The organism is Pseudarthrobacter sp. rb (genome assembly GCF_056389225.1).
The window spans coordinates 56,616-171,958 of the sequence record NZ_JBWJAR010000003.1 but is presented as its reverse complement, the minus strand read 5'-3'; the positions used below and the strand labels follow the sequence as shown (position 1 = coordinate 171,958).

The following is a 115,343-nucleotide window of genomic DNA, read 5'->3' as shown; positions in this document are numbered from 1 at the left end:
AGATCTTCAAGGACACCAACCCGGAAACGGACACCATCGGCGTGGTCAACTTCTCAGTCGAGGGCTACGACGCAGGGCTGGTGGCCGCCTACCTTTCCGCAGAGCACGGGGTGGGCCTGCGCGACGGACGCTTCTGCGCCCACCCCCTGTTGAAGCGCCTGGGCCTGCCGTCCGGTTCCCTCCGGGCAAGTTTCGGCGTGGGTTCGCGGCTGGAGGACGCCGAACGCCTCCTCACCGGCATCCGGACACTGCGCAGCAACGGACTGGGATGGGACTACGTGGTGGACGCGGGCCGCTGGGTGCCCGCCAACGATGTCCGCACCTACCCGCACTGGGCGCCCAACACTCCCGGGACGGCCGGCGCAGCCCCCTGCCTCGACGACTGAGCGGCGGGGCGGCGACTGCCTGCTGATGCCGGGCATGCGGTAAATTCGAAGGACATCCGCAGGCAGCACCAGAAGGAGGCCACGCGTGGTTCGGGGTGGCCCCAGGCTTGATCACGGCCGGCGCACGGAGCTCGGGCAGAGCTTCCAGGACGGCGGCCGCCACTACCAGCGCGTCCGGCCCGGCTACCCTGCGGAATCTGCACGGTGGCTGGTACCGGCCGGAGCCCATGACGCCCTGGACGTGGGCGCGGGTACGGGAAAGTTCACCGCGTTGCTGCTGGCCATGGGGCTGAACGTCACCGCCGTCGACCCCTCTGCGGACATGCTCGCCCAGCTGAAGGCCCACTGCCCCGCCGCCACGGCTGCGCCGGGGACTGCCGAGGCGACAGGCCTTCCCGACGCTGCCTTCGACGTCGTCACCGTTGCCCAGGCGTGGCACTGGTGCGACCCCCTCGCGGCAAGCACCGAGCTGGCGCGCGTCCTGCGCCCGCACGGAACGCTCGGCCTGGTCTGGAACCAGCTGGACACCTCCATCCCCTGGGTGCACCGGCTCTCCCGGATCATGCACGCCGGCGATGTGTACCGACCCGGCCACAAGCCCGTCGTCGGGCCCGAATTCCACGGGCTCGAAGGGCACGTCACCCACTGGCAGGACAGGGTGACCACCGGTGACTTGATGGAACTCACCAAGTCGCGCAGCTACTATCTGCGTGCCGGCGAGGCGACGCGGGCAAAAGTTCTGGCCAACCTGGACTGGTACCTGCACGAGCACCTGGCCCATGCCCCCGGCCAGGAACTTGACCTTCCCTACCTCACCCTGGCCTGGCGCGCCACCAAGTCATGACGCACGCGGTTTGCGGGGGGTGGCTGAAGCAGCGCACGCTGCCGCACCGGCCAAACCGGTAGGCTTGGGCATGTGAAGACCAGCGCGCCCTCCTCCTCAATCGAGGACTACGTCAAGGTCATCTACTCATTCACCGAATGGCAGGACAAGCCCATCACGTCCTCCCAGCTGGCACAGCGGCTGGGAGTGGCAAATTCCTCGGTCTCGGAAATGGTCCGGAAGCTGAAGGACCAGGGCCTGGTGGACCACAAGCCCTACAGCGCCGTCACGCTGACCGAGGCCGGCCTGCGGCTGGCACTGTCAATGGTCCGGCGCCACCGGCTCATCGAGACCTACCTCGTCCAGCGGCTCGGCTACAGCTGGGACGAGGTCCACGATGAAGCTGAACAGCTGGAGCATGCCGTGTCGGATACGTTCATCGAACGCGTCGCCGCGAAGCTCGGAGACCCTAAGCGGGACCCGCACGGCGACCCCATCCCCACCGCGGACGGCCAGGTCCTGATGCCGCGCGCCCACCTGCTCGCCGCGCTGGACCAGGGACACAGCGGCAAGATCACCAGGATCAGCGATGACAACCCTGAACTCCTGCGGTACCTCGCCGCCCAGGACATCGACCTCGACGCGGAAGTCGAGGTGATGGGACGGAGGCCGTTTGGCGGCGCCCTGATGGTGCGGATCGCCGGTTCCGGCGGCACCCGCGACTACGACCTTGCTGACGAAATCGCCTCAGCGTTGTGGGTCTCCAGCGACACCCCGCACCCAGGCTGCGTCCTGGGAAGCTAGCCCCGTTCACCTCCGCCGATTTGGCCGGCTCCCGTATGGTGGAAGGTGATGATCAGCAGACGCGACGCAGCAATAACCCTTGATGTTCCCCTTGAGATGGCACAGCGCCACGGCCTGCCGAAATGGATGTCGGAGGACGAGCTCCGCGGCATCATGGACAATCCCCCGCCCTGGCTGGTGCAGTCACGGGCCAACCGGACCGGCAAGCGGCCCGTCTGGGTACACCTGGAATGCGCCGTCTGCGGGTACGAGGAAGCCGCCCGGCCCAAGAAGTGGTGGCCGGACTTCACCTACGTGGTGTGCGGGCATCATGCCCCTTCCGACGTTCCCGCCGTGCGCCCCGGCTGCGTCCGCAGCGAGTACGACGGCGTGGGGACGCGTTTCGTGGGCATCGCTGACGTGGAAGCGCCACCGGTCAGCCAGTAGTCTTTCGTACTTTGCCTTCCGTACTTCGCCTTCCGGACGTGCCCGCCCACGGTGCCGGGCCGCCGTCGACCCCTTATCCAGCGCCGTTGGCCGTCATTTCCTCCGGAACAGCTGTCAGGTGGAGCTCGGCGCCGTCGCGCAGGACGGCCAGGTCGAGGGGCCGGCCGATGGCATCGGCGAACAGCAGGCGCTGCAGGCTCTCGGCGTTGCTGACGGGACGGCCGCCGGCTGTGACGATCACGTCCCCTGCGGACAGGCCTGCCGTGCCTGCGGGCGAACCGGGCAGCACCTCAACGACCCGGAGCCCTTCCCGCAGCCCGGTACGGATCACGGCGCTGGAGCCGAGCTGCATGGGGGTGCTTACCAGGCCCAGGTACGCGCGGCGCACCCTCCCGTCTGACAGGAGCGCGGAGATGATCCTGCGGGTGGTGGCGTTGATCGGGATCGCCAGCCCCAATCCGGCTCCGGCCACGGCCGTGTTGATGCCCACGATCCTGGCATGGGTGTCCGCCAGCGCACCGCCGGAGTTTCCGGGGTTCAGGGCCGCGTCTGTCTGGATGACGTCCTCGATGACCCGCCGGTTTCCGCCCGACCAGACCGGAATAGCCCTGCCCAGGCCGCTGACCACCCCCGCAGTCACCGAACCGGCCAGTCCCAGCGGGTTTCCCACTGCGACCACGAGTTGGCCCACCCGAAGGGATTCCGCCGCACCGAACTCTGCAGGCCGGATCCCGGGCCGCGAACCTTTCACCACGGCAAGGTCTGACAACGGGTCCGCGCCCACCAGTTCCAGCTCCATCCTGCTGCCGTCGCCAAAGACCGCGAAGCCTTGCCGGGTGCCGGCCACCACGTGGGAGTTTGTGAGCAGGTAGCCGTCCTCGGTGAAGAGGACCGCGGAACCTGCGCCCACCCTGACCCGTCCATTGCGGCGCTGCGCCGTCATTTCAATCGCTGCAACGTGGGGTGTGACTGCTGCCGCCACCCGCATCACCGTCTGCGAGTAGGAGTCCAGGACGTCGCCTGTGTCCGCTGGCATTGGTTCCTGCGCCTGTTCCATGGCGCACCTCCGGATTCAGTTCCGCTCTCGGCGGTCGGGTGCCCTCAGGGGCCTTACGGAAGTCAACGATGCAGGGCCCGAATCCAGTCCCGCGCCTGCTACGCCTTCGGTGAACGGTGCAGGGGCAGCGCTGCACTTTGTGAGGGGTACCCCCAACGCTCAATATTCCATCAAGTAGAGAAATACCTGCTGCCCCGCTGTTAGCTTGGGGGCAATGTCATGGGGGAATCACGGACCAGCCGTTGTGGAGCAGCCGGCAAAGGTCCGCGTCGAATGGATTGATGCGGCGCGGGGCCTGTGCGTCGTCGCGGTGGTGCTCTTCCACGTTGGGTTGTGGCACTTCCTCCGGTTCGAGCACGATGCCAGCGCTGCGTTCGCCTTCTGGGACATGGTGGCAACCGGACTCGGCTCAGTTCGCATGCCGCTGCTCCTTGCCGTCTCCGGAATCCTTGCGGCATCCAAGGTCCGCAACGGGTTCAGGAACGGCAGGGCATGGAATTCCAGCCTGAGCAACTATTACCTGTACGCCGTATGGCTGCTTCTCTATGCACTGCTCGGCATCGTCCTGGCGGGCTCGCCGCGGCCCCAGCGGGTTGTCTCTGTCGGTGATTTCTTCCTGCAGCTCATCGCCCCGGACACTCCCCTCTGGTTCATTTACGCCCTGGCCGTCTACGTCCCGCTGCTGACCCTCTGCAGGAAGCTCCCGTCGTGGTTGGTACTGGCCGCTCTTGCAGCCCTGAGCATCATCACCGCAACGCTGGTAGACAGCACTGCCGGCCAGTGGGGCAATGTCCCGGAGCTTGCGGTCTTCTTCGCCGCCGGTGTCTACGGAAAGAACATCTTCCTGCACATCGCGGGCGCCCGCAGGCTGCGCTGTCTCGCTGTGTCACTCCCGGCCCTCGCTGCCCTGATGGCACTGCCGGAGAACCACCCCGGACTCGATCAGGCCGTCTTCATCCTTCAAGGATTGGCCGCTGTGATTGCACTGGTAGCGGTGATCAGTGCAGTCACCAGGTACCGGCCCATTGCGGTGGCAGGGTCGTGGATTGGGCGGCGCACCCTTGGCATCTATCTCCTGCACGCGCCCATTATGGATTTCCTTGTCCTGGCTTTCCACGGCCCCTTGTCGCCGGTTGGGCCCGCCATCTCGAAGTCATTGCCCATCGCGCTTATTTATCCGCTTGCCTTGACCACGGCCGTCATCGCCGCCTGCGTGGGGGTCGAATCCCTCTTCAGGAGATGTGGGTTGACGTTCCTGTTCCAACGTCCGGGCGCCACACCGGGTCCTGTACCCACCCGTGCGCGGCTGCTGTCAAGGCTCTAGGATCGGTAGCATGACTGATTCGCCTGCCGGGTCCCGGACCGAACTGTTGAAACATGACGAATGCTGGCGGTATCTTCGGTCCTCCTACATCGGCCGGCTGGCAGTCATCAACGGTGATGTGCCCGAGATTTTTCCCGTGAACTTTTCCGTTACCGGAGAAACGCTGGTGTTCCGCACGGCACCGGGCACCAAGCTGCGCGCCCTGCTCAGTGGGGCAGTTGCTGCGCTCGAAGTGGACGGGCTCAATCCGTACGCCACGGAAGTCTGGAGCGTAGTGGCCAAAGGCCGGCCGGAACCCTTCGATGAGGAACGGATGGCTTTGCCGGACGGCGATGCCGACCGGGAACCGTGGGAGCCGGGTATCAAGGACCATCTGGTGGCCATTACCCCCACGGACATCACTGGGCGGCGTTTTGCCGTGCGGTCGCGCACTCGGTGGTGGCCGCCGGTCGACTTCTCCGCGGACTGGCTCTAGGCCCCCGGCAACCCTCCGCAGTTCCCGTCAGGACGTGCAGTTCCAGCCAGGACGTTACGACGTGAGAATCACCTTGAGCGCCTTGGTCTCGGCAGCCCGGGAGAACGTGTCGTAGGCGTCGAGGAACTGGTCGAAGCCGAAGTGGTGCGTGGCGAATTTCTCCGCCTTGATCTTCCCCTGGGCCACGAGCCTGAGCAGCATCGGCGTTGTGTTGGTATTCACCAGGCCCATGCTGATGTTGATGTTCTGGATCCATAGATTTTCCAGATGCAGTTCCACTGGTTTTCCATGCACCCCCACGTTGGCCACAGATCCGCCGGGCCGTACTATCCCGGTGCACATGGAAAAGGTCGCGGGGACGCCCACGGCCTCGATGGCGACGTCGACGCCGCGCCCTCCGGTCAGGGCCATGACCTGTTCCTTCCAATTGCCGCTGCCCGAGAGGACAGTGTCCGTGGCGCCGAACGCCATCGCCTTTTGGAGGCGGTTGGCGTCCAGGTCGATGGCCACCACGGTGGCAGCCCCATAGAGCCCGGCTGTGGTGATCGCCGCCAGTCCCACGGGCCCGGCACCGACCACGGCTACGCTGTCGCCCGGCTTGACCCGGCCGTACTGGACGCCGATTTCGAACCCGGTGGGAAGAATATCGGACAGCATCACCGCCTGCTCGTCGCTGACGCCCTCAGGCAGCAGGTGCAGCGAGTTTTCGGCATAGGGAACCCGGACATACTCCGCCTGGGTCCCGTCGATCAGGTGGCCGAAGATCCACCCGGTGCCTTCCGCGCCTTCGGCCCCGAGGCAGTGTGAATAGAGGCCCGTCCTGCAGTTGGCGCAGTGGCCGCAGGATTTGATGCAGGAGATGATGACGCGGTCGTTTATCTTCAGGCCGGTGACGGACGGACCGGTTTCCACGACGGTTCCTACGCCCTCATGGCCCAGGATGCGCCCCTTTTCGACGGCGGGAACGTCACCTTTGAGGATGTGCAAATCCGTGCCGCAGATGGTGGTGGTGTCGACTTTGACGATGGCGTCACCGGGTTGCTGGATCCTGGGGTCCGGGACGTCGGTCCAGGACTTCTCCCCGGGTCCGCCATAGACGAGGGCTTTCATGGGATTCTCCTTTGGCTGAAGGCCGGCCCTGTGGCGTGCCGGGCGGCTTGCGCCGACTGTGCAGCCCCAGCAGGCATCCCACAGCATCCCACCGTGCCGGGCGGGTCCCAAGTGCCATAGGTCCTTCCTTTTTCGCCGGGCCTTTATGCCCTTTCCGGACGCCGGAGAGTTGCCTACGCTGTGGCCTATGACTGACAACACAAACGTACCTGTCCCGGAAATCCTCGATGCGGAAGAGTGCTGGACGCTCCTCGGCCAAACCGGGGTGGGGCGGCTTGCCGTCATCACCGATGGCCATCCCGATGTCTTTCCCGTCAACTACAAGGTGGACGGCCAAACGCTGGTTTTCCGGACCGGCGCCGGCACCAAGCAGCAGGCCATCCAGTCGGACGCCACCGTGGCGCTGGAAGCGGATGCTGTCAGCGCACAGTTCGGCCTGGCCTGGAGCGTCGTGGTCAAAGGCAAGGCTGTTGACACAGCGCCGACAGGACCTGACCTTGATAACATCCGACGGGCCCTGTTTCCCTGGCAGGGCGTTAGGCAGGAGCATTTCATCCGCATCACGCCGGAGTCGGTAACGGGACGGCGCTTCACCGTGAGCGCCCCGCTTTTGTGGCAGACCCCCTTGGACGACGCAACCCGGGCCGGCTTCGAGTAGGCGGGCCGCCACGAGGCACGGGCCAGCAGGCTCCAGGCAGGAGAAACAGTGCGCGCATGGTGGGTGAATGAGCCCGGTGCCGTGTCCACCCATCCGCTGGTACAGGGGATCCGCGCCGCGCCCCGGCCGGCAGCCGGTGAAATCCTGGTGGAAGTAAGCGTCTGCGGCGTTTGCCGCACCGACCTCCACCTCGCTGAGGGAGATCTGCCTCCGCGGCACCCGCAGGTGGTGCCCGGGCACGAAGCAGTCGGCGTCGTCATTGAAACGGGGCCGGACTGCTCCCGCTTCAGGGCCGGTGACAGGGTCGGGGTGGCATGGCTGGGCGGTGTCTGCGGCCGCTGTGACTACTGCCGCCGCGGCGACGAGAACCTGTGCCTCTCGCCGGTGTTCACCGGATGGGACAGGGATGGCGGCTTTGCCGAGCAGATGACTGTCGCAGAGGATTTTGCCTACCCGGTACCCCCGGTCTTCACCGACGAACAAGCCGCCCCGCTGCTCTGTTCCGGGATCATCGGATACCGGGCCCTGAAGCGCGCCGCCCTGCCCGTTGGCGGGCGCCTGGGCATCTACGGCTTCGGCAGCTCTGCGCACATTACGGCCCAGCTTGCCCTCAAGCAGGGCGCCTCCGTGTTCGTGATGACGCGTTCTGAAAATGCCCGGGCGCTCGCACTGGAGTTGGGAGCCGAGTATGCGGGAGACGCGTACGACAGCCCGCCGGTACCGCTCGATGCTGCCATTCTGTTCGCCCCGGTGGGAGGCCTGGTCCCGGTGGCGCTGCGTGCCCTGGACCGTGGCGGGACCTTGGCCATCGCCGGGATCCACCTGAGCGGCATCCCCTCCCTGGATTACGGCAGGGAACTCTTCTTCGAACGCCAGGTGCGCAGCGTGACGGCCAATACCCGGGCCGACGGGCGTGAGTTCCTGGCCCTCGCGGCCCGGCTTTCCCTAGCCATCACCACCACCGCCTATCCGTTCGAGGCTGCGGACAGGGCTTTGGAAGACCTGGCAGCCGACAGGATTACGGGATCCGCCGTCCTCCGGCTCCGGCCGGAGGAAAGTCAGCCGAACAGGACAGCGGCCTCCTGGTAGCGCGCCTCCGGCACCACCTTCAGTGCCCCCAGCGCTTCCTCGAGGCCAACGTTCACGATGTCGGTGCCACGGAGCGACACCATGGTGCCCCATCTTCCTGCCGCCGCTGACTCGACAGCAGCCAGGCCCAGCCTGGTGGCAAGAACACGGTCGAAGGCGGTGGGCTCGCCACCGCGCTGGATGTGGCCCAGGACTGTGGCACGGGTTTCTATGCCGGTCCTTATCTGAAGTTCCCCTTCAAGCAGCAACCCGATGCCTCCCAGGCGCGGTCGTCCGAAAGTATCCAGGCCGCGGGGGGCGTAAGGGGCTGGGTGGCCCTCGGGGGCGAAGGCCTCGGCCACGACGACAAGGGGCGCCCTGCCACGGTCACGGGCGGAAAGTACCCACGAGCAAATTTGGTCCAGGGACACGGGATGCTCAGGCATCAGGATGGCGTGTGCGCCGGAAGCCATTCCCGAATGCAGCGCTATCCAGCCGGCGTTGCGGCCCATGACTTCGGCAACCATGCACCGGTGGTGGGATTCGCCTGTAGTCCGCAAGCGGTCGATGGCCTCGGTGGCAGTCTGGACCGCTGTATCAAAGCCGAACGTGTAGTCCGTGGCGCCGAGGTCATTGTCGATGGTCTTGGGCACCCCCACCACATTGATGCCCTGTCCGCACAGTTCGCGGGCCGCCGCCAAGGTGCCCTCTCCCCCGATGGCAATCAGTCCGTCGAGGCCGTTGCGCTGGACGCAGGCGCGTACGCCGTCGATCCCCTTCCCTACCAGCGGATTGGTCCTGGACGTGCCCAGGATGGTTCCGCCCAGGCGCGAAATCCCCCGGACGCTCGTCCGGGGTAAAGGAACAACGTCCTGTTCCAGGACACCACGCCACCCATCCCGGAATCCCAGGAATTCGTACCCATGCGCAACGTCACCGCCCAGCACGGCTCCCCGGATAACCGCGTTGACTCCCGGGCAGTCACCCCCGCTGGTAAGGATCCCCAGCCGCTTCATGACGCCGCCACCCCGGAAGCCATGGAAGGCAGCGGAAAATGCCGGGTCTCGCCGGGAGGGAGGCCCACGTCCTGGCCACCCACGTGCACTTTGATGGGCCCGGCGTCACCGGGTGCCGAGGCGATGCTCATGTCCCCGTCCTTAAGATGAATGCGAAGGCGGTGTCCCCGGTACAGGACATCAAAGGCAACCGCGCGCAGCCCTGTGGGCAGGTTGGGAGCAAACAGGATGGTGTCGCCGCTAAACCTTAGCCCCGCAAAGCTGCGCTGCACCACGTCGATGGTTCCAGCCATCGCACCCAAATGGATGCCCGCGCGCGTGGTGCCGTGCTGCGTGTCGTCGAGGTCGGCGTCGAGCGCTTCACGGAAGCTGTCCCAGGCCCGGTCGGCGTCAACTCCGGCCAGCACGGAGGCGTGGGCAACGCGGCTCAATGTCGAACCATGGGCGGTCCTGGCAAGGTAGTACTCGATGGTCCGGTTGAGCTGCTCGTGCGTAAACCCGTAGCCCAGGCGTTGCAGGACGGTGAGCAGCCCCTCGTGTCCCAGGAGGTATGGAAGCATCAGGACGTCTGCCTGCTTTGCCAGCTTGTAGCCGTTGGTTTCGTCGTCTTCGGCTTCCAGGATCAGGTCCAGCCGCTCAATGTCACCATAGGTGTCGCGGTAATGTTCCCAGTCGAGCTCCTTCAGCTGCTCGTAGCCCTCAAACTGGCTGATGACCCCGTCTCTGTGAAAGGGCACATACATCGTGGTCCCCAAACGTTCCCACCCGGCCGCTTCCTCATCCGTGACGCCAAGACGGTCCATCAGCCCGGCGCGCTCACTGCCGTGCAGGAATGCCATGATCCCCGCGGCCTGGGAGCAAACCCACGCCGCCATGACGTTCGTGTAGGCATTGTCATTCAACCCTGGTTCGTCGCGGCCGGGATATGCCGTGTGGTATTCATCCGGGCCCACAACGCCACGAACGTGATACCGCGCACCATCCTGGTCGTATGCCGCCAACGAGAAGAAGAAGCGGGCAACCTCAATGACCAGTTCAGCCCCCTTCTGAAGCAGCCAGAGCTTGTCCCCGGTTGCCTGGAAGTACTGCCAGGCGTTGAAGGCGACCGCCAGGCCGGAGTGCACCTGCAGATGCGAGTAGTCCCGGACCCATCTGCCGGACCTGTCGTTGTACAGCCATTTCGGGGTTTCCTCGCTCCCGTCGCTGCCGCTTTGCCAAGGGAACTTTGCTCCCGCCAGCCCGGCCAACGATGCTGCATGCCGTGCGGCGGGAAGCCGCCGCCACCTGTACTCAATGACGGAACGGGCAATATCGGGCGTCCTTGACGTGAGGACAGGCAGGACAAACAGTTCGTCCCAAAAGACGTGGCCGCGGTAGCCCTCGCCGTGGAGTCCGCGCGCAGTGACACCGGCATCCAGTTCGGCGGTGTGGCGCGTCAGCGTCTGCAGGAGATGGAAGATGTGCAGGTTTAGGACCAGGCGTACCTGGACGGGAGCGTCGATCTCCACCAGGAATGGACGGAGTTCCCGCCGCCATGCTTCCTCATGGGCCGCAAGGAGGGCATTGAAATCCCCGCCTGCCCGGTCCAACACTGCGCGGGCGCCCGTTTCCGGGGAAGAGATGGCACGGTCACGGGATGTCACCACGGCTACCGTCTTGGTGATCCGAACTGCGGTACCGGCGTCCAGGGAAAGCAGCAGGGTGCGGAAATGGAAGGCCCCTTTCCTGCCGTCCTCAATGGCCGTTGCTTGGGGAGATACATGGGTCCGGTAGGCTGCGGCGATGCGGATCAGGCTTTGGGTGGTTTCAACTTCGACGACGGAGGCCGCGTCCGGGGGCAGGTCCTGGTCCGCGCACTGCGGGGCCGTCCTGTCAGCCAGATGGACATCGGACCCCTGGGCGCGTTCCGGCAGGTTGGCATTGCGGACACCGGCGTTGATCCCGCTGCGAACCTCCACTGCTCCGCTCCAGCCCAGTGCGGTGACAGTCGTCTCGAGCACCAACAGATGTGGTTCGGCCATGGATACGAAGCGGGTTTGAACCACCTCTATGCGGCGGCCGTCCCCGCCCTTCAACAGCAGGCGGCGCTCCAGCACAGCCCTTTTGAGATCAAGGACCCGGCGTTCGCGGACCGGGGTCATGCCGCCCTCTGACCACCACTCCTGGCCGTCCAGGCGGATATCCAAAGGAAGGCAGTCCGGCGCATTGACCATGTGTTCCTCGAGCAGCATTTCGCCGGCCGCATTCACCATGACGCGGTTGTAGACACCGGCGAGGTACATACCGGCGTAACTGAACGGACCCCCCTCGGGCACGGCTCCGCGGATCCCCATGTACCCGTTGCCCAAGGTGGTCAGTGCTTCCCGGTGTCCCTCGTGCAGGGCATCGAATCCTTCGTAGGCGAGGTGCCAGGCGTTGCCGATGATCAGCCCCAGGTCCAGTTCACCCACGTCATTAAGCACAGTGCCCGCTCCCGCCGCCTCCAGCTGGCGGCGGCTGCCACTGCGATCGATTCCCACCACGAGGCCAAAACCGCCCCGCCGCCCGGCCTCAACGCCTGCAGCGGAGTCCTCAATCACCACGGCATGTGAGGGAGCGACTCCCAGCCTCGCTGCCGCCGCCAGAAAGACATCAGGGGCGGGCTTTCCCTGCATCCCAAGACTTGCCGCAGTGGCTCCGTCCATGACGACGGTGAAGAAGCCCTGGATACCCGCTGCGTCCAGGACAGAGGCCGCATTCCGGCTTGAGGTGACCACGGCCGTTGGAACTCCCGCGCCTGTAAGCCTTTGCAGCAGCTGCAGCGTCCCGGGGTAGCTTTGGACGCCGTCCCGCTCGAGGTGTTCCAGGAACAGTGCGTTCTTCCACCGGCCCAGGCCGAATCCGGTCCAGGCTCCGGCCTCATCCGCCTCCTGGCCTTTCTCGAGATGTACTCCCCTGCTTGCCAGGAACCGCACCACCCCTTCCTCCCGCGGCATGCCGTCGATAAAGGTGAGGTAGTCCGCCCTGCTGAGCGGGGCACGGTTGGTACCAGGGGGAATCCTCGGGTCCTGCAGGATCCGGTCGAACGCGTCCTTCCAGGCGGCCTGGTGGACCAGCGCCGTGTTGGTTACCACCCCGTCCAGGTCGAAAATGACGGCGTCAAAAGGAGGCTTGGCAGCAGCGGCGGTAGGGGACGCGATCATAGGTCAGTGGTACCAGCAAGGAGTCGTCCAGCAAAGGGCCGATGGGCCCGCCGGCGGCTACGCGGTGTCCCTGCCTGCGGATTGCCCCACATGGTTCCACCATGTCAGCGGTGACGTGATGGTGAAGCGCCTGCCGCTGACGGACGTGGGGACGATGCGGACAAAGTGGTCCTTTTCTCCGGCCTGCCAGGGAAACAACGTGAGGCCGGCCCCGGTCAGGAGCTCTTTTGAGGGCTCCAGGATGACTGCCCTGCCTTTCACCAGCACGCTCCATGCCTGGGAATCGTCGTGGCCGTCGGCTTCAAGGGCGACGGCGAGTGGTCCCCCGGCGGCCCGCAGCTTCGTTCCTTCCCCGGTGCGGAAAACAACTGACTGTTGATCCACCTTGTAGTTGACGGGGAAGACTTCCGGATACCCGTCCACCAGGACAGCCAGATGGCCGACGGAGACGCCGCGCAGGAGGTCCCAGCACGTTCCGGCATCCAGGACTTCCGTAGGCGGTTGTGGCGGATCGTTGTGCATATGTGGACGGTACCTGCATGCCGGTCCGCCCCGGTAGAGCATTTGGGCCCGGGCGTGGATCATGGCAAAGAAAAACACCCCGGTCCGAAGACCGGGGTGTTTCACAAGGGTGGGCCGGACATCCTGTGGATGTCCGGCCCGCCGGGGTGGAGATGGGGGGAATTGAACCCCCGTCCGATGTCGTGTTGTCAGGGCTTCTCCGGGCGCAGTTTGCGTCGGATTTTCTCGGCCCCAGCCATGCCGCAAACAGCTGGCTGATCCGGGCCCAGTCATCTAAAAGTCCCGTTTACTCCGATGACGGGAGCAAACAGCAGTGGCTATCTAAATGACGCCAGGATCCGGGGCGATAGCAACCCCGGGCTGACGGACTGTCTTACTGCTTAGGCAGCAAGAGCGAAGTCAGTGCGCTTAGATTCGGCACTTATTGGTTTGCAGAAAGCGTTTACGAGATAATTCTGCATCCTCGGCCCGCTTCACCTGTCGCGACTAACACCGTCGAAACCGATCATCCCCGTATTTTGTTACCAAACCGGCTGGCAAGCCTGCCGGACTATCCATACTAACGCACGCCCTGCCGAAATAATTCCTAGCGCCGGCGGTTGCGCTCGCGCATCTCGCGCTGGGCCTCACGGTTGTCCTGCTGTTCCCGCAGTGTCTGCCGCTTGTCGTACTCACGCTTACCGCGGGCAACGGCGATTTCCACCTTGGCCCGGCCGTCCACAAAGTACAGCTGGAGCGGCACGATGGTGTAGCCGGCTTCCTGGACCTTGCGGGAAATCTTGATGAGCTCCTCGCGGTGCAGCAGCAGCTTACGGCGGCGGCGCGCAGCGTGGTTGGTCCAGCTGCCCTGGTTGTACTCGGGAATGTGGATTGCTTCCATCCACAGTTCGTCGTTGTAGAACGTGCAGAATCCGTCCACCATCGAGGCGTGGCCCTCGCGCAGCGACTTCACCTCGGTGCCCATCAGTGCGATGCCGGCCTCGTAAGTGTCCAGCACGTGATAGTCGTGCCGGGCCTTGCGGTTGGTGGCCACCACCTTACGGCCACTTTCTTTGGGCACGGGAAAACTCCTCGGGTTCAGGTCGGATGCCTCCGGGCCTTCGGCCCGGAGCTATACAAGTCTACGGCAGCGGCGCTTGTGCCCTACAGTAGGCCCATGGGGTCCACAGCCCTGCCGTTGAGCCAGGTTTCGAAGTGGGCGTGGCAGCCGGTGGAGTTGCCGGTGCTGCCCGAGTAGGCGATCAGCTGGCCCTGCGAGACCCTTTGCCCGTTTGAGACCACGATGCTCGAGTTGTGGTAGTAGATGGTGGTCAGGGTGTTGCCCTGCATCACGCCATGATCGATCTTGACGCGCCACCCGCCACCGTCGGCGGAGTTCCACCCGGAGCTGAAGACCTCCCCGGCGGCTGCCGCATACACGGGGGTGCCGCAGGCGGCACCGAAGTCGATGCCGGTGTGCATGTAGCCGCCGGTGCCGTAGAAGTCGATCGTTCCCGGCGGAGTGGTGCGGTACCCAAAGCCGGAAGTGATGGGGATGCTGCCGTCGAAAGGATGGCGGAGGCCAAAGGCCGACGGCGAGCCGGCCGCGGGCGGTACGTACGGCTGGACGGGCGGGGCGGGGCGGTTCGCTGCCGCAGCGGCAGCGGCAGCGGCTGCAGCTGCGGCCTCAGCCTGCCGGCGCTGTTCTGCTTCCCACGCCTCGCGGGCCTTGCGGTCACGTTCAGCAATTTCGTTGGCCACCTGGTTCTGGTTGGCCTGGACGCCGGCGAGCTGCGCCTGGATCCCGGGCTTGGCCGCCTGGAGCTCGGCATCGAGCCGGGTGGTGTCGGCAATCAGCTGGTCAACCTGGGCCTTCTTGGCCGCAGCCTCATCGCGGGCTGCCTTCTCCCGCTCCAGGGCGGCATCTGCCTTGGCCTTAAGGTCCTTGATTTCCGCTTCAACGGCCTGAAGCCGGGCTTCGGAGTTGACGTTGGTGGCATTCTGCTGGCTGAGCTTGTCCATGGCAGCGTTTTGGCTGCGCATGGCCTGGTCCGCGAGGTCCATGGTTTCGGTCAGGCTGCTGCCGCTGTTGGAACCGAAGAAGAGAGACAGGTTGGAGGGAACGCCGCCGGACTTGTAGGCCTGGGTGGCGATCTGCCCGATCAGTTTTTTGGTGTCCGCGATCTTCTGCTTGTCTGTTTCCAGCTGCTGGGTGATCTTGGCTTTGTTCTGCTGGGCCATGTCCACGCGGGCCGACAGGGCTTCGACTTCTTTGACCGCGCCGGCTACCCGACCCTGGGCCTCAAGCAGCGCCTGCTGGGCACCCGGCAACTGGCCCTGGTAGATCACCAGGTCACCGGCAGCTTTGGCAATCCGGGAATCGACAAACTCCAGGGACGCCTGGACACGGGCAGCTTCAGCCTCGAGCGCAGCCTTGCGGTCTTCGAGGTCGTCTGCGAACGCCACAGGAGTCGCAACGGCCATGCCGGCGGAAAGGATGAGGGTGAGCACGCCGCTGACGATCCCCAGACGGCGGGCAGCGGACCGCCCGCGGCTGTGCCGGGGGCGGTGCAAGGTCTGATCAGTTACGTTCATGGGCATTCCTCGGTCGGTGTGCACAGCCTAAACGCGCAAATATCTGCGTAAGGTCAAGAGAGACGAAATTCCTGCCAAGGATCCGCCAAGGACCAGCAGCGCCGGTGCGAGGATCAGGGTCTGGCCGGAGGAGATGAAGGCCGTGTCAGGGTACTGGCGGGACATGTAGTCGCCCAGGAAGAACTGCGCTACTGCCCACAGGGTGCCCGAGGCCAGGGCTGCACCGATGACCGCCGCTATGACGCCCTCGAGGATGAACGGCAACTGGATGACGGTCTTGGATGCACCGACAAGCCGCATGATTCCGGTCTCCCTGCGCCTGCTGAATGCAGAGAGCCTGATGGTGGTGGCGATCAGCAGGATCGCGCAGACGATCATCACACCTGCGATGCCCACTGCCACCAGGGAAGCCCCGTTCATCACCGAGAAGAGGCGTTCGAGCAGCTGGCGCTGGTCAATCACCGTTTCCACGCCCGGTTGGGAGGAGAAGGTCTCGCTGATGATCTGGTACTTCTCCGGGTCCTTCATATTGATCCGGAACGATGCCGGCAACTGGTCCGGCGTCACGGAATCAACGATGGGCGAGTTGGAGAACTGGTCCTTGAAGTGCTTGTAGGCCTCATCCTTGGACTCAAACTGGAAGTCATTGATGTACTGCGCCACGGCCGGTGACTCCAGGAGCGCGTTCAGGCCCTGTTGCTGCTCAGGGGTGACGGGCCCCGAGGCGCAACCCGGCGCCGTCGAACCTTCGCTGCAAAGGAAGATGGCCACCTGGACCTTGTCGTACCAATAGCCCTTCATCTGGTTGATCTGCATCTGCAGCATGCCGGCCGCGCCCACGAACGTGAGGGACACGAACGTGACCAGGATGACTGAGACCACCATGGAAAGGTTGCGGCGCAGGCCGCTGCCGATCTCGGAAAGAATGAATGCGAGCCTCACCGCTGGGCCTCGCCTTCGGCGCCGCTGCCCGGAAGACCGGCGTCGGGCGTTTCCCTGCCGCTGGCGTCCTTCAGGCGCCGTGACTGGCCGACGACGGGGATCATCGAGGTGTACAAGGCCCTGGCTTCGTCGCGGATCACCACGCCATTCTTGAGTTCCACCACCCGCTTGCGCATCTCGTTGACGATATCGTCGTCGTGGGTGGCCATCACCACTGTGGTTCCGTTCTGGTTGATCTTGTCCAGCACGCCCATGATTCCCATGGACGTGGTGGGGTCAAGGTTTCCCGTCGGCTCGTCTGCGAGGAGGATTCCGGGCCGGTTGACAACGGCGCGCGCGATGGCCACGCGCTGCTGCTCGCCGCCGGACAGCTCGTGCGGCATGCGGTGTTCCTTGCCTTCGAGTCCGACTGTTTTGAGGACCTCGGGGACGGTGTCGCGGATCACGCTGCGGCTCTTGCCGATGACCTGCATGGCGAATGCGACATTGGCGAACACGTTCTTCTGCGGCAGGAGCCGGAAGTCCTGGAAGACGACGCCGATGCCGCGCCGGAGGCGGGGAACGCGCCAACTGGAAATCTTGGCGACATTCTGGCCGGCGACGTACACGGCACCGGAGGTGGCGCGGTCTTCCTTCAACACCAGCCGGAGGAAGGTGGACTTCCCGGAACCGGAAGCACCTACGAGGAAGGCGAATTCGCCGCGGTCGATCTCAAGATTGACGGAATCCAGTGCCGGTCGGGCTTTCTGGTCGTAAACCTTGGTGACATTTTCGAATCGGATCATGGCCCTAAGTACCCTGCAGGGCATGGCTGATCCGTCTGATGCAGCCCAGTTCTGCAGCCGGTGCACGGGTTTTCGTTTGGGGAAAGTAGGGCCCCGGCCCCTCGACTATACGCAGGATGGCCGGCGGTTGGGCGGGCTTTCGGGCGCGTGTCGCCGGATCAGCCGGCGGCCAGCCGGGAGGACCCGGGAGGACGGCCTACTTTTCAGCGTTGCGGTTGTCAGTGCGCCAGCGGATGCCCGCGTCGATGAAATCGTCAATCTCGCCATCGAACACCGCGGACGTGTTGCCCACCTCGTGTTCGGTGCGCAGGTCCTTCACCATCTGGTACGGGTTCAGGACGTAGGAGCGCATCTGGTCGCCCCAGGAGGCCTTGACGTCGCCGGCCAGCGCCTTCTTTTCCGCGTCCTCCTGTTCCTTCTTCAGCAGCAGGAGCCGGGACTGCAGCACGCGCATGGCAGCTGCGCGGTTCTGCAGCTGCGATTTCTCGTTCTGCATGGAGACCACGGTGCCGGTGGGGATGTGGGTGAGGCGGACGGCAGAGTCCGTGGTGTTGACCGACTGGCCGCCCGGGCCGGAGGAACGGAATACGTCCACCCTGATTTCGTTGTCCGGGATCTCGATCGAGTCTGTCTGCTCGATCAGCGGAATGACTTCAACGGCCGCGAACGACGTCTGGCGGCGTCCCTGGTTGTCAAACGGGCTGATTCTGACAAGGCGGTGGGTGCCGGCTTCCACACTGAGCGTGCCGTACGCATACGGCGCCTTCACCTCAAAAGTGGCTGATTTCAGTCCGGCTTCCTCCGCGTACGAGGTGTCCATGACCGTGGTGGGGTAGCCGTGCCGCTCAGCCCAGCGGAGGTACATGCGCATGAGCATTTCGGCGAAGTCCGCCGCGTCCACGCCGCCCGCACCGGCCCTGATGGAGACCACAGCTTCGCGTTCGTCGTATTCGCCGGACAGCAGGGTGACCACTTCCAGGTCCTTGAGGGCCTTCTTGATGGACTCGAGTTCGGCAGCGGCCTCCCCCATCGAGTCGGCGTCGTCCTCGTCCTGCCCGAGTTCCACCAGGACCTCGAGGTCGTCGATCCGGGACTCCAGGTTGGTGAGGCGCTCCAGTTCAGACTGGCGGTGGGACAGCCGGGAAGTGACTTTCTGCGCGGCCGCGGGATCGTCCCAAAGGTTTGGCTCCCCCGCCCGCTCGCTGAGTTCGGCGATGTCTTCCTTGAGCGCCTCCACGTCGGTGACGCGTTCGATGGACTCGTAGGTGGCGCGGAGCGCGCGGATTTCAGCGGAAAAATCAATATTGGCCATGGTGGTTTAAGCCTACGCTATCGGGGGATACCGGCGGCCTCGGCGGCCTGCGTCCTACCGGGCCAACCGCGAGCGCGCGGTTGACGTCGCCTCAATGGGGATGCCGTCGGGTATCAGGAAATTCACCACAGGCGGGTGGACGTCCGCTGTGAGGACCACGACGGCGGTGGAACCGTCCGGCGTACCCGTTGCCCCCGCAACGGCAAGGCTGGAGAAACGTTGCGACGCAGGGCTCCTGGCAACGAAGTCGGCGGCCACGTTCCGGACGCGGGCCGGGTTGAGGACTGCCGAGGGGCTGCCGCCCTGTGATGAGACTTCCCCCAGCGTGTAGCTGTCGGCAGCAGCAAGCGATGCCCCGTCCGCCAGGGACAGCAGGCGCTTGTGCTCCAGATAGACGGCGGATATTCCGATGACCACCGTCGCCACCAGGAGCGCCAGGACCACGTAGCCGAGGATCATAACCATCAACTGGCCGTTCTCGTCCGGTTCCCTGCGCTTCACCGGTACCGCCCTACCAGCTGGGAGGATGACGCTTGAACCTCTGTGGCGGACAGCCCCTCGGCAAAGGGGATGAACGGCAGCGGCACACTCAGGCTCACCGTCACTGTTACCGTACTGCCCGCCGCCTGGCAGCCTGCGGGGCTGCAGGCGGTGGTCATGCTGGCCCGGTCCGCCTGGTGACCGAAATCCGAGAGGGCGAGTGCCACCGCCTGCTCGGCTGCAGCCTGGGCGGTTGAGGCATCAGGCTGGGCCACGTAGACCTTCGCTGCCTGGTCCGCGGCGCCCACCACGGCGAAGGAGCCTCCCTGGATCTGCCCGACGGTGATCACGAAGTACACCAGCGGAACCATCAGCAGGAGTGCAAGGAACGTAAATTCGACCACTGCGCTTCCCTGTTCATGGGCCGGGCCCGGCTGGTTCCCGCCTTCCCTGCGGGCGGGCGCGGACTCCTGGGATGGGTTCCCCGGGCCGGTGTCCCCGGGCCGCTCCCGGCAGAGTGCTTCTGCCAGCCGGGTCCGGAAGTGCAGGTGCGCCTTGGCGCCCAGTACGGGGTGGTAGCCGGGCGTTGTTTTCCGGGTGAATGGGTCAGGGCTGGACAGCTGCATGCCCTTTCACCTCCAGCAGGTCCCGCGGTCCAATGAGACCAATGACAGGCATGGGAGAGCGGACCGTGACTTCCAGGGTGCGCATGCCGCTGACGTTCACTTCCTTGGAACTGATTTGTTCCGCGAAGCCCGGGTTGAGGGCCAGGCTTATGAGGCTGCGGGTCCGTTCTTCGGCGTCGGAGGCATTGCGGTCAGCGAGGGTTCCGTATCGCGCCCCGGACGCGGCAGCATCGATGAGGGTGTTCCTGACGTGGAGGACCAGGGTCAGCTGGACTATCGCCAGGAAGAACATCGTCAGCAGCCCGCCGACCAGGACGAAGTCCACCACGGCCGATCCCCGCTCGCCTGCCCGGGACAGCGCCGGCTGCTCAGCCGTGCGGGGAGCAGCCCTCCTCATGGTTCAGTTCCCCACCTTGTCCATTGCCTGGTTGAACATGGCCTCAAGTGCAGGGCCTGCGAGCGCCAGCAGGGCTGCCACCAGAACCGCTGACATTAACGTAATCATCACCCAGCCCGGTACGTCGCCGCGCTCCGGATGATCGCATGCGGGTGCCGGCGCCTCCCGGCCGTGATCGGAACCGACGTTGCACTGTGCGGCCTGACGCGGGTGCGGGCGAACAGCCCGGATCATCTGGAGCTGCAGCAAGGCGGCCAGGGACAGAAACAGCGTCGCCCAGCGGATTCCCATGGTTTTCATCTTTGCGTCCTATTCCTGTTTCGGTGAGGGGACTTGCAGGTGTTGCTGAAATGCGGGCTTCGGGTTGTACTCATCGTCAGAAGCCCAGGTTGATCGCCGCGAGACCGGGAAACACCGCGAATACCACCGTCAGGGGAAGCACTCCGAATACCAGCGGCACCATCATGGCGATTTCCTTTTTCCCTGCGGCTTCCATGAGGTCGCGCTTCGCTGAATCGCGTACGTCCTGCGCCTGGGCGCGGAGCACGTCTGCGAGGGGTGTCCCCCGTTCCACCGCTACGATGATGCCGTCGACGAACCTGACCAGCGGTGCAAGATCGGTGCGCGCGGAGAACTCCTGCAGGGCCAGGACCAAGGGCTTGCCTGCCCTTGTCTCCGCGAGGATCTTCGAGAATTCCTTGGACAGTTCGCCCTTCGCACTTCTGCAGACCCGGTCCAGGGCGCCCGTCGCACTCTCCCCTGCGCCGACCGCCAGGGCCATCAGTTCGGCAAGGCTGGGGAATTCTGCCATAATCCGGGTTTCCCGTCGTCGGACCTGGACGCCGAGCCAGTAGTCGCGCAGCACAAAGCCCGCTGCAGCACTGCCAATGATCACCGCGGCCGCGAGGAAAGGGCTGAACCTGCCCGCTGCGGCACCAATGAGGACGACGGTGAGGGCGAATACGAAACCGGCCGCGGCCCACAGCAACTGCTCGGCGCGGAAGTCGATGGGTGACTTGTTGTTTCCAGCCTGGGCAAGGCGCCGCGTGGTGGCGCCGGGCGAGGGGTTGAGTTTTCCCAGGGCGGACAGCCAGTCACGGAAGACGGGACGGAGGATCCGTTCAAGAGGGCCGAATGGCGTCACGTTCTGCTCACCGGCGCGCAGAAGTCGCGACTCCAGGTTCTGCGACTTCAGTTGGGGCTCAATCCGATCCGACAGCCTCAAGGGGCGCATTGGAGGGGACCGGAAAATCACAAGCCACAAACCGAGGCCAAGGCCGATTCCACAAGCCAAGGCTGCAGGAGAAGGGACAATCATCGGAGCACCCTTTCGTCCTGCGGCAGCGCCCCGATCTTCAACATGATCGTGTAGCAAACCAAAGAGACCACCAAGCCCCCGAGCAGTACTGCGGCACCCATGGGAGTGTTGTACGCCTGGATTGCCTCGGGCCTTGTCGCGAGGAGGATCATCACGATCCACGGCGCAGCAACGGCGAGCCGGGCGGCATTGATGGTCCAGGACTGCCTCGCCTCGAGCTCGCTGCGGGTCCGTGCGTTTTCCCGCAGGAATTCAGCCAGTGTGCCCAGGAGCTTCCCCAGGTCGGAGCCCCCTACTTCGCGCGTCAACCGGAGTGCTTCGATGATGCGGTCAGCAACCGGATCGGCCAGCCGCTGTTTCAGCGTGTTCAGAGAACCATCGAACTGGCCGCCGGCGCGGTAGTCGGCACCGAACTCGCGAAACAGGGGCCGCAGTTCCTCGGGCCCCTTGTCCCCAAGTTGGATGAGGGCCTCCGGCAGGGGCAGGCCTGCCCGGATTGCAGACCGCAAGTGATCGACGACGTCGGGCCAGAGTTGGCGCAGCATTGCCGTCCGTTTCCTGGCCCGCCAGCGGAGTATGGTGATCGGCAGCCACGCTCCGAAGAGCCCGAAACAGCCGGCGATAGGCCAGGAGCGGCTAAGCGCGTAAAAGAGCAGTGCCACAAAGATCCCCAGCCCAAGGCACGTCCCCAGAAGACCGCGCGCAGAGACTTTGTCGACCCCGGCGGCCGCGAGCAGGTCAGCCAGTCGACCGGGCCTACGCTCGCGGTGACCACGGTTTGGCGTTTCCCAGCAGGACCACCAGATGAGGAAGAGGCCAACCCCGGCGAGCGTTCCCACCAGCGTGGCCGTCATCGCGGATCCAGCAGAGCGGCGACGTCGTACCCGGCCCTCGAGAATTTCTCTGCCGAAGGCATGGCATTGGCGCGGGGGTGCAGGGCGCCGTCCTCCAGGCCAAAGACCAGGGATGATTCGATAACGCCGTTCTCCACGCGACGGCCCAGCGACAGGATCTGCGTGACTTGCCGCCGTCCTTCAGGGTGCCTGCTGCAGTGCACGACGAGATCGATGCAGGACGCGACAGTGGGAACAACGAAAGCACTGGAAATGTTCTCGCCCGCCAAGAGCGGGAGCGTGCATATCTTGGTGACTGCATCATGTGCCGAGTTCGCGTGGACGGTACACATTCCCGGAAGGCCCGAGTTCAGGGCAATGAGCATGTCCAGGCTTTCGGCTTCGCGCACCTCCCCCACCACCAGCCTGTCCGGACGCATCCGCAGCGCTTCCTTTACCAGGCGCCGGAGGGGAATTTCGCCCTCGCCTTCGAGATTCGGTTGACGGCACTGGAGGCCCACAACATCCCGGAGGGGAAACTGGAGCTCGAAGATCTCCTCGACGGTGATGACCCGTTCCCGGCTTCCGATGCTCGCGGCCAGGCAATTCAGCATGGTGGTCTTACCTGCCTGGGTTGCTCCGGACACGAGGATGTTGAGGCCGCTGGACACCGCAGCGCCGAGAAAGCGTGCTGCTTGCGGCGTCAGCGTGCCCAACTCCACCAAATGTTCCAAGCGGCTGGCCTTCACTACGAACTTGCGAATGTTCACTGCCCAGTGACGGCGGGTGACATCTGGAATCACCACGTGCAGCCTTGAGCCGTCCGGCAGCGCGGCATCGACGAACGGGGATGACATATCCAGTCTTCGGCCGGAGCTTTTGAGCATGCGCTCCACGAGATCGCGCACCTGCTGTTCCGTGAGGCTCAGCGACGTCAGCTCAGACTCGCCGTTGCGCGCCACGTAGATTTCGTTGGGTGCGTTAAGCCAGATTTCCTCGATCGACGGGTCATCGAGGAGCGGTTGGAGTACGCCGAACCCGGCGACGGCGTCGAAGAGGAACCGGCGGGCCGCATCAAGCGGGCCGAGGGGCGGCAGGGGCCCCATCAAAGTCCGTTCGTCGTAATCCGTGACGGCTGCTTCGACCAACCGCCGGACCTCGCCTGCCTGCCTGAGCGGGTCCAGTCCACGGCGGCGGATGAGCTCGCGGACTTCGTCCTCGACAATTCCCAGCGCGTCCATATGTTCCCCCATACAACTGCCGCCCCCGGTGGAGGCAGTGCGACTGGGCTACAGCCTAGGGAGCTTGCCCGGCGGCAACAAGTCATCCTCCGGCTGTGTGGATAACTGACAAACCTCAAGATTGTCTCCAGTAGGCCTCAGGATTGAATCGGCATGACCACAGGATTCACATAAGTAACATCAGAATCACTGGTTCCGCTGGTAACACGGGTGCTATGGTGAGCGCGTTATTTATCGAAATAGCACTATCAGGTGCCTTCCTGGGGGAATTCACCTGAGCAGTATCCAAAGAGGCGCTCGGGGGAGCGCCCCATTGTCTCCGGAGCACATATGAAGCGGAACCTGTCTCAGTCCCGTCGCCCAGTCCTGAAGTCTTTTGGGCTCGTAATACTTGCCTGCTCCTTGGTAGCAGGACCAGGTCTGAGCGGAGCCGCCTCTGCCTCGGAAGTGACGCCGGCCCCGGTCCCCTCGACTGCCCCCGCTCCAAGTTCGAGCGTGACCGCCGCCCCGAATCCGGCGCCGACGTCGATGGCCTCTTCACCGGCATCTGTGCCCTTGCCTACGACGTCACCGAGCCCCACTCCTTCCCCGCAGACCATGGCCCAAGCCATTGGCCCGGGCGGAGCTGAGATGGGGCAGCGCTCGGCAAGAGTCGCTGCAACCACCTCCGGCGCGGCCGGGAGGCTTAGCACCGAAATGCTGACCGCACAAGGCACCTGGATGCCCTCGTTTGGTGTGCAGGGGCTTGACGTCAGCGGGCACCAGACAGGCGTCGACTGGCAGCAGCAATGGAACATGGGTGCCAGATTCGCGTATGTAAAGGCTTCAGAAGGCAACTACTTCACCAATGATCTGTTCAACTCCCAGTACCAGGGAGCGCGGAACGTCGGCATGATCCGTGGCGCCTACCACTTCGCCATTCCCAACTGGTCCTCAGGCGCGGACCAGGCACGCTACTTCGTGAATAACGGCGGCGGATGGTCAGCCGACGGCTACACAATGCCGCCCGTGTTGGACTTCGAGTTCAATCCATATGCAGGCAGAACGATCAACGGCTTCTACTTCGGCAATACCTGCTACGACATGTCCGGAAGCCAACTCGCTTCCTGGGTTCGGGACTTTGGCAACACCATGCTCTCGCTGACAGGCCGCCTGCCGGTGATCTACACCAACACGAGCTGGTGGAACCAATGTCTAGGGAGCCAGACCGGCTTTGGGGACTATCCACTGTGGGTCGCCGCGTATCCTAGCTCACCCAGCGACAATGCGGGCGCCGTCCCTGCAAGCTGGAGCACGTACAGCATGTGGCAATACAGCAGCACCGGGCCACTCGCAGGCGATTCAAATGTATGGAACGGCGACTACGCGTCCCTCCAGCGCTTTGCGGGCGCTGCCCTTCCAACTGGCAACTACGATGAGCTGTCCGTAAGCCGGAATGGCACCCAGGTTTCCCTCCGGGCCCGGGGGTGGTCTGTGGACTTGGCGAATAAAGCTGTTTCCAACCAGACGCACGTCTATGTAACAGCGCCGGACGGGACCACAACAGGTTACCCGTGGACTGCCAACACCTCCCGTCCAGACGTTGACCAAGTCTTCGGATACGGCCCTTCACATGGTTTTGACGGTCTCATACCGATCAGCAAATCCGGAACCTACACGGCCTGCGCCTATTCCATCGGCACTTTCGCCAATACGCCACTTGGCTGTAAAAGCGTTACTGCCACCGGAGTCGAGACGTCTATCGGCAACTTCGACAGCCTGGGACAGGTCCGCGGTACAGACAAGGTCTCGCTCCAGCTGAAGGGCTGGGCAGTGGACCTTGCAGATCCGAGTGCTTCCACCTATGCCGACACTTATGTTACTGCTCCTAACGGAACTACCACCGGTTACCGGATGACTGCCAATGTCCCGCGGCCCGATGTGCAGTCGGTTACCGGTCTGGCGGGAAACCACGGTTTCGACTACCAGGTTCCCGTCACCGCACCGGGTGCCTATCAGGCGTGCACGTATGCGATAGGCCGGAACGCAAACCGACCTCTTGGCTGCCAAACCGTGACCGTCGGGGCAAGCCCATCTCCCATGGGAAGCTACGACTCTGCGTCTATAAGTCTGACTGCAAACGCGGCAAACCTGCAAGCTACTGGTTGGGCATTGGATCCCAACCAACCTGAAACCAGCATCCCCGTCAGCGTCTACATCTCGGCAAAAGATGGAGCGGCGGTGACCACCCCCGTTACGAGCACTGCCACAGCGAATCTGAAGAGGCCGGACGTTAACAGTGCCCTTGCTACTATAGGTGATCATGGATTCCAGGTGAATCTTCCAATCACGTCCACTGGCAGCTATTCCGTGTGCGTTCAAGCGGTCGCAGTAGCACCCTTGTCGAGCGGCCCCACGCTACTCGGCTGCCGCACAATTTCGGTATCGTCCACTCCGCCCACGATGGGATCGTTGGACAGTGCCAGCATCCAGGTTTCAAACGGTCAAGCAACAATAACCACTCAAGGCTGGACTCTGGACCCGGCTCTGCCCGGCATATCCAATCCCGTCCACGTCTATATCAAGTATCCGGACGGGAGCACGAGAGGTTACCCCTTTACTGCAAATCTCAAGCGGCCTGATGTAAACAATGTTCTTAAGACTGTAGGCGACCACGGCTACCTTTCGTCAGTTCCCATTTCGGCACGGGGACAGTACAGCGTCTGCACGTATGGAGTTGCATTGTCTGTTTTCTCTGCTTACAACTCTCAGCTGGGGTGCCGGTCCCTTACGTACTGAACCGACAAGTGGATAGAGCCCGGGATTAGGGAGGAACACGACGTGACGCGGTCCCATCCGGGTGGTGGAGCCGGGTGAAGAGCGGCCCTCCACTCGTTCCCTGATCCTAGGTCTGGGCATAGGGCGCGTCAGGTCAGTCATCCTGCGGTTAGACGGTTCGATTTGGCCTTGGTGGGTGGCCGGCAGGGCGGGTGCGGGGTGCCGGCCGGGCTCAACGTTCACCGCAGCTTCAGGAGCCCAGAATCTTCATCCTGTTGCTGGATTGTTTTGCCTGAGCCTGGAAGAAGGGCGGAGCGCCGCATCACACTTCTTCCAGGTCTCTGCTCTCCAAAATCCTACTTCTCAGCCAGGAGTTCCAGCAGGTAGGCCCCATAGCCGCTCTTAACCAAGGGTTCCGCCCTTTCCCGGAGCTCGTCATCCGTCAGGAATCCAAGCCTCCAGGCAATCTCCTCCGGGGCGCCAATCTTCAGACCCTGCCGGTTCTCAACGGTCCGAATGAAGTTCGATGCATCGTTGAGGTCATTGAAAGTCCCGGTATCCAGCCAAGCGGTGCCGCGCGGCAGGATTTCTACCTGCAGCTTCCCGGCTTCCAAATAGATGCGGTTCACATCGGTGATTTCCAACTCCCCGCGGGCTGACGGCTCCAAATTTTTTGCAATGTCAACCACATTGTTGTCATAGAAATAAAGGCCCGGAACCGCATAGTGGCTCTTCGGTGCCAGGGGTTTCTCCTCCAGCGACAGGGCCTTGCCATTGTCGTCAAACTCCACCACACCGTACGCGGAGGGGTCCTTGACCCAGTATCCGAAGACGGCTCCCCCGTCGATCGTTTTGAATCGGCGCAACTGAGTCCCCATCCCCTGCCCATAGAAAATGTTGTCACCCAGCACCAAGGCAACACTGTCGTCGCCGATGTGGTCAGCCCCAAGCACAAACGCCTGTGCCAGCCCGTCCGGAGAAGGCTGCTGCTTGTAGGTGATGGAGACACCGAATCGCGACCCGTCCCCCAGCAGACGTTCAAACTGCTCCGCGTCGTGAGGAGTGGTGATGATAAGGATGTCCCGGATCCCTGCCAGTATCAACGTCGACAGGGGGTAGTAGATCATCGGCTTGTCGTAGACCGGTACCAGCTGCTTGCTGACACCCAGCGTGATGGGATGAAGCCTGGAGCCGGTTCCGCCGGCAAGTATTATTCCGCGCATGCCACCATCTTTCCCTTCGCTGGGAGCGGCAGCAAATCCGGTAGTCTAGGGAATTATGCAGCGACTTCTCGTGACCGGCGGAGCCGGCTTTATTGGCTCAAATTTTGTCCACTATGTCCTGGAAAACACCGATGACCACGTAACTGTTCTGGACAAGTTGACGTACGCAGGCAACCTTGAGTCGTTGCGGGGGCTTCCAAGCGAACGCTTCACCTTCGTCCAGGGTGACATTGCGGACCCGGTGCTTGCAGATGGCCTCGTGGCTGACTCCGACGTCGTAGTCCACTACGCTGCTGAATCGCACAATGACAACTCCTTGCACGATCCCCGCCCGTTCCTGGACACCAATATCATCGGCACGTACACGCTGATTGAGGCGGCGCGCAAGCACAACAAGCGCTTCCACCACATCTCGACCGATGAGGTCTACGGGGACCTGGAACTCGATGATCCGGAGCGCTTCACCGAACGAACGCCGTACAACCCCTCCAGCCCCTACTCATCCACAAAAGCCGGGTCCGACCTCCTGGTCAGGGCTTGGGTACGGTCCTTCGGTCTGCAGGCCACCATCAGTAACTGCTCCAATAACTACGGCCCGTACCAGCACGTGGAAAAGTTCATTCCCCGGCAGATCACCAACGTCATCGACGGGATCCGTCCCAAGCTCTATGGCAAAGGCGAGAACGTCAGGGACTGGATCCACGCCAATGACCATTCATCCGCTGTACTTGCAATCATCGCGAAAGGAACCATCGGCGAGACCTACCTGATCGGCGCCGACGGTGAAAAGAACAACAAGGACGTCGTTGAACTGATCCTCAAGCACATGGGCCAGTCGCCGGACGCCTACGACCATGTGGTGGACCGCCCCGGCCATGACCTTCGCTACGCCATCGATTCCACCAAGCTGCGCGATGAACTGGGATGGGAACCCCAGTTCTCCAACTTCGACGAAGGCATTGAAGACACCATTGCCTGGTACCGGGATAACGAGGACTGGTGGCGACCGCAGAAAGCCACCACCGAAGCAAAGTACAAGGAACAGGGCCAGTAATCCATGTCGCTGGAGTTCTCTAAGAAGCTTGCTGGCCACGAAACCCCCATTCCCGGCGTCGTTCTTTATGACCTTCCGGTGCACGGAGATAACCGCGGCTGGTTCAAGGAAAACTGGCAGCGCGAGAAGATGGTTGCCCTTGGGCTTCCGGATTTTCGGCCGGTCCAGAACAACATTTCGTACAACGAAAAGGCCGGGACCACCCGTGGGATCCATGCAGAGCCTTGGGATAAGTTCATCTCGGTTGCCACCGGCCGCATCTTTGGGGCATGGGTCGATCTTCGGGAGGGCCCCTCATTTGGTGCCGTCTTCACCGCCGAGCTTGATCCGAGCCAGGCCATTTTCATTCCACGAGGTGTCGGCAATGCCTTTCAGACACTCGAGGACAACACGGCCTACACCTATCTGGTGAATGACCACTGGTCCGCAGCTGCGCAGGGTCAGTACACCTTCCTCAACCTGGCAGATGAGACAGCGGCGATTGAGTGGCCGATTCCACTTGCCCAGGCCGAGCTCTCGGACAAGGACAAGGCGCACCCCAGGATGCCTGACGTTGCACCAATGCCGGCGAGGAAGATCCTTGTGGTGGGTGCGGACGGGCAACTGGGTAAAGCACTGCGCAAGACGTACGACGGCGACGCAACAGTTGAGTTCGCAAGCCGGGCAGAGTTTGACCTCACCAGTGCGGAAAGTTTCACGAGCAGGAACTGGAAGAACTACTCCACCATTGTCAACGCTGCAGCCTTCACGGCAGTGGATGCTGCGGAAACGGCAGAGGGCCGCAGCGCTGCCTGGTCCATCAACGTTACCGCCGTGGCGCACCTGGCGCGTACCGCCGTCGAGCATAACCTCACGTTGGTTCATGTCTCCTCGGATTATGTCTTCGACGGCACCTCGCACAGCCACGACGAGGAGGAGCCGCTCAGCCCCCTTGGTGTCTATGGGCAGACCAAGGCGGCCGGGGACGCGGTGGTCAGTGTGGTCCCCCGCCACTACATCATCAGGACGAGTTGGGTTATCGGGGAAGGCAACAACTTTGTCCGGACTATGGCTAATCTCGCGCGAAAGGGGGTAAAACCTTCGGTCGTGAATGACCAGCACGGGCGCCTTAGTTTTACTGTTGACATCGCTGCTGGAATTGCTCACCTTTTGACTTCCGGAGCCCCCTATGGCACCTATAACCTCACGAATGATGGCCCAGCGCAGTCCTGGGCGGATATCGCGGCCTCTGTATTCGAACTATGTGGAGAATCGCCAAACTCAGTGAGCGGTGTGAGCACGGCAGAATACTTCGCGGACAAACAGGGCGCGCAGCGCCCCCTGGATAGCACACTCGATTTGGGCAAAATCAAGAACACGGGCTACCTACCAGAGGAATCGGCAGTTAGGTTGACATCCTACGTTCGCCGACTCGGTTCCGAGTCGGGCCAAATGCAGAGAAACGGATAAACACAACAGATGAGCATTTTGGTAACCGGTGGTGCCGGCTATATCGGCGCCCACGTAGTGAGCCTGCTGAGACAGCGTAACTACGAAGTCGTTGTGGTGGACAACCTGGCAACGGGGCGCGCCGAGCGGGTCGGTGCAGTGCCTCTAATTGTAATGGACCTCACCGAACCTGACGCCCAGGAACAGTTGGTCCGGGTCTTCCGCGACCGGGAAGTTGAAGCGGTCATACACATAGCCGCTCTCAAGCAAGTTGGCGAATCAGTGGCCAACCCGCTGCTCTACTACCGGGAAAACGTCGGCGGAATGGTAACCCTGTTATCCGCAATGGAGGAATGCGGCGTCAAACGCTTCGTGTTCTCATCTTCCGCCGCCACTTATGGCATGCCTGACATCGAAACAGTCACGGAGTCAACGCCCGCCCACCCAATCAGCCCCTACGGAGAAAGCAAGCTCGTCGGCGAGTGGATGACCGCTGCCTCGGCAGTTGCCTGGGGACTCCGACCGGTCAACCTGAGATATTTCAATGTAGCTGGAGCTGAATCCCCCGAACTGGCCGACCCGGCCGCTCTCAACTTGATCCCTATTGTGATCAACAAAGTTCTTAGCGGGGAAGATCCGGTCATCTACGGTAGTGACTACCCAACCCCTGACGGTACGTGCATCCGCGATTATGTTCACATCGCCGATTTGGCTGACGCGCACCTCGCTGCTTTAGACTCAACTGCCGGTAGCTCACCTCTGGAGACGGTACTGAACGTGGGAACGGGGCAAGGAGCCTCCGTCAAGGAAGTTATCGAGGTTCTTGCCACTGTTTCCGGGCAGAAGATCAATCCGATAGTCGCCCCACGCAGAGCTGGTGATCCTCCGAAGCTCATCGCCGATGTCTCAAGAATCCAGTCAGCATTGGGATGGAGTGCTCGTCGGTCGCTCGAAGACATTGTGGAATCGGCATGGCTGGCCGAAGTCGCCAAGCGGGGTGCTCTCACATAGTGATTACGGTCGCAACATATGGCCGGAACGGCAGCAGTGCCAGGGTGCGCATATACGACTGGCTTGATTATCTCGGTATCGAAGCGACACGGAACTATAGCTACCTTGGAAAGGCCGACAACAGCTTCACCACCTTATCGCGACATCTCCCGCAGGTGATGGCTGCTGAGATTTCCCTGCGCCGTTTGGCGGATGAAGGGACAACAGAAACACTGTTGATGAGCCGGGAAGCCTCACCGCTGAGCAACGGTGGATTGGAGGGTCGCCTTCTGCGCTCTGCGCAGTACTCTGTATACGATTTTGATGACGCGATCTTCCACAATGGCGCGCCCTTCCCATACAGCTTGTACCCGAAAGGTAAGGTGTGGCGCCGGTCTGTCGATGCTGCGTCAAAGGTGATTGCGGGTAACGACTATCTGGCCGAAGTGGCATCGAAATTCAGCCGGCAAGTAGTAATGATCCCGAGCTGCGTCAATCCATCCGACTACACAGTAAAATCCAGCTACGAGCTTTCGGAAGTCCCAACCCTGGTTTGGCTGGGATCTCCTGCCACCGAACCATTTCTTGAGATGCTGGCTGAACCACTCTTGCGAATTCACAGTGAAGTACCCATACGTCTACGAGTAATATCGAGCGGCAACCGGAGTCTCGGAGCGTTGGAAAGAATCATTGAACGAGTGGCGTGGAATGCGGAAACCTTCGCTGGATCGCTTGCGGACGCAGACATCGGCTTGATGCCGCTGCCAGATACGCCATTTACCCGTGGTAAATGCGCGTACAAACTCCTCCAGTACGCCGCAGCGGGCCTACCTGTCGTTGGGAGCCCAGTCGGTACCAACAAAAAGGTCCTTGGCGAGCTAAGTGGCGGTGCGGCCCGGACTTCATCCGACTGGGAAGTCGCGATTCGAGACCTGCTGGCAGCATCTGCCCGGGAGCGTTCGGCGATCGGGACGGCGGGCAAAAACGCCGTGGATGCAGGCTACAGCTTCGAAGCATGGGAACCGGTCTGGCGGGCTACTGTAAACCCCTAGTGCGCGCGCGCCCCCTAATTGGCTTTCCACAATAGACTGCGGCGTCGCCAATCACATATTCCAGCGCTGCCCGCAGTGTTATTTCGCCCGCTCGCCATCCCTTGCCTACTGTCCAATAAGTGCGCCACCGCTTCCTGCCCGAGCCAAAAATTTGGACAGCAACAGCAATGTCGCCTTCCAGATGGGGAGCTCGTTCCGACAGCTGATCAGCCATGACTTCGCGCCATCCGGCCCCGACGTCATAGATGGTCTGAAAGACGTTGCCGACCGACTTCGATCCACGGCGCTTTTCGGATATGGTCAGCAGATTGGTGTAACTTCGCCAAGGAGAGAACCCCTGCTTGGCTTCGCCCAAAACATTCTCTCCATGTTGAACATAATCCTGGAGAACGTCGTCAATGACCATGCACCGGCCCTTGGCGGACGCGCAGACCGCTATCCAGTGATCATGGACTTCAGAAGGCGAATCAAAGCGCGGGAAAGGCAGGGCGAAGTCAAGAACGTCCCGACGGAACACCATGGTTCCACCCGTATATTGATTTTCCACGAAGAAGCTCTGCGGCCTCACGAGTTTGCGGTTCGTCCGGGGGGCGACAACGGCGCCACTTGGATGCTCGACGACTCTCGATTGACTTGCAACCAACGGATGGCGCCCAAGTTCAGAGACCAGACGTTCAAGCTTGTTCGGATACCAATAATCGTCCTGGTCGCTTAACGCGACCCACTCTGCCTCCGCCGGGACATTTTTCAGTACCCGTTCAAAGTTTCCGTAGAAACCTAGCCTTTCTTCAAAGCCCAGTAACTTGAACCGGGGGTCGCTGCCGACGATACGTGAAAGCTTCGACTGAAGTTCCTCCGGATCTCCATCAGCCGATATGAGGCAGAGAAAGTTCTCGTGCGTCTGCAGTCTTATGGACTCAATCTGCCGGCCAAAGAGGTCGTCATTGGGGCGGTATGCAGCCATGGCAACCACGCCGAAGGGTTCCTTGCCCACAGTGGAAGGCTCGACATGGGCGTCTGAGCGCCGCTCTTTTGACATAGTCAGTCCTAACATTTGGTCATCCGTGCGGATTCTGGCCCTGCTGATGCCGACATGGTCGCGAGGATTTCAGTACGCTACTTAGGGCCCGGCTTTTACTAGTTCATCAAAACCGGATGGCGGTCCTCAAATCCACCCGTCCGCCTTGCTAAACCGTCCTTGAGGCCAAGACGAATCATCTTGGCAACGACCTTTTTATTGTCAGCAAAAACGAAGCGAACGGACTGATTCAAGACGTCATGCAACGTTTTTCGAACAAACCATTTAGGAAACTTTACGCCGAAATCCCTGGCCAGAAGAATGCTATTCCGTGTAATATAGTAGATGCGCTTCGGCGAATGATACGTGTACTCAAAACTACGGCCGAAGAACATCCCAACCTTTTTCTCCCCTAAATTGTGGATAAGGTTGCAGCCGTTACCAGTAATCGGCACGTAACCAAGAGCTTTGACGTGCAGGGAGAACTCCGAATCAACATTGTCGATGAAATATCCCTCGTTAAACCACGCACCTGCATCGAATACCTCCGAGGGGATCAGCATCCCTGACTGCCACGGATCAAATGGAACCCGAAAGCCCTCGACGGTGGATCTGGTCGTCAGTGCCGGGACACCGTTAAAAGATTCAGCGGAAACCAACCCGACATTCACGTTGCTCAAGTGAGCAGCCTCATATGTCGCCGCCGCCCGTTGGACGTAGTCGACGTCAAGAGAAGAATCCTGATCCATCGTCAAAGCGAAAAACTGGCTATTCAGCTCCCGAGCGCGGCGCACCCCGGTGTTTAGTGCGGCAGCAATACCTGAATTCTTCGAGTTGTGCAAAACCAAGGACCCCGCCTCCGAAGCTGCACTGAATGTTGCGGCATGTATCTCGTCCGAACCGTCGTTAACCACAATTACTTTGTCAACGTGGGATTGAAGAAGCTCCACCCGGCTTAGAAATGCCTCATCCGGATTGAAAGCGGCCACAATAGCAAAAACAGGCCTCGGGACTGAGGTCTCATCTTTGTATTCCAAGTTACTCAATCCCTTTTTCAAATATAGCTGACACTTGTCGCCGCCTGCCTTTACATTTACACGGGGTGCTCAGATGCCAAGCAGCTCACTGCATGTATCTCCGCAGGTGGGTAATACCCAAGACGACACGGGGACAAAACAGCGATTTACTGCGACCTTTTGCTTCCGGCAACTACGCTGGCCAAGCTTCCAGGCATGTTAACCGTTGGGTTGGAAACCAATCCCTGATAAAGACCTGCCACCGAACATCTCAGCCATTGTCTTCTATTCGCGGTCACCTTTAACTGTCTAAGCGAGAGCACCATCATCGCCACTACAACGGCCATGGGGGTATCAAGAATGGTCGCCCGGTTCGCATTGAGCTTGCTTAGCCAGATGGAGTTGCGGAGCAGATAAAAGAGACGCCCACCAAGGTCGACTCGATTATTCTTCTCGGGATGCTTGATCTTACTAAGTGGGACACAAAGACCCCAAGACTTGCTGGCAAGGCGTCGCGTGTACTCCACATCGTCCAGCCAGATGAAGAAGTCGCTATATGGCAATGGCTCACGGGCAGCCAGGTGAAGGTCGATGAGGACTCCCACAAAACTGGCACTCGACACTGCAATAGCATCGAGGTTCGTCGCCTGGAGTTGGGCCCGCGTGTCGTTGGAGATATCCAGGGTATGGTCGCGGCTCGCTACACCTTCTTCGTTCACTACCAAAGAAGTAACGAAAGCTGGCCTGTCCTCGGCAGTTTCCATCGTGCGGCAGAGGTGCTCCACGGCGTCGTCGTGAGGTTCGGCATCATCGTCCATAAGCCAAGCTGCGTCATGGCCGTTAGCAATGGCGATATCTACACCCAGCGCAAAACCGCCGGCGCCACCCAAATTTTTCCCGGTCTCGCGCAGTGTTACCTGAGGGTAATTCGCCCTTATGAATTCGGCACTTCCGTCCGTCGATCCATTTTCTACGACAATAATCTCATCCAGTTTGCGTGTCTGGCGGGTGAGAGCGAGTAGACACTTTTTCAGATATTCGAGACGATTGAATGAAACGACGACTGCGGCTACCGGCAATATTCTTCCTGACCTACAAGGGTGTTGTGCCCCCATCATAGCCGAGTGTCCGGTTCGAACCGGATTTTGGCCCTACAGCGCATGGAAGCCAGCAGGCCGTCAAGTGTCGTCGGGCCCCGGGTTTACCCTGCGGCGCATCGCGATAACCAAAAAGCCATCCTTGTCCAGGGCTATCCAGCGCCCTAAGGGCAAGCCGTCCAGGGCTATCCAGCGCCCTAAGGGCAAGCCGTCCAGGGCTATCCAGCGCCCTAAGGGCAAGCCGGCTCTGCCACTCGCTCCCAGTCACTTTCCAAGTCTCACCCTTCACTGTCGCACCACGCTCGTTTCCATGGGACCCAGCTGTACCGTCCAGGCAGGTGGGTCGAACCGCTGATGGGTGGTTGGCCCTCCGAGAACAGGGCGGGGCCCCTACCCATCGGTGTAGTGCAGCCATGCCGGAGGGGCGTTTCTGAAGGCTGATTGGGAGGCGTAGAAGCGTTTGAATGTCCATCCGGCGGCGAGGATTCGGTGGAATCGTTCGCTCTTGCCATTTGTTCACGGGCGGTAAGATCGGGTTTTCTTGACCTTCAGCTGCGGCAGGTGTCCCCGCCAGAGGTTCGATTTGTGGGCCGAGCCGTTGTCGGAGAGGACGCGCCCGACGGTGACGCCGCGGAGGGCGAACTTGCCCCGCTGCCGGCCCACATAGCACCAGCCACTACCGTCCGGGACGTTGCCGAACTGCTCGGCAGCCCGGGAAACCGGCCACCCCTCGTCAATGGCCAAACGCGCGACCCGGGAACGCTGGCGCGAAGTCAAAGGTCGCTAGCGGGGCATGAGGACCTTCTGGTCGCCTCAGCGGTTGTCCAAGCAACTCCCCTGTGCAACCGGATGCCCTCTCCCATGGCTCAACGGCTCCAGCGAGTCACCACATTCACCCAACCAACGTCCCTGGGCAGTACAACAGGAGCTACTGCACACCGGCCAGGAGTGACTCGGCGTAAGTCCGACTTGGACCCTTGTTGGTACCATGGGGGGTGATGTCAGCACAAGAAGCCCACACCCTTGTTATCATTCCCGCGTGGAATGAAGAGGCGATCATTGGTTCAACGATTCACGAAGTCCAGGAGCATGCACCGCAATGCGACGTACTTGTCGTGAGCGATGGGTCAACAGACCGAACAGCCCAGGTAGCTAGTGACTGTGGGGCGCAAGTGTTGATTCTGCCCTTCAATCTGGGCGTCGGGGGGCCATGCGGGCAGGTTTCAGATACGCCGAGCGTCACCACTACACGCAAGTTGTACAGGTCGACGCAGACGGCCAACACGATCCCCGAGACATCCAGCATGTTCTGGACGGCCTGGCGCACGCCGACATTTGCATTGGTGCAAGGTTTGCAGAACGCGGCAGCTATCAAGTGTCTGGACCACGGAAATGGTCTATGCAGTTCCTGGCAGCAGTCGTCTCGCGCGTTGCCAGAACGAAGCTAACCGACGTGACCAGCGGCTTCCGCGCTGCCAACGCAAAGGCCATCGCCCAATATCTCGACCACTACCCGGCTGAGTATTTGGGCGACACCATCGATTCCCTTGTTGTAGCCGCACGTTCCGGCTGCAAAGTGATTCAAGTACCAGTTGAGATGCGAGTCCGTCAGGGCGGCACCCCGAGCCACAACCCCTTCAAGTCCAGCATCTATCTTGCCCGGTCCATTCTTGCGCTGTTCTTGGCCCTCACTCGAAAACGCTCTGGCCTGACCGTGGAAGGAGCTGGTGCTCGATGATTGGCAGCGTTATAACATTCTGCGTCGCGGTCCTCACCGTTGGATTAGTGATAGGGCTGGTCCGCCAACGAAAACTGCGTGAGAAATACGCTGTATTGTGGCTTTTCCTGGGAATACTGACCATTGTCTTGACCGGTTTCCCTCAAATACTGGTTTGGACAAGCCAACAATTTGGCGTCGTCGTGCCGGCCAATCTGATCTTCTCAATGGCTCTGGTTCTGCTCGTCGGAGTCACCTTGCACTTGTCTTGGGAATTGTCCACCGTTGAGGACGAAACACGGACATTGGCTGAAGAAGCGGCGATCCTTAGAGCGACAACGGAAAAAATGCAGGCTGATATTAACGAACTGGGCCGCCTTCTTGTCGAAGGCAGGAACAACTCGCAGGTCTAACACGACCAACGGAAGAATAGGTTTATAGCGTCCGTGACTTACCGCCAGCAGCACATTGCTTTCGTTGTCAACAATTATCCGCCAAAAATCGGCGGTTTAGAGCAGCATGTCTATCAATTAGCTCATCACTTAGCCGAATTAGGTCACAGAGTGACTGTAATCGCTCTGGATAACTCCCATATCGGTGTTGAGCACGGCCCTGTGACGGTGCACAGACTCCGCGGGAGCCGGACCGTTGCCGGTGTGTTTTCAGCACCTTTTCCTGGAACAAAACGGCGTCTTTACAGACTGCTTAGGGACCAGGGGGTGACCTTAATATCCGTGCACACTAGATTTTTTCCTATGTCTTTCGTCGGACTTGGGTTAGGCAAGGCACTCGGTGTCCCGGTGGTACACACGGAGCATGGCTCGGATCACGTCAAGGGTGTATCGCCGTTTGTAGGTGTTGTCAGCCGACTGGTCGACAGGACGATGGGACGCTACATCCTCCAACATGCGACTGGGGTACTCGCCATATCGAGAGGTGCACAGGAATTTGTTCAACGCCTCGCCGGAGTCCCAAGTGTCGTGTTCCACAACGCTATAGACACGAAGTTCTTTAGGGCCCGGCCAGTAAACATGCTCAGGCAGCGACTGCTCTTCCTGGGGAGAATCGTCCCCGGTAAGGGATGGGAACTGACACTCAAGGTTGGGGAGTATCTTCAAAAGTACTTCCCGGACATTGAAGTCCACTTCATCGGAGACGGCATTGAGCGTCAGAAGCTGCTCACGTCTTTGGCGAGCTCGCCCCTCGCTGAGAATGCCGTCTATCATGGCTACTTGTCAGCGCCTGACATCAACGACGTCCTTGCGAACGGTATCCTGCTCAACCCGACGCTGTTGTCTGAGGGATTCCAGACAACGCTGTTGGAAGCGATTGCTTCCGGAGCCGCGGTGGTCAGTACGCCCGTGGCGGCCGCGAGATATCTGGCGGAGGAAGGCGCTGAGGTAAGGATCGTGCGGAGCCGCGAAACTGAGGCCTGGTCTGCGGAGGTTCAGGACCTGCTTATGAAGGGCTGGGATGAACCCCTCGAGGGTCTTATCGAGACCTTCGACTGGAAGAGCAGGGCACAGGAATTCGTTAACATCGCCGAAGAGGTGCAAGCCAGCGCAGGACCGCATCCCATACGGAGAAATGCTGCTCCTCCAAGGGTTTGAGTAACGGGACGGATACCAGTAGCGCTCGTGTCAGAGTGCGTCTATTACGCCCCGTAGACTCCTACTCGCGCAGGAGCATGCTTCACGAAGTGCTTGAGTAGGATCCGAGGGGGTTGGCCAACGGAATATAGGGTCCGGAGAAGCGCCGGGCACCCCATGTTCAACTTTTGGAAGGTTTATTGTGTCCTGGTGGTCCACACTCCCCCTGATGATTGCTGCAGTCGGGATCCTCTTCATCCCCGGGGTCCTCATCGCCTGGGCGAGCGGACTCAGGGGTTTCAGCCTCGTGGCCGTCGCTCCGGCCCTTACAGTAAGTGTGCTGGCCGTGGCCGGGATAGCGGCTCCGCTTCTGGGGCTCACGTGGTCCCTGCTGCCGGTGCTCTTAGTTTCCGTCTTCGTGTCCGTGGTGGGATTTCTCGTGTCGAGGGGGTTTCGCGCGCAAGGGTCCCCAAAGAACAGATTGCGTTCCAATTGGAGTTTGCTAGTTGCTGAACTGCTCGCTGTCATGATAGGAACGGTCTTAATCGGCCGTCGGCTTCTAGGCGTCTTTGGGCAGCCTGAGGCTTTCTCACAAACGTTCGATAATGTTTTCCACTTGAACGCGATCCGGTACATCCTCGACACGGGTTCCGCTTCGTCTTTGAGCATTGCCGGTATGACAGGTGGATCGGGCTTCTACCCAGCTGCCTGGCACGACGTGGTTTCTCTTCTGGTTGGGCTGACCTCGGCGCCCATCACGGCGGGTGTAAACGTTGTAAATCTAGTTGTTGGAGCCATAATCTGGCCGGTGGGATGCATTTTTCTCGTTCAACAAATTTTTGGACGGCAGGTACTAGCCAGTCTGATTGCAGGCGTCCTGTCGGCTGCATTCGGCGTATTTCCTATCATGATGATGGACTTCGGAGTCCTCTATCCTCTGGCACTGGGCATTAGTTTGCTTCCGATTGTCCTAGGCATTTGCCTGCAACTGTTCGGAAGGTCCGAGACGCGCGACTTCTCCAAGCTTGTCGGTGCCCTGCTCTTGCTCGCTGTTCTGCCCGGCTTAGCGTTAGCACACACGAGCTGCGTCATGGCCCTGATGGTAATTTTAGTCCCAATTGTTTTAGGGCTTTGGTGGGAAAGGGTCAGGACATACCTGGGTTCATGGCAGAGCAGCTGGCAACATCTCGGTCTATATGTCCTTGGGCTGGTTCTCGCCGTCGGACTGCTTTACATCGCATGGGATCTCGTGCGTCCTGCCGAGGCCGCAGCCTTTTGGCCGCCGATCCAAACGACCGGGCGCGCTATCGGTGAGGTCATCACGAGCTCTGCCATGGGACGTCCTGTCTCCTGGGCCATAACTTTTTTGGCTGTGGTGGGGATTTACGTTCTTATAAAGGAACGCAACAAGCTTTGGGTCATCGGAATGTACCTGGTTGTAGGATTCCTATACGTTGTTGTGAGTTCTATGCCATTCGGCGACCTCCGTACCTTCATCACGGGCGTTTGGTACAACGATCCGCCCAGGCTGGCCGCGCTTCTTCCGGTGGGTATCTTACCTGTGGCGGTCCTGGGCAGTATGCAGCTCTTGGATCTCGCAAGGCGGCATATCTTCCCGAAACTTCGTTCTGTAACGGTTGGCCGGCAGGGTCTTGTTGACGGTTTATCGGGTAGGACCCCCCATGTGAGTGCCGCATACGTTGCTGTGCTCCTGGTCGGGCTGGTCTGGAGCACTCAGCAAGCCAACGTTCGGCAGTCTCAGTCCGAAGCAGCCCCGGGGTACCGGACGACCAACGGGTCCCCGTTGCTTTCCTCTGATGAATTAGCTCTCATTGGCAGGTTGGATGACGATGTGCCACCTGATGCCATCCTCGTTGCAAACCCGTGGAACGGCAGCCCGCTCGCCTACGCTTTGGCTGGGCGAAAGACCCTTCAACTGCACATTCTCAGTGCCGTACCTCAGGGCGGAGAAATCATCTACGAGCATTTGAATAACGCGAAGTCGGATCCCAGGATCTGCTCTGTCTTGCACGAACTCCGTGCTGATTACGCATTGGATTTTGGTCATAAGGAAGTCCACGGCGGTGACCATGGTTTCCGTGGACTTGACAACCTCGCTGGCACAGGAGTCGGCACCCTTATAGACCAGCAGGGGGATGCAAAGCTGTACAAGCTGACCGGCTGTGACTGACGCCTCCGATTGTTAGTACTTCGACGTCCACACTCTTGGTGGATAGGGATCCCTTCGCGACGGCCTCCAACTGCGGAAGATGACTGCTTAGGGCATCTGGAATTCAACGCTCTTTGTGCAGACGAATGCCATCACGCAAAATAAATCGGCGTCCACGCGTTTGACCTAAGGAACTCTGTAATGACCTCCGCTTATTCAGTACTACAGCGACTAACGTCCTTCGCGGCAACAGTCGGGGCGAGTACTCTTGTTGGAATTCTTGCGATTCCCATCGTTATCCGTGTTGCTGGCACGGAGGCTTGGGCGGTGCAGGTCTTATGCCAGTCGGTGGCCTCGCTCTTTGCCGTTTTGATTGGGTTCGGCTGGGGAACGACAGGACCATCTATGGTGGCTGCCACACCACCATCGGGTCGCTTCCAACTCTTCGCTGATTCGTTGGTCAGCAGAATATATTTGTTTGTCCTCGGTGCGCCTACCATGGCGGTCCTAATGGCTCTACTGCAACCAGGTTACGTAGCCCTCGTCGTGCTTGGCACAGTCGCCTACTTATTGCCATCCGTCGGCGCCGCCTGGTATTTCATAGGAGAGTCAAAGCCCAAACGGCTGTTTTTTTTGGATGCAGCACCTCAACTGCTTGGAACAATTGCCGGTATTGCCGCGCTTTCTTGGACAAGGCAAATAGAAGCACTGGTATTCTTCCAAATGTTTTTCACCTTGATCGGGGTGATCGTCAGCGCCGCTGTTGTCCTAAGTAAAGGCAAAGGCCAATTCCAATTCAATATGGGTCTCAAAGAGTCGTTTAAGCGGCTTTCACATCAACGGCATGGCGTCATTACTGCTGCTACGGGAAGCCTTTACGTAAACCTCCCACTCATGGTTGTCAGCGCCTGGCTACCTCTCCAGCTTGATCTCTACGCGATGATTGATCGAATATTTAGGTATAGCGTGACAGCCTTCTCGCCGGTGCTTCAGTTTGTCCAAGGCTGGGTCCCTGAAGGCGGGGAAGAAGGCCTCCGTCACAGGATCAAGAGAGCCATTCAAGCGGGAGCTTTACTGGGAACCTTGGGCAGCGCTGCAATATTTGGGCTCTCTCCTGTCGTTTCTGCAATGCTTTCTGGCCATAAGCTAGAAATCTCGACATCTCTCAGCCTGCCAGTCGCGTTGTCGTTTTTCTCCGTTGCCCTGTCACAAATTCTGGGTCTGGCCTGTCTCGTTATCATTGGACGTGGGGCGGCGCTTGCAAAATCTACGGTTCTTGGTGCGCTTGCCGGGGCTCCCCTAATCGTCGTCACGGCCCTGACAACGAATGTCACCGGCGTGGCTTGGGCAGTGGCTGCCTCTGAACTGGTGGTGACCATCTACCAATTCAGCGTGATCAGGTCGTTCTTGAAGGTACCTGAGACACAGTGACGTACTTGGGCGGGGCCGTTCGTGCGTCGTGCTCTACCGGCGCGATAGTCAGATTCTGGAGAACATCCTCGGTCGACTCACTACTTGTCCTCCAATCTCATGGAGGACAGCCTCCACCCGACCAACCGGCATATAAACTGGCTGTGTAGCGTTGCAGGTTGATGCTGCCGGGCTCAGTATTCACCTTGCGAGCCTTGCCCCAGTAGCCAAGGTGGGGAGCCGGTTATAGCGCCAGCCGCGACTGTTCTCCTCTGGGCACGTGGATCCCTCCCCTCGCACCGCTCCGCCCAGATAGCCAGCAAAGGCCTTCCGTGCCTCTTAGGCGGTGCTGCTGGTTGCGATCCCTATGGGACCGGGCCGACGTCGGTTCCGCAGGAAGTTTGTCCTGTTGAACTGCCGCCTCCTCCACGTGAGCTTTTCAATCGTCCTTTTAATCGCAAAGCAAGCCATTTGTGGGCTTGGTGTCGCTGCAATAGCGAGCTTTCAGGAGCTGCAATTGACGGACCTGAATCGACCAAGAAAGCCGCGAGGAGCCCCACCAAAGAAGGCTGCGCGACTTCACTACGATTAGCTGATGAGTCAGGGGATGGACCCTGCTGAGGCAACGGTCAGGGAATATTGCGGTTGCCCGCAGCAGCAAGAGTGGCTGGTATGAGAACGCCTGAAGCAGCGTTGGAGTACCCCCGAGATCAGCAACCAGCCCTGCGGACTGGTGTCCCGGAACAACGGAGATGCAGCTTGTACCTCAGACTGTCGTTGCAGTCGCCAGGAGTCTCAGGAGCGAAGGATCCCCACTGCGTCATCAATGGACCCGTCGAATTTCACGTTACCGTGTTCAAGCAAGATGCCCCGCTTGCAGATCCTCGAGACAAGGTCCAGGTCGTGACTGACCACCACCAGGGTTTTGCCGTCCCGCGCCAAGTCCTGGATCTTATCGATGCATTTACGCTGGAAAGGCTCGTCGCCAACTGCGAGGATCTCATCGATCAGGAAGACTTCCGGGTCTGTATGCACTGCGACGGAAAAAGCCAACCGCAGGTACATCCCCGAGGAGTAGAACTTGACCTCGGTGTCTATGAACTGACCAATCTCTGAAAACTCGACAATGTCGTCGAATCTCTCCTTGATCTGCTGCTCGGTCATTCCCAAAATGGCGCCGTTGAGGAAGACGTTGTCCCGCCCAGAGAGATCGGGGTGGAAGCCGGCGCCTACTTCGATGAGTCCGGCAACCCGGCCCCTCGTCTTTACCGATCCGGTGTCCGGGAGCATGACTCCGGAAATATGTTTGAGCAGAGTGGATTTGCCTGAACCGTTTAGGCCCAGGAGCGCCACGGTTTCCCCCGCCTCAATGTCAACAGAAACGTTCTTCAAGGCGTGGAACTTCTCGGACAGATCTCCCTTGCGCCCCTTCACGAGCCAGACGACAGCCTCTTTGATGGACCGCGTGTGGCGCAGCACGAACTGCTTGCTGATATCAGAAACCTCAATTGCCTTAACCATTTTAAAGCTCCTGCGCGAAACGGCCCTCAAGGCGCCGGAAGGTGAATTGGCCCAGGATGAGGATGGCTGCGGCCACGCCCAAGCCAACAAACAGCCAAAGGCTGAAGAGATTCGGTGGCATGGCGGCCGATCCGTCCGTTGTAGGGAACCAGAAGGCGTAATGAAAAAGCTCCACGCCGATCGTGATGGGGTTGGCCTGGTAGACGGCGAACCACCCTCCGCCAAGCTTTTCCTGCACCATGGACCACGCATACATCACCGGAGAAGCCCAAGTGGCGACCATGAGGAGCATATCCACCAGGTTCTCGGAATCGCGGAAGTAGACGTTGGCCGCCCCGAACAGCAAACCGAGTCCGGTTGCTAGCAGGGCCACGATGACGAAACCCCCGCCCGCGGCCAGCAGTTGAATGAGGTTGGGGTGCCATCCGGCCAGGACACACCCAATAACCAGCACTACCAGTTGCGGGAAGAAGTGCACCGCAGAAACCCACACGGAGGCCACGGGGAAGAGCTCGCGCGGAAGATAGATCTTTTTGATGAGGTTGCCGTTATTCACTATCGACCTCGCAGCGTTGCCCAGCGCCTCAGTGAAAAAGTTGATCAGGACAATGCCGGAGAACAGGTAGACAGCATAATTCGAAAGACCGTCCGGATTCCGTGCACTTCGCTCAAGGCCGAGGAAGACCCCCAGGGCCACATAAAAGACGATGAACTGCACTCCCGGCTTCACGTAAGACCAGAGAAGGCCAAGGACAGAGCCCCGGTAACGCACCTTGAGTTCTTTCCGGACCAACAGCTTGAGCAGAAAGCCGGACTGCCTGATGTCCCGCAGCCCACCTCCCAACCCTGGAGTGGTTAGCTCATCGGATGCGGTTGCACTCACTTGATCTCGTTCTGCGTGTGTTGCTCGAACGTCTTCCTCCAGGCCTCCATGGAAGTCAGGTCCGAGACTGCGGCTTTGTACTTCTTGCTGAGAGTTGGCCAGTCCTTCAGCAGAGCCGAGTGGAGCCTGGCGCTTTCGGCCAGCATTTTCCTCAGCTGCTTGGGATCACGCCGGTACCAGGAAGCGCCTGTGCCCTCGGCATTGGACACCACAGCACTGTCGTATTGGGCCATCCGCCACCAGCGGTTGTCCTGGTGCGCAACCGTCGTCTGGGGTCGTTCCGCGCTGGTGCCCTTGACTGGGCTCGCCAGTTGTCGAACGACAGTCTTGGCCGCCCAAGGCAGAAGGGTCAATTTCCGCGGCTGTGACGGTCCGTGCCCCCGGCGCGGAGGCTTGTCCATCTTGGGCGCCGGGAAGTCATCAGGATCGGGCCGGAAGACTGCGTCGGAATGAGCAGACATCATCTCGCGAATCTGCGGCAGCTTGGCTGACAGCAGCCCCGGCAGGGCGTCCGGGCCCTCCAGCACATCCTCCAAAGCCCACTGCCGGCCCTTCGCAGTGGCGTACTGCATCGAAACCAGGTGCTTCACGTCGGCGTATTGCGACTCCTTGATGACCCTGCCGCCGAACTCGTAGGGGCTGTGGAGGAGCGCGGCGACCACCCTGTTCCGGGCGTGGAAGTAGGCCTGCCAGCCCACAAGGTCGTCTTTGTCGATCCAGGAAACATGCCACACAGCTGAGCCGGGCAACGACACGGTCGGGTAGCCGGCCGCCTTGGCCCGCAGCCCGTACTCGGAATCGTCCCACTTAATGAACAGCGGGAGCGAGAGCCCGATCTCACGGATCACCTGGGTGGGGATGAGGCACATCCACCACCCGTTGTAGTCAACATCGCAACGCCGGTGCAGCCACGGGGTTTGACGCAGGTTGGACGACAGGAAGTCGTGGCCCAGGATCATGTCCTCACTGGGCAGAGACGGTTGGAACCGGTACGGGTTAACGACTTCACCGAAGGTGTGCAGGACTGTGCGGTTGTAAAGGTCGAACATGTGGCCGCCGACGAGAGTCGGGGTCTTGCACCGATCCGCGAACGTCAGCAGGCGGATGATGCTCTCCGGTTCAACCACGACGTCGTCGTCCATCAGCAGGGCGTAGTCGCTGCCGTTTTCAACAGCCTCGAACATGCCGCGGGCGAAACCACCCGAGCCCCCCAGATTGGACTGGTTGATGATGCGCAGCTTGCCGTTCAGGGATCGCTTAACTTCGTCGAAGCCCTCCGCATCAGCAAGTTTCTGCGTACCTTGGTCAACAATCAGGATCTCCTGAACGTGCGCCAGGGCCTCTTCACTTTCCGCGAGGAGCCGGAGATTGTTCAGGCAGAAGTCAGTCTTGTTCAGGGTGGTGATCTGGAGCGTGACGGACCCAGGCGCGGTTTCGACCGCGGGCCCCTGCCATTCGGCGTCCAGCATAATCAACGGTTCCGTGCCGGCCAGCAGGTCAAACCAGTACCATCCGCCATCGCCAAAGGGCGCGAGCGAAAGTTCGAATGTGCTTTCCGCCGTACCTTCAACCCGGCGGGTGTCCACCCGTTGCAGTGAGCCACGCGCATTCGATTTGTACACGATGACCGAACCTGCCCCTTGGGTCCGAACCTGCAGCTGGACTTTGTCCACGGTGGTCCACCGCCGCCAGTAGCTGGCCGGGAAGGCATTGAAGTAGGTGCCGAAGGACACCCTTTCACCCGAGCGCACAGACGTTGAATGTCGTGAAAGGAAGTCTTCCACGTGCGCTTCCTTGGTGGGGCTGCTGATGGTCCGGGCTTTGGTTGCTTTCCCGTCCCGGTCCCCTGCCGTGGGCAACTGAACGCCGGTGGCCGTCCCCATGTCCATGTACAGGGGTACGGTATCCATCTGGCTGGCGCTGGGCAGAATCACGCGCTGGAGTGTCTGCCATCCTTGCGGGCTTTGCACTGAATCCGTCTTCAGGGAATATTTGGTCTTGTTGTCGGTAGGGACGCTCATGCGTCAACTCCCCCGCTTTCCAGCTTTACGCCGCTTTCGAAGTGCGGCCTGATCTTGTTGTCGAACATGCTCAGCGCGGACCCGATGGCCATGTGCATGTCCAGGTACTTGTAGGTGCCGAGGCGGCCGCCAAACAGGACGTCCTTCTCCGCGTTGGCGAGGTCGCGGTACTTGAGCAAACGCTCCCTGTCAGCGGATGTGTTGACCGGGTAGTAGGGCTCGTCGCCCTTTTCCGCAAAGCGCGAGAACTCGCGCATGATGACAGTCTTCTCGCTCTGGTAGTCGCGCTCGGGGTGGAAGTGGCGGGGTTCGATGATGCGGGTGTAGGGGACGTCGTCGTCGTTGTAGTTCACTACCGAGGTGCCCTGGAAGTCGCCCACCTCAAGGACTTCTTCCTCGAAGTCAATGGTGCGCCAGGACAAGTCACCCTCGGCGTAATCGAAGTAGCGGTCAACCGGGCCAGTGTAAACAACGGGCACGTTGCCCACCACTTTATTCTTGCTGTACTCGTGGGACTCGTCGAAGAAGTCGGTGTTGAGCCGCACCTCGATGTTGGGGTGCTCTGCCATCTTTTCGATCCACGCGGTGTAGCCGTTGGTAGGCAGGCCCTCATACTTGTCGTTGAAGTAACGGTTGTCGTAGTTGTAGCGCACAGGCAGCCGGGAGATGATGCCCGCTGGCAGGTCCTTGGGATCCGTCTGCCACTGCTTTCCCGTGTAGTGCTTGATGAACGCCTCGTACAGCGGGCGGCCAATCAGCTGGATGCCCTTGTCGTTCAGGTTCTGGGGGTCCGTTCCCGCCAGCTCGCCGGCCTGCTCCTGGATGAGGTCCCTTGCCTGCCCGGGTGTGAGGTTGGCCCGGAAGAACTGGTTGATGGTGGCCAGGTTGATGGGCAGCGAATAGACCTCGCCCTTGTGGACACCGTAGACCTTGTGCACGTAGTCGGTGAAGGTGGTGAACCTGTTGACGTACTCCCACACGCGTTCGTTGGAGGTGTGGAAAAGGTGGGCTCCATACCGGTGGATCTCGATCCCGGTCTGTTCTTCCTTTTCGCTGTACGCGTTGCCGCCAATGTGGTGGCGGCGGTCGATGACGACGACCTTCAGGCCGAGCTCATTGGCGGCCTGTTCTGCGATTGTCAAGCCGAAAAAGCCGGACCCTACGATAACGAGGTCAGCAGTCACAAAATCTCCTGGTTCGAATGCGGGCAGCGCAAGGGTGCGCATTGTCTGCTGCTCTACCCTACCCGAGGGACTGGAGGGCCCGTCGAATCAGCGTGCCCGCTGTGAGCCGGCGCACAAGCCCCCATCAGGCGGGGCGCAGCACTCTCGCGCCTCAGATACGCGTCCCCGGTTGCCGGACTCGGGGACGAGCAAGGCCCAGGGTGTAGTGATCCTAACCGGGCTGCCACCTTCCGGGGAGCCCGGAAACCACACGTTTATCCACATAGGCCGTGAAACGCCTGCCGGGCGCCGCGTGCCGTGGCTAGCGTGTGGGTACATGCACCAAGGATCCCAGGCGATGACACTCAACTTCACACTGGTTGGCAGCCCGGGATCATCACCGGAGCAGCTGCCCGTGGAACTATCCATCAGCGCCCCGACCGGCACGCCAGGCGACATGATCCACGAGCAGCTGGTCCGGAAGTTCCGTACGGGCGCCGTCACGGTAGATGGGGAGGACCTGGCTTGCGTGGCCTTCGGAGTACCGCCGCTTGTAGAGGCCGCGATCCTTGTCGACGGCGGCCCCATCCCGTCAAGCCGGCGCCCGCGGCGCCGCCCGTCCCCTGAAGCCGCGGCTCCCCTGTCTCTTGCCATCGACAGCGGCGCCGCCGCGGGGACGGTTGTTCCGTTGCGGCGCGGCAGTTACAGCATTGGCCGAAGCGGAACGCGGATAGTCATCCCGGACCCGGAGTTGTCGCGTGAACATGCGCGGGTTGTGGTCACGGACACCGACATCCTGTTGATTGACCTGGACAGTGCCAACGGCACCTATGTTGACGGTGAAAGGATCCGGACCAAGGTCATCTCCACGGATTCCAGCATCAGATGTGGGCAATCGAACCTGTCCCTGGTCTTTGCAGACCCACCTGGCCGAGCGCTTGCCGACGCCGGCCAGTCCGTGACGGAGCCCATTGTCGTACCCGCGCGCGTTGACGCTGGAAACCGGGCAGCACTCGTTCTCACCGCGGTTCTCCCACTGGCAGCGGGGGTGCTGCTGGCCGTATTCACAGGGATGTGGATGTTCCTTGCCTTCTCCGCAGCTTCCGCGTTCGCCGTCCTTGTTCCTGCTGTCAGCGGACGGCGGCAGAGACGGGACCTGTCAGCCGCCCTGCAGGCCGCGGTTGAGGAAGACAGGGAACGACGACGGCGGAGCGCACCGTCCCTGTCCCTCGTCGCGTTGGCAGCACCACGGGGCAAGGAGACGTCCGGTCCCGGCTCCGGCGGAGGCGTCTGGTTGCGGCTGGGCCAGGCAGCGCAGGCGGCCAACGTCCGGATTGAACCGGCAGGCGCCGGTCCAGCGGTTCCACCGGCAGGGGCGGTGCCCCTGGTCCTGGACCCGGGCCGCGGACTCACCACCATTGGCGGTCCCCGGTCCGCCACTGACGGCGCCATCCGGTCCATACTTATGCAACTGGGAGGGTATCCGCGCGCAGGCAGAACCCACGTCCTGGTTTATGGAAAGCCAGGAAGCCTGCCACTCGCCGCCCGGTATCTGCCCAGGGTGACTCTCACTGCAACACCACACGCCGCCCTCGGTGTCGTGACCAGCGGTCACCCGCACGGCTGCGAGCGCGCCGTACTGCTGATTCGGGGGGAAAGCTCTGAAGGGGCAGCTGATGACTCAATACGGGACGCAGCGATTCGACACGGATGGCAGGTGCTTCACTTCCGGCCTGAAGAGGGGGAATGGCCCACACCTGACGTCTTTCTTTCCGAGCGCAGGTCTGTCCTGTTCGAGGAGCTTTGCGAGACCATTTTTGTTCCCGATCTGGTGCCGGAGGATGTCTTCACTGGTTTCTGCCGGCGCATGGCAGGCGCCACGCGGCAAGGCACGGTACAAGGGGGAACCGTTCCCGCCACCTGCAGCCTCGGCGATGTCCTGCCGTTGACGTCTGCAGCCACCGCCGCCCGCTGGGGATCCAGCGGGCAAAAGGACGGACTGGCCGTACCCCTGGGCCTCACTGCGGCAGGAACCAAAACCCTGGATCTGCAGCACGACGGGCCCCACCTGCTGGTGGCGGGCACTACAGGCTCCGGGAAATCGGAACTGCTCCGCAGCCTCACGCTCGCTCTCGCCCTCAGCTATCCGCCCGAGCGGGTCAACTTCTTCCTGATCGATTTCAAGGGCGGCTCGGGGCTTGGTCCACTGAGTGACCTCGTCCACTGTGTGGGACTGCAGACCGACCTTTCCAGCTCCGAAATGGAACGGACACTGACCTCGCTCCGCGCCGAACTGCAGCTCCGGGAGCAATGCCTTGCTGCGGCCCGGGTACCGGACCTTTCCGCGTACCGCTCCACCAAGGCGGCGGAGGACTTTGTCCTCCCCCACCTTGTTATTGTCATCGACGAGTTCAGGATGCTGGTTGAGGATGCGCCGGAGGTGCTCCGTGAGTTGCTGCGGATAGCGTCCATCGGGCGTTCCTTGGGCATTCACCTGATCATGGCAACGCAGAGGCCGCAGGGAGCGCTGACAGCGGACATCCGCGCGAACGTCACGTCCAGCATCGCCCTTCGTGTGCAATCCGACATGGAGTCGGTGGATGTGGTCAATTGCAGGAGCGCTGCGGCCATCAGTGTGGACGCACCTGGCCGGGCGTTCCTGGCCCGCGGGACGGAGGCCGCCGAGGAGTTCCAGGGTGCGTCACTGGCCGTGGCGGCGACGGGCGGTGAATCATGTCCCGTCACTGTCCACCGGACGATTGATTTTCTCGCGGGCCAGGTTACCCGGCCCGGCAAGGCGCCAGCCTCTGTGCCAACTCCTGCGGAGGCGGTGGAACCCTTGGCAGCCATGGTGCGGAACCTCTGCACCCAGCAGGAGAAGCAGGTCCCGAGGAGGCCCGTCGCCCCTCCACTGCCGGAGGATCTGGAAGAACCCGTCCCCGGAGGCCAGTCCCCCTGCTCTGCCGCCCCCGCTTCCCGGCCGCTGGAACCCGTCGACCCGATGGGTGAGGTCCGCCTCGGCCTCATGGACGTGCCCGAACAGCAACGGGTGGAAGCCCTGGCGTGGAGTCCTCTCCGCCACCGCCACGCAGCATTTATCGGCAGCCCTGCGTCCGGTGCCGGGGCGGCCTTGGAACTGGCCGTCCACACATTGATGACCTGCGGCAGTGAAGCCCACTTTTACGTGCTGGACGCCACGGGAGGTTTCCTCCCGCTGGCCAGTGCAGGCCGGGTGGGTGCACTGGCCGGACTGGATGACCTGCGGCGTGGAGTTCGGATTCTGGAGCGGCTTGTCCGGGAGCTGGGTCAGCGGCGGAGCCACCCAACCTCCGGGGAGGTGCCTCTTGTCGTCGTCGTCTCCGGCTGGGGATCCTGGGTGTCGGCTTTCCGTGCGGGACCGCTGGCATGGGCTGAGGACCTGGTCCATGACCTGGTCCGTGACGGCGCCCTGGCAGGGATAACGCTGCTGCTCTCCGGGGAACGGGAGCTTGTCACTGCCAGGTTCTTCGGTGCCCTTCCCAACCGTTTCTATTTTCCGGCCGGTTCCACCGAGGAGAGCCGCGCCATGTGGCCACGAATGCCCTCGGTACCTGCAGTTGAAGGGAGGGCTGTTGCCTTCGGCCCGGTTTCAAACGGCAGTCCGGCTGTCTGCCAGTTCTACCGGAGCCCGGCCCCGAATTCACTGGGCAAAGGCGGCGCAGGATATCCGGTTGCCTCGCTGCGGCCATTCCGGCTGGAACCCCTCCCCGAGCAGATCACGGTGACGGAGGTGGCAGCAATGGCGGCACCGGCACTCCGACAGGGTCCCTCAGCCGAAGCCCAGCCAGGCCGGGAACCAGCCGCCGGCGGCCGGCCGCCGGAGCGCCCCATGATCCCCACGGGGCAACGGGATGTCTTCCTCGGAGTCGCCGGGGATGAGCTGGCCGCAGCGTCCTTCCGCATTCCGGCCAGCGGGGTAGTTGCGGTGCTTGGCAACCCCGGAAGCGGCAAGAGCAATACCCTGCGCGCATTGGAGGCACTCAACCCCGGCCAACTGTGGTGCGCACATCAAGGGCCATCCCAGGCCGCGGACGACTTTTGGGCGGACATGCTCCTGCAGGCGGGGAGTGGTTGTTTGCCGCGGGAGGCACTGCTGCTGGTTGACGACGTCGACCAGCTCGCACCTTCGGCACTGAGGGATGTGGGCGAACTACATGCCCTGGGCCATTCCCTGGTGGTAACCGCTGGTTACAGTCCTGCACTTCTCCATCGTGTCCCGCTCCTCATCAATGCCCGGTCATCCGGCGCCGGGCTACTGCTCGGCCCGCGTTCGATCGCTGACGGCGACCTTTTCGGGATACGGTTCGACGTCGAGTCCAATCCCCCGCCGGGACGTGCTGCCCTCATCACCGGCGGCCGGGCCGTCCCCCTCCAGGTGGCGTGGGCTGGAGCAGATGGGTGACCGGCCCGCGGGCCAGGACGTGCACACCGTCAGCCACATATTCGGGACGATCCAGCTCAGAGGGCAGGGGGTGCACTCCCTGTGCGGGAGGCATGGCTGACAACCGGGTTGGTAAAGAGGAGAACGATGGCGGTGACGGCGGGGACGAGCATCGCCAAGCCGGCCAGGACGAGGCCGCTCGTCATCGTGGGCACCCCGATGGTGAGGACGAATAGCTGGGCGACCAGCGCTGCCGCCCTGGTCCACCGGTAGCCCCGGTAGAGGAAGACTGCCACCGCGTACAGCCACGCCGAAAAAGCCAACAGGAGTCCCAAAGTGAAGACGGCACCCCAGAAGGACAGGACCGGGCTGCCACTGAGCAGCTCGTAGGCATACCAGCCGGCCGCCGCCAGGAGGGCAGTGGCCTCGGCAGCCGCAACGATGGCGACGACTTTCGCGGCCGCGGGCACCGGGTCCCGCCGCCCGTTCGTCCCGCCGTCGGGGACGCCGACGGGTTCGTCGGAAGAGGATGGGGTACCTGCTGGGTCTACCGGGGGTCTTGACACACTGGCACCCTACCGGACATAGTCGGACACTGGTGAGGGCCGGAGCAGCCACTGTGATGCATCGCTCAGGTTTCGTGGGATATCAGGCGTTATTACCCCTTGTTTACACAGCGTTAACATGACAGGCTTGATGCAGATGACCAAGGGGGCCCAGAGGGCCCTTTTCCTTTGTAGCCACTAGTGAATAATTTCACAAAGGCTTATCCCAGAAATGGAGCAACTGATCAGCATGGATTGGCGTAACCGCGCAGCGTGCCTCGACAAGGACCCGGAACTGTTCTTCCCCGTCGGGAATACAGGACCGGCCCTCCTGCAGATCGAGGAAGCAAAGAGCGTCTGCCGCCGGTGCCCCGTTGTCGACACCTGCTTGCAGTGGGCCCTTGAGTCCGGCCAGGACGCCGGAGTCTGGGGCGGAATGAGCGAAGACGAGCGCCGCGCCCTGAAGCGGCGCGCTGCCCGCGCACGCCGCGCTTCCTAGGATCCCGGCGCCGGCGAAACGGCACAGGACGATGCTACCGGCACACAGAGGCCCCGCGACAAATCCATTTCGGATTGTCACGGGGCCTCTGTCAGTTCAAGCCCGCGGCCAGGTAAACCACTGGCCGGAGCGCACCTCCTACTTCCCGGCCAGGCTGAGCCGGATCTTGACCTCGGTCCCGCCGCCCTCGCGGCGCTCCCACGTGATGGTCCCGCCGAGCTCACTCGTGACGAGGGTCCGCACAATCTGCAGGCCAAGGCCCTCCACATGCGGGGTCTGCGGAAGGCCCACGCCGTCATCGGCGATGGTTACAGTCAGCTCTTCGCCGTCCTCCGCTTCGGACCGGTCGGCCACCAGCCAAACCGTGCCCGCCCTCCCCTCAAGGCCGTGCTCCACAGCATTGGTCACCAGTTCGTTGATCACCAGGGCAAGCGGCGTGGCGAGATCGCTGGGGAGCTCCCCGAAGCTGCCGGAGCGTTCCGTCCTGACCTGCTGGGAAGGGGAAGCCACTTCCGCGGACAGCCGGAACTGGCGGCCGATCAGTTCATCGAAATCAACGCTCTGCGTCAGTCCCTGCGACAACGTCTCATGGACCAGTGCGATGGTGGCCACGCGGCGCATGGCCTGCTCCAGGCCCTGTTTTGCTTCATCGCTCACCATCCGCCGGGACTGCATCCGCAGCAGCGCAGCCACCGTCTGCAGATTGTTCTTGACCCGGTGGTGGATTTCGCGGATGGTGGCGTCCTTGGTTACCAGCTCCATTTCACGGCGGCGCAGCTCTGAGACATCGCGGCAGAGGACCAGCGCGCCGAACCGCTGCTGCTCGTCCCGGAGCGGGATGGCACGCAGGGACAGGCTTACTCCCCTGGACTCAATCTCGCTGCGCCAGGGCATGCGGCCGGTAACTACAAGCGGCAGGGTCTCATCGACCAGCCGGCGGTCCTTGAGCAGGCCCGCGGTTACCTCAGCGAGCGAACGTCCCTCCAGGGACTCCCCGTCGCCCAGCCTGCGGAAGGCTGAAACTCCGTTTGGGCTCGCGTACTGCACCACCCCGTCGGCATCCAGCCTGATCAGCCCGTCGCCCACGCGGGGAGCGCCCCGCCGGGAGCCCGTGGGAGAGGCAAAGTCCGGCCACAATCCCAGCGTGCCCATCCTTAGCAGATCGTAGGCGCACTGCCGGTAGGTCAACTCAAGCCGGGACGGCATCCGTGAACTGGAGAGGTCCATATGGGTGGTAACAACTGCAAGTGTCCGGCCGTTGCGCACCATGGGGACAGCCTCTACCCGCAGGGCCATCTCACTGTTCCAGTTCGTCTCGCTGGAGCGCTCAATGGACCTGCTGTTCCATGCCTTGTCCACGAGCGGCTGCAGGTCGGAGCGGATGCCCTCACCCACGAAGTCACTGTGGAATGCCGTGTGCGTGGTGGAAGGACGCACGTGGGCCAGGGCAATGTAGCCAAGCTCCGGGTGGGGGAACCACAGCGCCAGGTCGGCAAACGCAAGGTCCGCGACCATCTGCCAGTCCCCCACCAGGAGGTGCAGCCACTCGGCATCGCCCGGCCCGAAATCAGCGTGCTCCCTGATGGGGTCCGTAAAGATTGCCACTGCACCTCCAGTTACGGCGCCTGCTTCCTAGCGCCGGACGATTGACCTCAAGAGCCTCAATGCTACCGACAGTGAGGCCATGTCGTCGGCCTCCAGTGCGTTCACCTCGTCGAACATGCTCTTTGCCCGGCCCAGCTGCTCGGCATTTTGCGCCTCCCAGTCCTTGAGCCGTGCATCCGGCGACCCTGTGGCGGACGTGGCGTCCAGCACCGCCGTCGTCATATCCGACACCGTTGAGTACAGGTCATCGCGCAACGCTGCCCGTGCCAGCGCCTGCCACCGGTCCTGCCGGGGAAGGCTGCTGATCCGTTCAAGCAACGAGTCCGCGTGGAACCGGTTGAACACGGTGTAGTAAACGGCCGCGATCTCCTCTACGCGGTCCTTCCGGGAGCGGGCGATCTTGGCGATGTCCAACAGCACGAAGCTCTCGAACAACTCGGCCCAGCGCAGCGCAAGGCCTTCCGGGAGTTCCCACTCGCGCCCCTTCGCCAGCCACGCCGCCACCCGCTCGCGGTCGTCGCCGCGGAGGTAGTCCAGCAGCCGGGCGCGCATGGGATCCATCAGCGGCTTGAACTCTGCCACCACCTCGGCAATGGGGCGGGAAACACTTTCCTGGCTGAGCAGCCACCGGACCGCCCGGTCCAGAAGCCGGCGGATGTCCAGATGGACGGTGCTCCAGTGCTCCGTGGGGAACGAGGCAGGCAGGCTGTTCAGTTCCCCCACCATCGCGTCCAGCTCATATACCTCGCGCAGCGCCACAAACGCCTTGGCCACGGCAACTTCGCTGGCCGAGGTTTCCTCCATCACCCGGAAGGCAAACGTGATACCGCCAAGGTTGATCATGTCGTTCGCCACCACCGTGGCGATGATTTCGCGGCGCAGCGGATGCGTGTCCAGTTCGGCGTCAAAACGTTCACGAAGTTGGTGCGGGAAGTAGGCACGCAGGGTGTCACGGAACCAGGGGTCATCGGCGAGATCGCTGTCCCGCAGGGCCGACGCCAGCTCGATCTTCGCGTAGGCGGCCAGTACTGACAGCTCCGGAGACGTCAGTCCCTGGCCCTGTTGCAGCCGTTCCCGCAACGTTTCCGTGGTGGGCAGCGCCTCAAGGTCGCGCTTAAGGTCGGCGCTCTTCTCCAGCCAGTCCATGAGCCGCTCGTAACTCGGGCTCCACTCAGCCACCCGCGTCCGGTCGTTCAGGAGCAGGATGTTCTGGTCGATGTTGTCTTCGAGAACCAGGCGCCCCACTTCATCGGTCATGGAGGCAAGGAAGTCAGCGCGCTCCCCCGCCGGCAACTTGCCGGCAGCAACCATCCGGTCAACGAAGATCTTGATGTTGACCTCATGGTCGGAGCAATCCACACCGGCGGAGTTGTCGATGGCGTCCGTGTTGAGGATGACCCCCTGCAGCGCTGCTTCAATGCGGCCGCGCTGGGTCATTCCCAGGTTGCCGCCTTCACCCACTACCTTCACCCGCAGGTCCCGGCCGTTGACCCGGATGGCATCGTTGGCTTTATCGCCTACGGAGGCGTTCGACTCGGAAGACGCCTTGACGTAGGTTCCGATTCCGCCGTTGTAGAGCAGGTCAGCCGGCGCCAACAGGATGGCACGCAGGAGTTCAGGCGGGCTGAGCTCAGCGGTTTCCGCCGGAAGCCCCAGCGCGGCCCGGACCTGCGGGGACACGGGAATGGACTTGGCCTGACGGGCGAAGACACCGCCGCCTTCGCTGATCAGCGACTTGTCGTAGTCGTCCCAGGAAGACCTGGGCAGGTCGAACAGCCGCTGGCGCTCCGCGAACGAGGCTGCCTCATCCGGGTTGGGGTCCACGAAGATGTGCCGGTGGTCAAATGCCGCCAGCAGGCGGATGTGCCGGGACAGCAGCATCCCGTTGCCGAACACGTCGCCGGACATGTCCCCCACGCCAACCACGGTGAAAGGTTCGGTCTGGGTATCCAGGTCCAGTTCGCTGAAGTGGCGCTTCACCGACTCCCAGGCGCCCCGCGCCGTGATGCCCATGGCCTTGTGGTCGTAGCCCACGGAACCGCCGGAGGCGAATGCGTCCCCCAGCCAGAAGCCATACTCCGCGGACAGCCCGTTGGCGATGTCCGAGAAAGTAGCCGTTCCCTTGTCCGCCGCGACCACAAGATAGGAGTCGTCGTCGTCATGCCGGACAACGTTCGACGGCGGCACGAGCCGTTCGCCGCCGCCCTCGGTAAGGAGGTTGTCAGTAAGGTCCAGCAACCCGCGGATGAACGTCTTGTAGCTTTCGACGCCTTCGGCCATCCAGGCCGCGCGGTCGGTTGCGGGGTCCGGAAGCTGCTTCGCGAAGAAGCCGCCCTTGGCTCCCGTGGGCACGATAACGGCATTCTTGACCGTCTGCGCCTTGACCAGGCCCAGGACTTCCGTGCGGAAGTCCTCCCGCCTGTCGGACCAGCGGAGCCCGCCGCGGGCAACCTTGCCGAACCGGAGGTGCACACCCTCGACGCGCGGGGAGTAAACCCAGATTTCGAACATGGGCCGCGGGAACGGCAGCCCTTCAATATGGGCGGGATCCAGCTTGAAGCTCAGGTGCGGCTTGTTCTGGTAAAAGTTGGTGCGGAGGGTGGCCTCGATCAGGTTGACGAAGGTGCGCAGCACGCGGTCGGCGTCGAGAGTGGCAACTTTTTCGATGGACGCTGCCAGTTCCTGCCGCACTGAAGCCTGGGCCTCAGCGCGTTCACCATCGCTGATGGAGGGATCGAAGCGGGCCGCGAAGAGGGCGCTCAGCCCCCTGGTCACATCCGCGTTGGCCAGGAGAGTGTCCGCCATGAAGCCGAAGGAACTGCTGTTGCCCATCTGGCGCATGTACCGGGCGTAGGCGCGGAGCATAGTGATTTGCCGCCATTGCAGACCTTCCCGCAACACCAGTCGGTCAAAGTTGTCCGATTCCGCAGCACCGGTGACGGCCGCGCCAAAGGAGTCGGCAAGAAGCCCGCCCGTGGACAGGGGGTCCACTCCCGCCGGGTACTTCAACCCCAGGTCGTACAGGAAGAAGTCCCGGTGGTCTGCTGTTTCGATTTCAAAGGGCCGCTCGTCCAGGACCTCGAGCCCGAGGTTGTGGAAGTAGGGCAGGATCTGGCTCAGGCTTTTGGGCTCCAGCATGTAGAGCTTTACCCGGGCGTCTTCCTCCAGTGTTGCACCGGCGCCTTCGGGAAGATACACGTGGACTCCGGGACGGTCCTGCCGTGCCCCGGCGTTCCGCTCGGCGGCGGCCCCGTACTTTTCGAACCGCGCGATGTCTTCGAGGGCATCCTCCACTTCGTAGTCCACGCGGTAGCTGGCCGGGAACGCCTCGGCCCAGGTGGCAGCCAGTTCCTTGGCCTCGGCTGGGTCCCGGCCCTCACGCAGGACCTCCGCGATGCCTTCGCTCCAGGACCTCGCCGCCCGGACCAGCCGCTTTTCCAGCTCGTCGCTGTTGACATGGCTGACGTCGGCGTCCTTGGGCAGCCGGATGCGGAAGAACAGGCGCGCGAGTGCCGATTCGGTCATCCGGGCTTCGTAGTCGATCGAGACTGCCTGGAAGGTTTCCCGAAGTTCCTGTTCGATGCGAAGCCGCACGTTCGTGGTGTACCGGTCCCGGGGCAGGTACACGACAGCGGACATGAAACGCCCATAGATGTCAGGCCTCAGGAACAGCCGGGTACGCCGCCGTTCCTGCAGTTTCTGGATTCCAAACGCGGTTGCGGCCAAATCAGGGATTTCGATCTGGAACAGCTCATCGCGTGGGTAGGTTTCCAGGATTCCCAGCAGGTCCTTGCCCGAGTGCGAATCCGGCGGGAAGCCGGCGTTCTGGAGGACCGCATCCACCTTTTCCCGGACGATAGGAATGTCGCGGACGGAACCGGCGTAGGCGCTGGTGGCAAAAAGGCCAATGAAGCGGCGTTCGCCGTTGACGTTACCCGCAGCGTCAAAGCTCTTGATGCCGATGTAGTCCAGGTACGCCGAGCGGTGCACGGTGGACCGTGAGTTGGCCTTGGTGATGACGAGGGCGCGCTTTTCCCGCGCCTTTTTACGGCCGGTATCAGTGAGGTGCTGGATGTGCGGGGAGTCCGCGGCTGCCCGGAGCAGTCCGAGGCCGCTGTCCTCGCGCAGTTCCAGGACGTCTTCGCCGTCGACGTTGAGCAGATCGTATTCGCGGTAGCCCAGGAACGTGAAGTTTCCATCGTCCAGCCAGCGCAGCAGATCCTTGGCCTGCCGCAATTCGGCAATCTGCGCAGAGTTGGCCACCTTGTCCAGGCTTTCGGCGATCTCCAGCGCCTTTTGGCGCATCCTTGGCCAGTCCTCGACGGCGGCCCTGACGTCGTTCAGGACGCGGGTCAGGCCCGCGAGCAGGGAAGTCTTCACTTCGTCGGAAACCCGGTGGATTTCGACGGCGATCCAGGACTCCATGTGCGAGGCATTTTCACCTTGCGCAATGAGGTGGGAAAGGTTGGGCATTGCCGCTGTGTCCCCGCTGGAAATGCCCAGGTGTGCCGGAACCCTGTTGACCTTGACCAGTTCGCCCGTTTCCCGGTTCCTGGTTGCTACGAAAAGCGGGTGGACCACGAGCCTGATGGCCGCGTGCTGCCGGACAAGTTCGGCGTTGACGGAGTCGACCAGGAACGGCATGTCGTCAGTAACGACAAAGATGACGCTGCTGTCCTCTTCATCGATGATCGCTATCTTCGCCTGACCGGGCTGCCGCACGGACGCTGCCCGGCGGTGTTCCTCGGCACGGGCTTCCAGAACATCCCGGGGGTAGCTTCGGGCATCCTCCTCAGCCAGGTGCTGGTAGTAGTCCCCCATGAAGCCTTCAAGGCCTTCAATGGAGAGGGGCTGGTCCTCCACACTGGATCCAGACGACATCGACAACGCCTCCATCAGAGATATTCGCCGCACCTTTGCAGCTCTTATGGCGAGCCTAGTCCTTTGCCCTTCGCCGTGGTGTGGAAGAAAATACAGAGGATTTGGCTTTTCGCTGGTCTGGTGCACAAACAAGTTCGCGGATGGCACGCCGAAGCGCGGAGTCGGGGCACGCTTCAAGCAGCAGCGACCCTGCAAGGAGTGCTGCATCGGCGGCGCCGGGGTCGTAGGGCAGGAACGCTTTGAGTTCCGACGCGGGGCCGTACCGTTCCCAGGCATCCCGCAACTGGCGCTCCGGGGCTCTGCCCACGGAGGAGGAACGCACCTTGTTCATGACGACAGTGGGTGAGGCTTGCGGTACAGCACCTTCCAGTTCGGCAAGCGCACGGACCATCCGCGGGACGCCCACGGGATCAGCCGCGCCAACGGCATAGACCGCGTCCGCCAGCTCCAGGGGACGCAGCGTCGCGGCATTCCGTCGCGGCGCCATGGTGTCGAAGCTCAGCTCTTCATCGGCTTCGAGGCAAAAGCCGGTATCCACCACCACAACGTCCGCGATCTGCCGGGCCCGTTCAAGAACAAGCGACAGGGCAGTGGCGCGCAGCTCAGTCCAGCGGTCCGCGCGGGTAATCCCCGTAAGCACCCGGAACGTCCCGGACGCAGTGGCGACGGTGGCGGCCACCTTCCTAAGGGCGTCCGGGTCCAGCAGCCCCTGGTCGGCAAGCCTGCACGCCTGGGCAAGCCCGGCTGACTCATCCAGGAGACCCAGCACCGCCGCGACGCTGGCGCCGTAGGTGTCCGCGTCGACCAGCAGGACATCCCGGCCATCGGCAGCCATCTCGCCGGCGATGTTCACCGCAACAGTGGTCCGTCCCGGCGCCCCGGCCGGTCCCCAGACAACAATGAGCCTGCCGGCTGGTTCGCCCTCGGGGCCAGGTGCAGGCTGCACGGGGTCTAAGGCCAGCGCAGCCCCGGTGTCAGCTCCCGCGCTCAGGATGGCGGGACGGGCAGCACCTGTCAGCTGGGCAACGGCATCGGCGATCCTGTCCGAAAGCTCTGCTGACTCGACTCCCGTCAGCGCCGACGCGACACCGATTTTGCGGAGCCTGGCCGCCTCCTCGGCATTGTCCGTCAGCGCGATGACTGCCACCCCAACAGCTCCAAGCCGGTCGACAAGGGAAGCAGTCAATCCGTCGGACCCTTCTGCCACTACGGCGGCCCTTGCCAGACCGCTTTGACAGGCAGCGAGGAGCTCGGGAAGTTCGGTGCATCGTCGAACCACCGTCACCGGACCGTGCAGCCTTTCGAGGCCGCCCACCAAGTCCTCCCGGCTTTGGCCAACGGTGACAACCGGGATACTCATCGGGCCCCGCCGGGATTCCACACAACGGATATCTTCGCGTCGTTGGCCTGGGCACCCAGCAACGCAGGCATCTGCTTGTCCTCCACCAGGACCATCAGCACGGTGGTCTTTGACGATCCGAGGGCAGTGGACCCGGTGGTGACCTCAGCGATTTCAGCTCCGGGAAGGATGAGTTTCGGCTCGCTGTATCCGTTCTTTGCATCCGGCTGCGCCACCCAGACGTCCACCTTCGCACCGGCAACCGCCTGGGACGGCAAAGTCTGGGCGATGTTGAGCGCCACCGGCTTACGGTCCAGCCGGTCCACCTCGCCCAGGCTTGCCCTGGGAACCAGCTGGTCCTTGGCGATCCGCTGCACGGCGACAACGTCCTGGGGCAGGCCGTCCTCCACGGTGATGTAGTGCTGCTCCGTGTCGCCCAGGCGGACCTTCGCGCGGACCACGTTCTCCGCTGTCAGGCGCTCACCCACGGCAATGCCGTCCCGGGCCGCGAAGACCTCGGTGGTGCGGTCTGCGCTGCCGACCAGGAAAGTAACCCCTGCGACAGACACCAGGACCAGGAGAACGCCCACCAGCAACCGCGGGTCCTTCCACGACGGGCGCTTCAGCCGTGGCGCCGTGGCGCTCGAATCAGGAACCATACCGTTCTCCCCCTAGGTACACCGGACCTGCCCACTCTGGCCGGACTCCTCATTGTTACCGCCAGGGACCGGGAACAAAAGTCATTTGTCTAAATACCGGCTATCTGTGGAAAACGGGCGCAAACAACGTCATGTGATGGCAAAATGGGCGTATGCCAAGGTTCCTCACGCTCGCAGACGTCGCCGAGCAACTCCAGATCAACTCCCCCGCCGCGTACGCCTTGGTCCGCAGCGGGGAGCTGAAGGCCATTCAGGTTGGCGGCCGCGGGCAGTGGCGCGTCGAGGAGAAGATGCTGGAAAAGTACATCGAGGAACGCTATGCCGAGGCCAGCCGCATGATCCAGGAGTCCCGTTCGAAGTCAGTGTGACGCCCTTAGGCTCCGCCGGCCTTATGGGACCTGATCATCGCCAGCGCCGTAAAAGGTATCGCTGACACCTGGCCAACGCTTTGGGCCCTCCGTGCCTCGCCCGGAATCACCGCGGCAAGGTCGATGTAGTCCCGGCCGACCCGGTCAATGACGCCCTCCACCCGCACGGCTCCGGTTCCCCCGGCAATCATCACGGTCACTTCCGCCCGATCCCGGGCAAGGGCCCGCAGGGAATGGGCAAGTCCGATCGAGCGGCGGACCGGTGAGTCCTCCGTCCGCACATGCCTGCCCAGGCCCACGTACCGGGCTGCGGCCGCATAGGGAATGAGCACCTGATGCCGTTCTTCATCCAGGACCAGCGCATCAGCTCCAACATGGGTCAGCTCCCCCTGCGCCGATTCGCCGCACAGGAGGTGGACCATGATCCTGTAACCAACGGCTGCCCGGAGCCTGTCATCGAGCCGCAGGCCAACCATCTCGGCCCGCATCCGCTCGCTGACCTCGCTCTCGAGCGCCAGCCGGTCAGCCTCCGCGAGCTGGCTTTCCATGTCGTTGAAGAGTGCATCCCAGCGCATCCCGCCAGCGTAGGGTCCCCTGCCGCGCCCGTCAACGCGCGCCTTATTTCACTCCAACGTCTGGACAAAACGCGTTTAGGCGGTTCAGACTGAGTCAAACAACATCAAACATGATCAAACAACGTCAAGGCGGTTGTAAATGGGACACTCAGGTAGGACGGGATGGTCGGATGCCGCCATAGCGTTGGCCTTTCTGGTGCTTGGAATCCTGCTCTGCATCCTGGGAGCGGGCCAGCTGGTGCAGTGGCGGGACGCCGCCACGCATCAGCAGGGGTGGACCGTAGAGGTCCTCCTGGCAGCCGCCGCAACAGCAGTCGGCCTCGGACTTTTGCTGTGGTGGGCATTTTCGATGCTGGCTGCTGGAGCCTCCGTCCTGCTGGAGCGGCTGGGCCGGTACCGGGCTGCTGCGGCCGCCCGCCGGCTCTCACCTGCATTCATGCAGCGGGCGGTGATTGCCGCCTTTTCGATGCAGCTGATAGCCGGCGCCGCGGCACATGCGGCCACCAACGCGCCGGGGCCGGAGTGGACACCCACGCACGAACAGTCCTCGGCGGCTTCCGCCAACCCTGCAACTGCGCACGTTGCTCCGACACCCCGCCAGGGCGCTGGCCCGGGCATGCATCTCTCTGTCCAACCGGGCCCCGCGGAGGTGCCACCACCGGACCGGGAAGCCGCGTCGCCGGCATGGCATCCCGCCGCGGCCCTGCCCACCGCCGCCACGCCCAACCCGGGATGGCAACCGGCCTCCCCGGTGGTGGAGCCAGGCCTGCTCGCCGCACCGGAAACCAGGACCGCCGCCAGCGCGGAGCCGGACCCACGGAAAGCGATTGGCGGGGCGGCCCCGGTGACCGTGCTTGCCGGCGACACACTATGGGACATCGTGGCGGCCCAGCTGGGGCCGGAGGCATCGGATGTGGACATAGCCCTCGAATGGCCCCGGTGGTACGCAGCGAACCGCGGACTGATCGGCGGGAGCCCGGATGTCCTGCTACCGGGACAGATCCTCCAGGCGCCGCAGGCGCCATAGCCACTGGCGTTTTCCGTGCTGCGCCGGCGCCGGGGCCGGGGCAGGTAATACCGAAGATCCAACCGACGTGCCGGCATGCCGGACCGGCCTGCCCGCATTGCCCGGCGCCATGCCAGCCAATAGATCATCAGCTATTCCGCTATTCGAACCAAGGGGAACACCATGACCGCAGTGACACCTGCCCGGACCGCCCAGCGGCTGGCTGCCAACACCGTAAACGGCGGGAGGGCCGCCCTCGCGAAAACCGCGTCAGCGTCAACAACGGCGGTGACCGCAGGCCGGTCCCGCGCCGCGGACCCATCGTCCCTGAGGCCCGTTAGTGAAGCTGCGGAAGTAAGGGCCATTACCCGCGGAACGGTTCAGGCTGCCATGGAGGTCCTGGCAGGGATCCGTCCCATACACCAGCTGGCGCGCCGGCTGGATCCTCGGTGCCTGGCATCGCTGCAGCACCGGGCCGCGCTGATCAGGCGCGAACTTACCCGGACGGGCAATCCCGCCCTTGCCCGTCTACACCGGAACTCCACAGTCCGCTCCGTGCGGGTGTGCGAGGTAGCGGAGGGAATTTACGAGGCAAGCGCTGTCGTGGTGGATGACGTACGGGCACGTGCCGTTGCCGTCCGGCTTGAGCGCAGCAAGCAGGTCTGGCGCATCGTTGAACTCGTCATCGGCTAAACCGTTGGGTGATTTGGTGCGCACCCGAAAGCACACGGTGCACCATACAAACAGGGCAGGGGCCCATCGGCCCCTGCCCTGTTCATTAACGCCTGTGCGCGTTTACGGCTGTGTCTACTAGCGCTTTTTCTTCTTCGCCGGGCGCTTGGCGGCGTCCTGGGCAGCTGCCTTCGCAGGATTGCCGGAGCGTCCACTACCTGTCCGGGTTTCCACCCGGGTTTGTGTTCCGCCGGTCTCGCTGGGAGCCGTGTACTGCAGCTGCGCGGGCTTTTCGGGGGCCTCAAGCCCGGAGGCATGGACCTGCGGGTCCACGTGCTCAGTATGTCCGCCGGCCGCGTCCTGGACGACGACATCCTGGGCCGGCGTCACCTCGACCTCAAGGTTGTAGAGGAAGCCAACGCTTTCCTCCCGGATGGCCTCCATCATGCTTTGGAACATGGCGAAACCTTCGCGCTGGTACTCCACCAGCGGATCACGCTGCGCCATGGCGCGCAGGCCGATGCCCTCTTTGAGGTAATCCATCTCGTAGAGGTGTTCCTGCCACTTGCGGCCAATGACGGAGAGGACCACGCGGCGCTCGAGTTCCCGCATGCTTTCGGAGCCGATGACCTCCTCGCGGGCCTGGTACACCAGGCGGGCGTCGGAAAGGATCTCCTCCTTCAACAGCTCCACGGTGACCCTGGACTTGCCACCGGCCTCTTCGATGATGTCTTCGGGAGTAACGCTGACAGGATAGAGCGTCTTAAGGTTGGTCCACAGCTGGTGGAAGTCCCAGTCGTCGCCGTTCCCTTCCGCGGTGGCGGCATCGATCAAGGCAGCGATGGTGTCCTCAATGAAGTACTGCACCTTCTCGTGCAGGTCATCACCTTCCAGGATCCGACGGCGGTCGCTGTAGATGGCTTCGCGCTGGCGGTTGAGGACGTCGTCGTACTTCAGCACGTTCTTGCGCTGCTCGGCGTTGCGGCCTTCCACCTGCCCCTGGGCAGAGGCGATGGCCCTGGATACCAGCTTTGATTCCAGCGCAACGTCGTCCGGCACGGAACTGTTCATCAGCCGTTCCGCCGCCCCGGAGTTGAAGAGCCGCATGAGGTCGTCGGTCAGCGACAGGTAGAACCGGGATTCACCCGGGTCGCCCTGGCGGCCGGAACGGCCGCGGAGCTGGTTGTCGATGCGTCGCGACTCGTGGCGTTCGGTGCCCAGGACGTACAGGCCGCCGAGGTCCAGGACTTCCTCGTGTTCGTCCTTGACGGACTGCTTGGCGGCTTCAAGCGCTGCGGGCCACGCGGCTTCGTACTGTTCGGAGTTCTCCTCCGGGTCCAGCCCGCGCTTGGCGAGTTCGGCGACAGCCGTGAATTCGGCGTTTCCGCCCAGCATGATGTCAGTGCCGCGGCCGGCCATGTTCGTGGCCACGGTGACCGCACCCTTCCGGCCTGCCTGGGCGACGATGGCAGCTTCCCGGGCGTGGTTCTTGGCGTTCAGGACCTCGTGGCGGATACCTTCCTTGGCAAGCAGCTTGGACAGGTACTCGCTCTTCTCCACGCTGGTGGTGCCCACGAGGACGGGCTGGCCTTTTTCGTGGCGCTCGGCGATATCGCGCACCACGGCGTCGAACTTTACAACCTCATTCTTGAACACGAGGTCCGGCTGGTCGATCCGCTGCATGTCCCTGTTGGTGGGGATGGCCACGACGCCCAGCTTATAAGTGCTCATGAACTCAGCCGCCTCAGTCTCGGCGGTACCGGTCATTCCGGAAAGCTTGCCGTACATACGGAAGTAGTTCTGGAGCGTCACGGTGGCCAGGGTCTGGTTTTCCGCTTTGATCTCGACGCCTTCCTTGGCCTCGATCGCCTGATGCATGCCTTCGTTGTAGCGCCGGCCGGCCAGGATGCGGCCGGTGTGCTCGTCAACGATCAGCACTTCGCCGTCCAGGATGACGTAGTCCTTGTCCCGCTTGAAGAGTTCCTTGGCCTTGATGGCATTGTTCAGGAAGCCGATCAGCGGGGTATTGGCGGACTCGTACAAGTTGGAGATGCCGAGGTAGTCCTCCACCTTTTCGATCCCGCTCTCGAGGACGCCCACCGTGCGCTTTTTCTCGTCGACCTCGTAGTCCTTTTCGGGCTGCAGCCGGAGCACCACTTTGGCGAATTCGCTGTACCAGCGGTTGGTGTCCCCCTGCGCAGGCCCGGAGATGATCAACGGGGTGCGAGCCTCATCGATCAGGATTGAGTCCACTTCATCGACGATGGCGAAGTTGTGGCCGCGCTGGACAAGTTCGGTCCGGTCCCACGCCATGTTGTCGCGCAGGTAGTCGAAACCAAACTCGTTGTTGGTCCCGTACGTGATATCGGCGGCGTACTGCTGACGGCGAACGGCGGGATCCTGGTTGGCCAGGATGACACCACTGGTCAGGCCCAGGAAGCGGTAGACACGGCCCATGAGCTCGGACTGGTATTCGGCGAGGTAATCGTTGACCGTGACCACGTGGACGCCCTTGCCCGTAAGGGCGTTCAGGTAGGCGGGAGCGGTCGCCACCAGGGTCTTGCCTTCACCGGTCTTCATTTCAGCGATGTTGCCCAGGTGCAGGGCGGCGCCGCCCATGAGCTGGACGTCGAAGTGGCGCATGCCCAGGGTGCGGGAGGAGGCTTCACGCACTGCTGCGAAAGCCTCCGGAAGCAGGTCGTCGAGCTTCTCGCCGTCCTGGTGGCGGGCGCGGAGGCGGTCCGTCTCCTCGCGCAGTTCGGCGTCGGTAAAGGTCTTGAATGAGTCTTCGAGGGCGTTGATGGAATCGGCATAGTTCCGCAGCTGCCGGAGTGTTTTCTTGTCACCCGTGCGGAGAATTTTTTCGATAAGTGATGCCACGTGAAGATGCTCCCAGTCTGATGCCGCCGAATTCTGGCGTGTTCAGTCTACGGGAGAGACACGCCGCCGGTGCTCCTTTTCCCTGAGAGCGGATACTCCCTACGGACGTGCCAGCTCCTGCGCCAGCCGGGCGGCAAGGTCTCCTGCCGGCCCCACTTCCACATCCGGCAGGCCAAGCCATTGGCCCATGAGCTTGAGCTCGGCGGCAAGTTCGACGGCGGTATCCGCCGGTGCGTCGGGCTCGGCGAACGCGGCCCTCGCCAGCAACCGGCCGCCGGCCCGGTCTGCTTTCAAATCCACCCGCGCCACGATCCTGTCACGCAGCAGGAAGGGCAGCACGTAATAGCCGAAGCGCCGGTTGGGTTCCGGGGTGTAGATCTCGATCCGGTAATGGAAGCCGAACAGTTCGGAAAGGCGCCGCCGCTCAAAGACCAGGGAATCGAACGGGCTCAAAAGCGCCCGGCCGGTGGCACGCCGCGGCAGCAGCGAATCCACATGCCGGAAGATCTTCCGGTTCCAGCCCGCCACCGTGACGGGTTCCAGCCTGCCTTGCTCCACCAGGTGCTCGACAGCCAGGGCTGTGGCCTTGACCGGAGTCCGGAAGTAGTCGGCGAAGCAGCGGATGCTGCCGATTCCGTGGGCCTGGGCGGCCGCGTCGGTCAGGCGCCGGAGTGCAGCCTCTGGATCCTTCTCCCCTGCGGCGGCGGCCGCATCCGGGAGGACCTTGGAGGTCAGCGTGTACCTGCGCTCGAACTGCCCGGTCCGGGAGGCCGCCGACACCAGACCCGCTTCGAAGAGGTGTTCAAGGACCCGTTTCACGGCGTTCCAGTTCCACCCCCAGTTGTCCGCCTGTTTCTCTTCGACATGCCCAATCCGTGCCGTCAGTTCAGAGGCCGTCATGGGCCGGGACCGGGCGAGGACCGCCAGGATCCTGGCAGCAACCTCATCGCGGAGCACGGGGTCCATCCGGGACGCGCCCACCCAGGCCCGCTTTTGCCAGAGAAGGAGGTCCTGGTAATGCTCCGGCCGGATGTAGCTGGCTTCGTGAGCCCAGTATTCGAACATCCGTCGCGGGTGGCTGGCGGACATGCGCTGCAGGATGTCCCGGTCATAGTTGCCAAGGCGGGAATAGAAGGGCAGGAAGTGGCTGCGGACCAGGACGTTTACGGAGTCGATCTGGACCAGCTGGAGACGGGCAAAGGTACGGCCCACCGCCCGTGCTGTCACGGGGCCGGTGGGCCGTCCTTTGTGGAGTCCCTGCGCTGCCAGCGCGATCCGCCGGGCCTGGTCAAGGCTCAGCGTTGCCGACAATTCAGACCTTTCTGGTGGTTGGTACCACCTTGGACGTTGCCAGGTACGTCAGACAGTGGCGGCTGCGTCGTCGGAGCGGTAGGCAAGGACCTTTTCCTCCACGACAGTGTCCCCTGGCTCGCATTCGTGGTCCAGGGTAATGACGCCGTAGGTCCAGCCGCGGCGGCGGTAGACCACGGACGGCGTGTTGGTGGCCTTGTCCACGAAAAGATAGAAGTCGTGGCCGACGAGCTCCATGTTGTCTACGGCGTCGTCGAGGGTCATGGACGCAGCGGGGAAGACCTTGCGCCGGATCAGTACCGGCGAGCTCCCGGCCGGGATGTCATTCTCGACATCGTAGGGGGATTTTTCCTCCGGCGCCTGCGCTGTTTCGCTCCTGCGGTTGGCCTCGAGGTAGAGCGGTTCGTGCGCGCTGGCTGGTTCAAGGGAGGCGGTTGCTTCACGGACGGCCTTGGGCGTGTGGCGGCCATGGTGGACCTTTTTGCGGTCCTTCGCGCGCCGGAGGCGCTCAAGCAGCTTGTTGTAGGCGAGGTCAAAGGCGGCAAATTTGTCTGCGGCGCTCGCTTCGGCACGGATTACGGGGCCCCTGCCCAGGACTGTCACTTCGACGGTCAACTGGTCGCCGGTTTGCCGGGCGTTGGTCTCCTTGGAGACTTTCGTATCCACCCGCTGGATCTTGTCGCCAAGCGATTCGATCTTTGCGATCTTTTCCCCGGCGTATTCGCGGAACCGGTCTGAAACGGTCAGATTTCGTCCGCTAATCATAAACTCCATGGTGCCCTCCAAATGACTTCGGTGACACGACGGCGGCACTTCCCTGGGCCGGGCTGTTTGACAGTCGAGCCCCTCTCCGAGCCGCCATCGAAAGGTACATTCTGTTCTTGGTACCCACCACCGACGTTAGTTCATAGCCACCTGTTATTCATCCTTTCCCGGTTTATTTTTTTCTAAGTCATGGCTCCTTCCGTGCGGTCCGGCGGCGGGCGTGGCGGGGTCCGCAGCAGCGGGCGGGCGTGTCGCGGCAAGCACGACGGCGCCCCTCACCTGGGCTCCGGCCAGGTGCAGGGCCCGGGCTGCTTCTCCGATGGTGGCGCCGGTTGTCAGGACGTCGTCGACAATGATGCAGGGACGGCCCAGGACCTTGGTTCGGGCGCGGGATTTGACCTGCATGGACCCCCTGACACGTTGGAAGCGGGCGCCCCTGCCAAGACCTTTTTGGCCCGCCAGACCTTTCTGCCCGCCCAGACCCTTTGGTCCTTCCAGAAGAGCCCGGGGCTTCTTGCCCAGGACATCCGCGACGTCGAGGCCTGGCAGTTGCCGTGCGGCTTCCTTCAGGAGCAGATGGACCGGGCTGAACCCCCGGTTGACGTATGCCGCGGTACCGGTGGGCACCGGAACCAGCAGGAACCCGCTGCCGCCGCGGGCCGCTGCCCTGACCGCCACGGCCAGCGCCCTGCCAAGGTTCCTCCCCAGCTGGTGCTGGCCGTGCCTTTTGAACGACAGCAGGCCTTGAGCCAACTCGTCCCGGTACACCCCCGCGGCCACCACCGGCAGCATGATGGTCCCGTCGACATCCATCAGCGCCGGGGCTCCGCTTTCGGCGCGGAAGGGGTCCCTGGTCAGCTGGCGGATGCGGCTGCAGCACGAGGCGCAAAGGGTCCGGTCTTCGGCCCCGCAGCAGACGCAGTCCACCGGCACCGCCAGTGCAAGGAGATCGGCCGCCGCGCCGGACACCCAGTCGGAAAGGCGCAGGAGCGCTGCGGCGTGTTCGGCCCTGTGCAGTGCCGGCCAGGGCGGCGGCGGCTGAAGGTCGGGATCCATCCGCCGGGTCCCCTGCCGGCCAGGGCCAGCTGTTCCGCTTCCTCCGGATATTCCGTTCACTGCCCCAGCATGCAGCAGATGCCCAGGCATCAGGAGAGTCTGGCGCACCTATGTGGACAAGTCGGATGACAGGGGTCAGCCGGGAAACGCGGGGTCGATGGGACCCTTGATCTGCGGCGACCAGCCATTGCCGAGGCGCTGGAAGATACCCTCTCCGGACTGGACGTAGATGTCGTCTGCACCATTTCCGGCACTGATGGCAACCAGTCCGGGCCAGGGAGCCAGCTGCTGCGGCTGTCCGGAGGTGAGGGACAGCAGCTCCGGCGTGACGTTCGCACCGGCTGCCTCCTTCATAACGGCAACGGTGGTTCCGTTCACCCACACACCTTGGTCGGGATCGCCGGCGCTGACCAAAGTGATGGGCGCGGTCAGTTCGCGCGGCGTGCCGTCGCCGGCGCGGATCACCCCGGCCACCTGCACCTTGGACTTCCCGTTCTGCTCTGAAATGACCAGGGCGCGCACGCCGTCGCGTGAGATCCGGAGCTCCTTCACCTTCCGGCCGGCAAGCCACGATGGCGCCAGCGTCACGGACGGGACAGGTGCCCCCTCCGCCACTCCGGTGGGATGGAACGCCACGACTTCGGTGGCACCGGTAGCACCGGGTCCGGCCGTCCACACCCAGTCGTTAACACTGAAGGACGGCCGGCTGAGGGTGCTCCGGGTGGTCAGGGCACGGGCAGGTTGCCCCGGGCTGATGCTGTACAGCGTGGTGCCGCCGTCGTTGAGGAAGGCGGCGGTCTGCGACACCGGGGATTCCGCAGGGTAGCGCGGGTTTAGCGCGGAGACCGGCTGCATGTCGGGCAGTGGCGAAACGCGGTTGTTTTCGTAGCGCACCAACTCATTGCCACTGATGGCGATCTGGCGGGAAGGAACGGTTTTATCCAGCACCGGAGGAAGGACGGACCCGTTGTCCTCCACCCGGACCAGGTCTTGGTTGGCACGCAGCTCAACGTTGACAACGTCGGGCTGGCTGCGGAACGTCAGGGTCAGCTGCATCTGCATGCGCAACCGGTCCTCCGCCGAGGTTTCCGTCAGCTCCTTTGCCGTCAGATCCACCTGCGCGGCCCCGGAGACCACCGGGACAGACTCACGTGCCAGCTTGATTCCCGATGGGAACGCGCTGGCGACGGCGCCGCGGAGGTATGGGGCGGGCCCGGCCAGCAGCGCGCTGGTCATGGCTTTGACGGTCTTGTTCTTCAGGAACCAGCGGACATCCGGGATGGCGTAGGTGAACGTGGGGTCGTAGAAGTAGATGGGGTAGGCGCCGTAGATCACTTTGAACGTTTCCTCGGCAATGGCCGTCCCGTCCGGAATCGCGGAGATCCGCCACTCGCCGTCCACCTGGGTCACCGTCACCGGAATGCGTTCCACTGTTCCCGGCGGCGACTGGGTGGCGATGCCGTCGGCGTCCACGGTGTAGGAGACATCCAGCTCGTAGTTGAAGACGTTTTCTGTTTCTGTGGGGACGACGCGTGCCTCCCGGTAGACCAAGGCTCGTTTGTCCGGCTTCCAGGACACCGCCGACGCCTGCGTCAGGTACTGGCGGGCCACGGCGTAGTCGTCCTCGTAGCCGCTGCCGGCCCGGTAGAAGTAGTCGATGATTGTTTCCGGGGACGCACCGGGCTGGGGTGCTGCGGGAAGGAAGACGGGCGCGTTGACGTTGCCGGCGCTGCTTTCGCTGCTTTTCCCCACCGGGCCGGAGGTGGGGATCCGCGCGCAGCCCGACAGGAGGACGATGAGCAGCACGAGCAGTGCCGCGGGGTACCTGGCATGGCGCATCGAGGCCCTCATGGTGTCTCCTCGGGGGGCCGCACTGGGGCGGGACCGGCCGCACGAGTCTGGAGCAGCAGCATGTTTTTGTAGTCCTGTTCCGCGGGTATGCTTCCCGGCGCTCCGGGTATGGTGGCGTCCCTGGGTTCCAGCTGAACTGGTGACTCGGTGATTGCGCCGTCCTGCCGCAACGGAAGGGTCAGCCGGAAGTTGGCGCCATCGCCTTTCCTGCCCCATGCCTGGAGCCAGCCATGGTGCAGTTTGGTGTCCTCCATGGCGATGGACAGTCCCAGGCCGCTGCCTCCTGTCGTGCGGGCGCGGGCGGGGTCGGCACGCCAGAACCTGTCGAAGACCCTGGCCGCCTGCGATGGGTCCATTCCGATCCCGTGGTCCCGGACGGAAACGCCCACCGCCGTCTCATTTATCGCGACCGTGACAGTCACCGGCTTGCCCTCACCGTGCTCCACGGCGTTCAGGATCAGGTTCCGCAGGATCCTGTCGATCCGCCGGGCGTCCATTTCCACGATCACGGCCTCGTCCGGGGCTGTGTAGAGGATTTCCGAGCCATACTCGGCTGCGACCGGCGCCGCGCCCTCAATGACGTGGGCGATGACCTGGAGCAGGTCCTCAGGTTCAGCATCCAGGACCGCCACGCCTGCATCGAAGCGGCTGATTTCCAGCAGGTCGGAGAGCAGGGACTGGAAGCGCTCCACCTGGTTGTACAGCAGCTCGGCGGACCGTTTGTTGATGGGGTCAAAGTCATCCCGGGCGTCGTACAGAACCTCCGCGGCCATCCGGACGGTGGTCAGCGGTGTCCGGAGCTCGTGCGAAACGTCGGACACAAAGCGCTGCTGCATCTGCGACAACGTGGCCAGCTGGGTGATCTGCTCCTGCAGGCTGGCTGCCATGTGGTTGAAGGAGGCACCAAGGCGGGCCACCTCGTCCTCGCCTTTGACCACCATGCGCTCCTGCAGCTGGCCGGCTGCGAGCTTCTCGGAAACCATGGCGGCGTGACTCACCGGGCTGACCACGTTGCGCGTTACATACCAGGCGACGGCGCCGATCAGCAGGACCAGTACCGCACCGCCGGCCCAGAGGACGCTTTGGATCTCATTCAGAGTTTGCTGCGCGGTGTTGAGGTCGTAGATCAGGTACAGCTCGTAGACAGTGCCGTTGAAGGTCACCTTGTTGCCCACGGCGATTCCCGGCCGGTCCTCGGTCCCAACGGGAATGACGGTGGATGCCCAGTACTGGTCCTTCCCGGATTCCTGGACTGCTTTGCGCAGGTCAGGAGGGATGACGCTGACCGTCAACTGGTCCGACGCGCGGGATTCAACCCAGCGGTTGCGGGGTTTGGTCTGGTTGGGCACCGCCTCGAAGACGTAGCGCCTTTGGATGACCGAACCGCGCCCTTCCACGGCGCTGAGCGTGTCCGAGACCAGGGTGATGACGCTCGACTGGTCGGTGACCTGGGCGCCGTCGAACGTCTCCTGAACCTGCTTTACGTTGTAGCGTGTCTCGGATTCGGCCTGCGTCAGCCGCTCCTGGAACAGGTTGTTGGCGATCTGGTTGGACAAGTAGGCACCCACCACAGCGAAGGACGTCACGGCCAGCATCAGGGTGGTAAGAACGGTTCGGAACTGCAGGGACCGGCGCCAGCGCTGCTGCAGCGCCCGGCCAAGGTACCTCAGCCCCGGGAGGAAGCGGCGGACTCCGGTCCGCACCAGCCGTGCCACGCGCAGCGCCACGATCACGGCGCGGCGCTGCCAGATCCGTGCGCGGAAGGCAACATGCCGAAGACCGGGAGTCACGGAATTTCCGGGTCCGGGCACGTTGGCCTCGTCGCCGCCCTGGGATGGGCTGTCCTGCCCGGCGCCGCGGCTCAAACCATCATCAGCGGCGTGCGGCGTTGTGCGCTGGTCCGGTTGCCCGCCCTGCGCAGCGGGGTCAGACCCCTGCTTTGTAGCCGACACCACGCACCGTCAATACAACTTCCGGAGCTTCCGGGTCCTGCTCGATCTTGGACCGCAGGCGCTGGACATGGACGTTGACCAGGCGGGTATCAGCGGCGTGGCGGTAGCCCCAGACCTGCTCCAGCAGCAGTTCGCGGGTGAAGACCTGCCAGGGCTTGCGGGCCAATGCCACCAGCAGATCGAATTCCAGCGGCGTCAGGGAGATCCGCTCGCTGCCCCTGCTGACGGTGTGCCCGGCGACGTCAATGGTGATGTCCGCGATTTTAAGCGTCTCGGGGGCCTTCTGGTCGCCGGGGCGAAGGCGGGCGCGCACGCGTGCCACCAGTTCGGCGGGTTTGAACGGCTTGGGCACGTAGTCGTCAGCGCCGGATTCCAGTCCGCGGACGACGTCTGAGGTATCTGACTTGGCGGTCAGCATGACGATGGGCACATCCGACTCAGCGCGGATCTGGCGGCAGACCTCGATGCCATCCATACCGGGAAGCATGAGGTCGAGCAGGACCAGGTCCGGCCGCGACGAACGGAAAACGTCGAGGGCCTGGGCGCCGTCGGCGCAAAAGACCGGCTCGAAGCCGTCATTACGGAGGACAATTCCAATCATCTCGGCCAGCGCTTCGTCATCATCTACCACCAAAATGCGTGCCTTCATAGCTATATATTCCCTTATCGGGATGGGTTTGTCCTGTTGAGCGGCTTCCGGGCATGGCGGGGACACTAGGCCGGCCGACGGCGGAACTATAGTCTTGGGGTCATGCCCTGCATTGCCGGTGCGCGCCTTCCGGCGGCCGGCACGCGGGGCAGGCGGACTGATATGGGGGAGGAAATCAGTGTCAGCACAGGAGCCGGAGCGCGGGGAGCCCACGCCGGCGTGGCCCGGCAACAGACATGACGACGGCGGGTCCGCCGGCGCCGGAGGACCCGGCCCGGCACCTGCCTGGGAGCAGCCGTGGGCGCCGCCGGCAGGCCGGCATTCGGACACAGGCAAGCAGCCCGGCCCAGGGCAGCAATCCGCCGCCGAACAGCAGTGGGCGCCAGTGCACCCGGCGCAGCAGGCACCCGGGTGGGAGGAACGGCGGCCCTGGCAACAGCAGTCGCCGCAGCAACCGCCCCAGTGGCAACAGCGTGGACAGTACCCCTACTCCGACGCGCCGCACTCCGGCCCGCCCTACCCCGGTGTGCCGTACCCCGGTGCGCCTTACGGAGCCTCCCCCTACGGACAGCCCCGCTATGTCGCCCCGCCAAAGCCGGGCATCATCCCCCTGCGTCCCCTGATGTTCGGGGAAATCCTGGATGGCTCGTTCCAGGGCATCCGGCGCAATGCCAAGGCGATGCTGGGCGCCGGCATCCTGGCCCAGTCCCTGTCGGCCATCCTCGCCGCAGTGCTTACAGGGGTCGTTGCAACGTCGTCCGGGTCGATTGAATCCTGGGCGACGACCGCCAGCAGCGCCGACGTCGCATCCCTCGGGATTGGGCTGATGGTTACCTTCGCCTTTCTGTCCATCCTGTCCGTCTTCATGTCCGTGGTTCTCCAGGGCGCCATGGTGGTCCCCGTGGCAAGGTCCGTCCTGAACAGGCCCACCGGCTTCCGGCGCATGCTGTCCTTGGTGCGTCCACGGATCGGGGCGCTGATCAGGCTGGCCGCCGTGCTGGTGGCTGCCGCAGTGGCCGCGATAGCGCTCTTCTTCGCCGTCATCGTGCTCCTGTTCTCCAATGTCCGCGGCGCGGCAGCGCTGCTGGTCATCCCGCTGATGATGGGCTTCGCCGTCCTGTTCCTCTGGGTGGCGATCAAGCTCATGGTGGCGCCTGCCGCCGTCGTCATCGAAGAACTGGGCGCCCTAGCCGGACTGCGCCGCTCGTGGGCCCTCACGCGGGCAAACTGGTGGCGCATCCTTGGCATCACCCTGGTGGTGGGAATCCTGGTCGCTGTCATCACCCAGGTGGTCCTGATCCCCGCAAGCATCCTGCCGACGGTCCTGTCAGGAGTCGTCTCGCCGCACGGCGGCAACGGGCAGGAGGCGACGCTTACCGTGGTCATCAGCATCATTACCGCGGTGGTCGGTGCCCTGGTGGGTGCGGTGGGCTACGCCTTCCAAACGTCTGTCATGGCCTTGCTCTACATGGACCTGCGGATGCGCAAGGACGGCCTGGACATCGTGCTGCTGCGCGACCTGGAGACCGGGGCTGATCCCGACGGGATCCCGGGCCGGAACGCCGGGACCGGCAGCACCCCGTACCCCGGGTACGGCACAGCCCCGGGGGCATGGCCGTATGGCCGCTGAGCCGCCGGTGCTGCCCGGAGCCGACGAGGCCCGGCGATGGGCGGCAGAAGAGTTGGCCAAACCTGAATACCGGGACGCCGCCCCCTCCTGGCTGGACACACTGTGGCGGAACTTCCTCGACTGGCTGCAGTCCCTTGACGGCTCGCCCGGGGATGCCGCACCGGTGCCCAGCCCCGTCATCGCCCTCGTCATTGCCGTCATCATCGCCGCCGCCATCCTCCTTGCCCGCCCCCGGCTGAACGCGCGGGCACGAGAGGCCAGCGACGTGTTCGAAAGGGAAACCGCGCTGACCGCCGGGGACTACCGGAACCGCGCGGAAGCCGCAGCCGCAGCCGCACAATGGGGCGACGCCGTCGTCGACCGTTTCCGTGCGGTGGTCCGCAGCGCCGAGAACCGGACCATCCTTGATCCGCAGCCAGGCAGGACGGCAGACGAAGCCGCGCAGGCGCTGTCCGTGCCGTTCGCCGGTGAATCCCGGCGCCTGGCCCGGGCAGCGGCCACATTTGACGGCATCCGCTACGGAAACAGGGCAGCGGGCAGTGGCGATTACCAGGAAATGGTGGCACTGGACGCGGCATTGGATGCCATGAAACCTGCCGCCGCCGGCAGCACGGTGACACAGTTATGAGCGGACCCACCATTGCCGGCACGGAGCCTGGACAAGGCACGGACGCGGCCCAAGGAACGCGGCAGTCCCAAGGACCTGATCCGACGGGCCGGAAACTCTTGGCCGGCTCGCTGATGAGGTGGCTGCGGCAGCATCGTGCTGCCACCGCAGCAGCAGCGGTGGTGGCAGCTGCACTGGCCCTGGTCATCGGTACGCAGCTGGCGCCCAAGGGTGACAGGCTGCCCCTTTCAGTCCACAATGCCGGACCGGAGGGGGCCAGGGCGCTGAGCGAAATCCTGGGCCGGCACGGAGTTTCTGTCCACACCCCCGGCCGGTTCGACGCTGCGCTGGACGACCTGCACTCAAGCTCCTCCCCCACCCTCCTGCTCTATGACAGGAACGGTGTGCTGGACAGGCAGCAGCTGGCCGGCCTGATGGCTGCTGCTGACCGCATGGTGGTGGTCACCCCCAGGCTGGACACCCTCGCCGCCCTTGACAGCGGCATCCACCAGGCCGGCGTCGTCCCCGACGCCTCTCCGGTCCTTGACCCCGGCTGCACCCAACCTGACGCAGAAGCAGCAGGACAGGTCACGGGCAACAAGGGATTCGTGTACGACGGCGACACCACCTGCTACCGTGCGGCAGGAACCGCCGGGATGCTTGCCGTCAGCGGTGACGGCCGGCTGGCCGTCCTGGGCAGCACGGCGGTCCTGGGCAACGACAAACTGGACGAGCTGGGAAACGCCGCCCTCGCGGTCCGGCTGCTCGGCGCGGCACCGGATCTCGTCTGGTACCTGCCCTCGATCGAAGATGCAGCGGCCAACGGGTCCGGGAAAACCCTCGACGACCTTGCACCGGGCTGGGCCCGCTTCCTGGGCCCCTGGCTGCTGCTGGTGGCGGTCGTTGCCATCCTATGGCGTGGCCGCCGGCACGGGCCGCTGGTGTTCGAACCGTTGCCCGTGGTGGTCAAGGCGGTTGAAACGGCGGAAGGCCGCGCCCGGCTCTACCAGGACTCCCGTGCCGTCGACCAGGCCCGGGACAACCTGCGCGCCGGCCTGCTGGTGCGGCTCTCCGGAAAACTGCGGCTGGGGCCCGGCGCCACAGCGGAGGACACGATTGCCGCAGCAGCCCGGCTCCTTGGCAGGGACCCGGCCGGCGTCCGCGCCTTGGTTAATGAACGCCCCACAACAGAAGCCCGGCTGGTGGCCTGGTCCCAGGCCCTGGACAAATTGGAGAAAGAGGTCATGACCCGATGAGTGAACAGAGCAGTGGCCCGGGGGTCCTGAACCTCACAGACCCCAACAGCCCGATGAACGACGACGGCCCACGGCAGGCGCTGCTTGCCGTCCGCCGCGAGGTGGCCAAGGCAGTGGTGGGACAGGATGCCACGGTCACGGGCCTGCTGATCGCCCTGCTTTCGCAGGGGCATGTGCTGCTGGAAGGCGTACCGGGGGTCGCCAAGACCCTGCTGGTCCGGGCGTTGTCCTCCGCCCTGAGCCTGGACACCAAGCGGGTGCAGTTCACCCCCGACCTCATGCCCGGCGATGTCACGGGATCGCTGGTTTACGACTCCCATACGTCCGAGTTCAGCTTCCGGGAAGGACCGGTCTTCACCAACCTCCTGTTGGCCGATGAGATTAACCGGACCCCGCCAAAAACCCAGGCTTCCCTCCTCGAAGCCATGGAAGAGCGGCAGGTGTCCGTGGACGGGGCAGCCAGGCGTCTCCCGGCCCCGTTCCTGGTGGCGGCAACCCAGAACCCGGTGGAATACGAGGGGACGTATCCGCTGCCCGAGGCGCAACTGGACCGGTTCCTGCTCAAGCTGACCATGCCCTTGCCCGGACGCGGCGAGGAGATTGAGGTCATCCGCCGGCATGCCGCCGGATTCGATCCCCGGGACCTGGCAGCAGCCGGCGTCCGGGCCGTGGCGGGCGCGGAGGACCTGGAACGGGCACGGGAAGCTGTGAACCGCGTAGCGGTGGAACCGGAAATTATCGGCTACATCGTTGACCTGGTGCGCGCCACCAGGGCCGCTCCCTCCTTCCAGCTTGGTGTTTCACCGCGCGGTGCCACTGCCCTGCTCAATACATCCAGGTCTTGGGCCTGGCTCTCGGGGCGTCCTTTCGTCACCCCCGACGACGTCAAGGCCCTGGCCTTGCCCTGCCTGCGGCACCGGGTGGCGCTGCAGCCCGAAGCCCAAATGGACGGGGTCCGGGTGGACGACGTCCTGGGCAGCATCCTGGCCTCCGTCCCTGTTCCCCGCTGATGGCCGTCTCGGGGCGCTTCGTGGCGGTGGTGCTGCTGGGCCTGGTGCCGGTGCTGCTGTTCCCGGGATGGTTGACCGTGTTCACCACGGCCGCCGTGCTCGTTGCCCTGTTGGGCGTCGACCTGTTGTTGGCAGGATCCCCCAAGCGGGTGGGTGCGGTACGCGCGGAGCCGGAGAACGTCACGCTCAACAACGCGGTGGAGGCGGTCCTCACGCTCCGCAACGGGGGCACCCGCAGGCTCCGGGGATCGTTCAGGGACGGGTGGCAACCATCAGCGGGCGCCCAAAATCCCGTCCAGGCCATCGACGTCCCGGCCGGCGAAAGCAGGCGGTTCGCGGTCAGGCTCCGGCCGGTCCGTCGGGGGGACCTCGCTGCACCGCATGTGACCATCCGTTCCTATGGTCCGCTCCGCCTGGCAGCCCGGCAGCGGACCATCGATTGCCCCGGCTCGGTGCGGGTGCTGCCGCCGTTCCATTCCCGCCGGCATCTGCCCTCGAAGCTGCGGAAGCTGCGCGAACTCGACGGCAAGGCCGCCGTCCAGATCCGTGGCGCCGGCACGGAGTTCGATTCCCTGCGTGACTATGTCCGCGGCGATGACGTGCGGTCCATTGACTGGCGCGCCACGGCCAGGCGCTCCTCGGTGGTGGTCAGGACCTGGCGCCCGGAACGGGACCGGCGGGTGGTCATGGTCCTGGATACCTCCCGCACGTCCGCGGCGAGGATCGCCGACGAAACGCGGCTGGACACCGGGATCGAGGCTGCGCTCCTCCTGGGCGTGCTGGCCGAACGGGGCGGCGACCGGGTGGACTTCGTGGCCTTCGACCGCAGGACCCGGGCGCGCGCCGGTTCCGCAGGCCAAGGCAACATCCTGGGCCGGCTGGTCCAGGCGATGGCTCCCCTTGAGGCAGAGCTGATCGAGATGGACTGGCCGGCTGTCCCGGCGCAGGTCCGCGCCGTCTCCGCGCACCGGTCCCTCGTGGTGCTGCTGACGTCGCTGGACAGCGGAGCTCCCGAGGAAGGCCTGCTGCCCGTGGCGGAGCGGCTGGCCAGCCAGCACGTGGTGGTGGTGGCGGCGGTCCGCGACCCCCAGCTGGGCACCATGCTCCGGGAACGCAGCGACGCCACCGGTGTCTTCCGTGCGGCTGCCGCCGAGCGCGCCCTCCTGCAGCGCGCGGCGGTCACCGCCGAACTGCGCCGCTACGGCGCAGAGGTGGTGGACGCGGAGCCCCACGACCTGCCACCCCGGCTTGCGGACATGTACATCCGGCTCAAGGCTGCCGGTAGATTGTGAAGCCGGAGGCAGACAGCGCCGCCGCAGGCAACAGGAGGTCCACGTTATGAGCGTCCCCATCTACCGGCAGGCCCTGGGCTCCGGGTTCTCCCGGCTGCAGCCAGAGCTTCAGGAGTACTTCTCGCTGGCACCGGGTTCCGGACAGTACGGGGTAGGGGAAGGAACGTTCGACGTCGTGGGGTGCCGCCAGCGGTGGCTGCGCCCTTTGCTGCGGCTGGCGGGCGGGGAAGAGGCCTTTTTCCCGGAATACGGTGAGAACATCCCGTTCCGGATCGAGAACCACGCCCACCAGGATCCGTTCGGCCGCTCCAGCCTTACCGCCCGCCGTGAAATCCGCCTCCCGGACCGCACCCGGCTCTTCCAGGACACCACCAGTGCCACCCGAAGGGATGGCAACACCCAACTGGTGGACTACGTGGGACGCTACCGGCGGCTGGTGACGGACCTGAACCTGAGTGTCACGGCCGAGGGAAGGCTGCGTGGCGTTTCTGAGGCATCGAGGCTCTTCGTGGGTCCTCTGCGGGTACCGCTCCCGGCCGCCCTCGACGCCAAGGCTTACGCCGAGCAGTGGTGGGACCCGGCCGAAGGCAGCAATGGACGGCACCGCATCCAGGTGAAGGTCATCCAGCCGCAGATCGGCCTGGTCCTGGTGTACGCCGGGGCCTTCGACTACCGCTTGCGCCCCTACACCGGCGGCAGTTCCGCCCAAAGCTACCTGCCCCGCTACGCCCAGCCGGACCGCTGGGAGAACAGGGTGTAGCTAACCCAGCGCCTGCTGGTTCAGGCCGTCGGCCACCTGGGTGAGCCGGTGCAGGACGGCCGTGGCCTGGGCGGGTGTGTGGCCGGCCAGCCCTTCCGAGGGCGTCACCCGGATAGCGCCCAGCAGCGACGGCGGCAGGCCCAGCTGGTGCCAGGGGCGCCAGACGGATTCCACGCACTGGGCCACTTTGGGCAGGCGACCGCCGGCAGGCACGTCCAGGGCACCGGCCCAGAACTGTTTTCCAGCCTCCACCGCTCCGGCCACCTGCTCCCACTGGCGGTTGGTCAATGCCTTCAGCGGCAACGCGACGCCGTCAGCCCCTGCCGAGAGGGCCAGGTCGATGGGGGCTTCGATTTCGGGGAAGGACACGACAACCTCGGCTGCACCGGCGGCCCGCAGGGAGTCCAGGACCAGGCGCCAAGACTCGCGTGCTTCCGATTCCGCAATGGCGCGGAGGGTGCGGTAACCGCTGGCGGTGGGTAAGGTCCCGGCCAGGACGGCGGCAATGGCGGGCTCGTCCACCTGCACCACGAGCCGGGCGCCGGGCACGGCCGCGGCCACCCTGTTGAGGTAACCGGCCACGCCCGCCGCGAGGGAGGCGGCCAGGTCCCTTCGGGCGCCGTAGTCCAGCAGGGCGCGTTCACCGTTGTGCAGGTACAAGCCGGCGGCAAGGCTCAGCGGTCCCACCAACTGCACTTTGAGTTCACCCGCCGATACGTCTTCCGCGCCGACAACATCGGCCAGGACGTTCAGGTCGGTCGACAGCGCCGACGCTGCCCGCCGCATGTCCTTGCCCGGGCGGTCCACGAGCCGCCAGCCGTGCGGCTGCACATCCACCGCGAGTTCCTCCAGGAGGGAGGCGGTACGGCCCAGGGCGTCGGAACCGACCCCACGGTCCGGCAGTTCAGCCAGGAAGGGAAGGTGCGGGCTGCCAAGCTCCCCGCGGATGCTCCTGGCGGCTTCCAGCGGATCCTCGCCCGGCCAAGGGCCCAGGCCGGTGGCCGTGACTTCTTTGGCCCTGGCCTGGGTGGAAGAGGCTGCGTTTAATGAGGAAGCGTTTGATGGATCACCGGTGAAAGGGGCGCCCGCCGGAAGCGGGCCGGCGCCCGCATGGCGCTGTTCCCGGTTCACGCCAGCGCGGAGGTCTGCGGTTGCTGGCCGGAGGAGGCCTGGTGGTCCTCGGCAATGGCCTCGTGGTGGCGGATCACTTCGCCGATGATGAAGTTGAGGAACTTCTCGGCGAAGGCCGGGTCGAGGTGGGCATCCTCGGCAAGGCGGCGCAGCCGGGCGATCTGCGCGACTTCACGCCCCGGGTCACCGGCGGGGAGGCGGTGGTTTGCCTTCAGGAAGCCCACTTTTTGCGTCGCCTTGAAGCGCTCGGCCAGGAGGTACACCAAGGTGGCGTCGATGTTGTCAATGCTGGAGCGGATGGACAGCAGTTCAGCCATCACCGAATCGTCCACGTGGCCTGCAAGCGAGCTGGCGGATGGATCAAATTCGTCGGCGCCAGGAGAGCTGGGGTTGTGCTGCGTCATGGCTCCAGTCTAGGGGAGCCGGAGGAACCACCGCGGGTGTGAAGCGCCGGTGCCGCCCATCTGGCGGCACCGGCGCTGTCCGTGGCAGGACTGCCTGCAGGCCTTCCAGCGGGTCAGATTCCCAGGAGCGCGCGGTGCTCCTCCCGGCGTTTGGCCTGTTCGGCCGGGTCCGGCACCGGCAGGGAGGCGATCAGCCGGCGGGTGTAGTCGTGCTGGGGGTTGCCCATGACCTGGCTGCCGATCCCCTGCTCCACCAGTTTGCCCTTGTACAGCACGCCCACCCAGGAGGACAGGATGTCCACCACGGCAAGATCGTGACTGATGAACAGGCAGCCGAACCCGAACTCTTCCTGGATGTCCCGGAAAAGCTCGAGAACTTTTGCCTGCACCGAAACGTCGAGGGCCGACGTCGGCTCATCCGCTATCAGCAGCCTGGGGTTCAGGCTCAGTGCCCGCGCCAGTGATGCCCGCTGCCGCTGGCCGCCGGACAGTTCGTGCGGGTACCGTCCCGCATACGACGCCGGCAGCTGGACGGATTCAAGCAACTCGCCAACGCGCTTGCGGGCCTGGGCGTCGCTTGGCCGGGTGTGGATGAGCATGGGTTCGGCGATGCACTCGCCGATGGTCAACTGCGGGTTGAAGGAGGCGGCGGGGTCCTGGAACACGAAGCCGATGTCCTTGCGCAGGGGTTTGAACGTGCGTTCCCGAAGGTTCAGCATCTCGTAGCCCAGTACTTTGAGGCTGCCGCCGGTGGTTCGGTTCAATCCGGCGATGGCACGGCCGATGGTTGTCTTGCCGGAGCCCGACTCCCCCACCAGGCCGAAGACCTCACCCCTGGCCAGGGTGAAGCTGACACCGTCAACGGCTTTGAAGGCCGGTGTCCCCAGCCGACCCGGGTACTCAATCTCCAGGTTGTCGGCGGCCACCAGCACTTCCTCATCCTGGTGGGGCCGCTCGGTGAGGCCTTCCGACGCCGAATTGCGGCCCAGGTGCGGCACCGCGGCAAGGAGGTTGCGGGTGTAGTCCTGCTTTGGTTCAGCGAAGAGCGTCTTCGCGGGGGCTTCCTCCACGACGTCGCCCTGGTACATCACCACTACCCGGTCCGCCAGGTCGGCCACGACCCCCATGTTGTGGGTGATCAGCACGATCGAGGTGCCGTATTTGCCCCGAAGGTCCCGGAGGAGTTCCAGGATTTCCGCCTGGACGGTGACATCCAGGGCGGTGGTGGGCTCGTCGGCAACAATCAGGCCGGGGTTCAGCGCCAGGGCGGCCGCGATCACCACGCGCTGCTTCTGGCCGCCGGAAAACTGGTGCGGGTAGTAGTTGACCCGGTGCTCGGGGTCGGGGATGCCCACCTTGCCCAGCGCCTCGATGGCCCGGGCTTTGGCCTCCTTGGCAGACACACGTCCCCCGCCGTTGGCACCGGCGTGGGCACGGATGCCTTCGGCAATCTGCCAACCGACGGTGAACACGGGGTTCAGGGCGGTGGAGGGCTCCTGGAACACCATGGCCACGTCCCGGCCGCGGATTTGGCGCAGCCGGCTGGGGCTGAGGCTGATGACGTTGGCACCGTTGATCAGCACCGCGCCGGAACTCACAGCCGTTTCCGGGAGCAGGCCCAGGATGGTCTTTGCGGTGACGGTCTTGCCGGAGCCGGATTCCCCCACAATGGCCAGGACCTCACCCGCCTTGACGTCCAGGCTCACATCCTTGACGGCGTACACGTCGCCACCGTCCGTGGCGAAGGTGACCTTCAGGTGGTCGATGTCCAGGACTGTCTTCCGGTCCTGCTCCAGACGGCCGGACAGTGGACCGGGATTTTCGGAACCGGGGTTTTCGCTCACGGGTTGCTCAATTCTGTTTCGGGGCCGGATTCATGCGGAGCCGCGGGCCCAGCAGGAGTGGCCGGTACGCCAGCGGGTGCCGCCTTGCGGCTGCTGCGCTTGCGGCCGCGGAGTCGCGGATCGTTGAGGTCGTTAATGCTTTCGCCCACCAGCGTCAGCCCGAGGACGGTCCAGACAATGGCCAGGCCGGGGAACAGCCCGGTCCACCAGATGCCCGATGTGGTGTCCGCGAGCGCCTTGTTCAGGTCGAAGCCCCACTCGGCCGCCGAGCTCGGCTCAATGCCGAAGCCCAGGAAGCCCAGCCCGGCCAGGGTCAGAATGGCTTCGGAGGCGTTGAGGGTGAAGATCAGCGGCAGGGTCCGGGTGGCATTGCGGTAGATGTGCCGGGTCATGATGCGGATGTTGGAGGCACCCACCACCTTTGCGGACTCGACGAAGGGCTCCGCCTTGAGCCGGATGGTCTCGGCACGGATCACCCTGAAGTACTGCGGGATGAACACCACCGTGATGGAAATGGCGGCGGCCAGGATCCCGCCGAACAGGCTGGACTGTCCACCACTGATGACGATGGCCATAACGATGGCCACCAGCAGTGACGGGAAGGCATAGATGGCATCGGCCACGACCACCAGGACGCGGTCCAGCCACCCCCCGATGTAACCACTGACCAGGCCGAGGATGACACCGGCGAAAATTGAGAGGATGACGGCCACGATGATGACCAGGAGCGCCGTCTGCGTACCCCAGATCACGCGGGACAGGACGTCGTAACCGCCCACCGTGGTGCCGAGGAGGTGCTTGCCGCCGGGCGCCTGCTGGGTGGGGAAGCTGCCGTCAGCGTCCGACAGCTGCGCGAAGCCATAGGGGGCCAGCAGCGGCGCGGCAAGGGCCGTCAGCAGGAAGATGCTGGTGAGGACGAGCCCCACCACCAGCATGAAGCGCTGCAGTCCGACGCTCTTGTTGAAGTGCGAAACAACCGGCAGCCGCCGGATCATGGATGCCCGTGGGTTGGCGACGGGTTCAAGGGTGGTGTCGGCAGACATTTCAGTACCTCACGCGGGGGTCGATCAGCGCGGCGATGATGTCCACGATGAAGTTGGTGACGGCGACGATGACGGCCAGCAGCACCACGATGCCCTGGACAGCTACGAAGTCGCGCGCCGTGAGGTAATTGGCGAGCTGGAACCCGAGGCCTTTCCATTCGAAGGTGGTCTCAGTCAGCACGGCGCCTCCGAGCAGCACCGCAATCTGCAGGCCCATGACTGTGATGATCGGGATCAGCGCCGGCTTGTAGGCGTGCTTGGTGACCAGGCGGAACTCGCTGACGCCGCGTGAACGGCCGGCCTCGATGTAGTCCTTGCCCAAGGTGCCGATGACGTTGGTCCGGACAAGGCGCAGGAAGACTCCGGCCGTCAGGAAGCCCAACGCCACCGCCGGAAGGACAGCATGTGACATGACGTCGCTGAAGGCGGCCATGTTTCCGCTGCGCAGGGCGTCCAGCCAGTAGATGCCGGTGGGTGCCTCCAGCGCGGTGAGGGACAGTTCCGTCCGGGTGCCTGCGCGGCCCGCTACCGGCAGCCAGCCCAGCCACACGGAGAACACGAGTTTGAGCAGCATGCCCGCGAAGAAGACGGGGGTGGCGTAGAACAGGATGGCCAGGATCCGGAGCACTGCATCCGGCAGGTGGTCGCGCCGGTGGGCGGCGACCATGCCAAGCGGGATCCCCACCAGCAGCGCGACGATGAGCGCGTTGATTGCCAGCTCCAAGGTGGCCGACCCGTAGGTGGTCAGCATCTCGGTGACCTTGCGGTTGTCCGAGAGGGTGGTGCCGAAGTTCCCGGTGACCAGTTGGCCCAGGTATTCGAAGTACTGCACGAGCAGGGGCCGGTCGTATCCGGCGGCGTGGATCCGTTCCTGCAGCTGTTCCGGGGGCAGCCGGCCGCCCATGGCGGCGGTGATGGGGTCACCGGTGATCCGCATCAGGAAGAACACCATGGTGACGAGGATGAGGATGGTGGGGAAGATCAGGAGGAAGCGGACCAGGATGTACTGGCCCAGCCCTCCGCCTGTTTGTTTTTTCTTGGGCGGAAGGAGTGCGTCGGCGTCACTGGGTGGCGCGTCAATCAAAGTTGTCATCGGTACCTGGATTCGTGGTGACCGGGAGCCAGCAGTCCCCTCGTTGCTGGCTGATGACCGGCAAAAGGCGGGACACCGTTGCGGCGTCCCGCCTCTGGCCCGTCAGAGCCCGATGGGGGTGGAGTGCTTACTTGGACAGGACGCCAAGGCGGGTCTTGAAGGACGGATCAAGGGTCTTTTCGACACCCTTGACGTCCTTCCCGGCCACCAGCAGCTGCGAGCCCTGGAGGAGCGGCAGCGTGGACAGGTCCTTGGCAACGGCCGTCTGGACGTCGCCGATCAGCTTCTGGCGCTCGGTCTTGTCCGGCGTGGTGAGCTGCTTCTGCACGAGGTCCGTGACCGTGGGGTTCTCGTAGTGGTTCTTCAGGAAGTTGCCCGGGATGAAGAACGGCGTGAGGTAGTTGTCCGCATCCGAGTAGTCCGGGAACCAGCCCAGCTGGTAGACGGGGTAGGCGTCGGCGGTACGGGCCTTGGAGTAGGTCACCCATTCGGTGGACTGCAGGTCCACGGTGAACAGGCCCGACTTCTCCAGCTGCTCCTTGATCATGGCGTACTCATCACCGGAGGACTTGCCGTAGTGGTCGGGGTTGTATTGCAGCTTCACGTTGACCGGGCCGGTGACTCCGGCGTCCGCCAGGGTCTTCTTGGCCTTGTCCAGGCTCGGTTTGCCGTTGCCGTCGCCGTACAGCTCCTTCATGGGCTGGGTTGCTCCGGGCAGGCCGTCCGGAACCACGGAGTACGCCGGGACGTAGGTGCCCTTGTAGACCTGGTCGGAGATGGCCTGGCGGTCCACGATGTCAGCCATGGCCTGCCGCACCGCGAGGGCCTTGGCGGGGTTGGCTTCCGGTGTCTTGGCGCCGAAGGGCATGGTGTCGAAGTTGAAGACGATGTAGCGCAGTTCGCCGCCGGGTCCCTTGTACACCTTGACCTTGGAATCCTTGTCCAGGTCTGCGGCGTCGGTTGCGGTCAGGCTGCGGCCGGCAACGTCGATATTGCCGCCCTGGACGTCCAGCTTGAGGTTGTTGGAGTCGGCGTAGTACTTGATGACGGCGCTGTCATTGGCCGGCTTGCCCAGCAGTCCACTGTAGTCAGCGTTGGCCTTGAGGCTGACAAGTTCGTTCTTCTTGTAGGAATCGATGGTGTAGGGGCCGGCAAAGGGCTTGCCGGCGACGATGTCCTCATCGCTCATCACCTTGTCCGCCGGGAAGACTTCCTCGTCGACGATGGGGCCGGTGTTGGTGCCCAGGACACTGGGGAACACCTGGTCATTCCCTGCTTTGAGGTTGAACACCACAGTGGTGTCGTCCTTGACGTCAACGGACTTGAGGTTCGAGAGCAGGGACGCCGGTCCGTTGGGGTCGTCGATCTTCACCACGCGGTCGTAGGAGAACTTCACGTCCGAAGCGGTAAGCGCGTGGCCGTTGGCGAACTTCAGGTTGGGCTTGAGCTTCACCGTGAACTCTGTCGGTGAGGTAAAGGACGCGGACTCAGCGATGTCCGGGCTGACCTCAGCCGAGCCGGGCTTGGAGTTCATCAGGAAGGGGTAGACCTGGTTCATCACCAGGAAGGACCCTGCGTCGTAGGAGCCGGCGGGGTCGAGGGTAACGACTTTGTCCGTCGTTCCGAAAGTGATGGCACCGCCACCGGCGTTTCCGGTAGACGTTCCTCCGCCGCCGCCGCCCGAGGGCCCTGTGCAGGCTGTCAGGGCCAGGGCGGAGATGCCTGCCAGCGCGATGGCGCGGTGCAGGGCCGTTGTGCTCTTGATCATCTGTGAACTTCTTTCCGATGAGTACGCGCACGCCCGCGGTCATAGGTTGATAGCCCCAGACGCCGGCGTGCAGTGCTGATCCCTAGATTGAATCAGAGAGTCAGCCCTCGGGACGGCCGTTTTTGTGAGTTCAAACACAAAATTTTCCTAAAAGTTACCCGGCGGGGCCCAGCAGCACCGTCAAGGGACGCCTGCCCGGGCACAGCAAAGCACCGCCACGGCAGAACCGTGGCGGTGCTGAAGGCGGCCGGATTACAGCGCGGCGCGCTGGAGCGAGCGGGCGGCGTCGATGGTGGCCTGGCCCAGCACCCTGCTGCCCTGGTACAGCACCACCGTCTGGCCCGGTGCGACGCCGCGCAGCGGCGTCACCAGACGGACCACCAACTGGCTTGCCCGGGTGCCTTCAGTGGAGGGCTCCATCCGAGCGGTGGCCGGAACCGGGTCCCCGTGCGCCCGGACCTGCGCGTAGCATTCGAACTCGGCGCCTGTTTCCACCTCGGCGATGGGCAGGCCCGCCCAGGAGACCTTGATGCCGCGGATCTCATCGATGGCCAGCAGCGCCTCGGGGCCCACCACCACTTTGTTTTCCTTGGGCCGGATTTCCAGGACGAAGCGGGGCTTGCCGTCGGCGGCGGGGGTTCCTAGTTTGAGGCCGCGCCGCTGGCCGACGGTGAAGGCGTTGGCGCCGGGGTGCTCCCCTACCTTCGCGCCGGTTTCATCCACGATGTCACCTTGGGCCATGTCGATCTTCTCGGCCAGCCAGCCGGCGGTGTCGCCGTCGGGAATGAAGCAGATGTCGTGGCTGTCGGGTTTGTTGGCGACGGAGAGGCCCCGCCGTTCCGCTTCGGCACGTACCTCAGCCTTGGAGGGGGTGTCCGCCAGCGGGAACATGGAATGCTTGAGCTGCTCGTGGGTGAGGACGCCCAGGACGTAGCTCTGGTCCTTGGCCCAGTCCGCCGCACGGTGCAGTTCCCGGTTGCCGTCAGCGTCCTCGATGACCTTGGCGTAGTGGCCCGTGCAGACGGCGTCGAAGCCCAGCGCGATGGCCTTTTCCAGCAGGGCGGCAAACTTGATGCGCTCGTTGCAGCGCATACAGGGGTTCGGCGTCCGGCCGGCGGCGTATTCGTCAATGAAGTCCTGGACGACGTCTTCCTTGAAGCGCTCGGAGAAATCCCACACGTAATAGGGAATGCCCAGAACGTCGCAGGCACGCCAGGCGTCCCGGGAATCCTCGATGGTGCAGCAGCCGCGGCTGCCCGTGCGCAGGGTGCCCGGCATGCGCGAAAGGGCCAGGTGGACGCCGACGACGTCGTGCCCGGCTTCCACCGCGCGGGCGGCGGCAACGGCAGAGTCAACTCCACCGCTCATGGCTGCTAGTACTCGCATGCTGGCTTTCTGTTGGGGGATGCCCGCTGCCCGGGGCCGTGCTTGACGTACCGGCGGCGGAAACGATCTTCGCCTATCCATTCTACGGCGGCAGGCAAATCAGCCCGCTTCACGCCCGGCGAAGCGGGCGGCAGGACGCGCCGGCTGGGGCTCAAGCGCCCGGAAAGCCCTGCCGGGCCGCGGTCCCCGCGGTCTGGATGGAGGACTCGTGTCCAGCCATGCCGGCCTGGCGCGCCCGCGAATAAGCTTCGGGCAGCGCTGCAAGGAGGGCGTCGACGTCGGCTTCCGTGGAGGCGTGCCCCAGGCTGAACCGCTGGGCTCCGCGCGCCGTTTCCTCGTCCAGGCCCATGGCCAGCAGCACGTGGGAGGGGCGGGGCACCCCTGCCGTGCAGGCTGAACCCGTGGATGATTCGATGCCGGCAAGGTCGAGGAGGAACAGCAATGAGTCCCCTTCACAGCCCGGGAACGTGAAGTGCGCATTGCCCGGGAGCCGGCGGTCGCCGGGCGCTCCGCGGAGGACTGCCTCCGGAACGCGTTCGCGGACGCCGTCGACCAGCCGGTCGCGCAGTGCTGCGATCCGGGCCGCCTCGGCGGGCAGCCCGGCAGCGACAGACTCCGCGGCGGCAGCGAAGGCAGCGATGGAGGCGGTGTCCAGCGTCCCGGACCGGACGTCGCGCTCCTGGCCGCCGCCATGCTGCACCGGCGTCAGTTTGACGGCCCGCCCCAGCAGGAGTGCGCCTACACCCACCGGACCGCCGATCTTGTGCCCGGAGATGGACATGGCATCCAGGCCGGAATCCTTGAAGTGCACCGGCACTGAGCCGAACGCCTGGACGGCGTCGGAATGCACCGGGACGCCGGCGGCGTGCGCCAGTTCCACAATCTGCCCGATGGGCTGGATGGTGCCTACCTCGTTGTTGGCCCACATGACAGTCACCAGCGCCACCGAGCCGGGGTCGCGGGAGAGTTCCTTCTCGAGGACCTCAAGGTCCACAACGCCGTCACCGTCCACCGGCAGCCATGCCACTTCGGCACCTTCGTGGCGTTCGAGCCATTCCACCGTGTCCAGGACTGCGTGATGTTCGACGGCGGAGCAGAGGATGCGGCGTCGCCCTGGCTCTTCTGCCACCCGGGACCAGTACATGCCCTTCACTGCGAGGTTGTCCGCCTCGGTGCCTCCGGACGTGAAGATGACCTCCGAGGGATGGGCGCCGGCCGCGGCCGCGATGGCCTCTCTGGCGTCTTCGACGGCACGGCGCGCCCTGCGGCCGGAGCCGTGCAGCGACGAGGGGTTGCCGGTCCGTGCCAGTTCACGCGTCAAGGCAGCGAGCGCGGCACCGGAAAGCGGCGTGGTGGCGGCGTGGTCGAGGTAGGCGGGCATCCTCTAATTCTATCGTGGCCGGTCCCGGTGGCCGCCGCGTGGAGCGGTCAGCTCCCGCCGGTAATCCGTGCGCAGCAGTGGCCTGCAACGGGGACAACCCGGTCCTCGGCGCCGCCGCAGCCAACCGTAGCCCCCCGCAGGAAGGCGCCGTTCATGTCGCACACCACTGCGGCGTGCGCCCGCGACAGCCGGTGGAACGGGCAGTTGGGCAGCAGGTAGCCCCCGTCCCCGTCAGGCTCCGGCTGATAGCCCGTTTCTGCCAGGAACTCTTCCAGGCCTGCGGAACCTTCTGCCAGTGCCCGGCCTTTCCGGAAAGCGACGGCGCGCAATGACTCCCCCACCGCCAATCCTTCGGCCTCGGTGGCCTCGATGGCCTCGGCCATCAGCTCCCCGGCGAGGTCGTAGTTCCGGTCCGGTACGGACGCTCCCACTTCACTTCCAACCGGCCGGTACATCTTGGCGGGACGACCTGACCCCGGACCGGTCCTGCCGGCGGGCTTGTGGAATTCCACGGCCAGCAGGCCGCCCTGGACCAGCCTGTCCAGGTGGAAGGAGACGGTGCTGCGCGCCATGCCGGCAGTTTCGGCCAGCTCGTCGCGTCCCAGCGGGCGTGGTGAGGCCGCGACCAGTTCAAAAAGCTGCAGTCTCTTGGCGTCGGTCAGCGACGCAACGGCAGCAATCCTGTCCGCCCAGGGAAGTCGGTACATGGCGCCTCCAATTCCAAAGTCAAGATGTATTGATTATAGATCGCCATCTTTCTAAAATTGGCATACCTACTTTTAGAAGGAGAGCACCATGAAATCAGCATCGGCAATGCGGGCCCAGCATGCACCAACCACCGTGCCGCCGGCGCGGCAGGCGTTCCTGCTGCTGCGTACCGTGTTCACCGTCGCACCGATCCTTTTCGGCCTGGACAAATTCACCAACATCCTCACGCACTGGACCGTGTACCTGGCACCCCAGGCCACGGCCGTCGTGCCGCTGCCGGCCCAGACCTTCATGTACATCGTGGGGGTCGTGGAAATCATCGCGGGCGTGGCCGTGGCAGTGCGTCCTAAATACGGCTCGTTGATCGTGGCCGCGTGGCTGGCCGGAATCATCATCAACCTGCTCCTGCTGGGCAGCTTCTACGACGTCGCTCTGCGTGACTTCGGGCTGCTGGTTGGCGCCTTGGCCCTCAACCGGCTGTCAATGGGGACCAGCCGGACCACTGCGTGACTCCCCAGGCGTTGGCCGGGCGCAGGACATTGCAGCCACACAGACCCGCCGGCGGCTGAGCCCTCCAGTTGCCGGCGGTTTTGCGCCTGCAAACGGCAGGGCCTTACGCGGTCGGCGGCACCAGCGGCAGGTACCGGGCCACGTCCTGGCGGGCCGCACCAAGTGTTGCCGCATCCGGGCAGGACACCGATACGTAGGCCGATGACCCGGCAGTACCAAAAACCCTTGCCAGTACCGCAATGGCGCGCCCGCCGGGAGCTGCCTGCTCCAGGGCCAGCACCTCCACGTTCCGGCCGGGAGCCTCCGGGGTACCGCCCCACTGCAGGGTTGCCGTCTTCAAGTACGAGGGCTGGATGGTTGCGTCCAGGTACTGGAAGAGGGCAACAGTGGACTCCCGGTCGTCACCACGGACCAGCGCTGCCTGGCCGGTGGCAGCCCGTGCGGAAACGATGCAGCCATCGGCCTTGGCATATTGGCTGGCACCGGCCACGTTTTCCTTCGCCAGCTGCCAGCCCGGCGCACCTTTGAGCTCATCGGAGATTGCCACGGGCACTCCGGGAGCCAGGTCACCGCCGGCAGCGAAGGACATATCACGCGCAGCCACCGCGGCGGCATCATGGCCGGGGGTGATGGTGGGAGTGGCCGGCACCGGAGTGCCGTCAGGGGCTGCGGTGACGGAGGGATCCCGGACGTCCACGCTGCAACCGCTTAGAAGCACGGCACCCAGGCAGCCGATCACCAGGGCTGCTCCCCCGCGCCATGCCCTGCCGGCCCGCTCCGCCGTCGTCGGCATCTCCATCTCCACTCCGTCGCATCCCCTTATACCGGTGTTCGCACCGCGCACGCACGAGTTTAGACGCCGGCCTCCCGGGAACCCACCAGCCCGGAATGTTCGTTGTCACCGCAGGCGCACCATCCATGCTGGCTAGACTGGGCGGGCGCTCCGCTTTCCCGCCGGGACTGAGGAAGCCGCGCACCAAGAGAAGGAAGATTGCTTGACCGAGAGCAGCAGCTCCCATTACCAGGTCCTTCGGGTGGCCGTCACCGCCACCGAGAAAGAAATCAAGGTGGCCTACCGCCGCGCGGCCAGGATGGCCCATCCGGACCACGGGGGCGACGCCGCAACGTTCCGCCGCGTTACCGCTGCCTATGAGACGCTGATCGATCCGCAGCGCAGGAAGGCGTACGACCGCTCCTATGGCGCGGGAACGGTCCGGGATGCTTCGTCCGACGACGGCGCCCACTTTGATGCCCCCGCCGCTGGAAGCCGGGCGTCCGCCACCGTCCACCGGCCGGGCAACGCCAGGAATACAGCGGGGGACCCGCCCGTCTACGTTCCCCCCTACGATGGAAACGATGCTCCACTCATCCCGCTGGCACAGGCGCGGCAGCAGGTTCACGGGATGCCTCGAAAGCGGGGAATTTTCGGCGCCGAGGCCCGCATCCAGCGGGAGATGCGCACCGTGCAGCTGCTGACCCGCCAGGTTCTGCCGGCCATCCCTGCCGCCCGGCTGGTCAACGGCCTGCAGTCGCCCGCGGACAACAGCCACATCGACCACGCCGTCCTTTCCGGCTACCGGTTGGCCCTGGTCAACTCGATGCTCCTGCCCAAGGGTGCCTACGCCTGGGACGGCCGGACCCTCAACCACGGGGGCCGCGCTGTGGCACCCCCGCAGCTCGCCCGGGTGGTGTGGGCCATGCAGGACATCTTTCCCGAGCTGAACGTCACGGGATGGACCGTGGTGCACAGCCCCGACGGCAACCTCCACGAGCCGGTGATCGATCACCACCGCCGCCCCGCAGGCGCCCTGGAAACCGTCCAGATCGTCAATGCAGCGGGCATGGTGCGGGGCCTGAAGGAATTTCTGGCGTCCGGCCCGGCTCCCAACACCGTGAACATCCCGGTCCTGGCCCGGCTGCTGCGCGGCATGCACTGACCGCGGGTAGCTAGGATGGGGAGGTGTTCCGCATCCTTTTCCATGAACCTGAAATCCCCGGCAATACCGGCAACGCCATCCGCCTTGCCGCGATCACCGGTGCCGAACTGCACCTTGTGGAACCCTTGGGCTTCGACTTCTCGGACGCGAAACTGCGCCGGGCAGGGCTCGACTACCATGACCTCGCCGTCGTCACCGTGCACAAGACCATCGAAGACGCCTGGGAGCACCTGCAGCCCGAACGCGTCTACGCGTTCACCTCGGACGGCACCACCAGCTACACGGACATCGCCTACCGCCCGGGAGATGTGCTGCTCTTCGGACGTGAATCAGTGGGCCTGCCGCCGGAGATGAAAACCGATCCCCACGTGACCGCCACGGTGCGCCTGCCCATGTTGCCGGCCCTCCGTTCCCTGAACCTGGCCAACGCCGCCTCCATCGCGGTGTACGAGGCCTGGCGCCAGCAGGGCTTCGCCGGCGCCAGGATCTAGGCCCGCCGGGCAACGGGTCACGCCGGCACGGAAAAAATTGCCGGCCGCCCCATCCACCCTCCACGCGGCGCCGAATGACTCTTGAAGACATTCGAGCGGACCAAGGAGCGGCAGGTGACCCTACTGGAGGCACGTTCCAGACCGGACAACCGCAGTCGGCACGGCACTGCTGAGGATCCGTCGCCCGGAGACTTATGCTTGGACGTAATGGAAACTCCCAACGCGCCGAATCCCGAAGGCTCCGCCGCGGTGACCGACCCACCTGCAGACCTCAGCCAACGCCTCTCGGCCCTTTTGGCGGGGATTGCCCGCGGGGACCAAGCGGCTTTCGCCGAGTTCTACCAGCTCACGTCCCGCAGGGTCTTCGGTATGGCGCGCCGCGTCCTGATCGACCCTGAACTCAGCGAAGACACCACGCAGGAGGTCTTCCTGCAGGTCTGGCAGAACGCTGCAAAATTCGATCCGCAGGCAGGCAGCCCGCTGTCCTGGCTGATGACCATCTCGCACCGCCGCGCGGTGGACAAGGTCCGGTCGTCGCAGTCCTCCACGGACAGGGAGGCCAAGTACGGCGCCAGCACGCAGGAGATCGACCATGACAGCGTGTCCGACGAAGTGGGCAGCAGGCTGGAGGCCGAGGCGGTGGTCCGCTGCCTGGGGACGCTGACCGAAACGCAGCAGGAGTCCGTGCGCCTTGCTTACTACGGTGGCCTTACCTACCGGGAAGTCGCAGAACGGCTGAACGCAGCAGTGCCCACTATCAAGTCCCGCATCCGCGATGGACTGATCCGATTGAAGACCTGTTTGGGGGTGAGTTGAGATGAGTGGAATGGATGACAGCCGCGACGGCCGGTCACGCGCCTTCGGGGACACCGTGGCCATGGACATCGCTGCCGGCCGAGCCGTCGACCTTGCTGAACTCTACGCCCTGGATGCGGTCACGGAGCAGGAACGCGAAGCCATCGACCGTTACCTCTCGACGGCCCCGGAAACGGAACGCCGGGCCTTCCTTGAGCGCGTCCGCCAGTCCCGGGAGGCGCTGGTCCGCACTTTCCGTGCAGAGGAGGAACCGCCGTCGGACCTGTTCCAGCGGATTGTCGCCCAGCTTCCCGCCCAGTTCCCCGGGCAGGACGGGCTGACCGGCGAGGGCGCGCAGGCACCGGCAGGCAGTACGGCACTGCCTCCCCGGCCGGGGCCACAGGATGAACTGGCAGAGGCCCGGAAGCGCCGGGAGCAACGCCGGGGCGGTTCCGGCATGCGCCGGTGGCTGGTGGGAGTGGCAGCGGCAGCAGCCATCGCCCTGGGCGGCGTGGGCGTGGGCGCGTACATGGCCGACCAGAACGATCCCGTCAACCAGGTGGCCAGGGCCAACGACCTGCGTGAGGCCTCCGTGAACGTGGTGGGCGGCGGCAAGGCAACCCTCCTGATCTCCGCGTCAGAGGACGCAGCCGTGGTGAAGATGAGCGGCGTGCCCGCTCCCCCGGCCGGCAAGGTCTACCAGATGTGGCTGATACCCAAAGACGGCTCCGCTCCGGTGTCGCAGGGTCTGATGGACGAGCAGGCGCTGTCCAAGCCTGCCGTGGTCCAGGGCATCCACTCGGCGGCATCACTGGGCATCACTGTCGAGCCTGCAGGCGGCTCCAAGGCACCGACGCTGCCCACGGTGGCCGCGGCCCCGCTGGGCGCCTAGCACCCGCAGCAGTCGGAAACGCGTTAACCCAGAACGCCCCGTTCCTCCCACCGGAAGGAACGGGGCGCCTGGTTTAACTCAGAATCCCGCGATGGTGCCGGGCCCGTTGATGGCCACCACATGGAATGCTTCCGCGCTGCGCCCCTCCGGGAAGCCGGCCCTGCCGGCGTTCAGGAGCATGCCCTGGCGGACGGTGGCCTCCATGGCCTCCACGTCCGGGTGCTGGCTCACATGGACGTGGATGGCGGCGAGCTTGGCTTCCACCTGGTCGGTGACGTCGACGAAGTGGTTTTCCCGTTCCCCGGGGCCGGCGTAGAGCCACAACCACGGCAGCTTGTACGCATCCAGGCCTGCTTCCGCCAGTTCAGGGTAGGCAAAGGGGTTTTCGAGGGCCGGGTACACCGCGCGGGTCACCGCCTCCCCCACGGCCAGGTGGTCAGGATGGCTTTTTTGGATCCGTTCCCAGTTCCGTTCCGGGTGCATGGCAAGGACGACGTCGGGGCGGATTTGCCGGATCAGCCGCACCACCCCTTTCATCACCTCATGCGACGCCTCGAGGTACCCGTCACGCTGGTGGAGGTAGTGGATGTCGGTGACGCCCACCAGTTCCGCGGCCCGCCGCTGCTCGGCGTCCCGCATGGCGATAATGTCCGCGCGGTGGGCGGGGTCGAAGCCGCCGGCGTCGCCGTCGGTCATGATGCAGTAACTCACCTGCACACCCGCTGCCGTCCACGCGGCGATGGTACCGGCAGCGCCGAAATCGATGTCGTCAGGATGTGCCGCAAAACAGAGCACCCGCCCAACCCGGTGGATGTCCGGGTTGAACGGGCTCTGCGCCTGCTCGTGCGAGGCAGTCAAAGAATCAGCCTTTTCGCTTCTTGATCTCGGCGGTGGCCTGCGGCAGCACGTCGAACACGTCGCCGATGATCCCGAAGTCGGCGATCTCGAACACCGGCGACTCCGCGTCCTTGTTGACCGCAACAATGACCTTGGACGTCTGCATGCCGGCTTTCTGCTGAATGGCGCCGGAAATGCCGGCCGAAATGTAAAGCTGCGGGGAGACGGTCTTGCCCGTCTGCCCAACCTGCGCGTCGTGGCTGATCCACCCGGCATCCGTGGCGGCACGCGATGCACCTACGGCGGCGCCGAGGGCATCGGCCAGTTCCTCGACGGGGCCGAAGTTGCCGTCCATACCGCGTCCACCGGCCACCACGATGCGGGCATCCGTGAGGTCCGGGCGGCCGCTGGCCACCTTCTGCTCCCGCGCGGTGATCCTGGCCGCAGCGGCTACTGCCGGTACCTCCACGGTAGCGGTCTCCGGGCTGGTGGCCGCGGGAGCCGGTTCCGGAGTGACGTTGTTGGCTTTGAGGGTCAGCACGGAGACAGGGGTGGTGGCCTTGCAGGCGGTGTTGTAGGAGCCGGCGAGGACGGACTTGTGCGCGGTGCCGTCCGGATCGACGGCGACGACGTCGGTGATGACGCCGGCATTCAGGCGGATGCCCAGCCGTGCCGCGATTTCCTTGCCTTCCGGGGAGTTGTCCAGGAGCACGATGCCGGCGCCGGTGCTTTCAGCCGCGGCGGCCAGGTACGCCGCTTTGGGCGCCACCAGGAAGTCATCCAGGTCATCCGTTGCTGGACGCAGGATGGTTCCCACGCCGTATTCGGCGAAGGTGCCGGCGGCGTCGTTGGACAGGTCTCCGTTGAGCGCCACGGCGCTCTCGCCAAGGGAACGCGCCAGGGTCAGCAGCTCGAGGCTGCTTTTCTTGAGCGAGGCGCCGGGGTTATCGATGAATACAAGTACTTTTGCCATGTCGGTGTCCCTCTTAGAGCAGCTTCTGGGCGGCCAGGAAGTCAACCAGCTTAATGCCGGCGTCGCCTTCGTCGGTGATGATGGTGCCTGCAGTCCTGGGCGGCCGCTGTTCTGCGCTGGTCACGGTGGTCCAGGAACCGGCGAAGCCCACCTGGGCGGGGTCCACGCCGATATCGGCCAGGGACAGCGTGGTGATGCTCTTGCGCTTGGCGGCGATGATGCCCTTGAAATTGGGGTACCGCGGCTCGTTGATCTGGTCTGTCACGGACACGACGGCGGGCAGCGGCGCCTCCACCGTTTCGGAGGAGGTGTCGGCATCGCGGCGGGCCGTCAGCCGGCCGCCGTCGACCTCAAGCGTGGAAGCGAACGTCACCTGCGGCAGCCCAAGCCGCTCGGCCAGCTGCGCCGGAACAAGGGAGGTCTCCCCGTCGGTGGAAGCCATGCCGGTGATGACCAGGTCCACGTCACCCAGGTGGCGGACGGCGGCTGCAAGCGCAAGGGAGGTGGCTGCGGCGTCGGAACCGGCCAGGGCGTCGTCCGTGAGGTGAACCCCCTCGGTGGCGCCCATCTGCAGCGACTTCTTGACCGCGTTGACGGCTCCTGCAGGCCCCATGCTCAGGGCGATGACCTGGTTGCCCGCCTTGCTGCCGCCGCGTGCCTCCGCCAGTTGCAGTGCTGCCTCGAGCGCGTACTCGTCAAGCTCGGACAGGATGCTTTCGTCGCGGTCGGCGGTATTGCCCTCCCCGTTGAGGTGACGGTCGAACTGGGCGTCCGGTACATGTTTGACCAGGACTACGATCTTCAATGTCTCTTCCACTGTTTCTACAGCAGCCTTCCATGCTTGTGGACAGCCAGCCGGGTGGGACATGGCCGCGATATGCCCGGCAGGCGGGTAGCTCCTAGCTAACCATATCGGCGCGTCCGGGCGCCCTCTTCCGTTAACGCCTGTGTCAGGCTTTTTCGCCGGGACATGCCGACGGCGGCGCCCCCTCAAGTGGGACGCCGCCGTCGTTACTGCCTGGCATTGCTGCTGGGGTGCCTTAGCTGGCAGCCGCACCCAGCGTGACGTCGAACGTCTGCTCCTTGCCGCTGCGCATGACGGTGATCTTCACGGTGGATCCAGCCGGCTGTTCGCGGACGGCCGCGGTCAGCTGGTTAGGTTCGCCGATGGTGAGGTCGTTGAACTTGGTGATGACGTCACCAACCTTGATGCCGGCCTTTCCGGCCGCCGAGTTGGGGTCGACGGTGGCGACGTCAGCCCCCACCGAGAACTCGGAGGATGCGCCCGACGAGGTCTTGGCCTTGACGCTGACGCCGAGCTGCCCGTGGGATGCCTTGCCGCTGTCGATGATTTCCTGCGCCACCCGCTTGGCGTTGTTGATGGGGATGCTGAACCCGACGCCGATATTGCCGCTCTGGGACGTTGACGTACCGGACCCCGCGGATGCGATGGCCACGTTCACGCCGATGATCTCGCCCTTGCTGTTCACCAGGGCGCCGCCGGAGTTACCGGGGTTGATGGCTGCATCGGTCTGGATCACGTTGATGGCGATGGAACCCTCGCTTGAGCTTTGCTGGCTCTGGCCGCCGCCGGGAGGGGCGAACTGGAATCCCTGGTCACCGCCCTGGCTGTTGTCCCCGCCCTTGGGCGCTGCGGACGATGCCACGCTGATGGTCCGGTTGAGGGTGGACACGATGCCGTCCGTGACCGTTCCGGTCAGGCCGAGCGGGGAACCAATGGCGATGGCGGTATCGCCAACGTTGAGCTTGGAGGAATCACCGAGCGTGGCGGGGGTGAGTCCTGACGTGTCGTCAACCTTGATGACGGCGAGGTCGGACAGCGGGTCGGTGCCCACCAGTTTTGCGGGCAGGACCTTTCCGTCGCTGGTGCGGATTTCCAGGCTGGCGCTGGCAGTCTGGCCATCGAGGGTCACCACGTGCGTGTTGGTCAGGATGTGCCCCTGGTCGTCCAGGACGATGCCGGAACCGGTGCCCCCGGAGCTGCCGCTGGTGGCGCTGATGGTGACGACGCTCGGCGAGGCCTTCACGGCGGCTGCGGTGATGGCGTTGACATCGTCCTTGTTGTTCACGATGACCGTGCCGGGCTGGTTGCTGCTGCCGACGGTTGAGGTGCTGGACCCGGTGTTGCCAAACATTTCACCGGCACCAACTGTTGCCACTCCGCCGCCCACGAGTCCTGCCGCGAGGATGCTTGCCACGAGGGTGCCGACGCCGAAGCTTGCCTTCCGGCGCGGGGCATCCTTGGGGTTTGGCGCCAGTCCCACACTTCCGTTGGGAGCCCCTTGGCCGCCGCCATGCATGGGGTGGCCGTGCTGGTCCTGCTGCTGGCCATAATGTCTGGACTGGCCATAAAACGGCTGCCGCTGCGGGTAGACGGGGCGCGGCGCACCCGGCAATTCCTGGGTTTCATGGGGCCCGGCGGCCCTCTGCCGGTGGTCCCCTGCGTTGTAGCCACCCTCAGATCCCCCGGTGGCTCCGCCATTCCCATACTGAGCAGGTGCCGGGCGGTCTCCGGGCTGCTGCGGGCCCTGCTGCTGCCACGGGTTCCGGCTGTCCCCCTGGTTGTCCTCCGGGACCGGTCCTGGGGTTTGATTCTCAGTCATGGGACTTCCTTTCATCCTCGTCTGCCATTAACTATGACCGGTCCCGCTGGAACAAGCTCGGATGTTTGCTGAAAGCTTCCTGAACGCCGGGCCGATGGCCGTTGCGCCGCCGGAGCGTTTCGCTGGCGGCATATTCGGCCGCATGGACTGGCTGTGGGGTGCACCATAGAATCAAGATGAATTGCCACAGCGACCTGCGGCTTCACACCAAGCGTGGGGGCGCTGCTGGATTCGACGACTGATTCGTCCCGAATCGGTGTCAGGCGTGCTGAAGGGTTGCACATGCGGTCAAAGTTCAAACGTATCCTCGCCGTGATCGGCCTTGCCGGGCTGCTGGCGGTACCCGCCGGCGCTGCCTGGGCCGAAGACCCGGTAACCATTCCCTCCGGGACCAATATCGTTGACAACGCCAACGTGCTGGGCAGCCGAAAGGGTGAGGTCCAGGATGCGATCCAGAAGCTGCTGAAGGACCACAAGTACAACCTCTACGTGGTCACGGTAAAGTCCTTCGACAACCCCTCCGACCCCACGGCCTGGAGCCAGGCTGTGGCAAAGACCAAGGGTATGGGCAAGGCGGACGTCATCCTTGCCATCGCCACCGACCAGGGCAAGTACTACTTCTCCCCCAATTCGGCCAGCGCCATCTATTCCAAGCGATCCAACATCACCCAGAATGCGGTGGTGGCCAACCTCGCAGGTGGCAAGAAGGACTACGCGCAGGCCGCCATTGACACCGCCTCCGCCGTCGGGGACGCCGCGGGCGGCGGCAGCGGCAACGTCTCTTCCGGTAACGGCGCCGGAGCCGGCCTCCTGGTAGGTGCAGGCGTGGTGGTCGCTGGAGGCGGCGCCTACCTGTACTTCCGCAACCGCCGGAAGAAGGCCGCAGGCCAGGTGGCCTCCAGCGGAAGCTACGGCCCCCAGGGCGCCGAACTCGACCCCCTGGCATCACTCAGCGTGGAGGAACTTCGCCGGAAGAGCGGTTCCCTGCTGATCGAAGCAGATGACGCCATCAAGTCCAGCGAGCAGGAACTCGGTTTCGCCCAGGCGCAGTACGGTGATTCCGCGGTCGGAAACTTCACCAAGGCCTTGGCGGAAGCGAAGGCCCACATGACCGAGTCCTTCAAGCTCCAGCAGCAGCTCGATGACCACATCCCGGACACGGAAGAGCAGCAGCGGACCTGGCTGGGTGAGATCATCCGCCGCTCGGAGGCCGCGCTCGAGTCCCTCCAGGAGCAGAAGGCGGACTTCGACTCCCTGCGGGAGCTGGAGAAGAACGCTCCCCAGGCCCTGGCAGCCGTCAACGCCGGAGCCCGCGAAGCCGATGGCAAGATTTCCAGCGCCGAACAGTCCCTGCAGGAAATGCGGTCCAAATACGCGGACAGCGCGCTGGCACAGGTTTCGGACAACATCGTGCAGGCCAAGGAACGGCTCGCCTTTGTGCAGAATGCATCCGAAACCGCCCAGCAGAAGCTCGGTTCGGGCGAAGGTAGCCTGGCGGCCGTGGCCGTCCGTGCGGCCGAGGAAAGCCTGCACCAGACCAATGTCCTCCTGGACGCCATTTCCAAGGTCGCCACCAGCCTCGACGAGGCCCGCAACGGCCTGGAAGCCGCCGTTGTGGACACCTCCCAGGACCTGGCCCAGGCAAAGGCCATGATCCAGTCCGGCGCCCATGCGGAGCTGGCCGGCCCCGTAGCCGCGGTGGAGGCCGCCCTGGCACAGGTGAAAACCGAAATCCAGGGCGGAAGGATCGACCCCATCGCCACCCTGCAGCGGGTGGAAACCGCCCACCAGTCCCTGGACCAGGCCTTGACCGGCATCCGCGACCAGCAGGAGCAGGCCCGCCGCGCGCAGGCATCCCTGCAGCAGACCATCATGTCGGCCCAGGCCCAGATCAGCGCCACCTCCGACTACATCACCGCCCGCCGCGGCGGCGTGGGCACCGAGGCACGCACCCGGCTGGCCGAGTCCCAGCGGAACCTCGACTACGCCTTGTCCATCGCCCGCACCGATCCCGTCACCGCACTCACCTACGCGCAGCAGGCCCATGCCCTGGCCGCGCAGGCCGCGCAGCTGGCCCAGGCAGACGTGGACCACTTTGACGGCTACGCGAACCAGGGCTTCGGCCGCGGCGGCATGTTTGGCGGCGGAGGCGGCGGAGGCGGCGGCGGCCTCGGCGGTGCCATCCTGGGCGGCATCCTGATCAACTCCATCCTTAACGGGGGCCACGGAGGCTGGGGCGGCGGTGGCGGCTGGGGCGACGGCGGCGGTGGCGGCGGCTTCGGCGGCGGCGGCGGGGACTTTGGCGGCGGCGACTTCGGCGGCGGCGACTCCGGCAGTTTCTAGAGACTTCCGCCGGACGCGCTGGAAGATCCCGGCAGGCGGACAGACGCAGTACACCACTGTGCACCGGTTCCAGTGGTCAACACAGAGCAGGACGAAAGGCAAACACCATGGTTAAGCAGTCCATTTTCGGCCGGATCGCGCAGCTGGCAAAGGCGAACATCAACTCCTTGCTGGACAACGCCGAAGATCCGCAGAGGATGTTGGACCAGATGGTCCGCGACTACACCAACAACATCGCAGAAGCCGAGTCTGCCGTGGCGCAGACCATCGGCAACCTCCGGATGCTGGAAGACGACTACAACGAGGACGTCAACAACGCCCGCGACTGGGGCAACAAGGCCCTTGCCGCTTCCCGCAAGGCTGATGAGTTCCGCGCTGCCGGCGATGTAGCCGACGCCGAGAAGTTCGACAACCTGGCAAAGGTGGCGTTGCAGCGCCAGATGGCGGCGGAAAGTGAAGCAAAGGGTGCAGAGCCGAGCATCGCCTCCCAGCGGGAGGTAGTGGACAAGCTGAAGACCGGCCTGGAACAGATGAAGAACAAGCTCAACCAGCTGACCAGCAAGCGCAACGAGCTTGTTGCCCGGTCCAAGACGGCGGCGGCACAGTCCCAGGTCCACGACGCCATCAAGAGCATTGACATCATGGACCCCACCAGCGAGGTGGGCCGCTTCGAGGAAAAGATCCGCCGCGAAGAGGCCAAGGTCCGTGGGCAGCAGGAGCTCGCAGCATCCAGCCTGGACGCACAGTTCAACCAGCTGGAGGACTTGGGTGAGCAGACGGAGATTGATGCCCGGCTGGCGGCCCTCAAGGCCGGAAACTCCAAGCCTGCCCTTGGCGCCGCGGGCTCCGCATCAACCGAATCGACTGTGGACGAAGCCGACTTCGACAAGCTCTAAAGTTCGGGGCACCGCCTCCAGCTGATACGCAATGGCCGGGACCGTGGTCCCGGCCATTGCTGCGTCCGCTGTGTGTAGCGTGGTGCCATGACTTCTTCTGATGGCACGTCCCTGGTTTGGCTGCGCGATGACCTGAGGTTGGACGACAACCCGGCCCTCGCAGAGGCCGCCGGCCGGGAGGCGCCGCTTACAGTGGTTTACGTCCTGGACGAGGAGTCCGACGGCGTGCGGCCCCTTGGTGGGGCAGCGCGCTGGTGGCTGCACCACTCCCTGGCCGCACTGTCCGCCGACCTCGAAAGCAAGGGATCCCGCCTGGTACTCCGGCGTGGCCCCGCCGGCGACATCATCAGGGACCTTGCCGTCCGGACGAAGGCAAGCCACCTGTTCTGGAACCGCCGTTACGGGCAACCCGAACGGACTATCGACGCCGGGCTCAAGGACTGGGCTGCCGGGAACGGGATCGAGGCCGCAAGCTGCCAGGCAAACCTGCTCTTCGAGCCCTGGACAGTGAAGACGGGGGCGGGCGGGCCCTACAAGGTGTATTCGCCCTTCTGGCGGGCGTGCCTGGCATCCCAGGACATCCGTGACCCCTACGAGGCGCCGGACGCGTTGCCCGGTCCCGCGCCTGCCGGGCAGGGCCTTCCTGCCAGTGACACGCTCAGCAGCTGGCAGCTCCTGCCCTCCAAACCCGATTGGAGCGCCGGACTCGCCGCCACGTGGGTGCCCGGTGAAAAAGGCGCCCTGGACCGGCTTGAGGACTTCCTGGACGGGCCCATCGAGGAGTATGGGACGGGCCGGAACCTGCCCGGCACCGAGGGCACCAGCCGGCTCTCACCACATTTGCGCTTCGGTGAAGTGAGCCCGTTCCGCGTGTGGCGCGAGATTCGCCGCCGGCATCCCCGCGAGGTCCCTTCCGACGTCGGCACCTACCGGGCCGAACTGGGCTGGCGGGAATTCAACTGGCACCTGCTGTACCACAACCCCGACCTGGCGACCCGCAACTTCCGGCCCGCCTTCGACAACTTCCAGTGGGCCTCCCCCAGCCGGCAGGAGCTGGCCGCGTGGCAGCAGGGAAACACCGGCTACCCGCTGGTGGACGCCGGGATGCGGCAACTGTGGCAGACAGGCTGGATGCACAACCGGGTGCGCATGGCCGCCGCGTCATTCCTGGTCAAGAACCTCCTGACCGACTGGAGGGTCGGGGAGGAATGGTTCTGGGACACCCTGGTGGATGCCGATGCCGCCAACAACCCCGCCAACTGGCAGTGGGTGGCTGGCTCGGGGGCGGACGCCTCGCCCTATTACCGGATCTTCAACCCGGTGACCCAAAGTAAGAAGTTCGACGCCGACGGCAGCTACCTGAGGGCCTTCATCCCCGAACTCCAGGAACTCAAAGGCAAGGAAATCCACGAACCGTGGGCGGCGGATACCGACGGATACCCCCAGCCGCTCGTGGACCTGCCCGGGTCGCGGGAACGGGCCCTGGACGCCTACCAGAAGCTCAAGGACGCCTGACGTCGCCCCCGCGGCGCTGCCCCGTCAGCGGCTGACCTTGCCCATCAGGGACGCGATGGGCCGCAGGAAGACCGGCCGGGCCAGGAACCAGGCCGCCACCATGACCGCCACGGAGGCGAGGAATACCCAGAAGCCAAACCAGCCGTCGTCGTCGCGGACCCCGTACATGTGGTTCAGGTTCCGCAGTGCGCCCGTGGTGAGCACCAGGAAGACGTGGACCACGATGAAGGCCACAAAGTAGATCATTACCGGGAAGTGGACGGCACGGGCCCATTCGATGGGGAACGCCTTGTTGAGGCCGGTTGCCTTCTTGGGCCAGGCTCCGGACATCCGCAAGCCCGTGATGAACGAGAGCGGCGCCGCGATGAAGACGGTCACAAAGTATGCCAGCAGCTGCAGTGCGTTGTAGTTGATCCAGCCGTCCTCGGTGGGCCAATCCAGCGACGCGTACTGCAGCGCGGCTGAGAGCGCGTTGGGTAAGACGTCCCAGCTGGTGGGGACAATGCGCATCCACTGCCCGGTAGCGAACAGCAGGACCGCGAAGATGAGCCCGTTGAGGATCCAGAGGGCATCCAGGGTCAGGTGGAACCACAGTTCGAGGCTGATCTTGGTGGGCGCGTTCCTGGTGCGGATCAGGCCCTTGTTGTTCCTGGTCCAGTACCCGCTGGGCCGGGTGGTGGTCCGGACCTGCCACCCCGTCCGGATGATCAGGAGCAGGAAGAACGCATTGAGGAAGTGCTGCCAGGCCAGCCAGGCGGGGAATCCCACGGGCGCGTTGTCCGGCAGTTCGGACCGGCCCGGGTAGTCGGCGACAAAGGATGCCACGGCCGGCAGTCCGATGAGCAGCCTGACCAACAGCACCACCAGGACCAGTGCCACGAGGACGGCGGGAACCCTCCAGTAAAGCCGGGACCGCTTACCCGTCGCGGAGCCGGGCTTCTTCGTGGGTGTGGCCATCGAACAACATACCTCTCAGGAATGACGGGGGGCTGCCCGCAGATCGCGGGACCCTTCGAAAGAGAATACTAGGAACTGGGCGCATCCAAGGAAAAGAAAGGCCCCGCCCGGCGTAACTGCCGGTCGGGGCCTTCATAAGTTGCGGGGACAGGATTTGAACCTGTGACCTCTGGGTTATGAGCCCAGCGAGCTACCGAACTGCTCCACCCCGCGTCGCTTGATCAACACTACCCTACTTTCGCGGCCGCCCTGACCACCACACCGCGAGCCCGCCGTCACCGGTGAACCCACCCGTGAACCACAGCGCCCGGGAAAGCAAAAGAACCGGGCAAAGCGAAAGACCCGGACATTGTTTCCAATGTCCGGGTCTTTCCTCAGTTGCGGGGACAGGATTTGAACCTGTGACCTCTGGGTTATGAGCCCAGCGAGCTACCGAACTGCTCCACCCCGCGTCGCAAGAACTACTTTACCGGGAGGTGAACCGCAGGCCAAATCGTGGCGGCGTGACGTCCGTTACGCCGCCCGGCACCCAGCCCCGCGGGGACCGGGTGCCGGGTGCCGCCGTCGTACTACTGCCCTGCCGACGGGGACGGGGACGGCGAGGATGAAGGCGATGCCGAGGCAGCGGGGGCCGGGCTGGCCTCCGGAGCAGTGACCGGAATCTTGGCCTCCGCGTCCATCGCCTTCTTCAGCGCGGCCGCAACCTTCTTCTGCGCGTCGCCATAGGCAGCGAAGTCGCCGGCCGCGAGCGCCGTTTGGCCTGCCTGGATGGCGGCGTTCGCCTCGTCCAGGGCCGCCTTGAGCTGGGCCTTGGCGTCCGCCTCTGCGGGAGTGGCAGGCGCTGACGGACCGGCCGGTGTCTGGCCATTGTTGGCCGAATCCCCCGCGGCTGCACCGGAATCCCCACCGAAGAGCTGCTTGAGGGCTGCGTCAAGTGTGGGCGCGAAGCCCACCTTGTCGCCGAAGGCCACCAGCACACGCTGCAGCGTGGGGTATGACGTCTCACCGGTCGACTTGAGGTAGACCGGCTGGACGTACAGGATGCCGCCGCCCACCGGCAAAGTGAGCAGGTTGCCGTTCAGCACGTCGGACGCGCCCTGCCGCAGCAGGTTGAGTGCCTGCGACACAGTGGGATCCGAGTTGAACTTGTTTTGCGCCTGCCCCGGACCGGGCACCTGTGTTTCCGGCGGGATCTGCAGCAGCCGCAGCTTTCCATAGCCGTCAGCCTTTACGCCGGCCTGGTTGCCTGCATCCGAATCAGCGGCGAGGAAGCCGTACAGGACGTTGCGCGCATTACCGTTCACGATCTGTGGGATGAAGGACGACGTCAGCTGGAACGCCGGCTTCTGCTGGTCCGGCATCTGCAACGACATGTAGAACGGCGGCTGCTTTACGTCGGTGTCCACGGTGGGGTCAGCCGGCGTGCTCCATGCGTCGTTGTTCTTGTAGAAGCTGGTGGGATCGGTGACGTGGTACTGCCCCAGCAGCTCGCGCTGGACCTTGAACAGGTCCTCCGGGTAGCGCACGTGGCTCATCAGCGCACCGGACATCTCCGAATACGGCTTCAGCGTTGAAGGGAAGACCTTCTGCCAGGCCTTGAGGACGGGGTCGGTGTCGTCCCAGGCATACAGGGTGACCGAGCCGTCATAGGCATCCACCGTAGCCTTGACGGAGTTGCGGATGTAATTCACCGTGCTGTTCGGCAGGGCCACGGCGCGGCCCGAGCTCGTCTGGGAATCGGCAGTGGCATCAGACAGGGACTTCTGCTGCGAGTAGGGGAAGTACTGGCTGGTGGTGTAGCCGTCCACGATCCACTTGACCCGGCCGTCCACCACAGCCGGGTAGGCGCCGCCGTCAACAGTCAGGTACGGTGCCACCTTCTGGACACGCTCGCGGGGGTTGCGGTCGTAAAGGATTTGCGACTCGGGGTTCACGCCATCGGAGAGCAGCAGATCCGAGGACTGGAACTTGATGGCGTAGAGGATCTTGTTGAAGAACGAGCCAACGTTCGGCCCGCCGTTGCCCTTGAAGGTGTACTGGGTTTCCCCCTCACCTTCCTTGCCGGAGGGACGGTCCTGCTCGCGCGGCGTGGCACCGTCGGGAGCCCCCACGATCGAGTACTCAGGCGAGGATTCACCGAAGTAGATCCGCGGTTCGTAGGTGGTGTCGTTGCCCAGCACGCCGGTGGACGGAATGCCGGACTGCAGGAACTCAGGCTTGCCGTCCACGGTGAACTTGTTGCCCTTGGCCGCCACCACACCGTAGCCGTGCGTGTATACGACGTGCTGGTTCAGCCAGCCCTGCTGGTTGGTTGCGACGTTCGTTGGGTTCAGCTCCCGCACGGCGATCACCGTGTCCTGGATCTTGCCGTCCACCTCGTACCGGTCCACGTTGAGGGCCTTGGGGAACTGGTAGTAGGGGCGGTACTGTTCCAGCTGCGCAAAGGCGTCGGAGATCAGGTTCGGGTCCAGAAGCCGGATGTTCGCCGTGGTCTGCGCGTCAGGTGCAAGTGCCCCCGTGCTGGCGGTGTTGGTGGCGTCATAGCGGGTTTCCTGGATGCCGTCCAGGCCGTAGGCCTTGCGGGTGTTCTCGATGTTGCGCTGGATGTACTTGCTTTCCAGGGTCTGCTCCGACGGGCGGACCTGGAACTGCTGGATGACCCACGGGTACACGCCGCCGGCCAGGATGGAGGTGATGACCAGCATGGCCGTGCCGATCACGGGAAGGCGCCAGCGGCCGATGACGGCTGCAACGATGAAGAGGATGGCCACCAGGACGGCAGCGACGGCGAGGATGGCCTTGGTGGGGATGACGGCGTTGACATCGGTGTAGAGCGCACCGGCCCAGCGGCCGCCGTTGCTCTGCACGGACGAGTAGCGGTCCAGCCAGAAGTTGACGCCCAGGAGCACCAGGAAGGCGGCACCGATGACGGCGATGTGGATCTGCGCAGCGCGGCTGGTGAACACGCCGCGCTCCATGAGCCGGATGCTGCCGTACAGGTAGTGGGTGAGGATGCCGGCGATGCCTGCGATCACCACCACGCTGATGAGGAACCCGGTGACGAACCCGAGGAACGGCAGGGTCATCAGGTAGAAGCTGATGTCCATGTTGAACTGCGGATCGGGCTGGCCGAAGCCGACCTGGTTGAAGAACAGCAGGACTTTCTGCCACTGGCTCGCGGCCGCGCTGCCCGCAAAGAGGCCGAAGAGGACCGGCAGGCCGATCATGACAATCCGGCGGACCGGCTCGAGCTGGGCCTGGTACCGGTTGAGGTTGTCCCGGATCTCAGAGTCCGGGGCGTAGACGGGCCGGGCGTTGTAGGCAATGCGGATGGAGAAGAAAACCGCCGCGAACATAATGGCGAAGCCGGCTGCGAAAGTGGCGATCTTGGCAAGGTTTTCGGTGACGAAGACCTCGAGGAAGCCCAGTTGCCGGTACCAAAGGACGTCGGTCCAGACGTTGGCGAAGAAAATGAAGCCCACTACCACCAGGGCAACGACGATGAGGGTGGGCGTCAGGGCTCCCCGTCGCGATGGGGGCCTTCCTGTGGACGTGGTGCTGGCGGGACGGGACAAACTGGGTACCTCATAGCTGGTCGTCGAAACATTCGAAGCGTGCGAGCGACGTACGGTACCGGTCAAACGGCTGGTTTCGTCCGTCATCAGTGCCACGAGTGGCGGTAAAGCTTAGTTCCTGTCGAAACTGTTTGGGCCCAGTCTATGCATGGCGCAGGCGGCCTATTTGCCCGTGCACGCCGGAAGTGCGGATGTGTCCTGCCCGCTCCCGGCCAGTTCCACCGCGTGCCGCGCTTCTGCGAGGTTCTCCACGCGGACCACCTGGAGGCCGTCGGGGATGTGTCCGGCAACCTCGTCGCAGTTGGCGGCGGGCGCCAGGAACAGGGAGGCTCCGGACGAGCGCGCACCCCGCATCTTCTGGCCGATGCCGCCAATGGGGCCCACCGCACCGTCCGGCGAAATGGTGCCGGTGCCCGCGATGTGCTTGCCGCCGGTGAGGTCGCCCGGCGTCACCGTGTCGATGATGCCCAGCGAAAACATGAGTCCGGCGCTGGGGCCACCCACCTTGTCCAGGGAGATCTGCACCTGGAAGGGGAAAGTAAACAGGTACTTCAGCATGACGCCGAGAATGAAGCGGCCCTGGCCGTTGTCCTTGGGCGTCACCTCGAGGGCAACAGGCTGGCCGGCGCGTTCCACCGTCACCGCGGCCGGGGCCCCCTTGCCCGCAGCCAGTTCATCCTGGATGACGGAGAGTGAGGTGATCTCCTTGCCGTTGATGGACTTGAGGATGTCGCCCTGCTGGATCTTGCCCGCAGATGCCGAATCCTTGGACAGGCCCGCGGCCTGGAGCTGCTGGCCGAACGGAATCTTGAGTTCGTTCAGGGCGGAGGCCACCGCGTTCTCCTGGGACGTGGCCATGGCCACCGCACTCTGCTCCTGGGCCTCCTCCTTGGTGGTTCCCGTGGGATAGATCAGTTCCACCGGGTAGACGGCCTTGGAGTTGTCCAGCCACGCGGAGAAGGCGTTAAGGATGCTGACGGAGCCGGTGGGGCCGCCGTCGACATACACGGTGGTCAGGTCCAGGCTCCCGGCAGCGGGATAGGTCTCGTGGCCGCTGACATTGATCACCGGATGCCCCTGGCTCTCCCCCAGCGTGTTGTAGGTGGGCCCGGGCGACTCGATCACGTAAGGCACCGGAAGGGTGCCCACGGCAATCCCCAGCCCCAACGCGGCCAGCCCGGCAACCATCATGGTGGAAAGCCGCCTGCCCGGGCGTCCGCCGTCGGCCGCCCTGACACTGCTGCCCGCGCCCGCCGCACCGCTTCCGCCCGGGCTTTCCGGCGGACTGCCGGCCCCGAAGGGTCCGGGGCTGGAGAAGGGGGAAACGTCGGGAACGTGGTCCTCGGAGGGATGGCCGCCACGGGTTGTAGTCACCCCACCAACAGTACGCGGTGGCGGCGGGCCGGGGGGCTTTGCCTAGAGCGAACGACGGCGGCGGGCGGCAGACAGCCGACCCCCACCGGGGTACCGTGAAGGTTGATCAACAGTCACACCATCGATCGGCGGGACCATGACCTCCAACCCACTCAATCCGTCCAACGGCGACGACACCCCCAAGGATCCGTTGACCGAAATGCTGCAGAACCTGATGGGCGGCAAGGGGATGGAAAACTTCGACCCCTCCGAACTCGCCAAGGCTGCCGGCCTGCCAGACGACCCCAACCTGCTGGCCCAGATGTTCTCCCAGGTGCAGGCCATGATGAGCGCACCGTCCGAGGGGCCCGTCAACTGGACGCTGGCCCACGACAACGCCCGGCGCGTAGCCGCCGGCAGCTCCGACCCGTCGGTTTCGGCGCAGCAGTCCCGGGAGGTGGACGAGGCCCTCCGCCTCGCCGAGCTGTGGCTGGACCCGGTCACTGACCTGCCCGCCACCGGCCTGATCGGCAAGGCCTGGTCGCGCGCGGAGTGGGTGGAGGCCACCCTGGGCACCTGGAAGCGGCTGACCGAACCCGTGGCCAACAGCATCGCCAATGCGCTGTCCTCCGCCATGACGGAGCAGATGCCGGAAGAGATGAAGTCCATGATGGGCGGCGCCTCCTCCATGCTGCAGAACATGGGCGGCGCGATCTTCGGCATGCAGCTGGGCCAGGCCATCGGCGCCCTGTCCAAGGACGTGGTGAGCTCCACCGACATCGGCGTCCCGCTGGCCGACCTTGAAATGGCACTGCTGCCGGCAAACGTTGCCGCCTTCGGCGAGGGCCTGTCCCTGCCGGAGAACGATATCCGGCTGTTCCTTGCCGTGCGGGAAGCCGCCCACGCCCGGCTCTTCGTGCAGGTTCCCTGGCTGCGCGGACACCTGCTGGGCGCCATCGAGGCCTACGCCCGCGGCATCCACATCGACACCTCGCGCATCGAGGAACTCGCCCGCGACCTGGACCCGAGCAACCCGGAGGGCATCCAGGAGGCATTGTCCCAGGGTGTGTTCATGCCGCAGCGGACCCCGGCGCAGGAACAGGCCCTGGAGAAGCTCGAAACGGCGCTCGCCCTGGTGGAGGGCTGGGTGGACGAACTGACTGCGGCGGCCACCGAGAAGGTGCTGCCGTCGGCCGGGGCGCTCCGGGAAACCGTGCGGCGACGCCGGGCAACGGGTGGTCCCGCCGAGCACGCCTTCGCCTCCCTGGTGGGGCTGGAGCTGCGGCCGCGCAGGCTTCGCGATGCCGCCACCCTCTGGGCCACGCTGAAGGACGAACGCGGCATCGAGGGCCGGGACGCCATCTGGCACCACCCCGACCTGCTGCCCACCGCCGAAGACCTGGACGATCCGAAAGGCTTCAGCTCACGCCGCAAGCTCGCCGAGGCCAGCGACAGCGAAGTTGACGACGCCCTGCAGAAACTGCTCAGTGGCGGGTTTGACGATACTTCCGCTGAAGAGGGCGGAGCAGCGGACACCAAAGATGCCGGGGACAAGGACGACGACGGCGAAACCGGAGAGCCCAAAAACTGACACCCCCAGACGCCGATAAAGACCCCGGTGGGCCAGGAAGTCCTGGCCCACCGGGGTTTTTAACGCCCCATCGGTGTTCCGGACATGGGCTGGCCGGCGTCGCCGCTGCCGGCCGTGCCGTCCTTGTCCAGCCCCTCCAGCCCCCGGGAAGTGGCGAACGAGACGCCCTCCAGGAATGCTTTGGCCCGCGGAGTTTCCGGGTAGGCCTCCAGCAGCTTCCAGAATGCGGCGTTGTGCGAAGCCACCAGGAGATGGGCCAGTTCGTGCAGCAGGACGTAGTCGATGACCCACTGCGGCATGGGCCGCAGTTTGTCCGACAGCCGGATGGTCCCGTCGGCCGGCGTGGCGGAGCCCCACCGGGAGTTCTGGTTGCTGACCCAACGGACGGACGTGGGCGCCGGCCTGCCGCCGAGGTACTGTGCCGACAGCTGTGCGGCGTGGGCTGCAAGGGCATCATCGGTAGCGGGGCGGCGCCGGCCGGCTGCAGCCCGCCGCTCCCCCTGCTTGTGCAGCTTCGCCAGCATCCGCTGCACCCACTCCCGCTCTTGGGCAGCAGTGAAACGGGCCGGAATGGCGACCACCGCCGTGCCGTCCTCCCAGAACGCGGCCACCGTCCGCGTGCGCCTGGCAGAACGCCGTACCTCAACCGGGGAACCGTGGGATGTGGTCAGTGTTGCTGCCTGCTGCGTGCTGCTGCTTGCCGGGCTGCCCCGCCTCACAGTACGGAACTTTCGACAAGAACCCGGAGGACGTCTTCCCCGTACTTTTCCAGCTTTGACGGGCCGACGCCCGCGAGGCCGGAGAGCTCCTCCAGCGATGCCGGCCTGGCTTCGGCAATGGCGGTGAGGGTGGCGTCCGTGAAGACGACGAACGCGGGGACATCCGCCGACTGGGCCACCTCGCGGCGCCAGTTGCGCAGGGCGTCGAAGGTCTGTTCCTCGTAGGTGGGGGGACAGGCGTTGCAGCGGCCCACCTTGCGTTCGGCCCCGGTGGCGAGCATGGTGCCGCAGACCCGGCACACAGCGGGCGCGGCAGCCTTTCGGCGGGGCGGGGTTCCCTTTCCGCGGGCACTTGAACTTGCCACCGAGTCAGGCCGCAGCCCGTCCAGGAACCGGGACGGCTTCCGGTTGGCGCGGCCGCCGGGGGTCCGGGCGGTGCTCCACGAGAGGGACAGGTGCTCACGGGCCCGGGTGATGCCGACATACAGCAGCCGGCGTTCCTCATCCACCGATTCGGGAGAGTCCGCGAAGGAAATGGGCATCAGGCCCTCGCTGAGCCCCACCAGGAAGACGGCGTCCCATTCCAGGCCCTTGGCTGCGTGGAGGGAAGCGAGCGTCACGCCTTGGACGGTGGGCGCGTGCTGGGCCAGGGAGCGTTCCTGGAGTTCGTTGACGAAATCCGCCAGGCCAAACTCTGGACCGCGGTTTTGGACGAGTTCATCGGCGAGCGCCACCAGCGCAGCGAGCGACTCCCACCGCTCACGCAGGGCTCCTCCGCTGTGCGGGGCAGAATCCGTGTACCCGAGGGACGAGACGATGTCCCGGACCAGCTGGCCCAGGGGTTCCGGCGTATCGGTTTCTGAAACGGCCCGGGTGGCTGCGCGCAACTGGAGGATGGCGTCCCGGACCTCCTTGCGGGCGAAGAAGCGTTCGCCTCCCCGGAGCTGGTAGCCGATTCCTGCCGCCGCGAGCGCCTGTTCGTAGGCTTCGGACTGGCCGTTGGTGCGGAAAAGGACGGCCACCTCGCTGGCGGGAGTCCCGGCGTCGAGCAATGCCTTGATCTTCTGCGCCACCGTGGCGGCTTCGGCCTCGTCATCGGTGCATTCGGTGAACTGGGGGGCCGGCCCGGCGGGGCGCTGCGCCACAAGCTGAAGGGGGGCTGCCCAGGCGGCGTCGGCGGCAGGGCCACCACTTCGGCGGCCGGCCAGCAGGTCATTGGCCAGTTTCACCACCTGCGGGGTGGACCGGTAGTCCCGGACGAGCTTGACTACATTGGCCTGCGGATAGCGGGCTTTGAAGTCCAGCAGGTGCCTGGGCGATGCGCCGGTAAAGGAGTAGATGGTCTGGCTGGCGTCGCCCACCACGCACAGTTCGTCACGGCCGCCGAGCCAGAGCTCCAGGAGCCGCTGCTGCAGCGGGGAAACGTCCTGGTACTCGTCCACGACGAAGTGCCGGTACTGTTCCCGGACGGTTGCAGCAACCTTCTCATCTTCCTGCAGGATGCCCACCGTGATCAGCAGG

Annotated in this window: 96 protein-coding genes, 2 tRNA genes, 1 other RNA gene and 1 pseudogene (2 of these 100 cut by a window edge); 38 read left to right on the top strand and 62 right to left on the bottom strand. The window is 64.1% G+C overall.

What is annotated here, in order from left to right; all coding sequences use genetic code 11:
* The 4 genes from ACWRN3_RS05820 to ACWRN3_RS05805 all read left to right on the top strand — a co-directional run.
* Positions 1-386 carry the 3' end of an aminotransferase class V-fold PLP-dependent enzyme gene (locus tag ACWRN3_RS05820; RefSeq protein WP_476740102.1) on the top strand. The gene continues 1,033 nt to the left of window position 1, outside the view, so the window shows 386 of its 1,419 coding nt (coding positions 1,034-1,419); the start codon falls outside the window, past its left edge; it ends in the stop codon at positions 384-386.
* 85 nt (positions 387-471) lie between these two features.
* On the top strand, positions 472-1,230 hold the full coding sequence (locus tag ACWRN3_RS05815; protein WP_324642333.1) for a class I SAM-dependent methyltransferase: 759 nt from the start codon (positions 472-474) through the stop codon (positions 1,228-1,230).
* A 72-nt stretch (positions 1,231-1,302) separates the two neighbouring features.
* Positions 1,303-2,013, top strand: coding sequence for a metal-dependent transcriptional regulator (locus ACWRN3_RS05810; RefSeq protein ID WP_476740101.1), 711 nt, complete (start codon positions 1,303-1,305; stop codon positions 2,011-2,013).
* A gap of 48 nt (positions 2,014-2,061) precedes the next feature.
* Positions 2,062-2,439, top strand: coding sequence for a hypothetical protein (locus ACWRN3_RS05805; RefSeq protein ID WP_159631605.1), 378 nt, complete (start codon positions 2,062-2,064; stop codon positions 2,437-2,439).
* 73 nt (positions 2,440-2,512) lie between these two features.
* On the opposite strand, the gene ACWRN3_RS05800 is transcribed toward ACWRN3_RS05805, so the two are convergent.
* Positions 2,513-3,496, bottom strand: coding sequence for a S1C family serine protease (locus tag ACWRN3_RS05800; protein ID WP_476740100.1), 984 nt, complete (start codon positions 3,494-3,496; stop codon positions 2,513-2,515).
* 214 nt (positions 3,497-3,710) lie between these two features.
* Here ACWRN3_RS05800 and ACWRN3_RS05795 point away from each other — a divergent pair, with 214 nt between their 5' ends.
* Positions 3,711-4,820, top strand: a complete 1,110-nt coding sequence (locus ACWRN3_RS05795) for an acyltransferase family protein (RefSeq protein WP_476740099.1) — start codon at positions 3,711-3,713, stop codon at positions 4,818-4,820.
* Between the two features lie 10 nt (positions 4,821-4,830).
* Positions 4,831-5,295, top strand: a complete 465-nt coding sequence (locus ACWRN3_RS05790; protein WP_324642339.1) for a pyridoxamine 5'-phosphate oxidase family protein — start codon at positions 4,831-4,833, stop codon at positions 5,293-5,295.
* Between the two features lie 54 nt (positions 5,296-5,349).
* Here the strand turns inward: ACWRN3_RS05790 and ACWRN3_RS05785 are convergent, their stop codons facing one another.
* Positions 5,350-6,405 (bottom strand): zinc-dependent alcohol dehydrogenase family protein, encoded by a 1,056-nt coding sequence (locus ACWRN3_RS05785; protein WP_476740098.1) that lies wholly within the window; start codon positions 6,403-6,405, stop codon positions 5,350-5,352.
* Positions 6,406-6,592: 187 nt separating this feature from the next.
* Between ACWRN3_RS05785 and ACWRN3_RS05780 the strand changes: the two genes are divergently transcribed.
* A complete protein-coding gene (locus ACWRN3_RS05780; RefSeq protein ID WP_476740097.1) occupies positions 6,593-7,063 on the top strand; it encodes a pyridoxamine 5'-phosphate oxidase family protein in 471 nt (156 codons plus the stop codon).
* Between the two features lie 48 nt (positions 7,064-7,111).
* Positions 7,112-8,152, top strand: a complete 1,041-nt coding sequence (locus tag ACWRN3_RS05775) for a zinc-dependent alcohol dehydrogenase family protein (protein ID WP_476740096.1) — start codon at positions 7,112-7,114, stop codon at positions 8,150-8,152.
* Here ACWRN3_RS05775 and ACWRN3_RS05770 read toward each other — a convergent pair.
* From ACWRN3_RS05770 to ACWRN3_RS05690, 17 genes are all read right to left on the bottom strand, one after another.
* On the bottom strand, positions 8,122-9,147 hold the full coding sequence (locus ACWRN3_RS05770) for an ATP-dependent 6-phosphofructokinase (RefSeq protein WP_255172624.1): 1,026 nt from the start codon (positions 9,145-9,147) through the stop codon (positions 8,122-8,124). The genes ACWRN3_RS05775 and ACWRN3_RS05770 overlap by 31 nt on opposite strands.
* The gene (locus ACWRN3_RS05765) at positions 9,144-12,329 is read right to left on the bottom strand and encodes an HAD-IA family hydrolase (protein ID WP_476740095.1); all 3,186 of its coding nucleotides are present in this window, start codon (positions 12,327-12,329) and stop codon (positions 9,144-9,146) included. The genes ACWRN3_RS05770 and ACWRN3_RS05765 overlap by 4 nt, the downstream gene beginning before the upstream one ends.
* Positions 12,330-12,386: 57 nt before the next feature.
* On the bottom strand, positions 12,387-12,851 hold the full coding sequence (locus ACWRN3_RS05760; protein ID WP_255172626.1) for a pyridoxamine 5'-phosphate oxidase family protein: 465 nt from the start codon (positions 12,849-12,851) through the stop codon (positions 12,387-12,389).
* 144 nt (positions 12,852-12,995) lie between these two features.
* Positions 12,996-13,364, bottom strand: a transfer-messenger RNA (tmRNA) gene (gene ssrA, locus ACWRN3_RS05755).
* A gap of 73 nt (positions 13,365-13,437) precedes the next feature.
* Positions 13,438-13,911 (bottom strand): SsrA-binding protein SmpB, encoded by a 474-nt coding sequence (smpB, locus tag ACWRN3_RS05750; protein ID WP_043453530.1) that lies wholly within the window; start codon positions 13,909-13,911, stop codon positions 13,438-13,440.
* Between the two features lie 83 nt (positions 13,912-13,994).
* Entirely contained in the window at positions 13,995-15,425 is a 1,431-nt protein-coding gene (locus ACWRN3_RS05745; RefSeq protein WP_255172627.1) for a M23 family metallopeptidase, read from the bottom strand.
* Positions 15,426-15,452: 27 nt separating this feature from the next.
* Complete coding sequence (gene ftsX, locus ACWRN3_RS05740) at positions 15,453-16,367, bottom strand: permease-like cell division protein FtsX (protein ID WP_224026502.1); 915 nt, start codon at positions 16,365-16,367, stop codon at positions 15,453-15,455.
* Positions 16,364-17,152, bottom strand: coding sequence for a cell division ATP-binding protein FtsE (ftsE, locus tag ACWRN3_RS05735; RefSeq protein ID WP_255172629.1), 789 nt, complete (start codon positions 17,150-17,152; stop codon positions 16,364-16,366). Before ftsE ends, ftsX begins: the two co-directional genes overlap by 4 nt.
* Positions 17,153-17,348: 196 nt before the next feature.
* Positions 17,349-18,464 carry a peptide chain release factor 2 gene (gene prfB / locus ACWRN3_RS05730; RefSeq protein ID WP_159631592.1) on the bottom strand — a complete coding sequence of 372 codons (1,116 nt, stop codon included), beginning with the start codon at positions 18,462-18,464 and terminating at the stop codon, positions 17,349-17,351.
* Between the two features lie 54 nt (positions 18,465-18,518).
* On the bottom strand, positions 18,519-18,965 hold the full coding sequence (locus tag ACWRN3_RS05725) for a pilus assembly protein TadG-related protein (protein ID WP_476740094.1): 447 nt from the start codon (positions 18,963-18,965) through the stop codon (positions 18,519-18,521).
* A complete protein-coding gene (locus ACWRN3_RS05720) occupies positions 18,962-19,570 on the bottom strand; it encodes a hypothetical protein (RefSeq protein WP_476740093.1) in 609 nt (202 codons plus the stop codon). Before ACWRN3_RS05720 ends, ACWRN3_RS05725 begins: the two co-directional genes overlap by 4 nt.
* The gene (locus ACWRN3_RS05715; protein WP_255172633.1) at positions 19,551-19,967 is read right to left on the bottom strand and encodes a TadE family protein; all 417 of its coding nucleotides are present in this window, start codon (positions 19,965-19,967) and stop codon (positions 19,551-19,553) included. Before ACWRN3_RS05715 ends, ACWRN3_RS05720 begins: the two co-directional genes overlap by 20 nt.
* A gap of 3 nt (positions 19,968-19,970) precedes the next feature.
* Positions 19,971-20,267, bottom strand: coding sequence for a hypothetical protein (locus tag ACWRN3_RS05710; RefSeq protein ID WP_324642353.1), 297 nt, complete (start codon positions 20,265-20,267; stop codon positions 19,971-19,973).
* Between the two features lie 76 nt (positions 20,268-20,343).
* Positions 20,344-21,285 carry a type II secretion system F family protein gene (locus tag ACWRN3_RS05705; protein WP_476740092.1) on the bottom strand — a complete coding sequence of 314 codons (942 nt, stop codon included), beginning with the start codon at positions 21,283-21,285 and terminating at the stop codon, positions 20,344-20,346.
* A complete protein-coding gene (locus ACWRN3_RS05700; protein WP_324642357.1) occupies positions 21,282-22,139 on the bottom strand; it encodes a type II secretion system F family protein in 858 nt (285 codons plus the stop codon). Before ACWRN3_RS05700 ends, ACWRN3_RS05705 begins: the two co-directional genes overlap by 4 nt.
* Positions 22,136-23,359: a CpaF family protein gene (locus tag ACWRN3_RS05695; protein WP_476740091.1), complete on the bottom strand. Its 1,224-nt coding sequence runs from the start codon at positions 23,357-23,359 to the stop codon at positions 22,136-22,138. The genes ACWRN3_RS05700 and ACWRN3_RS05695 overlap by 4 nt, the downstream gene beginning before the upstream one ends.
* Positions 23,360-23,706: 347 nt before the next feature.
* A complete protein-coding gene (locus ACWRN3_RS05690) occupies positions 23,707-23,958 on the bottom strand; it encodes a hypothetical protein (RefSeq protein ID WP_476740090.1) in 252 nt (83 codons plus the stop codon).
* Between the two features lie 121 nt (positions 23,959-24,079).
* On the opposite strand from ACWRN3_RS05690, the gene ACWRN3_RS05685 reads away from it, so the two are divergent.
* A complete protein-coding gene (locus tag ACWRN3_RS05685; RefSeq protein ID WP_476740188.1) occupies positions 24,080-26,137 on the top strand; it encodes a GH25 family lysozyme in 2,058 nt (685 codons plus the stop codon).
* A gap of 335 nt (positions 26,138-26,472) precedes the next feature.
* Here the strand turns inward: ACWRN3_RS05685 and rfbA are convergent, their stop codons facing one another.
* Positions 26,473-27,339 carry a glucose-1-phosphate thymidylyltransferase RfbA gene (gene rfbA / locus ACWRN3_RS05680; protein ID WP_476740089.1) on the bottom strand — a complete coding sequence of 289 codons (867 nt, stop codon included), beginning with the start codon at positions 27,337-27,339 and terminating at the stop codon, positions 26,473-26,475.
* A gap of 55 nt (positions 27,340-27,394) precedes the next feature.
* Here rfbA and rfbB point away from each other — a divergent pair, with 55 nt between their 5' ends.
* Genes rfbB through ACWRN3_RS05660 form a run of 4 tightly spaced genes read left to right on the top strand, consistent with a single transcriptional unit; the run spans position 27,395 to position 31,863 of the window.
* On the top strand, positions 27,395-28,393 hold the full coding sequence (rfbB, locus tag ACWRN3_RS05675) for a dTDP-glucose 4,6-dehydratase (protein WP_476740088.1): 999 nt from the start codon (positions 27,395-27,397) through the stop codon (positions 28,391-28,393).
* A 3-nt stretch (positions 28,394-28,396) separates the two neighbouring features.
* Positions 28,397-29,842, top strand: a complete 1,446-nt coding sequence (locus ACWRN3_RS05670; RefSeq protein ID WP_476740087.1) for a sugar nucleotide-binding protein — start codon at positions 28,397-28,399, stop codon at positions 29,840-29,842.
* A gap of 9 nt (positions 29,843-29,851) precedes the next feature.
* Positions 29,852-30,832: a UDP-glucose 4-epimerase GalE gene (gene galE, locus ACWRN3_RS05665; protein ID WP_476740086.1), complete on the top strand. Its 981-nt coding sequence runs from the start codon at positions 29,852-29,854 to the stop codon at positions 30,830-30,832.
* On the top strand, positions 30,832-31,863 hold the full coding sequence (locus tag ACWRN3_RS05660; protein ID WP_476740085.1) for a glycosyltransferase family protein: 1,032 nt from the start codon (positions 30,832-30,834) through the stop codon (positions 31,861-31,863). Before galE ends, ACWRN3_RS05660 begins: the two co-directional genes overlap by 1 nt.
* On the opposite strand, the gene ACWRN3_RS05655 is transcribed toward ACWRN3_RS05660, so the two are convergent.
* From ACWRN3_RS05655 to ACWRN3_RS05640, 4 genes are all read right to left on the bottom strand, one after another.
* On the bottom strand, positions 31,847-32,902 hold the full coding sequence (locus tag ACWRN3_RS05655; protein WP_476740084.1) for a glycosyltransferase: 1,056 nt from the start codon (positions 32,900-32,902) through the stop codon (positions 31,847-31,849). The two genes, ACWRN3_RS05660 and ACWRN3_RS05655, sit on opposite strands and share 17 nt — an antisense overlap.
* A 98-nt stretch (positions 32,903-33,000) precedes the next feature.
* Positions 33,001-33,918 carry a glycosyltransferase gene (locus ACWRN3_RS05650; RefSeq protein ID WP_476740083.1) on the bottom strand — a complete coding sequence of 306 codons (918 nt, stop codon included), beginning with the start codon at positions 33,916-33,918 and terminating at the stop codon, positions 33,001-33,003.
* Between the two features lie 146 nt (positions 33,919-34,064).
* A complete protein-coding gene (locus ACWRN3_RS05645; RefSeq protein ID WP_476740082.1) occupies positions 34,065-34,976 on the bottom strand; it encodes a glycosyltransferase in 912 nt (303 codons plus the stop codon).
* A gap of 534 nt (positions 34,977-35,510) precedes the next feature.
* Positions 35,511-35,738, bottom strand: a complete 228-nt coding sequence (locus ACWRN3_RS05640; RefSeq protein ID WP_476740081.1) for a hypothetical protein — start codon at positions 35,736-35,738, stop codon at positions 35,511-35,513.
* 254 nt (positions 35,739-35,992) lie between these two features.
* On the opposite strand from ACWRN3_RS05640, the pseudogene ACWRN3_RS05635 reads away from it, so the two are divergent.
* From ACWRN3_RS05635 to ACWRN3_RS05615, 5 genes and pseudogenes are all read left to right on the top strand, one after another.
* Positions 35,993-36,732: pseudogene (locus tag ACWRN3_RS05635) on the top strand (glycosyltransferase family 2 protein).
* Entirely contained in the window at positions 36,729-37,124 is a 396-nt protein-coding gene (locus tag ACWRN3_RS05630) for a DUF2304 domain-containing protein (protein WP_476740080.1), read from the top strand. Before ACWRN3_RS05635 ends, ACWRN3_RS05630 begins: the two are co-directional and overlap by 4 nt.
* 33 nt (positions 37,125-37,157) lie before the next feature.
* Positions 37,158-38,321, top strand: a complete 1,164-nt coding sequence (locus tag ACWRN3_RS05625) for a glycosyltransferase family 4 protein (RefSeq protein ID WP_476740079.1) — start codon at positions 37,158-37,160, stop codon at positions 38,319-38,321.
* Between the two features lie 208 nt (positions 38,322-38,529).
* Positions 38,530-40,491, top strand: a complete 1,962-nt coding sequence (locus ACWRN3_RS05620) for a DUF6541 family protein (protein WP_476740078.1) — start codon at positions 38,530-38,532, stop codon at positions 40,489-40,491.
* Between the two features lie 180 nt (positions 40,492-40,671).
* A complete protein-coding gene (locus ACWRN3_RS05615; protein WP_476740077.1) occupies positions 40,672-41,901 on the top strand; it encodes a lipopolysaccharide biosynthesis protein in 1,230 nt (409 codons plus the stop codon).
* 774 nt (positions 41,902-42,675) lie between these two features.
* Here ACWRN3_RS05615 and ACWRN3_RS05610 read toward each other — a convergent pair.
* The 4 genes from ACWRN3_RS05610 to glf are packed head-to-tail and all read right to left on the bottom strand — an operon-like array spanning position 42,676 to position 47,489.
* A complete protein-coding gene (locus ACWRN3_RS05610) occupies positions 42,676-43,401 on the bottom strand; it encodes an ABC transporter ATP-binding protein (protein ID WP_476740076.1) in 726 nt (241 codons plus the stop codon).
* A 1-nt stretch (position 43,402) separates the two neighbouring features.
* The gene (locus tag ACWRN3_RS05605) at positions 43,403-44,284 is read right to left on the bottom strand and encodes an ABC transporter permease (protein WP_476740075.1); all 882 of its coding nucleotides are present in this window, start codon (positions 44,282-44,284) and stop codon (positions 43,403-43,405) included.
* A complete protein-coding gene (locus tag ACWRN3_RS05600) occupies positions 44,281-46,305 on the bottom strand; it encodes a glycosyltransferase (RefSeq protein WP_476740074.1) in 2,025 nt (674 codons plus the stop codon). Before ACWRN3_RS05600 ends, ACWRN3_RS05605 begins: the two co-directional genes overlap by 4 nt.
* Positions 46,302-47,489: a UDP-galactopyranose mutase gene (gene glf, locus ACWRN3_RS05595; protein WP_476740073.1), complete on the bottom strand. Its 1,188-nt coding sequence runs from the start codon at positions 47,487-47,489 to the stop codon at positions 46,302-46,304. Before glf ends, ACWRN3_RS05600 begins: the two co-directional genes overlap by 4 nt.
* Before the next feature lie 337 nt (positions 47,490-47,826).
* Between glf and ACWRN3_RS05590 the strand changes: the two genes are divergently transcribed.
* Entirely contained in the window at positions 47,827-51,909 is a 4,083-nt protein-coding gene (locus ACWRN3_RS05590) for an FtsK/SpoIIIE domain-containing protein (protein ID WP_476740072.1), read from the top strand.
* Between the two features lie 56 nt (positions 51,910-51,965).
* On the opposite strand, the gene ACWRN3_RS05585 is transcribed toward ACWRN3_RS05590, so the two are convergent.
* Positions 51,966-52,454: a hypothetical protein gene (locus ACWRN3_RS05585; protein WP_420716215.1), complete on the bottom strand. Its 489-nt coding sequence runs from the start codon at positions 52,452-52,454 to the stop codon at positions 51,966-51,968.
* A gap of 229 nt (positions 52,455-52,683) precedes the next feature.
* Between ACWRN3_RS05585 and ACWRN3_RS05580 the strand changes: the two genes are divergently transcribed.
* Positions 52,684-52,932 (top strand): WhiB family transcriptional regulator, encoded by a 249-nt coding sequence (locus tag ACWRN3_RS05580; protein WP_003804966.1) that lies wholly within the window; start codon positions 52,684-52,686, stop codon positions 52,930-52,932.
* A gap of 138 nt (positions 52,933-53,070) precedes the next feature.
* On the opposite strand, the gene ACWRN3_RS05575 is transcribed toward ACWRN3_RS05580, so the two are convergent.
* From ACWRN3_RS05575 to ACWRN3_RS05560, 4 genes are read right to left on the bottom strand one after another with little or no spacing between them, the layout of a single operon-like run.
* On the bottom strand, positions 53,071-54,537 hold the full coding sequence (locus ACWRN3_RS05575) for a sensor histidine kinase (protein ID WP_159631565.1): 1,467 nt from the start codon (positions 54,535-54,537) through the stop codon (positions 53,071-53,073).
* A gap of 27 nt (positions 54,538-54,564) precedes the next feature.
* Entirely contained in the window at positions 54,565-59,418 is a 4,854-nt protein-coding gene (locus tag ACWRN3_RS05570) for an NAD-glutamate dehydrogenase (RefSeq protein WP_476740071.1), read from the bottom strand.
* 55 nt (positions 59,419-59,473) lie between these two features.
* Positions 59,474-60,778 carry a CpaE/TadZ family protein gene (locus ACWRN3_RS05565; RefSeq protein WP_476740070.1) on the bottom strand — a complete coding sequence of 435 codons (1,305 nt, stop codon included), beginning with the start codon at positions 60,776-60,778 and terminating at the stop codon, positions 59,474-59,476.
* Positions 60,775-61,416 (bottom strand): hypothetical protein, encoded by a 642-nt coding sequence (locus tag ACWRN3_RS05560; RefSeq protein ID WP_255172658.1) that lies wholly within the window; start codon positions 61,414-61,416, stop codon positions 60,775-60,777. Before ACWRN3_RS05560 ends, ACWRN3_RS05565 begins: the two co-directional genes overlap by 4 nt.
* A gap of 152 nt (positions 61,417-61,568) precedes the next feature.
* On the opposite strand from ACWRN3_RS05560, the gene ACWRN3_RS05555 reads away from it, so the two are divergent.
* Positions 61,569-61,784, top strand: coding sequence for a helix-turn-helix domain-containing protein (locus ACWRN3_RS05555; RefSeq protein WP_476740069.1), 216 nt, complete (start codon positions 61,569-61,571; stop codon positions 61,782-61,784).
* Between the two features lie 5 nt (positions 61,785-61,789).
* On the opposite strand, the gene ACWRN3_RS05550 is transcribed toward ACWRN3_RS05555, so the two are convergent.
* Positions 61,790-62,359 (bottom strand): hypothetical protein, encoded by a 570-nt coding sequence (locus tag ACWRN3_RS05550; RefSeq protein ID WP_476740068.1) that lies wholly within the window; start codon positions 62,357-62,359, stop codon positions 61,790-61,792.
* 139 nt (positions 62,360-62,498) lie between these two features.
* Here ACWRN3_RS05550 and ACWRN3_RS05545 point away from each other — a divergent pair, with 139 nt between their 5' ends.
* Both ACWRN3_RS05545 and ACWRN3_RS05540 read left to right on the top strand, forming a co-directional pair.
* Positions 62,499-63,386 carry a LysM peptidoglycan-binding domain-containing protein gene (locus ACWRN3_RS05545; protein WP_476740067.1) on the top strand — a complete coding sequence of 296 codons (888 nt, stop codon included), beginning with the start codon at positions 62,499-62,501 and terminating at the stop codon, positions 63,384-63,386.
* Positions 63,387-63,548: 162 nt separating this feature from the next.
* Positions 63,549-64,058, top strand: a complete 510-nt coding sequence (locus ACWRN3_RS05540) for an Rv3235 family protein (RefSeq protein WP_476740066.1) — start codon at positions 63,549-63,551, stop codon at positions 64,056-64,058.
* A 117-nt stretch (positions 64,059-64,175) separates the two neighbouring features.
* Here the strand turns inward: ACWRN3_RS05540 and secA are convergent, their stop codons facing one another.
* From secA to mtrA, 7 genes are all read right to left on the bottom strand, one after another.
* Entirely contained in the window at positions 64,176-66,917 is a 2,742-nt protein-coding gene (gene secA / locus ACWRN3_RS05535) for a preprotein translocase subunit SecA (protein WP_476740065.1), read from the bottom strand.
* A gap of 99 nt (positions 66,918-67,016) precedes the next feature.
* Complete coding sequence (locus ACWRN3_RS05530; RefSeq protein WP_476740064.1) at positions 67,017-68,228, bottom strand: winged helix-turn-helix domain-containing protein; 1,212 nt, start codon at positions 68,226-68,228, stop codon at positions 67,017-67,019.
* A gap of 48 nt (positions 68,229-68,276) precedes the next feature.
* Positions 68,277-69,002 (bottom strand): ribosome hibernation-promoting factor, HPF/YfiA family, encoded by a 726-nt coding sequence (gene hpf, locus ACWRN3_RS05525; RefSeq protein WP_159631557.1) that lies wholly within the window; start codon positions 69,000-69,002, stop codon positions 68,277-68,279.
* Between the two features lie 144 nt (positions 69,003-69,146).
* Complete coding sequence (locus ACWRN3_RS05520) at positions 69,147-70,049, bottom strand: ComF family protein (protein ID WP_476740063.1); 903 nt, start codon at positions 70,047-70,049, stop codon at positions 69,147-69,149.
* 135 nt (positions 70,050-70,184) lie between these two features.
* Entirely contained in the window at positions 70,185-71,900 is a 1,716-nt protein-coding gene (locus ACWRN3_RS05515; protein ID WP_476740062.1) for an LpqB family beta-propeller domain-containing protein, read from the bottom strand.
* Positions 71,897-73,855 (bottom strand): MtrAB system histidine kinase MtrB, encoded by a 1,959-nt coding sequence (gene mtrB, locus ACWRN3_RS05510; RefSeq protein ID WP_476740061.1) that lies wholly within the window; start codon positions 73,853-73,855, stop codon positions 71,897-71,899. Before mtrB ends, ACWRN3_RS05515 begins: the two co-directional genes overlap by 4 nt.
* The gene (gene mtrA / locus ACWRN3_RS05505; RefSeq protein WP_255172666.1) at positions 73,827-74,501 is read right to left on the bottom strand and encodes an MtrAB system response regulator MtrA; all 675 of its coding nucleotides are present in this window, start codon (positions 74,499-74,501) and stop codon (positions 73,827-73,829) included. Before mtrA ends, mtrB begins: the two co-directional genes overlap by 29 nt.
* A gap of 178 nt (positions 74,502-74,679) precedes the next feature.
* On the opposite strand from mtrA, the gene ACWRN3_RS05500 reads away from it, so the two are divergent.
* The 6 genes from ACWRN3_RS05500 to ACWRN3_RS05475 are packed head-to-tail and all read left to right on the top strand — an operon-like array spanning position 74,680 to position 81,056.
* A complete protein-coding gene (locus ACWRN3_RS05500; RefSeq protein WP_476740060.1) occupies positions 74,680-76,131 on the top strand; it encodes a DUF7847 domain-containing protein in 1,452 nt (483 codons plus the stop codon).
* A complete protein-coding gene (locus ACWRN3_RS05495) occupies positions 76,121-76,759 on the top strand; it encodes a DUF4129 domain-containing protein (RefSeq protein WP_324642474.1) in 639 nt (212 codons plus the stop codon). Before ACWRN3_RS05500 ends, ACWRN3_RS05495 begins: the two co-directional genes overlap by 11 nt.
* Entirely contained in the window at positions 76,756-77,994 is a 1,239-nt protein-coding gene (locus ACWRN3_RS05490) for a DUF4350 domain-containing protein (protein WP_476740059.1), read from the top strand. The genes ACWRN3_RS05495 and ACWRN3_RS05490 overlap by 4 nt, the downstream gene beginning before the upstream one ends.
* Positions 77,991-79,004, top strand: coding sequence for an AAA family ATPase (locus ACWRN3_RS05485; protein ID WP_476740058.1), 1,014 nt, complete (start codon positions 77,991-77,993; stop codon positions 79,002-79,004). Before ACWRN3_RS05490 ends, ACWRN3_RS05485 begins: the two co-directional genes overlap by 4 nt.
* Positions 79,004-80,296, top strand: a complete 1,293-nt coding sequence (locus tag ACWRN3_RS05480; RefSeq protein WP_324642477.1) for a DUF58 domain-containing protein — start codon at positions 79,004-79,006, stop codon at positions 80,294-80,296. The genes ACWRN3_RS05485 and ACWRN3_RS05480 overlap by 1 nt, the downstream gene beginning before the upstream one ends.
* 46 nt (positions 80,297-80,342) lie before the next feature.
* Positions 80,343-81,056 carry a DUF4166 domain-containing protein gene (locus tag ACWRN3_RS05475; protein ID WP_476740057.1) on the top strand — a complete coding sequence of 238 codons (714 nt, stop codon included), beginning with the start codon at positions 80,343-80,345 and terminating at the stop codon, positions 81,054-81,056.
* On the opposite strand, the gene ACWRN3_RS05470 is transcribed toward ACWRN3_RS05475, so the two are convergent.
* The 9 genes from ACWRN3_RS05470 to ACWRN3_RS05430 form a co-directional block, all read right to left on the bottom strand.
* Entirely contained in the window at positions 81,057-82,187 is a 1,131-nt protein-coding gene (locus ACWRN3_RS05470) for a uroporphyrinogen decarboxylase/cobalamine-independent methonine synthase family protein (protein ID WP_476740056.1), read from the bottom strand.
* Positions 82,184-82,591, bottom strand: a complete 408-nt coding sequence (locus ACWRN3_RS05465; RefSeq protein WP_476740055.1) for a chorismate mutase — start codon at positions 82,589-82,591, stop codon at positions 82,184-82,186. The genes ACWRN3_RS05470 and ACWRN3_RS05465 overlap by 4 nt, the downstream gene beginning before the upstream one ends.
* A 113-nt stretch (positions 82,592-82,704) precedes the next feature.
* The gene (locus ACWRN3_RS05460; protein ID WP_476740187.1) at positions 82,705-84,399 is read right to left on the bottom strand and encodes an ABC transporter ATP-binding protein; all 1,695 of its coding nucleotides are present in this window, start codon (positions 84,397-84,399) and stop codon (positions 82,705-82,707) included.
* Between the two features lie 32 nt (positions 84,400-84,431).
* Positions 84,432-85,478 (bottom strand): ABC transporter permease, encoded by a 1,047-nt coding sequence (locus ACWRN3_RS05455; protein WP_324642481.1) that lies wholly within the window; start codon positions 85,476-85,478, stop codon positions 84,432-84,434.
* Position 85,479: 1 nt separating this feature from the next.
* A complete protein-coding gene (locus ACWRN3_RS05450) occupies positions 85,480-86,571 on the bottom strand; it encodes an ABC transporter permease (RefSeq protein WP_255172674.1) in 1,092 nt (363 codons plus the stop codon).
* Between the two features lie 127 nt (positions 86,572-86,698).
* Complete coding sequence (locus ACWRN3_RS05445) at positions 86,699-88,339, bottom strand: ABC transporter substrate-binding protein (RefSeq protein WP_324642482.1); 1,641 nt, start codon at positions 88,337-88,339, stop codon at positions 86,699-86,701.
* A 252-nt stretch (positions 88,340-88,591) separates the two neighbouring features.
* Positions 88,592-89,725: a tRNA 2-thiouridine(34) synthase MnmA gene (gene mnmA, locus ACWRN3_RS05440; protein WP_324642483.1), complete on the bottom strand. Its 1,134-nt coding sequence runs from the start codon at positions 89,723-89,725 to the stop codon at positions 88,592-88,594.
* A gap of 151 nt (positions 89,726-89,876) precedes the next feature.
* Positions 89,877-91,106 carry a cysteine desulfurase family protein gene (locus ACWRN3_RS05435; protein ID WP_476740054.1) on the bottom strand — a complete coding sequence of 410 codons (1,230 nt, stop codon included), beginning with the start codon at positions 91,104-91,106 and terminating at the stop codon, positions 89,877-89,879.
* A 47-nt stretch (positions 91,107-91,153) separates the two neighbouring features.
* Positions 91,154-91,813: a helix-turn-helix transcriptional regulator gene (locus tag ACWRN3_RS05430; protein ID WP_324642486.1), complete on the bottom strand. Its 660-nt coding sequence runs from the start codon at positions 91,811-91,813 to the stop codon at positions 91,154-91,156.
* Positions 91,814-91,901: 88 nt separating this feature from the next.
* Here ACWRN3_RS05430 and ACWRN3_RS05425 point away from each other — a divergent pair, with 88 nt between their 5' ends.
* Complete coding sequence (locus ACWRN3_RS05425) at positions 91,902-92,324, top strand: hypothetical protein (protein WP_324642487.1); 423 nt, start codon at positions 91,902-91,904, stop codon at positions 92,322-92,324.
* A 103-nt stretch (positions 92,325-92,427) separates the two neighbouring features.
* Here ACWRN3_RS05425 and ACWRN3_RS05420 read toward each other — a convergent pair whose 3' ends face one another.
* A complete protein-coding gene (locus ACWRN3_RS05420; protein WP_324642488.1) occupies positions 92,428-93,123 on the bottom strand; it encodes a hypothetical protein in 696 nt (231 codons plus the stop codon).
* 196 nt (positions 93,124-93,319) lie between these two features.
* Here ACWRN3_RS05420 and ACWRN3_RS05415 point away from each other — a divergent pair, with 196 nt between their 5' ends.
* From ACWRN3_RS05415 to ACWRN3_RS05400, 4 genes are all read left to right on the top strand, one after another.
* On the top strand, positions 93,320-94,261 hold the full coding sequence (locus tag ACWRN3_RS05415) for a J domain-containing protein (protein ID WP_476740053.1): 942 nt from the start codon (positions 93,320-93,322) through the stop codon (positions 94,259-94,261).
* A gap of 23 nt (positions 94,262-94,284) precedes the next feature.
* Positions 94,285-94,752: a tRNA (cytidine(34)-2'-O)-methyltransferase gene (locus ACWRN3_RS05410; protein WP_476740052.1), complete on the top strand. Its 468-nt coding sequence runs from the start codon at positions 94,285-94,287 to the stop codon at positions 94,750-94,752.
* Positions 94,753-94,959: 207 nt separating this feature from the next.
* Positions 94,960-95,568, top strand: a complete 609-nt coding sequence (locus ACWRN3_RS05405) for a sigma-70 family RNA polymerase sigma factor (RefSeq protein ID WP_255172681.1) — start codon at positions 94,960-94,962, stop codon at positions 95,566-95,568.
* 10 nt (positions 95,569-95,578) lie between these two features.
* Entirely contained in the window at positions 95,579-96,439 is an 861-nt protein-coding gene (locus ACWRN3_RS05400) for an anti-sigma factor (protein WP_476740051.1), read from the top strand.
* Between the two features lie 78 nt (positions 96,440-96,517).
* Here ACWRN3_RS05400 and ACWRN3_RS05395 read toward each other — a convergent pair whose 3' ends face one another.
* From ACWRN3_RS05395 to ACWRN3_RS05380, 4 genes are all read right to left on the bottom strand, one after another.
* On the bottom strand, positions 96,518-97,297 hold the full coding sequence (locus ACWRN3_RS05395) for a PIG-L deacetylase family protein (protein WP_255172682.1): 780 nt from the start codon (positions 97,295-97,297) through the stop codon (positions 96,518-96,520).
* 4 nt (positions 97,298-97,301) lie between these two features.
* On the bottom strand, positions 97,302-98,249 hold the full coding sequence (locus ACWRN3_RS05390) for an electron transfer flavoprotein subunit alpha/FixB family protein (RefSeq protein ID WP_476740050.1): 948 nt from the start codon (positions 98,247-98,249) through the stop codon (positions 97,302-97,304).
* A gap of 13 nt (positions 98,250-98,262) precedes the next feature.
* Positions 98,263-99,054: an electron transfer flavoprotein subunit beta/FixA family protein gene (locus ACWRN3_RS05385; protein ID WP_476740049.1), complete on the bottom strand. Its 792-nt coding sequence runs from the start codon at positions 99,052-99,054 to the stop codon at positions 98,263-98,265.
* Positions 99,055-99,289: 235 nt separating this feature from the next.
* The gene (locus ACWRN3_RS05380; protein WP_476740048.1) at positions 99,290-100,873 is read right to left on the bottom strand and encodes a S1C family serine protease; all 1,584 of its coding nucleotides are present in this window, start codon (positions 100,871-100,873) and stop codon (positions 99,290-99,292) included.
* 282 nt (positions 100,874-101,155) lie between these two features.
* On the opposite strand from ACWRN3_RS05380, the gene ACWRN3_RS05375 reads away from it, so the two are divergent.
* From ACWRN3_RS05375 to ACWRN3_RS05365, 3 genes are all read left to right on the top strand, one after another.
* The gene (locus ACWRN3_RS05375; protein ID WP_476740047.1) at positions 101,156-103,216 is read left to right on the top strand and encodes a TPM domain-containing protein; all 2,061 of its coding nucleotides are present in this window, start codon (positions 101,156-101,158) and stop codon (positions 103,214-103,216) included.
* A 107-nt stretch (positions 103,217-103,323) separates the two neighbouring features.
* The gene (locus ACWRN3_RS05370) at positions 103,324-104,112 is read left to right on the top strand and encodes a PspA/IM30 family protein (protein WP_255172687.1); all 789 of its coding nucleotides are present in this window, start codon (positions 103,324-103,326) and stop codon (positions 104,110-104,112) included.
* 87 nt (positions 104,113-104,199) lie between these two features.
* Positions 104,200-105,627 (top strand): cryptochrome/photolyase family protein, encoded by a 1,428-nt coding sequence (locus ACWRN3_RS05365; protein WP_476740046.1) that lies wholly within the window; start codon positions 104,200-104,202, stop codon positions 105,625-105,627.
* Positions 105,628-105,651: 24 nt separating this feature from the next.
* Here ACWRN3_RS05365 and ACWRN3_RS05360 read toward each other — a convergent pair whose 3' ends face one another.
* The 5 genes from ACWRN3_RS05360 to ACWRN3_RS05340 form a co-directional block, all read right to left on the bottom strand.
* A complete protein-coding gene (locus ACWRN3_RS05360; protein WP_476740045.1) occupies positions 105,652-106,584 on the bottom strand; it encodes a cytochrome b/b6 domain-containing protein in 933 nt (310 codons plus the stop codon).
* Positions 106,585-106,723: 139 nt separating this feature from the next.
* Positions 106,724-106,797, bottom strand: a tRNA-Met gene (locus ACWRN3_RS05355).
* A gap of 165 nt (positions 106,798-106,962) precedes the next feature.
* Positions 106,963-107,036, bottom strand: a tRNA-Met gene (locus ACWRN3_RS05350).
* A gap of 117 nt (positions 107,037-107,153) precedes the next feature.
* A complete protein-coding gene (locus tag ACWRN3_RS05345) occupies positions 107,154-110,159 on the bottom strand; it encodes a UPF0182 family membrane protein (protein WP_324642495.1) in 3,006 nt (1,001 codons plus the stop codon).
* A gap of 162 nt (positions 110,160-110,321) precedes the next feature.
* Entirely contained in the window at positions 110,322-111,533 is a 1,212-nt protein-coding gene (locus ACWRN3_RS05340) for a YlbL family protein (RefSeq protein WP_476740044.1), read from the bottom strand.
* 136 nt (positions 111,534-111,669) lie between these two features.
* On the opposite strand from ACWRN3_RS05340, the gene ACWRN3_RS05335 reads away from it, so the two are divergent.
* Entirely contained in the window at positions 111,670-113,103 is a 1,434-nt protein-coding gene (locus tag ACWRN3_RS05335; protein ID WP_255172691.1) for a zinc-dependent metalloprotease, read from the top strand.
* A gap of 59 nt (positions 113,104-113,162) precedes the next feature.
* Here ACWRN3_RS05335 and ACWRN3_RS05330 read toward each other — a convergent pair whose 3' ends face one another.
* Both ACWRN3_RS05330 and ACWRN3_RS05325 read right to left on the bottom strand, forming a co-directional pair.
* A complete protein-coding gene (locus tag ACWRN3_RS05330; protein ID WP_476740043.1) occupies positions 113,163-113,822 on the bottom strand; it encodes a YgjP-like metallopeptidase domain-containing protein in 660 nt (219 codons plus the stop codon).
* On the bottom strand, positions 113,819-115,343 hold the 3' portion of the coding sequence (locus tag ACWRN3_RS05325) for an ATP-dependent DNA helicase UvrD2 (RefSeq protein ID WP_476740042.1). The gene runs 611 nt beyond the window's last position; only the last 1,525 of its 2,136 coding nucleotides appear in the window; the start codon falls outside the window, past its right edge; its stop codon occupies positions 113,819-113,821. The genes ACWRN3_RS05330 and ACWRN3_RS05325 overlap by 4 nt, the downstream gene beginning before the upstream one ends.

What these genes read in the sequence shown, in the direction of transcription:
- ACWRN3_RS05805 (WP_159631605.1), top strand. Translation starts at nt 2,062, where the DNA reads ATGATCAGCAGACGCGACGCAGCAATAACCCTTGATGTTCCCCTTGAG.
- ACWRN3_RS05800 (WP_476740100.1), bottom strand. Translation starts at nt 3,496, where the DNA reads ATGGAACAGGCGCAGGAACCAATGCCAGCGGACACAGGCGACGTCCTG.
- ACWRN3_RS05795 (WP_476740099.1), top strand. Translation starts at nt 3,711, where the DNA reads ATGTCATGGGGGAATCACGGACCAGCCGTTGTGGAGCAGCCGGCAAAG.
- ACWRN3_RS05790 (WP_324642339.1), top strand. Translation starts at nt 4,831, where the DNA reads ATGACTGATTCGCCTGCCGGGTCCCGGACCGAACTGTTGAAACATGAC.
- ACWRN3_RS05785 (WP_476740098.1), bottom strand. Translation starts at nt 6,405, where the DNA reads ATGAAAGCCCTCGTCTATGGCGGACCCGGGGAGAAGTCCTGGACCGAC.
- ACWRN3_RS05780 (WP_476740097.1), top strand. Translation starts at nt 6,593, where the DNA reads ATGACTGACAACACAAACGTACCTGTCCCGGAAATCCTCGATGCGGAA.
- ACWRN3_RS05770 (WP_255172624.1), bottom strand. Translation starts at nt 9,147, where the DNA reads ATGAAGCGGCTGGGGATCCTTACCAGCGGGGGTGACTGCCCGGGAGTC.
- ACWRN3_RS05765 (WP_476740095.1), bottom strand. Translation starts at nt 12,329, where the DNA reads ATGATCGCGTCCCCTACCGCCGCTGCTGCCAAGCCTCCTTTTGACGCC.
- ACWRN3_RS05760 (WP_255172626.1), bottom strand. Translation starts at nt 12,851, where the DNA reads ATGCACAACGATCCGCCACAACCGCCTACGGAAGTCCTGGATGCCGGA.
- ACWRN3_RS05745 (WP_255172627.1), bottom strand. Translation starts at nt 15,425, where the DNA reads ATGAACGTAACTGATCAGACCTTGCACCGCCCCCGGCACAGCCGCGGG.
- ftsE (WP_255172629.1), bottom strand. Translation starts at nt 17,152, where the DNA reads ATGATCCGATTCGAAAATGTCACCAAGGTTTACGACCAGAAAGCCCGA.
- prfB (WP_159631592.1), bottom strand. Translation starts at nt 18,464, where the DNA reads ATGGCCAATATTGATTTTTCCGCTGAAATCCGCGCGCTCCGCGCCACC.
- ACWRN3_RS05720 (WP_476740093.1), bottom strand. Translation starts at nt 19,570, where the DNA reads ATGCAGCTGTCCAGCCCTGACCCATTCACCCGGAAAACAACGCCCGGC.
- ACWRN3_RS05715 (WP_255172633.1), bottom strand. Translation starts at nt 19,967, where the DNA reads ATGAGGAGGGCTGCTCCCCGCACGGCTGAGCAGCCGGCGCTGTCCCGG.
- ACWRN3_RS05710 (WP_324642353.1), bottom strand. Translation starts at nt 20,267, where the DNA reads ATGAAAACCATGGGAATCCGCTGGGCGACGCTGTTTCTGTCCCTGGCC.
- ACWRN3_RS05705 (WP_476740092.1), bottom strand. Translation starts at nt 21,285, where the DNA reads ATGATTGTCCCTTCTCCTGCAGCCTTGGCTTGTGGAATCGGCCTTGGC.
- ACWRN3_RS05700 (WP_324642357.1), bottom strand. Translation starts at nt 22,139, where the DNA reads ATGACGGCCACGCTGGTGGGAACGCTCGCCGGGGTTGGCCTCTTCCTC.
- ACWRN3_RS05695 (WP_476740091.1), bottom strand. Translation starts at nt 23,359, where the DNA reads ATGGACGCGCTGGGAATTGTCGAGGACGAAGTCCGCGAGCTCATCCGC.
- ACWRN3_RS05690 (WP_476740090.1), bottom strand. Translation starts at nt 23,958, where the DNA reads ATGGTCTGCGGGGAAGGAGTGGGGCTCGGTGACGTCGTAGGCAAGGGC.
- ACWRN3_RS05685 (WP_476740188.1), top strand. Translation starts at nt 24,080, where the DNA reads ATGCCCTCGTTTGGTGTGCAGGGGCTTGACGTCAGCGGGCACCAGACA.
- rfbA (WP_476740089.1), bottom strand. Translation starts at nt 27,339, where the DNA reads ATGCGCGGAATAATACTTGCCGGCGGAACCGGCTCCAGGCTTCATCCC.
- rfbB (WP_476740088.1), top strand. Translation starts at nt 27,395, where the DNA reads ATGCAGCGACTTCTCGTGACCGGCGGAGCCGGCTTTATTGGCTCAAAT.
- ACWRN3_RS05670 (WP_476740087.1), top strand. Translation starts at nt 28,397, where the DNA reads ATGTCGCTGGAGTTCTCTAAGAAGCTTGCTGGCCACGAAACCCCCATT.
- galE (WP_476740086.1), top strand. Translation starts at nt 29,852, where the DNA reads ATGAGCATTTTGGTAACCGGTGGTGCCGGCTATATCGGCGCCCACGTA.
- ACWRN3_RS05655 (WP_476740084.1), bottom strand. Translation starts at nt 32,902, where the DNA reads ATGTCAAAAGAGCGGCGCTCAGACGCCCATGTCGAGCCTTCCACTGTG.
- ACWRN3_RS05630 (WP_476740080.1), top strand. Translation starts at nt 36,729, where the DNA reads ATGATTGGCAGCGTTATAACATTCTGCGTCGCGGTCCTCACCGTTGGA.
- ACWRN3_RS05620 (WP_476740078.1), top strand. Translation starts at nt 38,530, where the DNA reads ATGATTGCTGCAGTCGGGATCCTCTTCATCCCCGGGGTCCTCATCGCC.
- ACWRN3_RS05615 (WP_476740077.1), top strand. Translation starts at nt 40,672, where the DNA reads ATGACCTCCGCTTATTCAGTACTACAGCGACTAACGTCCTTCGCGGCA.
- ACWRN3_RS05610 (WP_476740076.1), bottom strand. Translation starts at nt 43,401, where the DNA reads ATGGTTAAGGCAATTGAGGTTTCTGATATCAGCAAGCAGTTCGTGCTG.
- ACWRN3_RS05600 (WP_476740074.1), bottom strand. Translation starts at nt 46,305, where the DNA reads ATGAGCGTCCCTACCGACAACAAGACCAAATATTCCCTGAAGACGGAT.
- ACWRN3_RS05590 (WP_476740072.1), top strand. Translation starts at nt 47,827, where the DNA reads ATGACACTCAACTTCACACTGGTTGGCAGCCCGGGATCATCACCGGAG.
- ACWRN3_RS05580 (WP_003804966.1), top strand. Translation starts at nt 52,684, where the DNA reads ATGGATTGGCGTAACCGCGCAGCGTGCCTCGACAAGGACCCGGAACTG.
- ACWRN3_RS05570 (WP_476740071.1), bottom strand. Translation starts at nt 59,418, where the DNA reads ATGTCGTCTGGATCCAGTGTGGAGGACCAGCCCCTCTCCATTGAAGGC.
- ACWRN3_RS05565 (WP_476740070.1), bottom strand. Translation starts at nt 60,778, where the DNA reads ATGAGTATCCCGGTTGTCACCGTTGGCCAAAGCCGGGAGGACTTGGTG.
- ACWRN3_RS05560 (WP_255172658.1), bottom strand. Translation starts at nt 61,416, where the DNA reads ATGGTTCCTGATTCGAGCGCCACGGCGCCACGGCTGAAGCGCCCGTCG.
- ACWRN3_RS05555 (WP_476740069.1), top strand. Translation starts at nt 61,569, where the DNA reads ATGCCAAGGTTCCTCACGCTCGCAGACGTCGCCGAGCAACTCCAGATC.
- ACWRN3_RS05550 (WP_476740068.1), bottom strand. Translation starts at nt 62,359, where the DNA reads ATGCGCTGGGATGCACTCTTCAACGACATGGAAAGCCAGCTCGCGGAG.
- ACWRN3_RS05545 (WP_476740067.1), top strand. Translation starts at nt 62,499, where the DNA reads ATGGGACACTCAGGTAGGACGGGATGGTCGGATGCCGCCATAGCGTTG.
- ACWRN3_RS05540 (WP_476740066.1), top strand. Translation starts at nt 63,549, where the DNA reads ATGACCGCAGTGACACCTGCCCGGACCGCCCAGCGGCTGGCTGCCAAC.
- hpf (WP_159631557.1), bottom strand. Translation starts at nt 69,002, where the DNA reads ATGGAGTTTATGATTAGCGGACGAAATCTGACCGTTTCAGACCGGTTC.
- ACWRN3_RS05520 (WP_476740063.1), bottom strand. Translation starts at nt 70,049, where the DNA reads ATGGATCCCGACCTTCAGCCGCCGCCGCCCTGGCCGGCACTGCACAGG.
- ACWRN3_RS05515 (WP_476740062.1), bottom strand. Translation starts at nt 71,900, where the DNA reads ATGAGGGCCTCGATGCGCCATGCCAGGTACCCCGCGGCACTGCTCGTG.
- mtrA (WP_255172666.1), bottom strand. Translation starts at nt 74,501, where the DNA reads ATGAAGGCACGCATTTTGGTGGTAGATGATGACGAAGCGCTGGCCGAG.
- ACWRN3_RS05495 (WP_324642474.1), top strand. Translation starts at nt 76,121, where the DNA reads ATGGCCGCTGAGCCGCCGGTGCTGCCCGGAGCCGACGAGGCCCGGCGA.
- ACWRN3_RS05490 (WP_476740059.1), top strand. Translation starts at nt 76,756, where the DNA reads ATGAGCGGACCCACCATTGCCGGCACGGAGCCTGGACAAGGCACGGAC.
- ACWRN3_RS05485 (WP_476740058.1), top strand. Translation starts at nt 77,991, where the DNA reads ATGAGTGAACAGAGCAGTGGCCCGGGGGTCCTGAACCTCACAGACCCC.
- ACWRN3_RS05480 (WP_324642477.1), top strand. Translation starts at nt 79,004, where the DNA reads ATGGCCGTCTCGGGGCGCTTCGTGGCGGTGGTGCTGCTGGGCCTGGTG.
- ACWRN3_RS05475 (WP_476740057.1), top strand. Translation starts at nt 80,343, where the DNA reads ATGAGCGTCCCCATCTACCGGCAGGCCCTGGGCTCCGGGTTCTCCCGG.
- ACWRN3_RS05465 (WP_476740055.1), bottom strand. Translation starts at nt 82,591, where the DNA reads ATGACGCAGCACAACCCCAGCTCTCCTGGCGCCGACGAATTTGATCCA.
- ACWRN3_RS05455 (WP_324642481.1), bottom strand. Translation starts at nt 85,478, where the DNA reads ATGTCTGCCGACACCACCCTTGAACCCGTCGCCAACCCACGGGCATCC.
- ACWRN3_RS05450 (WP_255172674.1), bottom strand. Translation starts at nt 86,571, where the DNA reads ATGACAACTTTGATTGACGCGCCACCCAGTGACGCCGACGCACTCCTT.
- ACWRN3_RS05445 (WP_324642482.1), bottom strand. Translation starts at nt 88,339, where the DNA reads ATGATCAAGAGCACAACGGCCCTGCACCGCGCCATCGCGCTGGCAGGC.
- mnmA (WP_324642483.1), bottom strand. Translation starts at nt 89,725, where the DNA reads ATGCGAGTACTAGCAGCCATGAGCGGTGGAGTTGACTCTGCCGTTGCC.
- ACWRN3_RS05435 (WP_476740054.1), bottom strand. Translation starts at nt 91,106, where the DNA reads ATGCCCGCCTACCTCGACCACGCCGCCACCACGCCGCTTTCCGGTGCC.
- ACWRN3_RS05430 (WP_324642486.1), bottom strand. Translation starts at nt 91,813, where the DNA reads ATGTACCGACTTCCCTGGGCGGACAGGATTGCTGCCGTTGCGTCGCTG.
- ACWRN3_RS05425 (WP_324642487.1), top strand. Translation starts at nt 91,902, where the DNA reads ATGAAATCAGCATCGGCAATGCGGGCCCAGCATGCACCAACCACCGTG.
- ACWRN3_RS05420 (WP_324642488.1), bottom strand. Translation starts at nt 93,123, where the DNA reads ATGGAGATGCCGACGACGGCGGAGCGGGCCGGCAGGGCATGGCGCGGG.
- ACWRN3_RS05405 (WP_255172681.1), top strand. Translation starts at nt 94,960, where the DNA reads ATGGAAACTCCCAACGCGCCGAATCCCGAAGGCTCCGCCGCGGTGACC.
- ACWRN3_RS05400 (WP_476740051.1), top strand. Translation starts at nt 95,579, where the DNA reads ATGGATGACAGCCGCGACGGCCGGTCACGCGCCTTCGGGGACACCGTG.
- ACWRN3_RS05390 (WP_476740050.1), bottom strand. Translation starts at nt 98,249, where the DNA reads ATGGCAAAAGTACTTGTATTCATCGATAACCCCGGCGCCTCGCTCAAG.
- ACWRN3_RS05380 (WP_476740048.1), bottom strand. Translation starts at nt 100,873, where the DNA reads ATGACTGAGAATCAAACCCCAGGACCGGTCCCGGAGGACAACCAGGGG.
- ACWRN3_RS05375 (WP_476740047.1), top strand. Translation starts at nt 101,156, where the DNA reads ATGCGGTCAAAGTTCAAACGTATCCTCGCCGTGATCGGCCTTGCCGGG.
- ACWRN3_RS05370 (WP_255172687.1), top strand. Translation starts at nt 103,324, where the DNA reads ATGGTTAAGCAGTCCATTTTCGGCCGGATCGCGCAGCTGGCAAAGGCG.
- ACWRN3_RS05365 (WP_476740046.1), top strand. Translation starts at nt 104,200, where the DNA reads ATGACTTCTTCTGATGGCACGTCCCTGGTTTGGCTGCGCGATGACCTG.
- ACWRN3_RS05360 (WP_476740045.1), bottom strand. Translation starts at nt 106,584, where the DNA reads ATGGCCACACCCACGAAGAAGCCCGGCTCCGCGACGGGTAAGCGGTCC.
- ACWRN3_RS05335 (WP_255172691.1), top strand. Translation starts at nt 111,670, where the DNA reads ATGACCTCCAACCCACTCAATCCGTCCAACGGCGACGACACCCCCAAG.